Source organism: Azohydromonas caseinilytica (genome assembly GCF_012927045.1).
In the GTDB taxonomy this organism is placed as follows: domain Bacteria; phylum Pseudomonadota; class Gammaproteobacteria; order Burkholderiales; family Burkholderiaceae_C; genus Azohydromonas; species Azohydromonas caseinilytica.
The window spans coordinates 1-111,881 of the sequence record NZ_JABBFW010000013.1; the positions used below are offsets into that span (position 1 = coordinate 1).

Genomic DNA, 111,881 nt, shown 5'->3' on the forward strand with positions numbered 1-111,881 from the left:
CTGCCCAGCGGGCAGCTCCCCTTCACCGAACAGGCTGGGCTGGCCTTGTTCACTCCCTGCTGCGGACGGCGCTTGACTCATGCGCCCATTGTCCCGGCGGCCGGGAGATTCATTCACACCTTCTGAGACAGCCGGGCCCGTATCCGCCAGGCCGGCCCGCGCGTTGACGCCGCAACCGCCTCAGGCCAGCTCCACCGGCGTGATGAGGATGCGCTTGTAGCGCTCCATCATGGCCGGGTCGCTCAGGCCCAGCCAGCGCGCTATCTCGTGGGATGGCTTGCCCTTGCGCAGCTGGCGCAGCGCGAAGGTGTGGCGCAGCTTGTAGCTGCCGCCTTCCACGTCCTCGATGCCCGCAGCCAACAGCACCGTGCGCGCGGCCGTGTACTGCGCCACCTTGCCCCAGGGCTTGCCGCTGGACTTGGTGGAGGGAAAGCACATCGGCCCCGGGATGCCTTGCTGGCGGCGCACCTGCAGCCAGCTCGCCAGCAGCCGCGCGGCCCAGGGCGCCATGGGCGTCTCGCGCGCGGGCGAGTTGCCGTTGCCGGGCAGGCGCAGCTTCCAGGGCAGCTCGCGCACGCGCCCGCCGTCGAAGACCACGCCCTCCAGCGTCAGCGCGCGCACGTCGCCGGGCGTGAGGCCCGCGCCCAGCATCAGCGCCACCGAGGCGCGGTTGCGCAGGTCCTGCCAGTAGCCGGCGCCGCCCGGGCGCGGGCGGCTGTCGGCCAGGTAGCTCACCAGCCGCTTCGCCTCCGAGGCCGGCAGGACCTCGGGCAGCGGGTCGCGCGCATGCGAGTTGGCGAAGCGCACGTCGGCGCGGGCGGCGATCAGCTCCGTCGCCGCGCGGTTGGCGGGCAGGCCATGTGCCAGGCGGCGGTGCTCCATCACGCGCTCCACCAGGCGCAGCAGCCGCAGCGCGTAGCGCGAGGTGAGCTCGTCGAAGCCGCCGCGCGAGGCGATGTAGGCGTCGAGGTCGGCGGCCGTGATCTCGTCCAGTGCGATGCCGCGCGCCACGCACCACTGCGCCAGCGCCGACCACATGTGCTCGTACACCGCCGCGGAGGAGTCGCGCCGCACCTGGCCGGCCTGCTGGCTGGCGCGCAGCCAGTCGGTCAGCGCCCGCTGGAATTCCAGCGGACCGGCGCCATGCGGCTCCTCCTCGAACAGATCCAGGTTCATTGCGAACTAACAAATGGGGTTTGCGCCGATTCTAGGCAGTGGCCGATGACCCCCTGGCGCCAGCGGGACGGCCCGGCGCCGGTGGCAGACTGCGGGCCCGTCCCAACCACCGTGGCGCCATGGAACTGCAGTACCTGACCTTCGATTTCAGCGAGGCCGACGACGGCAGCGGCGGCTTCGACGCCATGGCCTCCGTGCCGCCGCGCGCGCTGCCGGCCCTGGAGGAGGAGATCGCGCAGGTGCTGGACTGGGCCTACGCCCACTTCCCGGAGGGCCCCGGCCCGCTCGACGAGAGCTTCACCTGGGACGTGGACCTGCAGGCCACCAGTGAGAGCAGCACCCAGCAGCGCGTGCGCTACGTCCCCGGAGCGCGCCGCTTCGAGCGTGAGAGCATGGGCAGCGAGACCCTGCGCCACACGCTCACGCTGACCCTGGCCGGCAACGCGGACTTCTGCGCGGCATTCCGGGACGCGTTCATCCGCGACGAGGACTGACGCCATTCCAGGTCGGCGGCGCCGGGCTCGGATGAGCGGCAGCGGTTCCAAGCGCGGCATGAACCCTGTTGCCGCTCCCGTTCAGATCGCCGGGCCGCTGGCGGCACTGGCCGTCTCGCGCCTGACCGGGGCGAGCGGCATGGCGCCCACGCTGGTGCTGGCGGCAGGGCTGCAGGTCGGCACCGCGCTGTGGCTGTACCGGCAGCCGCACGAGGCCAAGCCAGCGGCCGGGCCGCGCTAGCGCGCCGAGGCTGGAAGCGAAGTGATCAATCCGCCAGGCCGCCCGGCGACTGGAATTGCTGCAGCGCCTGCCGGATCGGCTCCACGCCCTGCGGGCGCACCAGGCGGGCGATCTCCTGCCCGTCTTGCAGCAGGACCAGCGTCGGCCACAGCTTCACCTTGAAGGAGCGCCCGAGCGGGCGGCCCTTGCCGTCCTCGACGCGCAGGTGCCGCACGTCGGGTGTGGCGTCCAGCGCCTGCGCGATGTCGGGCTGCGCCGCCATGCAGAAGCCGCACCAGGGCGCGCCGAATTCCAAGACCGTGGCGCCGCGCAGCGCATCGACCTCGGCGCGGGTGGGTTCGACGGCGGCGTAATGAGGATTGAAGGCCATGTCGTGAAGCGTGCAAGCGATGTTCCTGGGCCGTGGCGCCCGGCGTGGTCGCGTGGCTGCCAGGCCTTGAGCTCACTCGGGGCAGGCAAGCGCGAGCGCGACATGCCAAGCCGATCTGGATCAAGGAAGGTTCAGCGACCAGTGGTGACAATTTGCAACCAATTTCAACACAACGGAGAGGGTTCAATGAAAGCATCCTGGCTGGCCAGTGCGGTCCTGATGGCGGCGACGGCAACGGGCGCAACGGCGGCGACGACGTCCTTCGACTCGGTCGGCGAGTTCAGCGGTACTCAAGGCCAGGGCGGCTGGAGCTACGGTTACTACAGCAGAGCCGGCGACGCGTCCTCGTTCACGACGATGGCCGTGTTCGGGCCCGGCTTCGAGTACGGCTCGAACCAGAGTGGGCCCACGTGGTGGGAGGGCGCTCCCCAGAATCCCTGGACCGCCCTGTTCAGCGAGGGCGGACACCCGTCGCTGCAAAGTGGCGACCACTGGGCCGTGCGGCGCTGGGTCAGCGGCGCCCCGGGCACGCTGTCCATTTCCGGTGACTACCAGGGGATGCTTTTCGGCACGGCGGCCGTGCATGTCCTGATCGATGGCGTGGAGCGCTTCGCCGCCGTCGCCAATCCCAACCTGATGACGTTCGGGCTGGCCGATCTGGCCGTTTCGCAGGGCTCCACCATCGATTTCGCCATCAGCGCGTACGACGGCAGCCAGCACGGCGACGTGATCCGGTTCACCGCCACCGGAGAACTGTTGCCGACCGCCGTGCCCGAGCCCGCCAGCGCGGCGCTGCTGCTGGCCGGCGGCCTGGCTGGCGCTGCGGTGCGCCGGCGCCGCACCCGCTGAGCACGCGACGGCGCGCGTGGGCGTCGGGGCTGCGGCATGCCGCCTCGCCCGGCCTGGGCGTATGCCGGCTCACGGCTTGGGCCGCGCACAATGCCGGCCTGCATCCACTCAGCGGAGCGAGGCCATGCACATCACGCGGCGCGACTGGTTGACCCTGACGGGCGCGGCGCTCGCCGTCCCGGCCACCGCGGCGCCGGCAGCCCCGCTGCCCGCCCTGCGTTCCTGGCCCTTGCAGACGCCCCGGCGCACCGGTATCCACGACGTGGCGCCCGCGCCCGACGGCGGCGTGTGGTTCACCGCGCAACAAAGCGGCCACCTGGGCTGGTTCGATCCGCGCAGCGGCCGCTCGGAACTCCTGCCGCTGGGCGAACGCTCCTCGCCGCATGGCGTGATCCAGGGCCCGGACGGTGCGGCCTGGATCACCGACAGCGGGCTGGACGCTATCGTGCGCGTGCGCTGGCCGCAGCGCGAGGTGACGCGTTTCCCGCTGCCCGAAGGCCGCCGCGGCGCCAACCTCAACACCGCCGCCTTCGACGGCGAGGGCGTGCTCTGGTTCACCGGGCAGAACGGCATCGTCGGCCGGCTCGATCCGGCGCAGGGCCGCATGACGGTGCGCGAGGCCCCGCGCGGCGTCGGCCCCTATGGCATTTGCGCCACGCCCGCGGGCGAGGTCTGGTACTGCTCGCTGGCCGGCTCCTACATCGCGCACATCGACCGCCGCGGCGGCGAGCCGCGGGTGGTGGAGCCGCCCACGCCGCGCCAGGGTGCGCGCCGCATCTGGAGCGACAGCCGCGGCCGGCTGTGGGTGAGCGAGTGGAACAGCGGCCAGCTTTCGCAGCACGACCCGGCCAGCGGGCGCTGGCGCCAGTGGCGGCTGCCGGGCGAAGCGCCGCGGGCCTACGCGGTGTACGTGGACGAGCGCGACCAGGTCTGGGTCAGCGACTTCGGCGCCAACGCCGTGCTGCGCTTCGACCCGGAGCGCGAGCATTTCGACGCCTGGCGCTTCCCGCGCGAGGACGCCAACGTGCGCCAGATCCTGGGCCGGCGCGGCGAAGTGTGGCTGCCGGAAAGCGGCACCGAGCACCTGTCGATGCTGCCCACGGCGGCATGAGCGGCCCGGTGTCGAGCCCACCGGTGCTTCCGGAGCGCAAGTGAAAACGCTGCTCGTGGTCTACGTGTCCTTTACCGGCGGCACGCGCCAGCTGGCCGAGGCGGCTGCCGAGGGCGCACGCGATGAGGCAGGTGTGCGGGTGCGGCTGCTGCAAGCCCCGCAGGCCGGCCCTCGGGACCTGCTGGACGCCGACGGCTTCGTGTTCGCGGCGCCCGAGATGCTGGGCTCGATGGCCGGCCTGATGAAGGACCTGTTCGACCGCTGCTACTACCCGCTGCTGGAGCAGCTGCAGGCCCGGCCCTACGCGGCGCTGGTCTGCGCGGGCAGTGACGGACAGGGCGCGGCACGCCAGATCGAGCGCATCGCCACCGGCTGGCGCCTCAAGGCCGTGGCGCCGGCGCGGATCGTGTGCACCCACGCCCAGACGGCCGAGGCGATCCAGGCGCCCAAGCGCATCGCCGAGGCGGAGCTGGATGCGTGTCGTGAACTCGGCGCGGCGCTGGCAGCAGGCTTGGCGCTCGGCGTGTTCTAGACAAAAGACTGCCCGTCCGTGGCGCCTTCGCTCATGAATGGCTGCGAAGCCAAAAGTGTCTTGGACGAATTACCGTGCTGCTGGTAGTTCTTGCGCAAGCGGCAGCGCTTTTTACAGCCCATGGCCCCGGTGAGCCGACTCGGACTCCAGCTTTGAGTCTGTCCTTTGTTCGGAGGTGCCCGGCCGCGCGCGAGCGCCGGAACCGGTGGCTCAGGCTTGACGCATGGCGATGGGGCGTGCTTGGCGGCCCGGGCACATGGCCTGCAATGACCGGCTCACTGTCACTCTCTCGCAGGAGCTCTCAATGGCCATTACCCATGGTGATCTGCCTTCCGACGTTGCACACCGGGGCGGGCACACGCTGGACGTCATCGCAATGGTGCTGATGATCGTCGGCGGCCTGAACTGGGGCCTCGTCGGCCTGTTCAACTTCGACCTCGTCGCGGCGCTGTTCGGTGACGGCACGCTGCTGTCGCGCATCGTCTACACGCTGGTGGGCCTCGCGGCGCTGTACGGCATCGCCACCCTGACGCGCCTGACCCGGCGCCACGCGTAGCCCGGACCGGCATTTCCTGTTTCAGCCGGAAGAAAGGGGCCGCTTGCGGCCCCTCGTCACATCTCGCTGGCAGGTCGAGGCGAATGCGGTGCCGATCAGCCCGCCAGCGCCTGCAGCGCCGCCATCACCTGGGCGGTGTCGGCCTGCGGCGCGTTGGCCCTGAGCGCGTCCAGCGCCAGCAGCGTGACGTCGTAGAGGTCGCCGGCAGCCACGGGCACCGCGCAGCCGCGGCGGCCCTGGCCCACGCGCACCAGTACCGAGCCGGCCTGGCGCCGCACCTCGAACCACTTGTCGTTGGAGAAGCCGTGGCCCTGCGCCTGCAACTGCGGCAGCAGGTTCAGCAGCACCGCGGCGAAGCTCGGCAGCTCGCGCGCCGTGAGCTGCACGGCGATCTTGTGCTCCCAGTCGTAGCGGCGCTCGGCCAGCGCCGGCGCCACTTCCAGGCGCAGGGTGTGGCAGCGCACGGGATCGTCGGTGCGCCAGCGGTCCTCCTCGACCCGCAGCGCCGCCTTGGCGCCGTAGACATGGTGGCCGCGCGGCAGCACGCGTGCGGGCGGTGTGGCCGGGGCTGGCGCATAGGCAGGCGAGGCCGACGCGGGCGAGCTTGGAGGGGGCTCCATCACCTGCCAGGGCGGGCCGTCCGGTGCCTCATCGGCCAAGGGCTCCGCGTCCGGCCATTCCGCGTCCGGGCCCGGATCGTCGTCGAAGCCGCCGTCCTGACCGGCCAGGGCCGCAGCCGCGAGGGGCGCCAGGTACGGGCGCAACTGCTCCCGTGCAGCCGAATCGGGCAGGGCGCGCAGCGCACCGAACAGGGCCTGGCCGCCCAGCGCCTCCAGCGCCGCGAGCAGCGCGCCCACGTCGGGCGCCAGCCCGGCCGCCTGCAGCGCCTCGCCATGCTCGGGGCGACAGCAGCGCACGAAGTCGGCCACGCAGCTCATCTGCGCCACGCTGTCGGTGCCGGACTGCAGCGCCATGCAGGCGCGGCGCAGGGTTTCAACTTGCTCCGGGCGCAGCTGCGCCACGCCTTCGCGCAGCACTTCCACCGGCAGCAGCGGCAGCCCGCGCGCGCGCAGCACGCTGTGCAGCCAGCCCGGATTGAGCAGGGACGCATTCATGCCGGCACCCCGTCACTCACGAGGCCGAGCCGCGTCATGGTTCGCCCGCCGGTTCCAGCGGCCCGTGCGGCACGCCGGCGGCGTCCTGGACGCGGTGGGTCTGGTACAGCGCGTCGCGGGTACGGTCGTCCAGCATCGGCGCCAGGCGGTCCAGCGCGTCGAGCCGCTGCAGCCCGGCGCGGCGCAGCACCTCGGCATGCGGCACGCCCTCGCTGAGCCAGGCCACGATGGCGCTGTTGCGCAGCGCCGCGGGGCCGGTGTCGCCGGGCAGGCGGCGCAGCACGCCGTCCTGCAGCGCCTGGTTCAGAAAGGCCTGCACGGCGCGGAACGCGGGCTGACGGCTCAGCGGCCCGCGCATCCCGGGCAGTGCCGGGATCAGCGGCGTTTCCGGCTTGGGCAGCCGCGGCAGCCAGGCTTGCAGCGCATCGGCGGTGAGCTCGCTGAGCTGCAGCGTGCGCCACTGGCTGCGGCGCGGGCCGCCGATCTCCAGCGACCAGACGCCGTCTTCGCCGCGGCTCAGGTGCTCGACCTTGGCCGCCGCGGTTTCGGACAAGGTGAAACCTTCGGACAGCAGCAGCGAGATCAGCAGCCGGTCGCGCTGCGGCTGCACGTCCAGCGGATGCCAGCCTTCGAGCCGGCGCAGCAGCAGCGCGCGCTCCGGCGGCGTGAAGGCGACCGAGCGCGGCTGCTCGCGGCGCGGCACCTCGTTGCCCAGGTCCTCGAAGGGATTGCCCGGCGGCAGCGCCCCGCACAGCACGCCGCCGGCATGCACCTGGCCCAGCACGCGCCGGTAGCGCGCCTGCGTGGTGGGATTGAGGCGCTCGCCGGCCAGGAAGGCCACGGCCTCGATGGCCGAAGCCGCTTCCAGCGGCACCTCGCGCCCGGCCAGGAAGCGGCGCCAGGCCAGCCAGTAGGTGGTGTAGAGCTGGCGCGAGCGCGGCGACAGCTTGGGCAGGCTCATGCCGACAGGGTCGGCCTGCCAGCGCTCGGCATCGGTGGGAGGAGGAGTGTCTGCGTTCACCACTGCAACATACAACAGGCCCAGGCTGTTTGTACATCCAGTGCGCTGGTTTCGTGCGGCGGGTCAATCAAAAGGGACGTGAAGGCGCTTGCCGGCTTTCCAGCCCCTTGTACCCGCCCGTCCTCGGGCATGGCTGCGTGGGTGCGGCTGTCAGGGCATCAGCACGTCCCGCAGCGCATGCCCGGCGGCCATGCGGTCCAGGGCGACGTGGATGTCCTGCAGCGGCAGTTGCTCGCCCATGAGCCGGTTCACGGGCAGCTTGCCCTGCTGGTAGAGCGCGATGTAGCGCGGGATGTCGCGCACCGGCACGGCCGAGCCGATGTAGCTGCCGCGCAGCGTGCGCTCCTCGGCCACGAGCTGCACCGGCGGCAGCGCCAGGCGCCGGTCCGGGTGCGGCAGCCCGGCGCTGATGGTGCTGCCGCCGCGACGCGTGAGGGCCCAGGCCAGCTCCAGCGCCGGCACGGCCCCCGCCATCTCGAAAGCCACGTCCACGCCGCCGCACGTATGGGCACGCACCTGCTCGGCGGCGTCCGGGGCGGCGGCGTTGACGGTGAAGGTGGCGCCCAGTTCCCGTGCCAGGGCCAGCTTGTCCTCGTGCAGGTCCAGCGCCACCACCTCGCGCGCGCCGCTGGCCACCGCCGCCAGCAGCGCGCTGAAACCCACGCCGCCCAGGCCCAGCACCGCGGCGGTGCTGCCGGCCTGCAGCCGCGCGGTGTTGAACACGGCGCCCACGCCGGTGAGCACGGCACAACCGAACAGCGCCGCCTCAGGGAAGCTCAAGGCGGCGTCCACCTTGACGCAGGAGCGGCGCGACACCACGGCGTGGTCGGCGAAGCAGGACACGCCCAGGTGGTGGTGCACCGGCGCGCCGTCCAGATGCAGCCGCCGCGCGCCCGACAGCAGCGCACCCGCGCCGTTGGCCGCGGCGCCGGGCTCGCACAGGGCCGGCCGGCCTTCGGCGCACGGCAGGCAGCAACCGCAGCTGGGCATGAAGACCATCACCACGCGGTCGCCCGGGCGCAGATCCGTCACGCCCGGGCCGCACTCCACCACCTCGCCGGCGGATTCGTGGCCCAGCACCATCGGCACCGGGCGCGGCCGGTCGCCATTGACCACCGACAGGTCCGAGTGGCACAGCCCTGCCGCACGCACCCGCACCAGCAACTCGCCCGGCCCGGGCGGATCGAGCTCCACCTCGCGCAACTGCAGAGGCTGCGACTGCGCATAGGGCATGGCGGCGCCCAGGTGGGTCAACACGGCGGCACGGATTTTCATGAGCGACTCGCGGCAGTGAAGAGGCGTGCCAGTCTAGGCGGCGCTCCGGTGCGGCCGCATCGGTCGCGGTCCACCGCAGCGCCGGGGGAGGGCAAGAAACTGGACGCAAGTGCCGGCGGGCCGGTACGTTTACCATGGTGCCCGAGAAGCAGGAGCAAAATAAACCAGCCAAAAGCCGCACCCTGATTCATTTTCGGATTTTGATTATTAAAATATATTCCGACATGGCCAACAATGACGCCGTCGCCCTGTATTGGGATTTTGAAAACATTCATGCCAGCCTGCTGGACCAGCAGCAAGGTCATGGCACTTACCGGGCCACTTGTTTCCGGCCCCAGGATGAGCTGATCGATGTATCGGCCATCGTGGAATTCGCCTTGTCGCTGGGCCCGGTGGCCATCAACCGCGCTTTTGCCAATTGGGTGTCATTCACCCGCTACCGGTTTGCGCTGCTGCGCAACGCCGTGGAGCTGATCCAGGTTTTCTCTCCCGGCGCCAATGCCAAGAACGGCGCGGACATCAAGCTGTGCCTCGACGTGATGGACGACATGGCGCGCTTTCCGCACGTGCGCACCATCATCGTCGTGGGCGGCGACAGCGACTACATGCCGCTGTCCTACAAGGTGAAGGCGGCCGGGCGCACGCTGGTGGGCATCGGCAGCCGCGTCAGCACCAACCAGCACTGGGCGCGCAGCTGCCACGAGTTCAGGTATTACGAATCGCTGCTGTCGGTGAATGTGCCGAAATCCGAATTGCCGATGGCGCCGGGTTATGTCACCACCAGCGGGCATTATCCGGCTTCCGAAAATTCCAGCACTGAAAATGGCAGCGGTGAAACCAATCCAAACGAGGAGCTGCGCCTGCTGCTCGAGCGCGCGGCCGAAGCCGAAAAACGCCATCAGGCCATGACGGAACTGGTATGCCGGGCCATCACGCTGCTGTCGGAACGGCGCGGCGAGGTCTGGGTGCAAAAAGCCGGACTGCGCCCGTTTATCCAGCGCATGGACCCGACTTTCCAGGAATCGAATTTCGGTTTCGACACTTTCTCGGACTTGCTAATTTCGCTGGGCGACGTGATCGAAACCCGCCGCGGCGAGCACGACCAGGAGGTGCGCATCGCCCAGCGCCACACCTCCGCCAGCGAGGCCTGATGCGCACGCCGCGCCGCCTGGCTTGGGCCCTGCGCCGGTTGGCGGCCGCCGCGGCGGCCGGCACGGCGGCGCTGGCCGGGGCCGCGCCAGCGCAGGACTTCGTCAGGCTGCTCAACGAACAGCGCGCCCGCCCCCAACTGTGCGGCCCGCGGCAGCTGCCGGCCGCCGCACTGCTGGTGGAGCGCGCCGAGCTGGCGCTGGCCGAGGGCGACACGGCGGAGGCGCTGCGGCGTGCGCTGGGCCAGGCCGGCTTTCCGGCCGCGCGGGTGCAGTGGTTCACCGTTTCGGGTCCGCGCGACGCGCGGCAGGCGCTGGCGCTGCTGCGTGGCCAGGTGCGCGCCTGCGAGGCCCTGGCGGCGCCCGAGTTCAGCGCCATCGGCGTGCGCCAGGAGGGCTCGCGCTGGCGCATCGTGATGGCCCAGCCGCTGCTGGCGCCCGATCTGGGCGACTGGCGCGAGGCCGGCCGGCAGGTGCTGGCGCTGGCCAACGCCGCGCGCGCGCAGCCCAGGCGCTGCGGCGCGCAGCTCTTCGCCGCCGCACCGCCGCTGCGCTGGAACGACGCGCTGGGGACCGCGGCCCAGGCGCACAGCGCCGACATGGCGCGGCGCGACTATTTCGAGCACCGCAGCCCGGAGGGCAGCCTGGTGAACCAGCGCGCGCTACGCGCTGGCTACGCTTGGCGGCGCATCGGCGAGAACATCGCCTTCGGCATGGGCGCGGCGCCCCAGGCGGTGCAGGGCTGGCTGGACAGCCCAGGCCACTGCCGCAACCTGATGGACCCCGCCTTCACCGAGATGGGCGCCGCCTATGCGGTCAATCCGGCCAGCGGGGGCGCCATCTACTGGACCCAGGTGCTGGCGCATCCGCGATGAGGCGGGGGCCGGCGGCGGTTTCGGCTGCAATGGCCTGTGAGTAGGTCCCTGCCCGGTGCCGCCCTGCGCAAAACCCGACCGATGCGCGCCAGCCACACTCGCCCGGTGCACTGCCAAGCCGATCCGGCTCGCCCACAGCAAAAGCGGGCTGCGGTGTTACTGTTCGTGACATGCCTTCCAGGACCGCGGCGCCGCCGCCGGATGGCGACACAGGGCAGCTGCGATGGATTTCGACCCTCTTTTGCAGGAAGTCATGAGCGCTTGCGCGCGGCCGGCCGCGATCCTGATCGTGGAAGACGATGCCGTGACGGCGCTGGACCTGGAGCTGCATCTTCTGGACATGGGCTACCGGGTGCTGGGCCGCGCCGACAGCGGCGAGCGCGCCCTGGCGCTGGCCGCGCGCGAGCGGCCGGACCTGGTGCTGATGGACATCGGGCTGCGGGGCGAGCTCGACGGCGTGCGCACCGCCGAGCGGCTGCGGCGCCAGGGCGCGATGCCCGTGATCTTCCTCACGTCGCACACCGATGCCCGGACGGTGGCCCAGGCGGTCGAGGCCGCGCCCTACGGCTACCTGACCAAGCCGGTGCAGCCGGGCGACCTGCGCGCCAGCATCCAGATCGCCCTGGTGCGCGCGCAGCTGGAGGAGCAGCTGCTCGACAGCGAGCAGCGCTGGCGGCGGGTCTTCCACGACGCGCCGCTGGGCATGGCGCTGGTGTCGCTCAAGGGCGAGGTGCTGCAGGCCAACGCCACGCTGGGGCGGCTGCTGGGCGTGGATGCGGCCCAGTTGCGGGGACGCTCGCAGGCCGCGCTGGTGCACCCCGGGGACCAAGCGCTGCAGGCGCAGCGGCTGCAGGAGCTGCAGGACACCTGCGTCGGGGCGGTGCAGTTCGAGATGCGCTACCTGCGTGCCGACGGCGGCGTGCTGTGGACGCAGGTGAGCGTGTCCTTGCTGGAGCCGCACGCGCCGTCGCCACGCCTGCTCTACCAGGTGCAGGACCTCACGGCGCAGCGGCTGGCGCAGCAGCAGCGTGCCGAGCTGGAGCTGCGCCAGGCCCAGCAGCAGGCCCAGGCGCAGCTGCTGTCGCGCGTGAGCCACGAGATGCGCACGCCGCTCAACGCGGTGCTGGGCTTCACGCAACTGCTGCGCCTGCAGCTGCGCGACCCGGCCGGGGTGCGCGAAGACCAGTACCTGGAGCACATCGAAACCGCTGGCCGCCATCTGCTGGCCATGGTCGAGGACCTGCTGGTGCTGCAGCGCGCGCACGTGGGGGCGTTGAAGGTGGAGCTGCAGTCCGTGGCCGCGGCGCACAGCGTGCAGCACGCGCTGGCCCTGCTGGCGCCGCAGGCGGCGGCCGCGCAGGTGTGCCTGCTGCAGGACGTGCCGGCCGAGCTGCATGTGCGCGCCGACCCGGTACGGCTGCACCAGATCGTCTCCAACCTGGCTTCCAACGCCATCAAGTACAACCGCCCGGGCGGCGAGCTGCGCGTGACAGCCAGCCGCAGCAACGCCCGGGTGCGGCTGAGCTTTGCCGACAACGGCATCGGCATGACGCCGCAGCAGCTGCAGGAGGTGTTCCAGCCGTTCGCGCGCGCCGGACGCGAGCGTTCGGCCATCCCCGGCACCGGCCTGGGGCTGGTGATCTCGCGCCGCCTGGCCGAGGCGATGCACGGCACCCTCGACATGGCCGCCCGCGGCGGCGGCGGCACGGTGGCGACGCTGGAGCTGGCCGGAGCCTGAGGCGGCCGGCACGCCCGCAGGCCCGCCGGGCGGCTGCGGCCGCCGACAGGCGCGCCATGTGCTCCGGGCGGCGACGTTGCTCCATGGTTGGGGCAAGCAACGGAGTCGCGTACATGAACGTAGGAACGGCTTTCATGGCGGCCTGCGCCCTGGCGGGGGCAGGCTTGTTGGCTACCAGCGGCACAGTGCTGGCGCAGCCCGCGGAGCAGCGCACGGTCAGCAGCGACGGCAGCGCGCTGGCCGAGCCGGCCCCGCAGCGCGTGGTGTCCGGCGCTTCCTTCGAAGGTGCCTGGGGTGCCGGCACCGCGCCGGACGCCAAGGCGGAATTCCGCGCCATGACGCTCAGCCCGGCCGAGTACGCGGCCTTCAGCCAGCGCTTCCAGGCCAAGCGGCCGCCCTATGTCCGCGGCGGCACGGCGGTGCGGCCGGAGACGGTGATCGGGCGCGACCGGCGCTTTCGCGTCTACCCGCGGGAGTCGGGCTTCCCCTACCGCGCCATCGGGCTGATGACCTACTCGCAGGCCGGCAGCTCCTACTTCTGCACCGGCTTCCTCATCGGCAAGGACACCGTGGTGACGGCGGGCCACTGCGTGCATGAGGGCGGTGCGGGCGGCACCTGGAGCTACGACGTCAAGTTCTACCCGGCCTTCAATGCCGGCACGGCGCCTTTCGGCTCCTGCTCGGCGCGGCGCCTGTTCGCGGTGGCGCGCTGGACCGAAGCCGGCAGCGAGGAGTACGACTACGGCGCCTTCAAGCTCAACTGCGCCATCGGCGAGACCACGGGCTGGCTCGGCTATTACCCGACGCTGGCGTCGCAGGCGGGGTTGTCGGTGCTGCTGATGGGCTATCCCGGCGACAAGCCCTACGGCACGCTGTGGGGCGGTGCCGGCCACATCGTCGTCTCCGAGGCGCGCAAGACCCGCTACGGGATCGACACCGGCGGCGGCCAGAGCGGTGCGCCCGTCCTGGAAGCCGACCGCGGCGCCAGCCTGGCGGACTGCTTCGGTACCTGCGCCGTTGCCATCCACACCTATGGCGAGTTCGACGGCACCAACAGCGGCACGCGCATCACCTATTCGGTGGCGGACCACCTGACGGCGTGGAGGAACGCGCCTTGAAGCGAGGGGCTCGATGCCTGGCCGCGCTGGCGCCGGCAGCGCTGGTGGCGCTGGCGGGCTGCGCTGTGTCGAAGCAGCCGGTGTCGGTCGATGTGGGGTCCGAGGCGCAGGCCGGCAGCTTGGTGCCGTCGGCGTCCGGGGCGGTTGGCCGTGTGGTCGACGCGCATGGGCGGCCGGTGGCGCAGGCCGTCATCGAGGCGCGCTCGCTGGAGCGTCCGCCCCGGCCGCTGCCGCAGATCGGCGTGCTCAGCGGCGCCGACGGGCGCTTCCGCTGGCCGCTGCCGCCGGGCCGCCATGCCCTGCGCGCGCGGCTGGGCGAGATGGTGTCGTGCGAGGTGGCCGCGGCCGCAGACGACGGCGTGGCGACGCTCGTCCTGGAGGCGCCGCCGCCCGGGGGGTGTGCACCACTGCCCGGGCCGCGGTGAGGGCCGCCGCGCTCTCGGATGTCGAGCGGCACGCCCGGGCCGGCATCGGGCGCCGCATCGGGTGCACGCGCGCCGACGGCCTCGCAAGCTTCAGCGGGACTTGCAGCCCGCGGCGCAGACCAGCTGGTTCTTGCCCAGCAGCCGCTTGGTCTGGAGCTCGGCGCGCGGGCGGTGCGTGCCGCACTTGAAGCAGGACATGGTGGCCATGTGCATGCCGCTGCCGCCGGTGCTGAACGGCGAGCCGGCGGCCTTGCGCTTGTAGCGCAGTCCGTCGTCCTGGATGACGGTATTGGGGGCGTCTTGCTGCGGCTTCATCGGGGGGCTCCTCCGCGGTGCTCGGGGGGCGGCCCGCGGCGCTCCAGGTGACGGAACGTGATGCGAGCCTTGCTCAGATCGTAGGGCGAGAGTTCCAGCGACACGCTGTCGCCGGCCAGGATACGGATGTGGTGCTTGCGCATGCGCCCGGCCGTGTAGGCCACCAGCTCGTGGCCGTTGTCCAGCGCCACGCGGAAGCGCGAGTCGGGCAGCACTTCGCGTACCACGCCGTTCATCGAGATCAGTTCTTCCTTGGCCATGGGGTCATGCTCGCTGTAAGGGGTTGGAGGAATGGGCCGTGGACGCGCTGCGTGCCGGCCCGCTGGAGCCGGGCCAAGGGCACGCGGCGGTCAGGGTCGAAGTGCGCAAGGGTGTTGATGGAGCGCTTTCAAGAACCGGCCGGCAACGTGACGCTTTGAGGCGACGCCGGAAAGCCATCCGCCGCATGGACCGGTAAGAACAAGCAACCCACGCCGGACGGCGCGGTCGCGGGCCGGAGCGGAAGGCCCTCACGCGGGCTGCCGTCCGGGACGAAGACCGAGAAGTGGGAAATCGAGGAAGCCTGCGTCGGTCGGGTACAGGCTTTCAGGCGCGGGCCGCATCACGCGGGCCGTCGCGAAAATGTATCAGTTACATGGTCACGCCCAGCGCGCTCCGCGCGGCGACCTTGTCGGCGGCATGTGCTTGTCGCCGCTTGCGCCCGCCATCCGGGACGTCAACCCGAGCAGCAAGCCGCAGCGGCCGTCCTCGACTTTTCAAGGGTGATCGAAACGCGTAAAAACATGCCGCAAGCAATCCCGCATTCGTATGAAAAATGTTAGCTTTAGAAACAGGCGCACGGATTGCTGTGCGCGGAGCACGAGCCAGCCCGTTCGGCCCAGGCCGTTTGCCCCAATTTCGAGCGATGACAGACCTTGAAAACGCAAGCAAGGCGCGGCGCATTGCCATGCACCAGATTCGGCAGCTGATGGAGTTCTGGAACATCGAGCCCGAAGAACTGGGGCAGGCCATGGCCGTTCCGGTGATCCCGCGGAATATGCCGCCGCCGGGCTATGTCAAATATCGGCATCCCATCACCGGTGAAACCTGGAATGGCGACGGCGAGCATCCCGAGTGGTTGAGGCGGGCGCTGCTCAAGGAGGGATACCGCGTGGTGGAGCTCAAGCCCGAATATCAGCAGGAGCAGCAGGCGCTGCAGCAGCAGGCCGGGCCAGCTGCCTGAGCAGGTGCGTGCACCGGCGCGGGGGGGTCCAGGCGGCTGCGGGGCGTGAAGGCCACCGCCCGGCATAAGCCATTTCGGCGGGGCGCGACAGGTCGCCGACCCTGGCGCGCCGAATTTGATGTCCGGTTCCGGAGTGATCGTGCAGCGGCCGGCGCCTACAGTTCGGCCATCGAATTTGCCGGAATGTCGCGAAATGAATGGCCTTGAATTGCCGAACGCCCGCGTCGCTGCCGATCCGCGTTGGGCCGCCCTGTTGGCGCGTGATGCGCAGGCCCGCTTTTTCTATGCCGTGCACAGCACCGGCGTCTATTGCCGTCCCGCTTGCCCCTCGCGCCCGGCCAAGCCCGAAAACGTATCGTTTTTCGACAGCGCCGAGGCGGCGCGTGCCGCCGGTTTCCGCGCCTGCCGGCGTTGCGATCCGGACGGTCCGGGCCCGGCAGCACAGCGGGCGCAGCTGGTGGCGGCGCTGTGCCGCCACATCGAGGCCAGCGACAGCCCTCCGCCGCTGGATGCGCTGGCGCGGGAGGCGGGCCTGAGCGCAGCCCAGCTGCGGCGCGTGTTCAAGGCCGTCATCGGCGTGACGCCGCGTGCCTATGCGCAGGCGCTGCGCGCGCGCCGCGTGCAGGCCGGGCTGCGCAGCGGCGAGTCGGTGACGCAGGCGCTGTACGGTGCCGGTTTCGGCTCCAGCGGGCGTTTTTATGCCCAGGCCGACGGGCTGCTGGGCATGGCCCCCGGGCGCTACCGTGCCGGGGGGGCCGGGGCGGACGTCCGCTTCGCGGTGGCGCAGTGCGCACTGGGGGCGCTCCTGGTGGCGTGCAGCGAGCGTGGCGTGTGTGCCATCTCGCTGGGCGACGATCCGGATGCGCTGGTGCGCGAGCTGCAGGACCGCTTTCCCCAGGCCGGGCTGCAGGGCGACGACGCCGATTTCAGCGCGCTGGTGGCACGCGTGGTGGGCTTGGTGGAAGACCCGCGCCGGACGGTGACGCTGCCGCTCGACATCCGCGGCACGGCCTTCCAGCAGCGGGTCTGGCAGGCGCTGCAGCAGATCCCGCCCGGCCAGACGCTCAGCTACGCCGAGCTGGCGGCGCGGGTGGGAAGCCCCGCCGCGGTGCGGGCCGTGGCCGGCGCCTGCGCGGCCAACGTGCTGGCCGTGGCGATTCCCTGCCACCGCATCGTGCGGCGCGACGGCAGCCTGTCGGGCTACCGCTGGGGTGTGGAGCGCAAGCAGGCACTGCTGGCGCGTGAGGCCGCCGCGCCCGACGGCAACTGAGCACGGGGCCGCGGGTCAGGCCTCAGTGGGGCGGCTGCAGCAGCTTTTTCATGCGGGCCTGGGCGAAGTGGTCCACCACCTTGCGCTGCCAGCCCGGTGCCTGCTGCATCAAGGTGTCGGCCTGGGTGCTGCAGCGGGTGCGCAAGGCGCGGGCTTGCGGCGCATCCAGCTGTCGCACCTCGTCTTCCGCCGCCGCGAGGCGGTCCTTGGCGCTGTCCTCGTCGCCCAGGTCGTCATGCAGATAGGCGCTGCCGATGAAGGCCGCCCCTTGGCGCAGCGTCTGCAGCAATTCAGGGCGGCGCGCGGCGTTGCCGTCCTTCACCTGCTCGGCCAGGTCGTTCGAGTGCAGCTTGAGTACCGCCACGCAGCGGGCAGGCTCGATGTCGGCCGCCGACGCGCCCACGGCCCAGGCCAGCAGCAGCGCGGCCCCGAGATGGGAAAGCTTGAGAACCATGTCCCATTCTGCGCAGCGCGTCGGTGTCCGCGCCGACACGGGGCTTAGCCGCGGCGCTCGGGCCGTGTACGCAGCGGCTCCCTGCCGCCCCAGGCCGGGGCAGGCCTGCCGTCTGCTCCATCGGTAGAAACCCGGGTCTGTCGGGCCGGAGGGCCGGCGAAACGGGGCTGACGAAGGAGCGTGACCGGCGCCGCCGGAACGCGGTCCGCGTGTTTTCAATTCACAACCCGCAGGAGTTTCCATGCCTACCACCACCGATGTGATGCAGCCGTTCATGGCCCCGTTCACCAAGCTGGCGCAATCCAACCTCGAGCTCTTGACCAAGTTCTCGCTGTCACCCGAGGTGGTGTCGCAGGCCATGGCCCAGGCGCAGCGCATGTTCCTGCAGCCGTCGGCAACCGCGCCGATGCAGTTGCCCTCCAATGCCCTGGCCGACCTGATGATGGGTCTGATGAAGAACTACATGGAGTTCCTCATGGAGCTGGGGCAGGGCAGCGCGACGCTGATGCAGCAGGCTCCGACCACGCTGGCCAAGGCCGCGCAGCAGGCCGCCCGGCCCACCGCGGCGGCCTGAGCCGCCTTCCCGAGCCGGCATCCCTGGATGCCGCTCCTGTGCCGCCGGTCCTTGCACCTCGCATCGGGCCGGTGCGCCGCAGCCGACGCGGCACGAGTGCCGCGAGCCCTGAAACCCCCGCCCGCGGCCGGGAGGCGAGGCGCGACGGGCCTCAGCGGCCCGTCGCAGGGGGTCCGGGCACAGGCCCGGACCGATGTGACCTTCGGAAGTGCTTCATGCCTGGGGCGATGCCTACACTCGCCTTTTCCTCCAGGAACGGGGAGGCGTTGCATGAACCACGACAGTCCAGGCCCCGGCGGCTCAGCGGAAATCGTGTCCGGACGCTGCGCCGTGATTTCGGAACTGACCACCCTGGGGACCGCCGAAGCGCTGTGCGGCGAACTGGCCGGGCTCGGCATGGAGCCGACGCTGCTGGGCGCCGCCGCCCCGCCCCAGCCCGGGCTGCGGGCCGCGCTGTTCGTGACGGCCGGCGGCGGGCTGCAATGCCTGTACGGCGCCCTGCAGCACTGGCGCGCGGCGCAGCTGCCGCTGCTGCTGGCCGGCCTGGCACTGCGCGCCGAGGAGCTGCGCGCGGCCTTGGAGCATGGCGTGCACGACTTCATGTGCCTGCCCTGCAGCGCCGGCGAGCTCGGCGCGCGGCTGCAGCGCGTGCTCGTGCCGGCCGCGCCGGTGGCCGCGGCGTCGGCGCGGCCGGACCCGCGGCTGCGCGACATGGTCGGAACCCACCCCGCCTTCCTGCGCCAGGTGCACAAGCTGCCCGTGTTCGCCAGCTGTGACGCCGGCGTGCTCATCCTGGGCGAGACCGGCACCGGCAAGGAGGTGTGCGCGCAGGCCATCCACTACCTCTCCGCACGCCGCTCGGGGCCCTGGGTGGCGGTCAACTGCGGCGCCCTGCCGGAAGGGCTGGTCGAGAACGAGCTGTTCGGCCATGTCAAGGGCGCCTATACCACCGCGCACGCCAGCTGCGGCGGCCTGGTGCGGGAGGCCGAGGGCGGCAGCCTGTTCCTCGACGACGTGGACTGCCTGGCGCTGCCGGCCCAGGTCAAGCTGCTGCGCTTCCTGCAGGAGCACGAGTACCGCCCGGTGGGTGCCAGCGGCGTGCGGCATGCCGACGTGCGCGTGATCGCGGCCAGCAACCTGTGCTTGCCGCAGCTGGTGGCCCGTGGCGTGTTCCGGCAGGACCTCTATTTCCGGCTCAACGTGCTGGCGCTGGAGCTGCCGCCGCTGCGCGAGCGGCCCGGCGACATCGCCGCGCTGGCACGCCATTTCGTGCAGCGCTTCGCACGACAGTACGGGCGCGGCGTCACCGGGCTCACGCCGCAGGCGCTGGCGCGGCTGCAGGCCCATGCCTGGCCGGGCAACGTGCGCGAGCTGCAGCACACGCTGGAGCGCGCCGTGCTGCTGGCGCCGGGCCCCGAGCTGGGTGCGTGCGACATCGAGCTGCCCGGCATGGGCGAGGGCGGGGCGGGCCCGGGCGAAGAGCCCTTCAACCTGGCCAAGCGGCGCGTGGTGCGCGAGTTCGAGCGCAGCTACATCGAGCAGCTCCTGGCCCGTTGCGCGGGCAACGTCACCCGCGCCGCGCAACACGCGGGCAAGGACCGCCGCGCGTTCTTCGAGCTCATGCGCAAGCACGCCATCACGCCGGCGCGCTTTCGCGCCGAGGCCGACACCGGCGCCGGCTGACACCCCCGCCCGGCCGATCGCCGGGCCAGCCCTGATCCCTTGCCCCTGCGCCCGCCCCCGGCGGCGACGGGCCCGGCCTCGGCCCGACCGTGCCGTGCACCAGGACATTCGGCCGCGAGGGCAGGACTTTTTCGTCCTGCCGTGGTGGCCGGGGGACGCGGGCCGCGCCGCCCTGCCGAGGCAGGACAGCTCCGTCCTGGCCTGGGCGCGGTGCGATGCCGGCACCCCATATGAATCAGTCACTTGCGCGCGGCGGCAGGCTGGCACCGGGCTTGCGGAAGGGCGGTCGTCCTGCTTCGCCTGCAATGGCCGCCGATGACCGCCACCTTGCCCTCCGCCGTGCGCTGCTGCGCTACCTGCGCGCCAACCCACAGGCCTGCGACACCGCCGACGGCATCGCGCGCTGGTGGCTGCCGCCGGCGCTGCAGGCGAGTGCGCAGGAGTTGCAGCCGCTGCTGGAGCGGCTGTGCCGCAGCGGCCACCTGCAGTGGTTCGACACCGGCGACGGGCGGCGCTTCTACCGGCGCCCGCCCGCTGCCGCGGGCCGTCCGCCCCGTCCGCATCGAGATCCATGAAGGAGCCCGTCCATGGCGCAAGTGAGCTACCCCGGCGTCTACATCCAGGAGGTCTCCAGTGGCGTGCGCACCATCACCAGCGTGGCCACCTCCATCACCGCGTTCGTGGACTTCTTTCGCGAAGGGCCGATGAACCAGGCGGTGGAGATCTTCGGCATGTCGGACTTCACGCGCGTCTTCGGCGGCCTGGACGCGCGCAGCGAGGCCAGCCACGCCATCGCGCAGTTCTTCCTCAACGGCGGCGGCCACGCGCTGGTGGTGCGCTCCCATTCGGACGATGACGGCGGCGACGCGCCGGCGTCGGCGAGCGCGCAGGTGCGCGGCACCAGCCTGGCCGGCGATGCGCTGCTGACCCTGAGCGCCGCGAGCGAGGGCCGGTGGGGCAACACGCTGCGCGCCGAGATCGACCACCTCACCGACACCCCGGGCACGCACTTCAACCTCACCATCACGCGCCATGCCTCCAATGCCAGGAGCGCCCCGGTGCTCACGCAGGAGCGCTTCCTCAACGTCACCCGCGACGACGCGAACGACCCGCGCTACGTCGTCAAGGTGCTGGAGGCGGACTCCAAGCTGGTGCGCGCCACCGACGAGAAGCCGGGCACGGCCGGCGTGCCGGCCGCCAACGGCACCACCGGCGGCACGCTGGCGCTGACCCAGGCCCAGCTCGACGCGCTGAGCGAGAACAGCCTGGGCGTGAGGGTGGGCACGGGCGCCCAGTTCGTCGCCGAGCTCGCGCCGTGGGATGCCAATGCCGTGCGCACGCTGGGCCAGTTGGCCACGCGGCTGCAGCAGGCGCTGCGCACCGCCAAGCCGGCCGCCGGCAGCGCGCCGACGCCGCCGGCGCTCACCGGCGCGCGCGTGGACGTGACGGCCGACGCCCGCCTGGTGGTGCGGGCCGGCCGCGACCCCGACCGTGGCCTGCAGGAGACCGTGGTGTTCACCAACAACGGCGCCGACACCACGGCCACGGACCTGAAGCTCGTTGCCGCCGCAGCTGCCGTCAACGTGCAGCAGTACCCGCTGGGCGTGACCGATCCGGCCACCGCCGGCGCCGCGGGCTACGTGGTCGGCGACGAGGGCGCCGACGGCGGGCCGCCGACGGCCGACGCCCTGGTGGGCGCCGTGGCCGAGGCCAACGACCGCGGCATCTACGCGCTGCGCCGGGTGGACCTGTTCAACCTGCTGTGCATCCCGCGCGCGGCGGTGCTGGGAGCCGATGACGATGCGCAGATGCGCCAGGTGGTGGAGAAGGCCATCGCCTTCTGCCAGAGCCGGCGCGCCTTCATGCTGGTGGACATTCCCGAGGCCATCAACGAGGTCGCCGAGGTCAAGGACTGGCTTGATGCGCACGGCAACTTCCGCAGCCGCAACGCGGCGCTGTTCTTCCCGCGGCTGAGGATCGCCGACCCGCTGGCCGAGTACCGCCCGCGCAGCCGGGGCAACAGCGGCACCCTGGCCGGCGTGTTCGCGCGCACCGACGCCGAGCGCGGCGTGTGGAAGGCGCCCGCGGGCATCGAGGCCACGCTGCGCGGCATCGACGACGTGGACTACCGCCTCACCGACGCCGAGAACGGTGTGCTCAACCCGCTGGCCATCAACGCGCTGCGCGTGTTCCCGATCTACGGCCTGGTGAGCTGGGGCGCGCGCACCCTGGACGGCGCCGACCAGGCCGGCAGCGAGTGGAAGTACATCCCCGTGCGGCGCCTGGCGCTGATGCTGGAGGAGTCGCTGTTCCGCGGCACCAAGTGGGTCGTGTTCGAGCCCAACGACGAGCCGCTGTGGGCCCGTATCCGGCTCAACATCGGGGCCTACATGAACTCGCTGTTCCGCCAGGGCGCGTTCCAGGGCACGACGCCGAAGGAGGCCTTCTTCGTCAAGTGCGACGCCGAGACCACGACGCAGGACGACCGCAACCAGGGCATCGTGAACATCGAGGTGGGCTTCGCGCCGCTCAAGCCGGCGGAGTTCGTGGTCATCAAGATCCAGCAGATCGCGGGCGATCTGTGAGCGGCACGGAGGACGCGCCATGGCCAATACCGGTTTCGTGGTCAACACGCACCGCATCGATCCCTACAAGAACTTCAAGTTCAGGGTGCTGTGGGACGGCAAGCCCGTGCTGGGCGTGAGCAAGTGCGGCGCGCTCAAGCGCACCACCGAGGTCGTCAAGCACCGCAGCGGCGGCGACAACAGCCACGACCACAAGTCGCCCGGGCGCACCAGCTTCGAGGCGCTGAGCATGGAGCGCGGCGTCACGCACGACCTGGAGTTCGAGCGCTGGGCCAACCAGGTGCACAGCTACCAGGGCGACCCGGCCATGGACCTGGTGAACTACAAGAAGGACCTGACGCTGGAGGTGATGAACGAGCGCGGCCAGGTGGCGCTGCGCTACTTCCTGTTCCGCTGCTGGGTCAGCGAGTTCACGGCGCTGCCCGACCTCGACGCCAACGCCAACGCGGTGGCCATCGAGAGCCTGAAGATCGAGCTGGAGGGCTGGGCGCGCGACGCCGACACCGCCGAGCCCTCGGAGAGCGCCTGATGCGCTGCGTCGCCTTCGGCAGCGACCCCGCGCACCTGGCGGCGCGGCTGGACCCGCGGCAGCCCGCCCTGGCGGTGGACGCGCTGCTGCGCGCCTGCGTGCCGGAGCAGGGCGGCGAGGCGCCGCGCTGGAGCCTGGCGCGGCGGCTGGACGCGCTGTTGGCGGTGCGCCTGGCCGAGGCGCCGGCCACCGAGGCCGTGCCCTTGCGCTGCCCGCAGTGCGGTGCCGGCTTCGAGGCCGAGATCGACCTGGCGGCCTGCCGCCGCGCGCCGGGGGGCGATACGGCGGTGGAGTTCGAGGCGCGGGGACGGCGACTGCGTGCGCGGCTGCCCACCGGCGCCGACCATGCGCGCTGGCAGCGCGAGGGCACGCCGCTGCGGGCTGCGGCGGCCGAGCTGCTCGAAGACGGCGCGCCGGACGCGGTGGACGAGGCCAGCGTGCAGGCGCTCAACGAGGCGCTGGCAGCGCAGGACCCGCTGCGCGAGCTGGTGCTGTCGCTGGAGTGCCCCGACTGCGGCGCCACGGCGCAACACACGCTGGACCTGGAGGCGCACCTGATCGCCGCCTTCGCGCGCGCGCAGCGGCAGCTGCTGGCCGAGATCGCCACCCTGGCGCGCAGCTTCCACTGGAGCGAGCGCGACATCGCCGCGCTGCCGGCGTGGCGGCGCGCCTTCTACCTCGGCTGCATCGACGACGGGGCCTGAGATGGGCAGCCGCTACCTGCAGCGCCTGATCCGGCCGCCCGCGGCGGCCGCGGTGCCGCCGGTCCAGGCTCCGGCCGGGATCGAACAGCTCGCCGAGGTCGAAGCACCGGTCGCCGTCGGCACCCCGCCGGCGCTGGAGCGCGCGCTGCCGGCCGCGCTGCCAGTCCCCACGCTGGCCCAGGCGCTGGCGTGGGTGAGCGGGCCGGGGCTGGGAGCGGAAGCGCCGGGCGAGGCCACGGTCGCGCCGCCGGCAGGGCTGCTGCAACCGATGGGCTCGCCATCGCCGATGCCGTCGGCGGACTGGCCGGCGCCGCTGGCGCGGGCCGCCACAGCGGCCGGGCCCGGTACCGTGCCGGCTGATGTTCCCCGCCGTGCGCCGTCGGCAGGAGCCCGGGCCTCCAGCCCCGCACCACGCCGGCTCGCGCCCCGGCCTGAGGGCGCGGCACCGGACGCCGCCGAGGCGCCGCAGGCGCGGACGCTGGCGGACCTGGCCGCGCAGTTGCCACGGCTCCTGCCGGCCCGGTCCATGGCCGAGGGCACCGCCCCACCGGCGGCCGTTCCCCGCGACGCGGCGGCGGGGCCTGCCCCTGCCGCCCTGCCGCCGGCGCAGGTCGCCGTGCACATTGGCCGCGTCGCCCTCACCCTGCAGATGCCGCCCGCGCCGCCCCCGCCCGCCATGGCGCCCGCGCCAGCGGCGGCCGCAGTGGAGCCAGCGCCGGCACGCCGGCCGCTGGAAGGCTTGCGCTTCAGCGCGGCGCGCCACCACCTGCGCTGGAGCTGAGCCGTGGCCAGCCCGAGCAGCGAGGCGATCGGCGTGCTGGGCGAGCTGCTGGCCCGGCGGCTGTCCACGGCGCTCAACAGCCTGCCCGTCGTCATCGGCCGGCCCGAGGCCTCGGCCAGCGGGCAGGGGCGCCGGCTCAACCTGTTCCTGTACCGGGTGACGATCGATGCCCATCTGCGCAACGTTCCGCTGGATGCCGGGCAGGTGCCGCCGCTGTGGGTGGTGCTGCATTACCTGCTCACCGCCTTCGACGACGCGCGCGACAGCGACTCCACGCTCGCGCACCGGCTGCTCGGCCAGGGCATGGCGGTGCTGCACGAGCTGAATTTCGTGCGGCCCTCCGGCACCGACCTGGCGCTGCTGGACAACCCCGAGCCCCTGAAGCTCAGCTTCGACGACGCCGACGTGGACCTGCTGTCCAAGCTGATGCAGGGCAGCGAGGAGAGCTACCGCGTGTCGGCCGCGCTGCAGGTGCGGCCGCTGCTGCTGAAACTGGAGCAGCCGCCCGCCTGGGCGCCGCTGGTGCGCAGCATCGGCCCGGTCGTGCCCCAACCCGCGGGGCCGCCGGCGCCCGCGGGCATCAGCGTGCTGCCCAGCCTCGGCGCGGTGCTGGGCTCGCTGCAGCCGGCGCGTTTCGTGGCCGGGACCCGCGTCACGCTGCGCGGCACCGACCTGGCCGGCTACACCGAGGTGCAGCTGGGGACGACGGTGCTGCCGCTGGCGCCGGGCGCGCCGGGCACGGCCACCTTCACCGTGCCGGCGGCCTCGCCCATGGCGGCCGGGGCCTATCCCTTGTTCATCGCCCGGGTGCTGCCCAGCGGACGCCGCATCACCAGCAACGCGCTGTTGGTGGAGCTGCTGCCGGTGCTCGGCTCGGTGGCGCTGGACGGCGCGCTGTCCACGCCGGCGCCGCCCGCGCCGCCCGGGCGGCGCTTCGGCCGTTTCGTGGTCAACGGCAGCCAGCTCGGCGGCGACGACGCCTCGGTGTTTGCCAGCCTGTTCCGCAACGGCGAGGCGCACGGCCTGTTCGAGCCCGACGCCGGCGGCACCGGCACGCAGCGGCGCTTCAGCGTGCCCGCGGCGCAGGCGCTGCCCACGGGCCGCTACCGGGTGCTGCTGCGCGTCAACGGGCAGCAGGCCATCGAGGCGCCCGAACTGGACTGGAGCTGAGCATGAACGCGCCGCAGCCGCATGCGCTGTTCCACCCGGCCCTGGCGCCGGCCGACCCCGGCGTGCGCCACTGGCTGGCGCAGGTGACGCTGCGGCTGCGCCGCGAGACCGCCTGGTGCCGCCACCGGCGCGGCGGGGGCGCCGCGCTGCCGCCGTTCGGCGATGCCGCGCAGGACAGCCTGGACCTGCTGCGCCTGCGTGCCGAGCAGCAGCGCTTCTTCGCCGAGGACGTGACGGCGCGCTGGCTGAGCCAGCAGCTGCAGGCGCCACACGGCGATGCTGCCGCGGGCTGCTGGCACCGGGTGGCGCAGGCGCTGGCGCTGGACGATGCGGCGCAGTTCGTGCTGGCGTGCGCGCTGGCCGCGCGCGCCGACGCGGCGCTGGGCGCCGTGGCGGCGGCGGCGCTGGACGACGCGGCGCGTCCCTATCCCACGTTGGGCCTGGCGCAGCGGCTGTGGGACGACCCGCTGGCCGTGGTGGCCTGCGCCGACCCCACGCATGCGCTCTACCGCTTCGGGCTGCTGGAGCCGCCGGCCGACGCCGAGGCGCCGCTGTCGATGCCCGCGCCGGTGGCGCGGGTGCTGCTGGCCGACCCGGCGCGGCCGGCCTGGCCCGGCGCGCTGACGCCGCTGCAGGGCGACGGCGCCGCGCTGCCGCCCGCCGCGCGCGCGCTGGCGCGCTGGCTGCGGGCCACGCTGCCGACCGGGCTGCAGCTGGTGCCGCTGCGCCGGTGCGCGGGCGCCGACCTGGCGGCCTGGGCCGCGCGCCTGGCGGCGGCCGTGCCGGCGCCGCTGGCGCGCCTGGGCGAGGACATCACCGCCGCGCACCCGGCCCTGCCGGGGCTGGCCTGCGCGGCCTGGCTGCAGGGGGCCGACCTGCTGCTGCCCGGGCACTGGGACCATGGCGCCGGGCACGCGGAGGGCTGTGGCGCTGCACCTGCCTGGGCGGCGCGGCTGGCGGCGCTGCCGCTGCGCTGCTTCGTGCCCATGGAGGAGCCGGCCGCCGCACGCCGCTGGGGCGTGCCGGTGGCGCCGGCCTTCGACCCGCCCGCGCCGACGCTGGACGAGCGCTGGCGGCGCCTGCGGGCCGCGGCCGAGGCTGGCGGCGCGCCCGGCGCGGTGGCGCGCGCGGCCGAGGCGGCACGGCGCTTCAGGTTGCAGGAGCAACCGCTGGCGCGGTTGGAGGCGCTGCTGCGCGGGGGTGGGCCGGAGGCGGCGCAGGCGCTGTTCGAGGCCGCGCAGGCCGAATCGGCGCTGGACCTGGAGCAGCTGGCGCAGCCCGTGGTGCCGCGCTTCACGCTGGCGGAGCTGGTGCTGCCGCCGCGCCCGCGCCGGCTGCTCGATGCCATTGCCACCGGCATGCGCACGCTCGGCCGCGTGCATCACGACTGGGGCTGCGCGCGCGCCTGGAACGAGGCCGGGCTGGCGGTGATGTTCTGCGGCCCGCCGGGCACGGGCAAGACCATGGCGGCCGAGGCGCTGGCGGCGGCGCTGGCGCTGCCCATGTTCCGCATCGACCTGTCGCAGGTGGTCAGCAAGTACATCGGCGAGACGGAGAAGAACCTGCGCCGCGTCTTCGACGCCGCCGAGGCCGCGGACTGCCTGCTCTTCTTCGACGAGGCCGATGCGCTGTTCGGGCGGCGCACCGAGGTCAAGGACGCGCACGACCGCTTCGCCAACATCGAGATCAGCTACCTGCTCGAACGCATGGAGCGCTTCAAGGGCCTGGCGGTGCTGGCCACCAACCGTCGCCGCGACCTGGACGACGCCTTCGCGCGGCGGCTGCGCTACATCGTGGAATTCCCGGTGCCCGGCGCGGCCGAGCGCGCGCGGCTGTGGCGCCAGGTGTTCCCGGCGGCGGTGGACGTGGGCGGCATCGACTTCGGCTTCCTGGCCGAGCGCTTCGAGATCGCCGGCGGCACGATCCGCTCGGCCGCCTTCAATGCCTGCCTGCAGGCCGCCGCGCGCGAGGACGAGGCGCGCGTGGACATGGCCGACGTGCTGCGGGCCGTCAGGCACGAGCTGGAAAAGGGCGGGCGCGAGATCGGCCCGGAGCAGTTCGGCGCCTATGCGCGGCTGCTGGAGGAGGCGCCATGAGCCGCGCGCTGCACATCGATGCGCTGTCGGTGGTGCTGGACGGCTGGCCGCTGGACGAGTCGGTGCTGGCGGCGCGGCTGGAGGCGGCGCTGGCCGGGGCGCTGGGCGCACCGGAGCGCGCGCTGGAGGACGGGACGGCGCCGTCCGGCGCCATGCCTGCGGCCGACGCCGCGGCCCTGGCCGCACCGCTGGCGGCCGCGCTGGCCGCGGCCTTGCGCAGGGAGCTGCCATGGCCCTGATCCCGATGCGCGGCGCGCTGATCGAGTACGGCGGCCAGTTCCTGGGGCCGATCCCCAACATCGTGCTGTTCCAGTTCAACCCCGAGACCATCAGCCGCACCATCCGCATCCCGCAGCCGCCCGGCGCCGAGCAGAGCGTGGCGCTGCGGCCGCGGCGCGAGATCGCGGCCACCGAGGCGCCGCCGGTGGAGGAGTTCAGCCTCACGGCCCACTTCTCGGCCCATGACGACCTGGGCGCCGGCGGCGCGGTGGGCGCGGTGCCGCGGCTCTTCGGCGTGGGGCCGCAGCTCGCGGCGCTGGAGAAGATGGTCTATCCGCCGGCCACGCCGGGAGGCTTGCTGGGCGCGGCCATCGACGCCATCGGCGACGTCCTGGGGGGCGGCGGCAGCGCGGCCACGCAGCCGGTGCCGCGCGTGTCGCTGCCGCGGCTGCTGTTCATCTGGGGTCCCTCGCGCGTGCTGCCGGTGCGCATCCGCAGCCTGACCATCGCCGAGAAGCAGTACGACATGCTGCTCAATCCCATCGAGGCCGAGGTGCAGATCGGCCTGACGGTGGCGCCCGATCCGCCCGCCAAGACCGACCCCGTGGGCCACGGCGCCTTCACGTACTCGCAGATGGTCAAGGACACGCAGGCGACGCTGAACCTGGCCAAGGTCGTCGAGTTCGCCGTGGACCTGATCCCCTTCTAGCCCGGAGTCAGCACCATGTTCACCAGAAGCTCCCGCTACGCCGGCCTGCCCACCGCCGCCGTGCCCGACCCGCATGGCCCGGGCGAGGTGGCGGTGGTGCGCTTGCGCGCGCTGCCCGACACGGCGGGCGAGCCGCTGCAGGTGCAGGCCCACGACCGGCTCGATGCGCTGGCCGAGGCGCGGCTGGGCGAGGCCACGCGCTACTGGCGCATCGCCGACGCCAACACCGAGATCGAGGCCGCCGCGCTGACGCGCCGCGCCGGCCGGGTCATCCGCATGCCCGGGGACTGAGCGCCATGCCCACCGCCCGCTACCGCGTCTTCGTCGACGACGCCCCCCTGGGCCAGGCCCAGCTCGACCTGGTGCGCGCCGTCCGCGTGGAGCAGGCCATCGGGCTGGCCGCGGCGGCAGAGCTGGAGCTGGTGCTGGGCACCGATGACCAGGGGGCGTGGCAGGGCTTCGACGACGCGCCGGCGCAGCCCTTCGCGCGCGTGCGCGTGGAGCTCAGCCCGGCCGAGGAGGCGCCCTTCGTGCCGCTGATCGACGGCCCGGTGGTGGGCCAGCGCTTCGAGCTGGAGGCCGCGCCGGACGCCAGCCGCCTCATCGCCGTGGTGCACGACGACAGCGTGCTGCTGGACCGCGAGGAGAAGGTGGTGGTCTTCAAGGACGAGCCGCTGGCGCGGCTGGTGCGCGGCCTGATCGAGGAGGGCGGGCTCACGGCGCGGGTGTCGGCCTCGCTGCCCGATGCGGCCTCGGCGCTGGAGCGCTGGATCGTGCAGCGCGGCACCAACATGCAGCTGCTGCGCACGCTGGCGCGGCGCCTGGGCATGTTCGCCTGGGTCGAGCCGGGGGAGTCGCCCGGGCGCTCGGTGGGCGTGTTCGAAGCGCTGGCGGCACAAGACGAGGGGCTGCCCGACCTGGTGCTGCTGGGCCAGGCGCGCAACCTGGGGCGCTTCAGCGCCAGCTTCGACGCGCTGCGCCCGCAGGCGCCGCGCGCCGCGGCGGTGCAGCTCGTGGACAAGCGCCAGCTCTCGGCCCGGGCCGACCAGGCCGGGGACCCGGCGCTGGGCGAGGAGGCGGCGCACGGCCTGGTCGAGCCCGCCGCCACGCTGCTGGCCCACACCCGCGAGGAGCAGGGCGACGTGGACGCCGCCACCGCCGCCGGGGCCAACCTCTCGGCCTGGGCCTACCGCGCCGAGGGCGAGGTGGACAGCGACCTCTATCCCGCCGTGCTGCGGCCGCACCGGCGGCTGCGCGTGACGGGCGTCGGGCCGCAGCTCAGCGGCGACTACCTGGTGTCGCGCGTGCTGCACCACATCGATGACGCCGGCTACCGCCAGCGCTTCACGCTGGCGCGCAACGCGCGCTCGGCCGCGGGCGCGGGCGGCCTGGGCGGCCTGCTCTCGGGAGTGTTCTGAGATGAACGAGGACAGTCTGGAGCACCTGGTCGTGGAGTTGGCGGCGCAGGCGCGCAGCCGCTTCTGGGGCAAGTACCGCGGCATCGTGCAGGACGTGGACGACCCCGAGGGCCTGGCGCGGCTGCGCGCCTACGTGCCCGAGGTGCTGGACACCGAGGTCTCGCCCTGGGCGCTGCCGTGCGTGCCCTATGCCGGCCCGGACCAGGGGCTGCACGCGGTGCCGCCGGTGGGCGCGGGCGTGTGGATCGAGTTCGAGGCCGGTGACCCGGCGCGCCCGGTCTGGGTCGGCGCCTGGTGGAGCCGCGACGAGCCCCCGGCGAACGAGCAGGGCAGCGCGCCCAGGCCGCCGCACAAGACGCTCAAGAGCGCCAGCGGCCTGATGCTGGCGCTCGATGACGACGCCCACACCGCCACGCTGTCCGACGCCCGGGGCAACAACCTCGTGACGCTGCAGGTGGACCAGGGCCAGGTGAAGGTGGTGGCCGCCACCAAGGTGATCGTGGAGGCGCCGCAGATCGAGCTGGTGGAGAACGCCCAGCACCCGCTGGCCTTCGGCGACAACCTGCTGCAGTACCTCAACCAGCTGGTGCAGGTGTTCAGCACGCACACGCACGTGGGCGAGACGGTGCTGGGCATTCCCGTGACGCCCATGATTCCCTCGCAACCCTTCCCGCCGGCGACGCCCTCGCTGCTGTCGACGCGGGTCAAGACCGGCTGAAACCGTCGGGAGGACGCCATGGCCGACAAGCTCAGGACCGGCACCGTCAACGACCTGGAGGACAGCCTGGCCGGCGCCATCGAGGCCGCCATGCAGGCCGAGTGGCATGCGGCCAAGGGGCAGTTCCTGCCCGACGGGGCGGCCGGGCAGGATCGGCGCATCCTGTTCGTGGCCATCGCCAAGGGCGTGCTGGGCTACCTGGAGGCGCACCAGGCCGAGCTGCTGACCACGGTGGAGAAGGACACGCTGGAGGGGCACGCGCACCAGCTGAGCTTCGGCGTGGATCGGGGCGGCTCATGAGCGAGGGAGCACCCGTGGGCGGCCGCCACCTCGCGTTTCCGTTCCGCATCGGCGCCGACGGTCGCAGCGCGGCGCCGGCGGACCTGGCCGAGCACGTGCGCGGCGAGCTGGTGCAGCTGCTGCTGACCGCGCCGGGCGAGCGCCCGTTCCTGCCCGGCTTCGGGGCCGGCCTGAGGCGGCTGGTGTTCGAGCGCAACGACCCGGTGGCCGCGGGCCTGGCCAAGGCCACGCTCAGCCGCAACCTCTCGCGCTGGCTGGGGCACCGCGTCGTGGTCGAGGTGCTGGAGGTGGACGCCACCGAGGCCCTGCTCAGCGTGGACCTGCGCTACCGCATCGTCGCCACCGGCGAGGTGCGCGGCATGAGGCTGCAGGGTGGAGGGCGCTGAGATGGCGGCCGACGCGGTGCTGCATCCCGAGCGGCTGATCGCGCGGGCACGGGCCCTGGACGGGAAGCTGGCCAACGGGCTGCGCCTGGCCTACCTCACGCTCGACCCCGCCGACCCGCCGCGCTTCGCCTGGCTGGACGTGGAGTTCTTCACCGACCACCAGCTGTCGCCGCTGCCGCCCAGGGAGATCTTCGAGGTGCAGGGCGGGGTGCGCCGCGGCCGCGCCGCGGTGGCGGTGACGCAGGTGCTGCCCGATCCCGGCGGCAGCCTGACGGCGCTGCGGCTGAAGCTGGAGCCGGTGGGCGACTACTCGATCTACACCCTGTCCACGCGTCAGTGGCCGCCGGGCACGGCCGCCGACCCGCTGGCGGCGGTCATGGACCCGCTGTTCAACCGGCTGGCCTTCAAGTTCCGCCCGGGCTGCTTCAACGTCAATTGCGCGCCCGAGGCCTCACCGGCGCCGGCCGAGGACACGGCCCCGGCCATCGACTACCTGGCGCGCGACTACGACAGCTTCCGCCATGTGCTCATGGCCGCCATGGCGCAGCGCGTGCGCGGCTGGGCCCCCACCAGCGAGGCCGACCTGGACCAGGTGCTCATCGACCTCATCGCCGCGCGCGGCGACGAGCTGGCCGACGCGCACGACCGCGTGCTGGCCGAGCGCGCGCTGGGCACGGCGCGCAAGCGGGTGTCGCTGGCGCGGCATGCGCGGCTGGTGGACTACCACGTGCACCAGGGCAACCAGGCCACCACGCTGCTGGCGCTGGAGGTGGCGGCGCCGACGGAGTTGCCGCCCAACCCGGCCGACGACTGCTTCGCGGTGTGGAGCGGCAAGGACTGGAACGCGCCCGGGGCGGTGGTCTTCGCCACGCTGCGCGGCCCGGGGCGCTGGCGCCGCCTCGTCTTTCCCGGGCTCAACCGCCTCACGCTCTACACCTGGGACGACACGGTGAGCGCGCTGGAGCGCGGCGCCACCAGCGCCGACCTGTGCATCGACGGCGACACCTCCGAGGCCCAGGCCCGGCTGCTGCAGGACCTGCTGCGCAACGCCACCGCGGCCCAGACCGGCGCCCCCGAGGACGTGGACGCCGCCGTGGAGCGGCTGCTGATCGAGGAGCGGCTCAATCCCGAGACCGGCACGGCGAACGGCCGGCGCACGCAGCAGCGCCAGCCGCTCACGCTGCTGCCCGGCGAGGAGCGGGCCACGGCCATGGAGGACCCGGTGAGGGGACGCTGGTTCTGCCGCGTGCGCTGGCGTGCGGAGGACGCGCTGCGCGAGCGCTACTGCTTCGTGCTGGACTGCGACGACACGCTGGTGCGCGACGCCACGGTGTTCTGCGCCAACCTGATGGACGTGGCGCACGGGCGCCCGCGCGTCACGACCTTCGTGCCCGAAGGCCAGGCGCTCGAGGGCGACGGGGGCGACACCGGGCTGGTGGCACGCCATGGCGCGCACTGGAGCGCGCTGCGGCGCCCGCTCGGCGCGGGTTGGGTGGACGCCGGCGCCGAGGCCTGGTTGCCGCGCGACCCGAGCATCGAACCCCTGGCCTGGCATGACACGCCGCCCGGCGGCGAGGAGCCGCCGCGCTCGACGCTGGTGGTCGAGGTTTCGGGCTACGCGCAGCCCTGGAGCGAGCACATCGACCTCATCGAGAGCGACGGCAGCGGGGAGCATTTCGTCGTGGAGTGCGACGAGGCCCAGGACGCGCGCATCCGCTTCGGCGACGGCGTCAACGGCGCGCCGCTGCCGCCCGGGGCCAAGCTCGTGTGCCGCTACCAGAGCGGCCAGGGCGAGGCGGGCAACGTGGGTTGCGACACGCTGGTGTCGGCCAGCGTGCCGGTGCAGCGGGTGTGGAACCCCTTCGACGTGCGCAACGGGCGCGAGCCGGAGCCGCGCGAGTCCATCGTGCGCCGCGCCCCCGAGGCGTTCAGGCTGCGCCAGCGCCGCGCCGTGACCCTGGACGACTACGCCGCCGCGGCCCGGCGCATCGAGGGCGTGGCGCAGGCGCGGGCGCGCCATGCCTGGTGCGGCTCGTGGCGCGCGGTGCAGGTGGTGGTGGACCCGGTGGGCGGCGGCGAGCCCGGCGCGGACCTGGTGGCGCGGCTGGCGGCCGCGCTGGACGCGCTGCGGCTCATCGGCGACGACGTGGAGATCCGCGCCCCGGCCTACGTGCCGCTGGACATCCGGCTGGCGCTGTGCGCGCACCCGGGCTACTGGGTCGAGGACCTGCGCTTCGCGCTGGAGGCCGAGTTCAGCGACGGCCACACGCCCGACGGCCGCGCGGGCTTCTTCCATCCCGACGCCTGGAGCTTCGGCCAGCCGCTGCATGCCAGCCGGCTCATCGGCCGCGCGCTGGCGGTACCGGGCGTCGAGCGGGTGCTGCGCGTGTCGATGCGGCGCTTCAACCCCGGCGTGGGCGGCGGGCTGGTGACGGTGGAGCTGGCGCCGGACGAACTGCCCGAACAGCTCGACGAGGTGCTGCCCATCGGGCCGTTCGAAATCCTGGTGGTGGCCAACGACCCCGACCGGCTGGAGCGCGGGCGCATCGCGCTCGACATTCGCGGAGGACGGCGATGAGCTGCGAGCACGACTGCCCCGGCGCGCCGGAGTTTCCGCGCCGCATCCACAACCGGCCCGGGCTGGAGCGCATCGCCTACCGCATCGGCGATTACGACGCGATGTGCGCGCACATGCGGGCGCTCCTTGACGCCGCGCCCGAGCTGGCGGCCTGGACGCACCGCGGCGCCGACGACCCGGGCATCGCGCTGGTGGAGGCGGCGGCGGTGGTGGGCGACATCCTGGCGCTGTACCAGGAGGCCTATGCCAACGAGGCCTACCTGCGCACGGCGCGCTGGCGCGAGTCGGTGGCCGAGCTGGTGCGGGTGCTGGGCTACCGGCTGGCGCCGGGGCTGGGCGGGCGCGCGCGCTTCGCGCTGGCGGTGCGGGGCGAGCGGCCGGTGCGCATCCCGGCCGGCTTCGGCATCACGGCCAAGCTGCCCGGCGCCGACAAGCCGGCGGTGTTCGAGACCGGCGCGGATTTCGACGCGGTGCCGGCGCTGTCGAAGTTCCACCTCTACCGGCCGCGCCAGGTGCCGTCCATCGTCAACGGCATGGACACGTTCCAGGTCGAGGGCGCAATGGAGCTGGCCAAGGGCGACCGGCTGCTGGTGGGCACGGGCGAGGCGGGCGTGCTGCTGCACACGCAGGTCCTGGTGGTGGACGAGGTCTGGAGCGCCTTCGGCGTGCGGCATGTGAAGACGCGCGCGCCGCTGGCCTCGCTGCGGGGCGCGGGCCTGCGCGTGTCCGGCGGCGTTTTCAGCGAGGTGTCCCGCGCCGGCACCGCCGCGATCGGCCGTGCCGTCTCCAGCACCGCCGTCCATGCGTTTTCCGCGGCCGCCGCCGGTACCGGCTTCAGCGCCCTCTCCGGCACCCTGTCCGGTGCCGCTGCCGGCACCGTCCTGGGCAGCAGCGCGCTGCAGCCGGTCTTCGGCCTGGACGGCTTCGCGACGGGCTTCTTCGAGCGGGTGCTGGGCGCGGGGCTGGGCGTGGCGCTGATCGGCTCCTCGCCCTCGCTGCGGGCCTTCAAGCTGGCGGCCACGGCGCGGCACTTCGGCCACAACGCGCCCGCCCGGCAGGTGGTGGTGGATGCGCTGGGCCGCGTGTCCGAGGCGGAAGTGAGCTTCGCGCGCCGGCTCGACCGCACGCAGGGCGGGCCCGCCGTGCCGGCGCTGCGTCGCGAGCAGCTGCCCCTGGACGGCGAGGCGGCGGAGTTCATCGCCGGCGGCACGGTGCTGGTGGAGCTCAACCTGTCCACGGCGCAAGAGGGCGCGCCGGCACGCAAGCGGGTGCTGGAACGCGCCGTGGCGCAGGTGGATCGCCAGTCGCTGGCCTGGGGCGGCATGGCCGGCGCCAGCACCGTGCTGGAGTTCGACGACGATCTGGCGCTGGACGAGCCCGAGGGCCGGCTGTCCTGGGCCGACGTGCGCGGCATCACGGTGCACGCGGTGGCGGGCCAGGCGCTCACCCTGCGCGCGCCGGCACAGCCGGTGCCGACGCCGCGCGGGCGTGAGCTGGACTTTTTCGGCCGGCGCGAGGACGCGGCGGCGCTGGCGCGGCGCGCGCTGCTGCTGGCGCTGCCCGAGGGGCCGCTGGTGGCCGGCGTGCAGGCGGTCGATCTCTCGGGCGCCGCCGCGGGCGAGCGCTTCTTCCGCCTCGCGCTGGACCGCGAGGTGGCGCTGGCCCTGTTCGACCACGAGGCGCCGGGCGTGGACGTGTACGGCAACCTGGTGCCCGCCACCGAGGGCCGCACGGAGGCCGAGGCGGTGCTGGGCCACGGCGACGCGCGCGCGGCCTTCCAGACCTTCGCGCTGCCCAAGGCCCCGCTGACCTACCTGCTCGACACCGCGCTGGTGCCGCCGCAGCAGCCCGAGCTGCAGGTGTGGGTGGCGGGGGTGCGCTGGCAACGGGTGGACAGCTTCTTCGGGCGCGGCCCGCGCGAGGCCGTGTACGTCGTGCGCGAGGACGCCGAGGGCCGCTCCTTCGTGCAGTTCGGCGACGGCCGCACCGGTGCGCGGCTGCCCTCGGGGCTGGGCAACGTGGTGGCGCGCTGGCGCACCGGCCACGGCGCGCATGGCCTGGCCGTCGAGCCGCCCGGCGCCGCCCGGCGCGTGGCCGGCTTCGAGGCCGTGTGGATGCTGGAGCCCGCCACCGGCGGCGCCCCGCCCGAGAGCGCGGCGCGGGCGCGCGAGGCCGCGCCGGGGGCGATGCAGAGCCTGGGGCGCATCGTCAGCCTGGCCGATCTGGAGGCCGAGGCGTTGGCGCTGCCCGGCGTGCTCAAGGCCCGCGCGGCCTGGAGCCTGCCCGATGGCGCGCCGCGGGTGGCGCTGACGGTGCTGGTGGCCTCCCAGGACCCGGCCGAGGCCGCCGCCATCGACCTGGCGCTGCGCCGCGCCCTGGCCGCGCGCGGGCCCGCGCGCTGGCCGCTGCAGGTCCTCGTCGGCCAGCGCCGCGCGGTGCGGCTGTCGCTGGTGCTGGCCATCGATCCGGCGCGCCGTCCCGAGGACGTGAGCGAGGCCCTGCAGGCCGCGCTGGGCGTGGAAGACGACGAGCCCGCCGACGACGTGGATCTGGGCGAGCACGGCCTGCTGCACTGGCGCCGCCGCAACTTCGGCGACCCGCTGCACGGCTCGCAGGTGATCGCCGCCGCGCAGAACGTGCCGGGCGTGCGCTGGGTGCGGCTGGAGCGCATGGAGCTCGCGCCGGCCGGGGCCGGCGCCGGGCTGGCGCTGCGGCGGCCCCTGGGGGCGTCGCCGGCGGCCACGCCGCCGAGCCGCCGCACGCTGCAGGTGTCCGCGCAACAGATGCTCTCGCTGGCGCGGGCCGACCTGGCGCTGCGCTTCGAGGACGACGGGAGTGCGCCATGAGCCTCATCGCCACCCGGCCCACCCTCTACGAGCGGCTGCCCGAGCTCTACCGCGAGCGCGACCTCGCGCAGGTGCCGCCGAACCAGTTGCGCGCGCTGGTCGATGCCATCGATGCCGTGCTGCAGGCGCTGGCCGCGCGCGTGGGGGCGCAGTACGACGACCTCTTCATCGAGACCTGCGAGGACTGGGTCGTGCCGTACCTGGCGGACCTGGTGGGCAGCTCGCACCTGAGCGGCGATCCGCGGACGCTGCGTGCCGACGTGGCGCGCACGGTGCGCCACCGCCGCCGCAAGGGCACGCTGGGCGCGGTGGAGTCGCAGGTGTACGCGCTGTCGCAGTGGGCGGTGCACGCGGTGGAGCTGCGCGAGCGCCTGGCCTGGAACATGCCGCTGAACCACCTGCGGCCCGACGCTGGCGGCGCGCCGCCCTGGCGCACGCGGCCGCATGACGACCTGCGCACGCCGGTGCGCGGCGGCACGGCGGCGCTGCGCTCCCCGGCGTGGCTGTCCTTCCTCGGTGGGCCCTTCGACCGCTTCGCCCACACGGTGGACCTCAAGCCGCCCCTGCGGATGACGGAGCCGCCGGTGGGCCGCAACGCACCGAGCCTGCCGCACCTGGGCGTGTTCCTGTGGCGGCTGGCGGACTACCAGACGCCGGGGTCGCGGCCCGCGCCGCCGCGCGCGCCCTGGAACCAGATCGAGCCCGTGGCCGCCGCGCCGGGCAGTGCGGACATCGCCGACTTCGCCGTGCGCTTCGAGCTGCACCCGATGGCCGAGCCGATGCGGCTGTTCGACACCCATCGCTTCCACGCCGACGACGATCCGCCCGACCTGGCGCGTCCCGGCGCCGTGCCGGGGCCCATGCCCGCGGCGCGGCTCACCACCGGCGCGCCGGCGGCGCAGCCCGAGGCCCACGTGCGCGTCGAAACCTACGCCGGCACGCAGCCGCCCCAGCCGGCCGACGACGCCCCGGGTCTGGTGCTGCACCTGCCCGAAGTGCCCTTCGCCGGCGTGGAGTGGCCGCTTCGGCGCGGGGCCAACCTGTGCGCGTGGGAGCTGGGCCTGCGGCCGCCGCTGCGGCCCTTCGAGGTGGTGGTCGATCCGGTGCACGGGCGCGTGGTCTTCGGGGTCGGCGGCTCCACCCCGGCCGACTTCGCCGAGCCCCTGGCGCAGGGGCTGCGGGTCTCCGCGACCACCGGCTTCACGGGCACCAGGCAGCGCGGCGGTGGCGTGGGCGCACAGCCGCTGCCGCGTGCCTTCGAGCCCCTGCCCGCGGGCGCCACGCTGGTGCAGGTGGACGGCTCGACCGTGACGCTGGCCGATGCGCTGGCGAACCTGCCCGACCGCACGGGGCCGCTGGTGGTGGAGATCGTCAACAGCGACACCCACACGCTGGACCTCGCGGCCGTGGCCGGCGTGCTCGACCCCGCCGGTGCGCCGGCGCTGGGCCTGCCGCCACCGCCGGGGGACGGCGGCGGCCGGCCCTGGACGCTGACGCTGCGCGCCGCGGGCGGACAGCGTCCGGTGCTGCGCCTGGTGCAGCCGCTGCGCTGGCGCCCGACGGTGATCACGGGCGTGCCCCAGTCCGCCTTCAGCCAGTTCAACGTGCGGCTGCAGGGCTTGTACCTGACGCGAGCGCCGGGATTCGCGGCGGGTGCGGCGCTCATCGAGCAGGCCGTGCTCAACCGGCTGCAGATCGAGGAGTGCACGCTGGACCCCGGCGGCGCGCTGCTGCTGGACGGCAGCGCCGCGGGCGGGCGCGCCCCGCTGCACCCGGCGTTGCGGCTCACGGCCGACCGCGGACTGGAGGACACGGAGCAGGAGGCCTTCGGGCAGACGCCGGAGATCGTGCTGCGGCACTGCATCGCCGGGCGGCTGGCCATCGACCGCGCCTACCTGGTGGGGCTGGAGAACAGCATCGTGGACGGCGGCGCGGGCGTGCAGGAGACCGCGCCGGCGCTGGCCCTGGGCGCGGCCACGGGTGATGCCGAAACGCAGTGGGGCGCCCCGGTGGCCTTCGACGGGCTGACGGTCTTCGGGCGCGTGCGCACCGAGCGCGCGCGCGGCGAGGGCGCGGTGTTCGTGCACCGGCTGGAGGTGCACGACAACCAGGACAGCCACAGCGGCCCGCTGTTCGCGCAGCGCGGCCGGCGTGGGGAAGAGGACGTGCTGGCGCTGTTCGCCAGGCCGGGGAGCTGCATCAGGCACAGCTGGTTTCGCGGCGCGGGCGACCGGCTGCCGCAGCACTTCGCCTGCGTCTTCGGCAGCCAGGGCGCGCGGCTGCGCTTCAGCGACGAGCGCTTCGGCCAGCCCGGCTACGCCCAGCTCGCGCTGGACAGCGACAGGCGCATCCGCGAGGAAGGCCCGGACGCGGACGAGATGGGCGCCTTCGGCTTCCTGCGCAACACCCACCGCTGGAAGAACATCTCCATCCGGCTGCGCGAGTTCGCGCCGGTGGGGGTGCGGGTGCTGTTGATTCCGGTGACTTGAGCATGGGCGGCCGGCGCACCACGGGGAGGCGACGCGCGCACCCGGGCGCGGGTCGTCGAGGAGAGCGGCATGAAAGGTGATTTCTCCTTCCTGGGCTTCGATCCGGCGAGCAACTACACCGGCGTGCGCCACCAGCAGGGCCGGGTGCTGCTGGACCGGGACTGGAACGATGCGCAGGAGATCGAGGCGCACTGGCGCGAGCGCGTGGCGGGCGACGCCTTCGGGCGGGGCGCGCTGGCGGTGCCCACCGCCTCGGCCTCGGCCTTCCGCGTGATCGAGGCGCTGGCCGACGCCGCCGGCGTGCACCTGACGCTGCAGGCCGGCCGGGCCTGGGCGGCCGGCCTGGGCGTGAGCCTGGACGCCGCCGCCACCCTGGACGCCACCTACCTCGCCCCGCCGCTGGCGTCGGCGGTCGATCCCGGCAGCATCGCTCCGGGCGTGCGCGACGCCGTGCTGCTGGAGGTGTGGGAGGACGCCATCAGCGGCTTCCAGGACCCGGCGCACCTGATCGAGCCCGCCCTGGGCGGCGTGGACACCACCGCGCGGGTGAAGGCGTGCTTCACGCTGCGGCTGCTGCGCCTGGACCCCAACCAGGACTGCCCGGCCGTGGCGGCACTGGTCGATGACCCGGCCGCCAGGGGCCACCTGAGCGTGACGCCGTCGCCGGCGCTCGTCATCACCGGCGACTGCCCGCTCGAAGCCGGCGGCGGCTACACCGGGTTGGAGCACTACCTCTACCGCTTCGAGGTGGCCGAGCCCGCCAACGGCCAGGCACGCTTCAAGTGGTCGCAGTTCAACGGCGGGCTGGTGGGGCGCGGCCGCTTCACGCCCGACACGCTTGATCCGCAAAAGGGCACGCTGCTCGTCACCGACAACGACCAGCCCATCAACACCTGCGGCCTGGCGAGCTTCTACCTGGAGGCACTGCGCTTCGATGCCGGGCTCGGCCGCTGGGTGGTGGACTTCACCGCCGACGCCAGCCTGTCCATGCCCGGCGTGCTGGTCCTGGCCGACACGGACGGCGTGTGGCCGGCGCCGGCCGACGGCACCGCGTTCTTCAGGCTGTGGAACGGGGTGTCGTCCATCGCTCACTTCGCCACCGGCGCGCCGGTGGACTTCGTGGACGGGCTGCAGCTGCAGTTCGATGCGCCGCTGGCCGACAACCGCAACTACCGCCCCGGCGATTACTGGTGCGTGCCCGTGCGCGCCAGCGGCGCCGCGTTCGACCCGCCGCTGTGGCCGCTGGACGCGCCGCCCCAGGGCCCGGCCTACCGCCGCGTGGCGCTGGCCGAGATCACCTGGAAGGCCGCGGGCACCGGCCATGTGGCCAGCTGGAAGGAGGGCGACATCCACGACTGCCGCAGCCTCTTCCGCCCGCTGAGCCAGCAGAAGATCTGCTGCAGCTTCGTCGTGGGCGACGGCCGCAGCAGCTTCGGCGACTTCGACAGCATCGAGCTGGCGCTGGCGCACCTGCCCGCCGCCGGCGGCGAGATCTGCCTGCTGCCGGGGCTGCATGCCACCAACGCCGTGATCCGCAACCGCACCGGCGTCACGCTGCGCGGCTGCGGCGCGCGCACGCGCGTGCTGCCGCGCGAGCGCACGCCCGACCAGCCCATCGTCAGTGTCATCGATTCCAGCCGCATCGAGATCCTGCACATCGACTTCGTCACGCTGGGCGGCACGGCGCTGTGGATCGAGGGCAGCGAGCCCGGGCGCTGCAGCGACATCGTGGTGGCGCAGCACCGCATCCTGGCCTGCACCCACGCGGTGTTCGCGCGCAATGCGGCGGAGTTGCGCATCGCGCACAACCGCATCCGCATGTTCGACCGCGCCGAAGGGCGTGCGGCCATCGACGTGGCCGGCACCGACCTCCTGGTCGAGGCCAACAGCGTGGCCCTGGTGCCGGCCGAGCGCACGCCGCCGGTGGACCCGGACGATCCGCAGGACCCGATCGACCCGGTGGACCCCTGCGTGCGGCTGGGCCTGGTCTACAAGCGGCCGCTGATTTTCAGCGCCTACGTGGCGAAGGTCTGGACGCTGCAGTTCCCTCTCGCGCTGCTGCTGGCGCTGCTCAAGCCCTGGCTGGCGCAGGGCGGCATCCAGGTGCGCGGCGGCAGCGAGCGCGTGCGCGTACGGGACAACGAGATCACGGGCGGCGCCGGCCATGGCATCACGCTGGGGGCGGTGCCGCTGCCCGTGCAGCCCCCGGCACCGCCGCCGGTGCCGACCTTCGAGATCGAGCGCGGCGACGCGGTCATCGTCGGCCAGGTGCTGGACCTGGAGGGCCGGCCGCTGGTGGGCGCGCAAGTCACCTTCAGGCAACGCGACACCGGGGCCGCGCGTACCGAGGACGCCGAAGCGCCCGATGCCCGGTTCAGGTTCGGGCTGGGGCGGGGCGTGTACGAGGTGAGCGCCACCATGGCGGGCCACGAGCTGGCGCAGATGCGGGAGAAGCGGCCCCAGGAGGGCCTCATCGAGCTCACCCTCCTGATGCGCGCGCGCCAGGCCCGGCCCGCACCCGAAACGGGCTTCCTGTACGACATCGCCATCGAGCGCAACCGCGTCAGCGCCATGGGGCTGTGCGGCATCGGCGTGCCGCTGCTGCCCGCGGTCGATGCCGAGGAGCCGCTGCAGCGCGCCCGCCGCCTGCTGGGCACGCCGGTGGTCGGGCTGCGCATCCTGGACAACCGGCTGCTCAACAACCTGCGCAACCCCTTCGACGTGGCACTGCGCGCGGCGGCGCTCACGCGCGGACTGGGCGGCATCTCGCTGGGCCTGGTGGACGACGCGCAGATCTGCGGCAACCGCATCGAGGGCCATGGGCGCAGCGGCGCCGACCCGGTGTGCGGCGTCTTCGTGCAGTACGGCGAGGCGCTGGAGGTGGCCCGCAACATCGTGCTGGACAACGGCGCGGCGCCGCGCACGCCCAACGACCCGGTGCGCGAGGGCGAGCGCGGCGGCGTGGTGCTGGGCCTGGCGGCGGCCTTCGGCCTGTTCGCCCAGCTGCGCAAGGGCGAGGAGACCGGCGCCGCGGCCAGCGCGGCGCGGGTGCTGGACAACCACGTGGAGCAGCCGGTGGGCAACGCGCTGCGGGTGCGCGCCTTCGGCCCGGTGCTGGTGCACGGCAACGTGCTCGCCAGCGACATTGCCGCCGTGGGCGGCATCGAGGCCATGGCCGGCGTCGTCATGCTCGCCAACCTGGCCGGGGTGCAGAACGCCGGGCAGATCGGGGCGCTGGCCGCGCTGCAGCTGCCCCTGCCGGCGCCGCTGCTGTTCAACGACAACCAGGTGCGTGCCGGCCCCGCGCATGCGGCGCCGCTGGTGCAGCTGCTGTTCAGCCAGGACGACCTGGGCGTGGCGGGCAACCAGTGCCACGGCGCGCAGTCCGGCAACCTGCTGGCCAACACGCTGGCCCTGGCGCCCAGCGTGCGCGTGCTGGGCAACCGCTGGCGCGAGACCGCGGCCGAAACCAGCCTGTCGCTGCTGAGCGTGGGCACCAGCGCCAACAACACCAGCTTCAACCAGGGCGACCACTGCATCGTGGCCGTGGACGCCAGCGCCGCGGGCCCGGCGCTGGTGGACTTCGGCAACCAGGTGCTCATCCCCAACGACCGCTGCGCCGAGTTCGGCAAGCTGGCCCAGGCGATCTTCAACCCGAACCGGAGCTGAGCCGCCATGGCAACCTACACCATCGTCAAGCCGGGCCGGCTGGGCCTTTCCGCCGTGCGTGCCGAGCTGCTCAACCGCGGCCCGGACAGCTTCGGGCAGGACCTGCAGGAAATCAGCGCCGCACTGAAGGCCGATGGCGAGGAGGCGCTGGCGCAGGCGCGCGAGCTGCTGCAGGCGGCGCAACTGCTGCTGCGGGAAGAGCAGCAGCGCCTGGTGGCCCTGGCGCCCGGCGACCTGCGCGCGGCGGCGCTGGACCGGGCCGCGACGCTGACGCTGCGCCACGTGCAGGCCCTGAGGCAACTGAGCGCGCGCGCCGCCATCCGGCCTCCGCGCGTGCAGCGGGGCGAGGCGCTGCTGCATGGGCGCGTCACCGACGAGCTCGACCGTGCTGCGGGGCCGCTGACGGTGACGCTGGCCGACGCCCGGGGCCGCCCCGTGCCGGACATCGCTCCTGCCACGGTGGACGCTACCGGCTACTACGCGCTGGTGGTGCCGGCGGAGGTGGTGGCCCGGCTGGGGGCCGAGGCGCGGCTGAGCCTCGTGCTCAGCCACGGCGAGGACAAGGTCACGCCCAAGCTGGAACCGGTGGCGCTGGCCGGCGGCGTCAGGGTCGTGGACGTCAAGCTGGACCCGGCGGCGCTGGGCAAGCTGCGCTTGCGGCCGGCGGCGGACACCCCGGCACGGCCGCGGCCGCCGGCCCAGCCGCCCGCGACGCCACCCCGCAAGCCGCGTGGGCCGGCGAAGGAATGAGCCGGTGGACGGGGCCGAGCTCTTGGAACGCCTGCACGCCGCCGCCGTGGCGGGCGACACGCCGGCGCAGGCGCTGGCGCGCGTGGGCGAGGCGCCGTGGATCGACAGCGCGCACCCCGACCATGCCGGCGCCTTGCGCCTGGCCGACTTTGCGCCCGATCCGCGGGCTCCGCAGTCCTTCCTCGTGCTGCCGGGCGACGCGCGGCGGGTCCTGTACTGGGGCCTGGCCGACGACCCCGGCGCTCCCCGGGTGGCCATCGCCGGGCTGGCGTGGCATGCCGACGGCAGCGCGCCACGGATGTTCCGCGCGCAGGTGCTGAGCCCTTGAGCCCCGGAGGCGTCCATGAAGGCCATCGCTCCCCCGACCCCGGCCGCGGCGGCCCGGCGTGCCCGGGCCGCCGCGGCTGCGTGGCAACCGGAGCGGCGTGAGCCCCCGCGCGGGGCCCTGGCGCGGCCGGCGACGGCAGCATCCGGCGGCTGCCCGTGCGGCGGTGGCTGCCCGCGTTGCGCGGGGGTGGGGCCGTCCGGGCCCGAGGCCCTGGTCGCCGACGTGCTGAGCGGGCCGGGTGAGCCGCTGCCCGCACCGGCGCGGCAGGCCTTCGAGTCCCGCCTCGGCGCCGATCTCTCGGGCGTGCGCCTGCACCGCGGCGCCGCGGCGGCCGCGTCGGCGCAGGCCCTGGCAGCGCGGGCCTACACCGTGGGCCAGCACATCGTGCTCGGCGCGGGCGCCTGGGCGCCGCAGTCGTCGGCCGGGCGGCGGCTGCTGGCGCACGAGCTGGTGCACACCCTGCAGCAGCGCCACGCCCGGGCCGTGCAGCGGCTGGCCGTGGGCCGCGCGGACGACACGCACGAGGCGGAGGCGGCGCGGCTGGCGCAGCGCGCCCTGCAGGACGGCGCCGCAGTGGGCCTGCCCACGCCTTCACCCTTGGCGGTGCAATGCCTGCAAAGGATCACGGATGCCGAGTTCGAGCGCAGCTCCGGCGCGGGCACGGGCCTCGCCGACGGCACGCTGAGCGCCGTCAACGGCGTGCACGGCAGCAGCTTCGAGGCGCGCAACTGCTTTGGCGTGGAGGGCTGCAACATCCACTTCGACTTCGAGAAGGCGTACGTCGGCACCTATCCCTACGGGGCCGCGAGCGGCCGTACCGTGCGCGGCGCCTACGTGAAGATCGTCATGCATCCCGACGCAAGCTGTTGGTCCTGCAACCGGCTGGAGGTCGTGCAGGTGCTGCGCAACGTGACGCGCACCGCGGGCGGCGCCACGGTGACGGCCGATCCGGAGAACGCCACGCGGCGTGAACGCTCGGGCTGGGGCGACGCATCGGCCCCATCGCGCGGCTGGCGGGTGGACAGGTTGACCACGGCAACCGACCCCTTCTATTCGCACTCCTGGACGTCGCAGAGCGGTGACTTCCGCACCCCGGCCATCCTGCGCGACGCCCCTGGCGACTGGGACACCGACCGGAATGCCGGCAAGGACTTCCAGAGCTGCCTGCTGTGCGTCAACGGCGGCAGCCGCGTCGCGCTGGGCTGCGTCACCTGGGGCTACTACATCGACGGCGCGGGCGCCGTCAGCTTCCATCCCCAGCCCGTGGCGTCTTGCGGCGGCACCACGCAACTGCGCGACGCCACGCAGCGCTGGGACCGCATTCCCGGCAACCAGCCCGTCAACCTGGGCAGCGTCTCCCCGGCCCGCCCGGCCGGGGAGACGCCGCGGCCCATCCCGCCCGGCGGCACGGCCGTGGCCTGAGGCCGACCCATGGCCATGGCCGCGCCCGTCGCCGTCCGGAAGCCGAGGGCCCATGCCGCCCCGGTGGCCGGCCGGCCGCAACGGCGCAGCGCCGGCCCTGGGGGCGCGCTCGCGGTGGCCGTCGCGGCCCGCACGAACGCTTGCGCCTGTGGCGGCGGTTGCCCGCGCTGCGCCGGCGCCGGCACGCGGCTGCCGCTCACCCGCCCCGGCGATGCCGCCGAACGCGATGCCGAGGCGCGGGCCGGCGCCGCCCTGCGTTCCTTGCCGGCACTGCCGCCCGCGGTGGTTGCAGGCGACGGCCAGGGCCTGCCCGGGGCATGGCGTGCGCCGCTGGAACGCAGCTTCGGCGCCGGCCTGGGCCACGTGCGTCTGCATGCCGGAGCCGCAGCGGGGGCCGAGGCCGCACGGCTGGGCGCGGCGGCCTTCAGCGTCGGGCCGCACATGGCGTTTGCCTCCGGGCGGCTGGCGCCGCACACCGAGGCGGGACGCCGGCTGCTGGCCCATGAGGTCGCGCACACGCTGCAGCCCGGCGCGCGGGGACGGCTGGCGCGCCAGTGCGCCGAAGCGCTGGCGGCCGTTTCCGTGCCGGCCGGGGATTCGCGGCTGCGCGCCTCGGCGCGGGTGGACCTGGGGCAGGTGCCCATCGGCAGCCAGATCAGCGCCACGCTGGGCGCCGACCTGAGCCTGCTGGTGCACGTGCCCCGCGCGCTGCAGCAGGCGCTGGCCCGCGGCGCACCCGACTGGCTGGCCGGGCCGCTGGGCAATGCGTTGGTGGACATCGACATCTCCGGCCGTGTCGGCACGCCCGTGGCCCCGGGCAGCGCCACCGCCGGCAACCGGCTGTGCGTGGCGGTGGACTTCCACGAGGAAGCGCCGGGCCGGTGGACGGCCGACCTGCGGCTGCTGCGCGGCGGGCGCATGGAGGTGCCGCTGGTGCTGAACATGGGCAGCGCCGTGGCGGCGCCGTCCAGCGCCACCCTGTTTCAGGCCGGGCCGGTGGGGGTGGGCATGCCCAGCGGCGTGGCGCGCCTGTCCATGAACCTGGAGGAGGACCTCACGGCCAGCTTCGGCCCGGTGGCCGTGCCCGCCGCCAGCGATCCGGCCGTGCTGTGGGACAGCATCCGCGTCCAGCTGCGCGAGCTGGTGGCGCTGCGCGTGCAGCGCATCGGCCTGACCGAGCTGACGCGGCTGCGCGGTGCGCTGGAGCTGCCGCTGAGCCTGGGCGGCCCGGGCGCGCGGGAGGGCGAGGGCGAACCCGCGCGGCTGTCGCTGAGCGTGCTGGGCGACCTGCGCCTGCGCAGCGAGCTGGACCAGCAGGCCGGCCGCTTCACGCTGCGGCTGCTGCCCAGCAGCGTGAGCGCCACGGGCCTGGGCGGGATCCTGGGGCTGGAGCTGTCGGGCCACGGGCGGCTGAGCGCGCCGCTGCCCTCCAGCCTGCGTCTGGGCGAGCTCGACGGCCCCTTCCTGCGCAGCCTCGTGGCCCAGGGGGAAGGCGAGGGCGGGCTGCGCGGGCGGCTGTCGCTGGCGGGGCTGCGGGCCGGGCGGCTGGAGGCCAGTTTCCGCGTGCGCGAGGGGCTGCTCAGCGGCGAGGGCAGCCTCCTGAGCCCGGTTGGCGTGGGGGGTGGCCGCTTCCGCTACGGGCTGGACCAGGGTTTCAGCGCCGAGGCGGGCATGGTGGGCTTGACGCGCCTGGTTATTGCGCCTCCGGACGAGCGGCCCGAGGCGGCCCGCTGGCTGGGCCCATACCAGGAGCTGGACCTGGGCTCCTCGGTGTACGGGCTGGGCCTCACCGGCGTGGCGCTGCGCCCGGGCGCCACCCATATGCTGTCCGCGGGCGTGGGCCCGCAGTTCGTGGGCGAGCCCGAAGGCGCCACCGGCTCGCTGCCCGGCACCGTGCGCCTGCCCGTGATCGACAGCCCGGTGGGCCTTTACGGGGGCGTGAGCTACCAGGTGAGCTTCGACTGGGACCAGTGGCTGGCAGGCAGGCGCTGAGGCCGGTACCGACCCCCTACCTTGCAGGCGCTCAGGCCGGATGGCCGGTGGACGAGCCGACCACCTGCGTCCGCGCGGCCGGGAAATCGCCGGCCGGCCGCAGCAGGCCCGGCTCGCCCGCCCCCAGGCTGCCGGCCTGGATAGCCTGGACGGCCGCCTCGGCACTTTCGAAGGCCGGCTCCAGGGCGTCGAGCAGCAGGTGGACCTCGCCGGCATAGGCCGGGGCCATGGAGTCGAGCAGGTCGGCCTCGGCGGTGAGTGCCACGGGCCGTGTCAGGCTGGGCAGCAGCCGCTCCAGCGCCACGATGTCCCGCACCCGGTAGACGCGGCAGCGCGCGTCGGCCTCGCGGCGGACGAGATGGTCGCCGGGCCGGCATTCGACGGCGCCGGCGGGAAAGGTTCGGGGCAGGGCGGTCATCGCGGGGCCTCGATGCGCCTCAGCGGCAGTCTCCGCAGCTGATCACTTCGCGCATGTTGGTCCGCACCTTGTAGAGCGGGCGTCCATTGGGCGCGTCGCCGGGGTTGTCGTCCCGGTCGAGCGCCCGGTCGCGGCCGGCGGGCCGGAAGCTCGGCCCCGTGCCCGGGCCGTGGATGGGGCGAGGGCCGTTCTTGCCGTAGACGTTGGTGGGATCGTTGCCGGCGCCGTCCATGCGGCCGCCCACGATGTGGAAGTCCCGCCAGGTGGGGTCGACGACGTTGCCCAGGTCATCCTCCGTCCGGATGTCGTACGTCCACAGCCAGAACTTCACCTGCCCGGCGCCGCAGTTGCCCACCGGGCACACCAGCCGGTCGAATTCCTTGGCCATGTCGGCATAGACGGCCGACGGCGGCGACGTGAACCGGTAGGTGCGCAACGCCAGGCCGGCGCAGTTGTAGCTCAGACGGTTGACGGAGGCGTCGTAGCCGGGATAGCTGCTGCAGGGCGTGCGCCGCAGTTGCTGCCTCGACAGCCGGCCGTCGGATTGCTGGAGCACGTGCGTGAGCTCGTGCGCCAACAGCCGCTGCCCGGCGTATGACGTGGGCGCGTACTCGGCGGCGCCGAAAAAGATGTCGTGGCCGATGGTGAAGGCGCGCGCGTCGATCTGCCGTGCCAGGCTGGCGGCCCGGCCGTCGCTGTGGATGCGCACGGCGGAGAAGTCGTGGCCGAAATGGCCTTCCATGTAGGCGCGCGTGGCGGCCGGCAAGACATGGCCGCCGCCCGCGATGGCGTGCTGCAGCGCGTGTTCGTACTGCGGCGTCACGGTGGGGCCCGGTGCCGCGGTGGCGCTGGGGCTACGCTGCACGGTGTCCTCCTCGGGCGCCGTGCCGGCTTGCTCCATGGCGGGTTGCCTGCCCTCCGGCGCGGGCATGCTGTCCGGCACATCCTCCGGCTCCAGCGGCTTGCGCCGCAGCAGGGGCTGGAGTCCGGCTGCGGCGCCGGGCTCGACCACGGCGGGGCCGCCGTGCATGACGGCATCGGCCATGCGATCGGCCTCCCGTTCGAAGCGGTCGTCGGGGGCGCCGATCGAGAGCCTGGAGCTGGCCTGGCAGCGTGGGCAACCGCCTCCGCAGGCGCAGTCGGACGAGCGCTGCGGCAGCCTGCGCATCAGGGCCGGCAGCACGGAACGGACTTCCGGCGCCGAGCGGTGGGCGCCGCTACCGCGCCTGGTCAAGGCTTCTCGTTGCAGCAGACGGGACATGGAGGGCTCCTCCCTTGCGAACCGAGGCGCCGCGGCTGCCGCCGGCGCGGCCGTGAGCGCCGGGCGCTTGCGCCTGCAGACCGGGCCGTGCGGGATTGACGGATACCTGGGCCGGTTGTACCTGCGCGTGCCCACAAGGCAAGCTCTATCCGACACGGCGGAGGGGCCGGCTTGATGAGCGGAAAGCGCGAGCACATGGTGTCCGTGCCCTTGCTGCCGCGAGCCGCAGGCCGGCCCTGCCTGGTGTGCGGCTCACTCCTCGCCGGGGCGATTAATTACAACATACACGGTTGAATCTGAACCGCAACCATAGCTGCTACGAACAACCACATCTCCAAGCCCCCCTTTTTTGCTCGCCTGTATTTCTCTTGATTCACCTGATTCGAGCAGCCGCAGCTCGACACGCGCACGGTCATCCGTGTGCGTCTGCGCTACCGAACAGCGCGGCGCACGCCCCTAGAGAAAGGAAGGTGGGAAAGAGGGCTTGAATCGAAACGGGGCGCTTCCGTGGTCGGGAACCGGAAGATTTCCAGAGAACCTTGTATGTCGCTTGCGAGTCCAGGGCGGGCGCTTGGCCCTGCCCTGGCGCGTCAGTCGTCGATCAGCATGCGCACCAAGCGCTGGATCTCGCGCACCAGCGCCGGCTTGTCCATGGCCGGGTCGCGCACGCTGCGCACCATGAGCCCGTCAAAGATCGCCGCCAAGGCCACGCCGCGTGCGCGCAGCGTGGCCGGGTCGAGCTGCACCCCGCGCTGCGCCAGCGCCGACTGCAGCAGCATTTCGCAGCGCTCGCGGCTGGCCGCCTCGGCGGCCTGCACCACGGCGGCGAGTTTCGGATTGCGGCCGGCCTCGGCCGCGACCTCCAGGCGCAGCGCGGCCGCAGGCAGCGCGGTGGTTTCGTCCACGCCGGCAGCCACCCCGTCGATCATGGCCTGCGCCACGTCGGGCTCGCGCAGCATCGCCGTGGCCTTGTCCAGCCACAGCGCCTGGTCGCGCGCGACGATGGCGCCGATGAGCTCTTCCTTGTTCTCGAACAGGTTGTAGATGTGGCCCGGGCTCATGCCCGCGGTGCGCGCGATCTCGGCCATGCTCGCGCCATGGAAGCCGCTCGCGCGAAAGCACTGCGCCGCGGCGTCCAGCACCTGCTGGCGCCGCAGCTCGGCACGCTCGCTCTCGCTGACCGGCGCCATCATCGGGCGGCCGCCGGAGTCGCTACGGCGGCGGTGGTACCGGATGTGGCTTCCCAGCCGCCACCCAAGGAGCGGTACAGCGACACGGCATTGAGCTGCTGCGACAGCGCCGTGGCGATGCGACCCTGCTGCGCCGTGTACAGCGAGCGCTGCGCGTCGAGCACGCTCAGGAAGTCGTCCACGCCGCGCTCGAAGCGCGCCTGCGACAGGAACTGTGCCCGCGCCGCCGCCTTTTCCAGCTCGGTCTGCGCCGCCAGCTGCTCGACCAGGCTCTGCCGCTGCGCCAGCCCCTCGGCCACCTCGCGGAAGGCGGCCTGGATGCTGCGCTCGTAGCTGGCGACGGCGATGTCGCGCTCCGCCTGTGCGACCTGCAGATTGGCGCGATTGCGGCCCTGGTCGAAGATGGGCAGCGCCAGTTGCGGCGCGAAGCTCCAGATGCCCGAGCCGGCACCGAACAGGCCCGACAGCGCGTTGCTGGCCGTGCCGATCGAGGCCGTGAGCGAGATGCGCGGGAAGAAGGCCGCGCGCGCCGCGCCGATGGTGGCGTTGGCCGCCAGCAGGTCGCGCTCGGCCTGCGCCACGTCCGGGCGCTGCAGCAGCACCTCCGAGGACAGGCCCGCCGGCAGCGGCGCGAAGCTCAGGGCCGTCGCCTCCGAGCCCGGCAGCAGCTCCGGCGGCAGCGGCATGCCCGCCAGCAGCTGCAGCGCCTGCAGGTCCGCCTCGGCCTGGCCGGCGTAGCGCGCGACGTCGGCCCGGGCCGATTCCACCGTGGTGCGCGCGCGCTGCACGTCCAGGTCGGAGGACACGCCCAGCTCCAGCCGGCGCTCGGTCAGCCGCAGCGTGTCGGACTGGCTCTTGAGCGTGGCCTGCGCCAGCTCCAGGCGCTGGCGGTCCGCCGCCAACGTCAGCCAGCTGCCGGCCACCTGCGACACCAGGCTGATGTGCGCGGCGCGGCGCGCCTCCTCGCTGGAGAGGAACTGCTGCAGCGCCGACTCGCGCAGGCTGCGCACGCGGCCGAACAGGTCCAGCTCGAAGCTGCTGAAGCCCAGCGTCGCGCTGTACTGGCGCGACACCGTGGAGCGGCCGCTGAGGCTCAGGTCCGCGGGCGTGCGCTGCGCGCTGGAGCCGGCCGCCACGCCGATGGCCGGCAGCGTCTCGGCCGCCTGCACGCCGTAGAGGCCGCGGGCGCGCTCGATGTTGAGCGCGGCGATGCGCAGGTCGCGGTTGTGGTCCAGCGCCAGCGCGATCGTCTTCTGCAGCCGCTCGTCGCCGAAGAAGGACTGCCAGCCGATGTCGGCCACCGGCGTGGCGGCGGTTTCGCCGGGCGCGCCCAGCTGTGCGGGCACCGGCGCCGCGGGGCGCTGGTACTGGGGCGCCAGGCTGGCACAGCCACTGAGGAAGGCAAGGGCGGCCACCGCCACGGCGGCCAGGCGGGGAAGGGATCGGTTCATCGAACGATTCATCTCAAGCTCAGGCAGGGTCGCCCGCGACGGCGGTGGAGGCGGCACCGGCCGCGGAAGGCGCCGGCTTGCCCTTGAAGCGGCTGCGCACGACGACGAAGAACAGCGGCACGAAGAAGATGCCCAGCACCGTGGCGGCGACCATGCCGCCCAGCACGCCGGTGCCGATGGCGTTCTGCGAACCCGAGCCCGCGCCGGTGGCCAGCGCCAGCGGCATCACGCCCAGGCCAAAGGCCAGCGAGGTCATCAGGATCGGGCGCAGCCGCAGGCGCACCGCCTCCAGCGTGGCGTCCATCAGGCCGTGGCCCTGTTCAACCAGGTCCTTGGCGAATTCCACGATCAGGATCGCGTTCTTGGCCGACAGGCCCACGGTCACCAGCAGGCCGACCTGGAAGTACACGTCGTTGCTCAGCCCGCGGCCGAAGGCGGCCAGCACCGCGCCCAGCACGCCCAGCGGCACCACCAGCATCACCGCGAAGGGGATGGACCAGCTCTCGTACAGCGCCGCCAGGCACAGGAACACCACCAGGATCGAGATGGCGTAGAGCGCCGGCGCCTGCGAGCCGGAGATGCGCTCCTGGTAGGACAGGCCGCTGAAGGCGATGTTGAAGCCCGGCGGCAGCTGCGCCGCCAGCCGCTCCACGGTCTTGAGCGCATCGCCCGAGCTCGTGCCCGGCGCGGCCTGGCCCTGGATCTGCACCGCGCCCACGCCGTTGAAGCGCTCCAGGCGCGGCGAGCCCGTTTCCCAGTGCGCCGTGGCGAAGGCGTTGAACGGCACCATCTCGCCCTGCGCGTTGCGCACCCGCCAGTCGTTGAGGTCGTCAGGTTGCATGCGGAAGGGCGCGTCGGCCTGCATGTACACGCGCTTGACGCGGCCGCGGTCGATGAAGTCGTCCACGTAGGAGCCGCCCCAGGCCGAGGCCAGCATCTCGTTGATGGAGGCCACCGACACGCCCAAAGCGCCGGCCTTGGCCTGGTCCACGTCGATGCGCAGCTGCGGCGAGTCGTCCAGCCCGTTGGGCCGCACGCCGGCGAGCGTGGGCTCCTTGGCCGCCATGCCCAGGAACTGGTTGCGCGCCTGCATCAGCGCCTCGTGGCCCAGGCCCGCCTGGTCCTGCAGGTAGAACTCAAAGCCGGTGGCGTTGCCCAGCTCGATCACCGCCGGCGGCGCGAAGGCGAAGGCCATGGCGTCGCGCCACTGCATGAAAGTGCCCATGGCCCGGCCGGCAATGGCGCGCACGCCGTTCTCGGCGCCCTTGCGCTCGCTCCAGTCCTTCATGCGCACGAAGCCGATGCCCATGTTCTCGCCACGGCCGGCGAAGCTGAAGCCCGCCACCGTGAAGATCGACTGCACCCGCGAGGCCTCGCTCTCCAGGAAGTGCTTCTCCACGCGCTCGATAACCTGCAGCGTGCGCTGCTGCGTGGCGCCGGCGGGCAGCTGGATCTGCGTGAACAGGATGCCCTGGTCCTCATCGGGCAGGAAGGACTGCGGCAGCCGCGCGAACAGCGCCGCCAGGCCCAGCACGAGCAGCCCGTACACCATCAGCCAGCGCTTGCGCCGGCCCAGCATGCCGCGCACCGCGCCCTGCGTGCCCTGGGTGCCGCGGTCGAAGCTGCGGTTGAACCAGGTGAAGAAGCGGCCATGGGCGTGGTGCTCGCCACGGTGCAGCGGCTTGAGGATGGTGGCGCACAGCGCCGGCGTCAGGATCAGCGCCACCAGCACCGACAGCGCCATGGCCGAGACGATGGTGATGGAGAACTGGCGGTAGATCACGCCGGTGGAGCCGCCGAAGAAAGCCATGGGCACCAGCACCGCGCACAGCACCAGCGCGATGCCGATCAGCGCGCCCGTGATCTGGCCCATCGACTTGCGCGTGGCCTCGCGGGGCGAGAGCCCTTCCTCGGTCATCACGCGCTCGACGTTCTCCACCACCACGATGGCATCGTCCACCAGCAGGCCGATGGCCAGCACCAGGCCGAACATGGTCAGCGTGTTGATGGAGAAGCCCGCCACCGACATCACGCCGAAGGTGCCCAGCAGCACCACCGGCACGGCGATCGTCGGGATCAGCGTGGCGCGGAAGTTCTGCAGGAACAGGAACATCACCAGGAACACCAGCACCACGGCTTCCACCAGCGTCTTGACCACCTCCTCGATGGACAGGCGCACGAAGGGCGTGGTGTCGTAGGCGACCACGGCCGTCAGGCCGGCGGGGAAGTTCTTTTCCAGGCGCTTGAGCTCGGCCCGGGCGGCGTCGGCCGTGTCCAAGGCATTGGCGCCCGTGGCCAGTCGCAGGGCCACGCCGGCGGCGGGCTTGCCGTTGTAGCGGGACTCGATCGAGTAGTTCTCGGCACCGATCTCCACCCGCGCCACGTCGCGCAGGTGCACCTGCCCACCCTCGGTGCTGGTACGCAGCAGGATGGCCTCGAACTGCTGCGGCGTCTGCAGCCGGGTCTGCGCCGTGATGGTGGCATTGAGCTGCTGCCCGGCTTGCGCCGGCGCGGCGCCGATCTGGCCGGCCGAGACCTGCGCGTTCTGCGCGCGGATGGCGGCGGCGACGTCAGCCGGCGTGAGCTTGTACTGGTCGAGCTTGGTCGGGTCCAGCCAGATCCGCATCGCGTACTGCGCGCCGAACAGCGTCACTTCGCCCACGCCCGGCACGCGGCTGAGCGGGTCCACCAGCTGCGCGGACACGTAGTCCGAGATGTCGTTGCGGTCCATGGAGCCGTCTTCCGACACGAAGCCCAGCACCATCAGGAAGTTGATGCGGCTCTTGACCACCTGCACGCCCTGGCGCTGCACCTCCTGCGGCAGCAGCGAGGTGGCGGCGGCGAGCTTGTTCTGCACCTGCACCTGCGCGATGTCGGCGTTGGTGCCGGCGGTGAAGGTCAGCGTGATGGCGACGTTGCCCTGCGCGTCGCTGGTGGACGACATGTAGGTCAGGCCGTCCAGGCCCTTCATGCGCTGCTCGATGATCTGCGTGACCGTGTCCTCCAGCGTCTTGGCGGAGGCGCCGGGGTAGGTCGCGTTGATGGTGATCTGCGGCGGCGCGATCGGCGGGTACTGCTCGATGGCCAGCGTGCGGATGGCCAGCGCGCCGGCCAGCATGATGATGATCGCGATCACCCACGCGAAGATGGGGCGATCGATGAAGAAGCGTGACATGGATAGCGCCTCGGATGATCAGTTGGCGGTCGCGGCGGTGACGCCGGAGGCCGACGAGGCCGCCGGCGCCGCGGCGGCCGGGGCAGGGGGCGCGGAGGCCGCGGCGGACGGGCCGGCCGGCGCGCCGGGCACGCCGGCGGCAGGGGCGGAGGCCGACAGCGCCACCGGCGTCACCGGCGCGCCCGGGCGCACCTTCTGCAGCCCGTCGACGATGAGCTTGTCGCCCGGCTTCAAGCCCTCGGTGACCAGCCACTGGTCGCCCACGTTGCGGTCCACCTTGAGCGGGCGCGGCTGCACCTTGTTGTCGTCGCCCACCACCATGGCCAGCGCGTTGCCCTTGGGGTCGCGCGTGACGGCGCGCTGCGGCACCAGGATGGCCTGCGAGGTCGAGCCTTCCTCCAGCAGCGCGCGCACGTACATGCCCGGCAGCAGCGTGCCCTTGGGGTTGGGGAACACGGCGCGCAGCGTGACGTTGCCGGTGCTGGCATCCACCGTCGCCTCGGCGAACTTCAGCGTGCCTTCCACCGGGTAGTCGCTGCCGTCTTCGAGCTGCAGCTTGACGCGGGCGCGGCCGGCGTCCACGCGCTGCAGCCGGCCGGAGGCGAAGTCGCGCTGCAGCTGCAGCAGCTCGGCGCTGGCGCGCTGGATGTCCACGTAGATCGGGTCGAGCTGCTGCACCGTCACCAGCGGCGCGGCCTGGCTGGCGGTGACCAGCGCGCCGGGCGTGACGCTGGAGCGGCCGGCGATGCCGGCGATGGGCGCGCTGACGCGGGCGTAATCGACGCGGATCTGCGCCGTCTTCACCGCCGCGGCGGCGGTGGCCACGTCGGCACGGGCCTGCAGCAGCTGGGCCTGCGCATCGTCGCGGGCCTGCTTGCTGACGGCGTCGATGGTGACCAGCTCGTCATAGCGGCGCGCGCGCAGCTCGGCGGTGGCCACGTTCGCCTGCGCCTTGGCCAGCGAGGCGCGCGCGCTTTCCAGCTCGGCCTGCAGCGTGGAGGGGTCGATCTGGTAGAGCGTCTGCCCCGCCTTCACGAAGCTGCCTTCCTCGAACAGCCGCTTCTGGATCAGGCCGCCCACCTGCGGCCTCACCTCTGCCACCAGGTACGGTGAGGTGCGGCCGGCGAGCTCCGTGCGCAGCGTCAGCGGCTGCGCCTGCACCGTCAGCACGCCCACCTGCGCCGGCGGTGGCGCGGCCGGCGCCGCGGCGGGCTGCTCGCCCTTGGAACAACCCACGAGCATGACGGCCGAGCAGGCCAAGGCCAACAACGTGGTGGTGAGGGTCAGGCGGTGAGGCGGACGCAGCATGGGATAAGCAGGCGCACGCGGCGCCTGGAGTCAAGTTTCTGAATGAACGTTCATTCTACGGGTTTCACCGGAATGCTGCAGAGCAGCAAGCGGCACCCGCGCAACGTTCGCTGGGTGGAAACCCGGACTGTCCCGCCGGCTGGAAGACAACGTCGGCGGCGAGGAGGGCGGCGCAGCCGAAGGCAAGCCAAAGGCCCGGTCACGGGCGACCGCGGCGCTGCGCCGGCACGCTCAGGGTGGCGGCGCGTCGAAGACCTGGCGCAGGTACGCGAGGAAAGTGGTGTCGGTGGCCAGCGTCTTGCCGGGCGAGTCGGAGAGCTTGGCCACGGGCTGGCCGTTGCAGCGCACCAGCTTCATGACGATGTTGAGCGGCGTCAGGCCGAGGTCGTTGGTGAGGTTGGTGCCGATGCCGAAGCCGCACTGGGTGCGGTCGCCGAAATGCCGGTACAGCGCGATGGCCTTGTCCGAGTCCAGGCCGTCGGAGAACACCAGGCGCTTGGTGTGGGCGTCGATGCGCAGCTTCTGGTAGTGCGCCAGGGCCAGCTCGCCCCACCAGTACGGATCGCCCGAGTCGTGGCGCAGGCCGTCGAAGAGCTTGGCGAAGTAGAGGTCGAAGTCGGCGAGGAAGGCGCGCATGCCCACCACGTCGGTCAGCGCCGTGCCCAGGTCGCCACGGTATTCCTGCACCCAGTCTTCCAGGGCGGCCTTCTGGTGGTCGCGCAGCCGCACGCCCAGCGCCTGGTACATCTGCAGGTACTCGTGCGCCATGGTGCCCATGGGTACCAGCCCCAGCTCCCTGGCCAGGTAGACGTTGGACGTGCCCTTGAAGAACTGCGGCAGCGCCTGCTGGAAGGTCGCGACCACCTCGCGCTGCCACGCGGCGCTGAAGCGGCGGCGGATGCCGAAATCGAACAGCTCGAAGGGATGCTGCAACGGCGGCTCGGCCCCGAAGGCGCGCAGCCGCTCGATCTTGGCCTGCAGCCGGCGCCGGCCCTCGGCCAGCGCGGACGCGGCATCGAAGCGCCGGTAATGCAGCTCGCTGACGATGGCCAGCACGTAGATCTCGAAGCCCATCACGTGCACCTGCGGTCCGCGCGCCACGATGTGCAGCTCGTCGCCCTCGGCCCAGGCCTCGATGAAGTCGCGCTGGAACTTGAAGATGCGTAGGAAGTCCACGAAGTCGCTGCTGATGAAGCGCAGCGAGCGCAGGTAGTCCAGCTCCGGCCGGGTGAAGCACAGCTGGCACAGCGCATCGAGCTCCCGCTGCACCTGCGGCAGCAGCGCGCCCAGCTTCGGGCTCTCGCGGTTGCGGCACACGAAGCGGTACTCGGCCTGCGTCTGCGGATGCCGGTGCAGCATCGCCTGCCACATCGTGAACTTGTAGAGGTCGGTTTCCAGCAGGCTTTGGATGACAGGGGACATCGGCGGCTCCGGAGGCAGGTATCCGCCCGGGAACCCAGCAAGCGGCACGCCGCGCAGGCCGGTGCACAGCGCGTCCGCACACCGTACCAATTTACATAACCATCATTGACGCAGTGCTGACTGTGTAGGCGCCGAGTAGCAATGCCGCATTCCAGCCAGAGAGGGACGCCGCGCCGAGCGCGCCCCGGCCGCCGCTGCTCAAACCTCCGTCACCCACCATCCGCTCATCAGGTTCTCGGGTCGTGACCGTGCCCGCACTTGCGCGCTGGCCTCCCAGGCGTCGCGCCGCACGCCCAGGCCGGCGTACACGCCGTATCCGTCGCCAGCCCGGATCTGCGCGCCGGCCTGGAGGCTTTCACCGGCGGAAATCGCTCCTCCGGCCACGATGCAGCCACCGCTCCTGATCCCCCAATGGGCATGCAGATGCCGGTAGCAGCGCAGGTCCGCGCCGACCTCGATGCCGTTGCCGGCCCGGATGTCGCCCAGGCCCGTCAGGTGGCCTCCGGTCTTGAGACCCTGCTCGCCATGGATGGCGCCATTCGCCAGCATGTCTCCCTCGACATGGAGGTTGCCCCGGACCTGCAGGCTGCCGCCGCAGAACAGTTCCCAGCCGGCGCGCAGACGGCCCTCGCAGCGCAGGCTTTCTCGAACGTCGATGCCCCATCCCGCCTTGACGTCCTCGCCGGCCCGCAAATGCCCGCCGCACCAGATCTGCCCCGCCACCTGCACGTCCTCCCCGGCGTCGATCAGCGTGCCGGCGCGAATACCCCCGCCGGCTCGGATGGAGCGGCCGGCCCGCACGATCGAGCTCACCTCGATGCCCGCGCGCACTTCCAGCGTGCCGGCAAAGACGATCGCATCGGCCTCGATCGCGTCCACGCGCAGCACCGCGTCAGTGGGTCCGAACTGGTCGAGAAGCCAGAGCGCATCGTTGACCCGTCCCGCGGCCACCAGGGCGTCCAGCAAAGGCTGGTAATCGCTGCCCTCCTGGCGATGGCGCAGAAACCAGCGAAGTCCGTCGGCGCAGGGGCGCTTGCTCTTGATGAAGCTTTTGGTGAGTTGCATGGCAGTCGATCTCAAGATGGGGTTCATCAGCACGGGAGCACCGTCGCGCCCGACCCTTGGAAGGCCTTGCCGTCATGGCAAGCGGAGCTCATCGGCGCCGCCTCCCGACGCATCCACTCGCTTTCCCGGCGGCTGGCAAGCGCATCGAAACCCATCGCCGGGCGCTGCGGCCGGGCATCGGCTTCCAGGTACGGCAGCGCGGTGCGAGGAATGAACAGCACGTCACAGCCCGCCTTGGCCACCAGTTGCCGGGCCACGCTGCCCATGCGCATGCCGCCCGCCACGGACTGCCCTTGCCCCTCCCGGCCCATGACGATCAGGTCGGCAGCCATGGCTTTCTGCCGCTCCAGGCTCAGGCAAGCGGGGTCACCATGGCCGACCGAGCATCCGGCGGCATGGCCGTTCGCCAAGGCCGTTGCCGCCCTGAGCCGGCGCAGGCACTTTTCACGCGCGCTCCCGACGTAGTCGAGGATGGCCTGGGCCGGCACGTTGGCGGCCCGCATTCGTGTTTCCCGGTGCGTGCTCAACGCATGGAAAACCTCCACCGAGCGGTCGGACACCATCTTCAAGGCCAGGCGCAGGGCCGCTTCGCTGCAGTCGGCGAAGTCCGTCGGGACCAGCACCCGGGAATAGGCCGAGGCGGCGGGACTCTTGACCACGAGAACGGCATGCCGCGCAAGCTGCATCAGCCGCGCGGCCCGGGTGCCCAGCACCGAGTCATGGAGAGGATTGCGCGTCTTGGCGCCGACCACCAGCAGATCGGCCTCGTGCGCGAGCAGGCGGATGTGCTCGAGCGCATCACCGACCCGGACGACCACGCTCGCATGGATGTCGTGGTCTCGCGCCAGCCCAGCCGCTGCACGGCCCAATGCCAGCTGTGCCCGCGTGATGCGCGCGTCGGTCCCGAGGGCGGGGGCAAAAAGGCCGTACGGCAGCCTGAGCACCGACGGAGCCAGCACCTGCAGCAGCGTCAGCCGGGCCTCGAAGCGGGCAGCCAGCAGGCCTGCGCGGCGCACGGCATTGTGGGCGGCATGGGAAGCGTCAACGGCAACCAGGATCGAACGGAACATCGGGTCACTCCGTGCGTGACAGCCGGCAGCACAATGGTTGCGCCGGCATGCATGAGCCACCAGAGCGCGCAGGGCAGCGCCTGCCGCATGCCCGCTGCGCGGCTCTGGACCAGAGGGGTGAGGACATGGGCGGGTCGCGGCCCGCCGGGCACTACAGCGTGTAGTCGCCGCTGGCCTCGGGCTGGAAGTGGATCGCGATCACTTGCGCCGCATGCTCGCGGCCGTCGGGAGCCGTCCAGCGCGCCACCGATCCCACGCGCAGGCCGAGCAGGCTCGCGCCCGCCGGTGAAAGCACCGACACGATGCCTTCGCCGGCTCTGGCGTCGCCGGGATAGCCCAGGGTCAGGGCATGGGTATCGGAGGTGGCCAGGTCCTGCAGGACGACCTTTGAGCGCATCGTCACCACGTCGGGCGGGATGTCGCGCGAAGGCACCAGCGCGGCGTTGTCGAGGAGTTCCTCGACCGGGTCGGCCAGGCGCGGGTCCAGCCGCCGCCGGTCATCCGGCACCAGTTCCAGCAGCCGGGTGTGGTCCAGGACCGTGAGCGTGCGCTCCTCGTGGGCAAATACTTCCATGGGACTTCTCGTCGCAAGGCAAAGGCGGGCCGGCCCGCAGGCACAAGGGCACAGGCACGCCACAGCGCGGGTGGAAGGGCCCGGCGATCGAAGGTTTGCGCGAAGAAGCGGAGGAAGGGAGATCGCCGGGCCTAGAGATGTGCGGCCGGCTGTAGAAGCCGCGCCGCCGTCCAGGCGAAGCCCGCGGGCATGCCCCGTCGAGCAACCGTGAAGGTCGCTCGCGAAGCCATGGCCGGCTGCGGGCAAGGGGTGGCGCGGTAGATCATTGGGTCATCGTAATGCCGAAGCGTTTCTTGTCAAGCTCAGGGGCAACACACTGGATGCGCAGACAACCTTATGGAAGCATCGCCCGGGCCGCTGCCCTGCGCGGACCGCGCGCGAACGGCGCACATCCCGCCGTGATGTGCGAGTGCTCCCGGCGGGCTGCGGCACGGGGCGTCATGGCTTGGCGCCAATGTCGATGCGCCCTCACCCACCACGGCATTGGCCCGGGACCCGCACGCGGCAGCCGGCACCGGGCCGCCGCATGAGCGGGCTTCAGGCCCCGCGTCAGAGGCTGTAGTCGCCGCAGGCCTCGGGCTGGAACAGCAGCGCCAGCACCCGCGCCTGCACCGCCCGGCCCGTCGGCGGCCACCAGCGGACCAGGGCCCCCACGCGCTGGCCCAGCAGCGCGCTGCCCAGCGGCGTCAGCACGGACACGAAGCCCGGCCCGCAGTCCTCGGGGTAGCACAAGGTCAGGGTCATGCAACCGTGGTCGGACAACCGCTGCAGCAGCACCTGGGAATTCATCGTCACCACGTCGCACGGCACGCGGCGGCTCGGCACCAGCAGCGCCGTCTCCAGCACCTCGGACAGCGGTGCATACGGCGCGGAGTCGGGCTCGGTATGGCGTATCCAGCGCAGCACGCGGACATGATCGAGCTCATTCAGGACGCGCTCGTCCTCACGGACACCAGCAGGGCGGCTCATTGGGATTCCTTGATTCAACGGGCGCAATGAAGCGGGGCCCGGCGATCAAGAAATGCGCGAACAGGACGAAGGCCGATCGCCGGGCCTACCAATGCCGGGCCGTGCGGCCCGGCACGCACGCTCGTCGCGTGCGTACAGCGGTGGCAGGCAGGGTGGGCATGCGCCCGAGGATAGCCCCAACCGGCTTCACCGGGCTCGACGCGGGACTCAGGGACAACCATAGGCCGCGCCTCGCCGCCGTGTGTCACAGATGCGCCAGCGCCTCCACGATCGGCCGGCGCACTGTGCGCCGGCCCACCCAGGCCGAGGCCAGCAGGGCCAGCAGCGCCATCGCCAGCACCGTGACGACGACGGGCAGCGGGTCGAGGTCGATGCGCAGTGGATAGCCCACGCCGTAGCCCGGCGGCGGCGGCATCTGCACCGGGAAGGCCCGCAGCAGTCCGGCCACCGACACCGACACGCCCGCGCCCAGCAGCGCGCCACCGCCGCCGAGGATGAGACCTTCCAGCGCCAGCGCGCCCAGCAGCTGTCCGGGCAGCGTGCCCAGCGCGCGCAGGGTGCCGATCTCGCGTGTGCGCTCGACCACCGCCGCCGCCATGGCATTGGCGACCACCACGACCACGATCACGCCGATCACCAGCCCCATCACGCCGAAGATGCGGTGGTAGAGCGCGCGCACGCTGTCGTAGAAGCCGGCCTGCGCCTGCCAGTCGCGCACCGCCAGCCCCGGCAACAGCGCCGACAGGCGCTCCCGCGCCGGCGCCACGTCCTCCATGCCGCGCAGGAACACGCTCAGGCTGGAGACGCGCTGCGTGCCCAGCAGCCGCTGCGCCGTGCCGAGATCGGTGTAGAGCTGGCGCTTGTCCAGCTCGGGCACGCCGGTGGCGATCACGCCCCGCACCGTCACCGCCATCGTCGCCAGCGTGCCGCGCGTGCCGGTGGCCAGCAGCGTCAGCCGGCTGCCCGGATGCGCCCTGAGGCTGTGCGCCAGCTCCTTGCCCAGCAGCACCCAGCCGCCCGCGCCGTCCCGCGCACCTTCACCCGCGGTCGGCATCGCGCCCTCCACCACGTCGAGAAAGCGCCCCTTGGCCGCGACCTCGGCAGCGACGTCGATGCCCAGCGCCACCATGCCCACCGACTTCTCGCCGTTGCTCAGCAGCCCGCTGAACTCCACGCGCGGCAGCACGTGGCGCACGGCCGGGTCGCGGCCCAGCCGGGCGCCCAGGCCGGCCGCGTCGTCCAGGCCGTGCTGCAGCGGCATGCTTTCGTCGTCCTCGAACTGCTGCGGCGTGCCGATGGCGAGGTGGCCGCTGCCACGCACCGCCACCTGCTCCAGCGCGTCGAAGGTGTAGGCCGCGAAGCCGCCGGCCAGCAGCAGCGCGGCCGTGCCCAGCGCGGTGATGAACAGCGCCACCAGCGAGCGGCGCCGGTTGCGCTGCAGGTTGCGCGCGGCGAACTGCAGCCACCTCATGCCGCGCTCCAGACCGTCGCAGCAGCAGCGGCTGCGGCGGCCGGCGCGGTCTGCACGCGCCCGTCGAGCAGCGGCACGACCCGGTCGCAGCGGCTGCTCAGGCGCTCGTCGTGCGTGGCGAAGACGAAGGTGACGCCCTCGTCGCGGCAGCGCTCGCGCATCAGTTCCAACACCGCGTCGGCGGTGTGCGAATCGAGGCTGGCGGTGGGCTCGTCGGCGATGACCAGGGCCGGGCGCTTCACCAGCGCGCGGGCGATGGCCACGCGCTGGCGCTGGCCGCCCGAGAGCTCGTCCGGCCGGTGCCCGGCATGCGCGGCCAGCCCGACACGCTCCAGCGCCTGCGCCACGCGCCGCCGGCGCTCGCCCTCGGGCAGCCCGGCGATGAACAGCGGGTACTCCACGTTTTCCGCCGCCGTCATCACCGGCACGAGGTTGAAGTTCTGGAACACGAAGCCGATCACGTCGCGCCGCAGCAGCGTGCGCCGGCGCTCGCCCAGGCGCTGCACCGGCTCGCCGCGCAGCAGGATCGAGCCGGCATCGGGCAGGTCGATCAGCCCGCACAGGTTGAGCAGCGTGCTCTTGCCGCTGCCCGAAGGGCCGGCCAGCGCCAGCATCTCGCCGGCGCGCACGTCCAGGTCCACGCCCTGCAGCGCCGCCACCAGGTGCCGGCCCAGGCGGTAGGTCTTGCGCACACCGCGCAGCGTCATCACCAGCGTTGCCGTCACTCGCGGTGCCTCCCCGTCGCGTTACCCTGCCGCGGCCTGGGCAGGCGCCTTGCCCAGAGTCCGCCTCACCCCCGCACGCCGATGCTCCTCGACGCCGCCATCGTCCTGCTCACCGTCGCTGCCATGGAAGGCCTGGCCTGGCTCACGCACAAGCACGTGATGCACGGCATCGGCTGGGGTTGGCACGCCTCGCACCATGCGCCGCGCCGGGGCTGGTTCGAGAAAAACGATCTGTATGCCCTGCTGCCCACCGGCGTGGCCGTCGCGCTGATCTGGTTGGGCCTGAACGGGCATGCGCCGCTGCAGTGGGTGGGCGTGGGCATGACGGTGTACGGGCTGCTGTACTTCGTCGCCCATGACGGGCTGGTGCACCGGCGCTGGCCGCTGCGCCTCACGCCGCGGCGCGGCTACTTGAAGCGGCTGGTCCAGGCGCACCGGCTGCACCATGCGGTGCGCACGCGCGAGGGCGCGGTGTCTTTCGGCTTCCTGTGGGCACCCTCGCCACAGCGATTGCGGAAAGAGTTGCAGGCGCTGCGCGAGCGGCGTGGGCCAGCCACTGAGACCAACGATCTGCCCGCCTGAATCCTGGCGCGTTGCCACGGAAATAACCAGATCGTTCACCCCAGTTTCACAGTCAACCCACTCGGCGGCATATGAGCGGGAAAACCGTTGCTCTCTGGTTGACAATCCTGCCGTCTTTCGCGGGGTGACGGTGACTCGGCCTCACGCCCGCCACGGCCGCTGCCACAGCCCTTCGGCGCGCGGGCGCGCCGGCAGCGCGCGGGCGGCCAGCGCCACCGCCATGCCGCGCGCCACAAACCACGCCTTTTCCGCGCCCGAGGTGCGGGCCCGCGCGTCCCAGGCCTGGGCGCCGCGCTGGCGCACCTTGCGGCCGATCTCGCGGTACACGCCGCGGGCGGTGGCCACCGACCAGGCCGAGCGCACCGGCAGCGCGCCGAGGCCCAGCAGCGCCGAGGCGTAGTAAGGATCGGCCGCCGCCACCACGCGCGCGGCCACGCCGGCCAGCGCGGCGCGGTGCCGCGGCTCGCCGACCTCTTCCGGCGGGATGCCCGCGGTGTGCAGCCACTGCAGCGGCACGTAGATGCGGCCGATGGCGGCGTCCTCGACGATGTCGCGCGCGATGTTGGTGAGCTGGAAGGCCAGGCCCAGGTCGCAGGCGCGGTCCAGCGTGGCGGCGTCGCGCGTGCCCATCACGCGCGCCATCATCAATCCCACCACGCCGGCGACGCGGTAGCAGTAGAGCAGCGTGTCCGACAGCGTCTCGTAGTGCTCGCCTTGCACGTCCATGCGGAAGCCGCGCAGGTGCTCCAGCGGCAGCATCGGCGGGATGCCGTGGCGGCGCACCACCTCGGCCAGCCCGTCGAAAGCGACCTGGCCACAGCTCCGGCCGGCACAGGCGCGGTGTGTCAGCTCCTCCAGTTCGGCCAGGCGCTGCAGGCTGTGGCTGCGGTCGCCCTCGCGCTGGCCGTGACCCAGCTGCTGGCCGTCGATCACGTCGTCGCAATGCCGGCACCAGGCGTAGAGCATCACGGTGCTGCGCCGCGTGGCCGGGTCGAACAGCTTGGCGGCGGCGGCGAAGCTGCTGGAGCCGGCCTGGATCGCCTGCCGGCCATGGCGGGCCGCGTCGGCGTCGGCCGTGGCGCCGGACAGGGCCCGGCGCAGCCGCAAGGCGCGCAGCGAGGAAAGGGCTTCGTTGCGCAATGCGCTCATGTGAGGTCCTCCAGCATCAGCCGCGCCGTCGCCTTGGCCGAGCCCACCACGCCCGGCACTCCGGCGCCGGGGTGGGTGCCCGCGCCGGTGATGTAGAGGTTGGGGATCACGGCGTCGCGGTTGTGCGGCCTGAACCACGCGCTTTGCGTGAGCACCGGCTCCAGCGAGAAGGCCGAGCCCAGGTGGGCGCCGAGCTCGTCGCGGAAGTCGGCGGGGGTGAACAGGCGGCAGGTGACGAGGTCCGCGCGCAGGTTCGGGATGTAGCGCGCCTCCAGGTACTCCAGGATGCGGTCGCGCAGGCGCGGGCCCTCCTCGCTCCAGTCCACCGGCGCGTGGCCCAGGTGCGGCACCGGCGCCAGCACGTAATGGCTGCCGCAGTCCGGCGGCGCCAATGACGGGTCCGTGACGCAGGGCGAGTGCAGGTACAGCGAGAAATCCTGCGGCAGCGGCCCGGCGAAGATCTGGTCGATGAGCGCGCGGTAGCGCTGCCCGAAGCAGACCATGTGGTGGCGCAGCTGCGGGTGCCGGCGGCGCAGCCCGAAGTGCACCACCAGCAGCGACATGCTGAAGCGCTTGGCCTTGAGCGCGCGCGCCTGCGCCGCGCCGCGCGGCTCGTGGCCCAGCAGCCGCTCGTAGGTGTGGACCACGTCGGCGTTGGAGGCCACGCGGTCCGCCTCCAGCCGCTCGCCGCCGCGCAGCGTCACGCCGCAGACGCGGCCCTCGCGCAGCTCGATGCGCTCCACCGGCGCGTTCAGCCGCAGCGTGCCGCCCAGGTCCTGGAACAGCCGCACCAGCGCCCGCACCAGCGCGCCCGTGCCCCCACGCGGAAACCACACGCCCCACTCCCGCTCCAGGGCGTGGATCAGCGCGTAGATGGAAGACGTGGCGAAGGGATTGCCGCCCACCAGCAGCGAGTGGAAGGAAAAAACCTGGCGCAGCTGCTCGTGCCGGATGAAGCGCGAGACCATGGCGTAGACGCTGCGCCAGGCCTGCAGCCGCGCCAGCTGCGGCCCCGCCGCCGCCATGCTGCGGAAGGACAGGAAGGGCACCGTGCCCAGCTTCAGGTAGCCCTCCTCGAACACCGCGCGCGAGTAGCGCAGGAAGCGCTGGTAGCCCGCCACGTCCTCCGGGCAGCGCTCGCGGATCTGCCGGTCCAGCAGCGCCTGGTCGTTGTCGTAGTCGAAGGTGGAGCCGTCCTCCCAGCACAGCCGGTAGAACGGCGACACCGGCAGCAGCTCCACGTAGTCCCGAAGCCGGCGCCCGCTGAGTGCGAACAGCTCCTCCAGCGCGGAGGGGTCGGTGATGACGGTGGGCCCGGCGTCAAACGTGAAACCCTGGTCCTCGTAGACGTAGGCGCGTCCGCCGGGCTTGTCGCGCGCCTCCACCAGCGTGGTGGCGATGCCGGCGGACTGCAGCCGGACCGCCAGCGCGATGCCGCCGAAGCCCGCGCCGATGACGACGGCGCGCCGCTGGGCGCTCACTGCTGCACCTCCGCACGCGCGGACGGCCGGTCCAGCGCCGCGCGCAGCGCCGCCCCCAGCGGCACGGGCGGCTTGCCGGCGACGATGCGCAGCTTGTCCAGCGGCTGCAGCCGCGCGGCGTAGAAGCGGGCGATGAGCGGTTCGGGCAGTCCGTAGAAGCGTTGCATGACCTTCCAGCGCAAGGTGGGTGGAGCCGAGCGGAACAGCATCCGGTTGAGCAGCCGGAAGAAGCCCCGCGCCTGCCAGCAGCCCACAGCGTGCCGGCGGATGGCGTCGAACAATGCCGCTGCCGAGAGATCGGGTTGCGCCGCCACCAGTTCCGCCAGCGCCACCGCGTCCGGCAGCGAATACCCCGTGGTGGGGTGGAACAGCCCGGCCGAGAGGCCCGAGGACGGCACGCCGCCAGCCTCGCGCCAGAAGGCCTGCACGTCGCCGGAGAGCACGATGGGCAGCACGCCCTGTTCCTCGCGCAGCAGGTCGCGGACCTGCCAGCCGCGCTCCGCTGCGTAGCGGGCGATGCGCCCGCGCAGCGCCTGCACATCCAGCTCGCCGCCGTCGGCGTAGTAGGTGTCCTCCACCAGCAGGGTGTCGGCGCTGAAGGGCAGCAGGTAGACGAAGCGGTAGCCGTCGTGCTGGTCCACGCTGGCGTCCATCAGCACCGGCCGCTCCAGCCCATGCGGCGCGGCCAGCCGCAGCTCCTGTCCCAGGAACTTCTGATGGCCCAGCACCACGCTGGCGCTGGGGCGCGGGCCGCGGCCGTCGATCACGGCGCGGGCGCGCAGCACGCAGCCGTCGGCCAGCGTCACCTCGGTCGGCGTGAGCGCGGCCACCGGCACGCCGCAGCGCGCGCGCGGGCCCAGCGTGGCGCTGAGCTGCTCATGGAAGCGGCTGGTGCTGATGCTGGCGTAGCCGCCCTCCAGGCGCCGCCGCCGCTGCGGAAAGATCACTTCATGCCCGTTCCAGTGCCGCGCCACCAGCGGCGCCAGCCAGGCGCGCTGCGGCCCGGTGAGGTCGGTGGCATGGAAGGACCAGGTGTGGTTGCCGCCCAGCGTCGGCCCGGCCTCGAGCAGCAGCAGCCGCAGCTGCGGGCGCAGCGCGCGCAGCCGCCAGGCGATGAGCCCGTTGGCGAGGCCCCCGCCGACCAGGATCAGGTCGGCGTCCCGTGCGGCCTCGGGCGCGGCCCCGCAGGCCTCAGCCTGCAAGCGGCACCTCGCCCAGTCCACGGGGGCCGCGAGGCGGCTCACGGCGCGGGGTAGCTGGTGGGGGGTCGAGCCTCACATCTGGCATCGCGAGCCCTCGCGGTAGGGGGTGGGTGGGAGCGGCAGCCGGAGCCGGGGAACGGGCCGGCGCGCCGGCTGCTCCATAGCTTGCCGTCCCGGGCATTTCCCTGAAGGCAGCCCGGGTGCCTCCCTCAGCAAACCGCGCGCCTTCGCAAGGCGGGCGACCCGGCCACGCATGCCGGGGTCCCACAGCAGCAAGGCATCGCCCGGGACCACGATCAACCCTGCTCGGGCAGCGAGCAGTTCCCGAAGCAGTTGATCGCCCGGATCAGGCGCTGGCGGGGCCCTGCCGAGTGCCGGGTTACGCGCGATGGCGTGCAGGTCAGGCTTCGCCTTTCAAGCCATCCGGCAGCACCTTCGCCCCAATGGCCGCCACCGTGCGCGCCAGCGCCACGCCGGCGGCCTCGTCGGCCTGGGCGCGCTCGGCCAGGTGCGGCGGCAGCTGCTTGCCCGGCTTGATGCCCAGCTCCTTGAGCATTTCGGCCTGGCGGATGACGTTGCCGCGGCCGGTGCTGAGCTTCTTCTCGGCATCGTCAAAACACTTCTGCGCCGCGCGCAGCGCCTCGCCGGCGCGCTTGAGCTCGGTGGCGAAGCCGCACAGCCGGTCGTAGAGCTCGGCGCCGCGCCGGGCGATCTCCTGCGCGTTGCGGTTCTGCGCCTCCTGGCGCCACAGGTGCGACACCGTGCGCAGCACGAACAGCAGCGTGGACGGGCTCACCAGCAGCACGTTGCGCCGCCACGCGTCCATGAACAGCTCGCCGTCGTGCGTCACGGCCAGCATGAAGGCCGGCTCCACTGGCATGAACATCAGCACGAAGTCCAGCGAGTGCAGGCCGTACAGGTGCTGGTAGTGCTTGTCGGAGAGCCCGCGCAGGTGCGAGCGCACCGAGTCCAGATGCTGGCGCAATCCGGCCGCGCGCGCGGCCTCGTCCTCGGCATTGGCGTAGCGCTCATAGGCGATGAGCGACACCTTGGCGTCCACCACCAGGCGCCGCTCCTCGGGCAGGTGGATCACCACGTCGGGCTGCAGGCGCTGGCCGTCGGCGCCCTGGCGGCTGTCCTGCGTCACGTACTCCTGGCCCTTGCGCAGCCCGGCCGCCTCCAGCACGCGCTCCAGGATCAGCTCGCCCCAGTTGCCCTGCGCCTTGGTCGAGCCCTTGAGCGCGGACGTGAGGTTCCGGGCCTCGGCGCCCAGCATCTGGTTGAGCTCGGCGAGCTGGCGCACCTGCTGCGCCAGCGCCGAGCGCTCCTTGCCCTCGGTGACGTAAACCTCCTCCACCTTGCGCTGGAACTCGGTGATGCGCTCGCGCAGCGGGTCCAGCAGCTGGCCCAGGTTCACCTGGTTCTGCTCGGTGAAGCGCTTGGCCTTCTCTTCCAGGATGTCGGCCGCCAGCGCCTTGAACTGGTCGCTCAGCGCCTCGCGTGCCGAAGTGAGCAGCGCCAGCTTTTCAGCGGCGCCGCGGCGCTCGGCATCAAGCTGCTCGGCCAGGCCGCGCGCCTCCGCCGCGCTGTGGCGGGCCTCCACGTCGGCCCGGGCGTGCGCCGCCTTCAGCTCCTGGAGCTGGGCTTCCAGCTGCAGCGCGCGCTGCGCCTGCTCGGCCTCGGCGGCGGCCAGGCGCTGGCGCGTCTCCAGCTCGTCGGCGAGCTGGTGCCGCAGGTCCTGCAGCTCGTCCTCCAGCCGGACGACGCGCCCGGCACGTTCGCGCAGTTGCGCGGCCTCGTCGCGCAGCCGGTCCAGCGCGGCCTGCTGCGCCTCGGCACGGGCGCGCAGTCCGTGCAGCTCCTCGCCCTGCTGGCGCAGCGCGCCCTCGGCACGCTCGGCGCGGGCCGTGGCGGCGGTGATCTGGCCCTGCGCTTCGGTATGGGCCTGGGCCAGCGCCAGCGCCACCGCGCCCTGCTGGCGCGAGCGCAGCAGCAGCCACGCCACCAGGGCCCCCGCGAGCACGCCCGCCACGCCTACCGCCAGCTCCATCCCGTTCTCCCCAGTGCCTTGGCGGGCGGGATTATGGCGAGGGGGAGCAGGGGGGCCGCGCCGGCCAGGGAAGTGGCCCAGCGGGACATCCCCAGCGCCGTTCCCGGGCGCAACGCTTGCTCCACACCCGGCCCATCCCGGCCCGCAAAACCATCTTCACGATGAGCGCCCTGTTCCAACCCCTGTGCATCGGTGCGCTGCGCCTGTGCAACCGCATCGCCATCGCCCCGATGTGCCAGTACTCGGCCCAGGAGGGCACGCCCGGCGACTGGCACCTGATCCACCTCGGCCACCTCGCGCTCTCGGGCGCGGGGCTGCTGATCCTGGAGGCCACCGCCGTGTCGCCCGAGGGCCGCATCTCGCCCTTCGACCTCGGCCTCTACAACGACGCCAACGAGCAGGGCCTGGCGCGGGTGCTGCAGGCGGTGCGCGCGCACTCGCCCATCGCGCTCGCCATCCAGCTCGCGCACGCCGGGCGCAAGGGCTCCTCGCGCCCGCCCTGGGACGGCGGCACGCAGATTCGGCCCGACGAGCCGCTGGGCTGGAAGACGCTGGCCCCGTCGGCGGTGCCGCACAGCGATGGCGAGGACCCGCCCGAGGCGCTGGACCTGGCCGGCATCCGCAAGGTGCGCGACGACTTCGCCGCGGCCGCGCGGCGCGCCGCCCGGCTGGGGCTGGACGGCATCGAGCTGCACTTCGCGCACGGCTACCTGCTGCACCAGTTCCTGTCGCCGCTGGCCAACCAGCGCGGCGACGCCTACGGCGGCAGCCTGGAAAACCGCATGCGGCTGCCGCTGGAGGTGTTCGACGCGGTGCGCGAGGCCTTCACGCCGGACCGGCCGGTGTGGGCGCGCATCTCCGCCACCGACTGGGTGCCCGGCGGCTGGGACATCGAGGGCACGGTGGCGCTGTCGCAGGCGCTCAAGGCGCGCGGCTGCTCGGCCATCCACGTCACCACCGGCGGGCTGTCGCCGGCGCAGGCCATCAAGCTGGGCCCGGGCTACCAGGTGCCCTACGCCCAGCGCGTCAAGGCCGAGGTGGGGCTGCCCACCATCGCCGTGGGCCTGATCACGGAGCCGCGCCAGGCCGAGGCCATCGTCGCCAACGGCGAGGCCGACGCCGTCTCGCTCGCGCGCGCCATGCTCTACAACCCGCGCTGGCCCTGGCACGCCGCGGCGGAGCTGGGCGCGCAGGTGTCCGGCCCGCGCCAGTACTGGCGCTGCCAGCCGCGCGAGTTCAAGGACCTGTTCAAGCAAAGCCGCTTCGGACAGCGCTGAGCTGCCGCAACCGTCCCCAGAGACGGTTGCACGCGCACCATGCCGGTGCGCCACTGCGGTTGCATTCGGGGGACATGTCCCGCGATGGTGCGCACCGTCAAAGAGCGTGATCTGGCGGCCCATAAAATGCCCCAGCCAGGTGCTTGACCGCACCTGCGAAGTGCATTGCTGCCGTTCATCACGTCTCGGAGACTTTTTTGAAATTTCTGACTCTTTCCGACTTCCTGGGTGCCGTGAAGGCACGTGACCCGCACCAGCCCGAGTTCCTGCAAGCGGTCAAGGAAGTCCTGACGAGCCTGTGGCCGTTCATCGAAAAGAACCCGCAGTACGCCAGCCAGGCCCTGCTGGAGCGGCTGGTGGAACCCGACCGGGTCATCCAGTTCCGGGTGTCGTGGGTCGATGACCGGGGCGAGGTGCAGGTCAATCGCGCCTGGCGCGTGCAGCACAGCAACGCCATCGGCCCGTACAAGGGCGGCATGCGCTTCCACCCGTCGGTGAACCTGTCGATCCTGAAGTTCCTGGGCTTCGAGCAGACCTTCAAGAACGCGCTGACCACGCTGCCCATGGGCGGCGGCAAGGGCGGCTCCGACTTCGATCCCAAGGGCAAGAGCGACGGCGAGGTGATGCGCTTCTGCCAGGCGCTGATGCTGGAGCTGTTCCGCCACGTCGGCCCCGACACCGACGTGCCCGCGGGCGACATCGGCGTGGGCGCGCGCGAGGTCGGCTTCATGGCCGGCATGAAGAAGCGCCTGAGCAACGACGCCTCGTGCGTGTTCACCGGCAAGGGCCTGTCCTTCGGCGGCAGCGCCATGCGGCCGGAAGCCACCGGCTACGGCACGGTCTACTTCGCGCAGGAGATGCTGCGCCGCCAGCACCGCGACTTCGACGGCCTGCGCGTGTCCATCTCGGGCTCGGGCAACGTGGCGCAGTACGCGGCGGAGAAGGCGCTGGAGCTGGGCGCGCGCGTGATCACGCTGTCGGACTCCGAGGGCACGCTGGTGGTGCAGGAAGGCCTGCGCGCCGAGCAGCTCACCGAGGTGATGGAGTGGAAGAACGTGCAGCGCGGCCGGCTCTCCGCTTTCGCCGCCAAGCACGGCCTGCACTTCGAGGCGGGCCGCCGCCCCTGGCATGTGCCGGTGGACGTGGCGCTGCCCTGCGCCACGCAGAACGAGCTCGACGGCGCCGATGCGCAGCAGCTGGTGAAGAACGGCGTGGTGTGCGTGGCCGAGGGCGCCAACATGCCCTCCACGCTGGAGGCGGTGGACGTGTTCCTGGCCGCGGGCACGCTGTACGCACCGGGCAAGGCCAGCAATGCCGGCGGCGTGGCGACCTCGGGCCTGGAGATGACGCAGAACTCGCAGCGCCTGTCGTGGCTGCCGGCCGAGGTGGACGAGCGGCTGCACGCGATCATGAAGGACATCCACGCCAACTGCGTGCGCCACGGCACCCGCGCCGACGGCTCGGTGAACTACGTGGACGGCGCCAACATCGCCGGCTTCGTCAAGGTCGCCGACGCCATGCTGGCGCAGGGCGTGGTCTGAGGCACGGCGCCGGCGACGCCGGCCCGGGCGCCCGATGAGCGCTCAGGAGCGTGCCGGGCCGGCGCGCCGGGCCTTCCAGCCCAGCACGCCCAGCCCGGCCAGCAGCAGCGCCCAGCCGCCGGGCTCCGGCACGGGCGTGGCAATGAAGCCCCGCGCGTTGGTGACGTCGCCCAGCCGGCCGATGCCCACGATCTGCCCGCGCTCGTTGATGTCCCAGGCGTCGATCAGCTCCCAGGTGGCGCCGGACGGGTCCGGCGCCATGAAGTCGTTGAGGTCCCGCGTGGTGCCGTCACGCCACACGATGGCATGGGCGCGGTCGCGGTTCGGACCGACGAACTTGAGGCCCACCACCGCCCCCTGGTCGTTGAAGGCGCGCGCGGTCAGTGCTCCCCGGATCGACCCCGACGGATTCAGCGGCCGGTAACGGCCGTCGTCGTAGATCACATACCCAGAGCGGATCTGCCCGTCGCTGCCCTGGATCGTGGCACTGGCCAGCAACTGGTTTTCATTGTTCAGGTCCACCACGGTAAAGGTGGTGGGCCGTTCCGAAACCCGGGGCAGGGGCGAAACCGTCATGCCGTCGTAAAGGAAATAGCCGGCGCGCCGGCTCCAGCCCGCCATCACGCCGCGGTCATTGAGCGCCAGCACGGAAAAAGGCTCGTCCAGCGCATCGATTTTCAGCTCCCGGGACACCGTGCCGTCGTAGATGAAACTGCCGGCATCGTCGCGGCCGACCACGGTGCCGGCATTGTTGATATGCACGAAGGGCGGATTGCGGCTCCCGCCCGCGGCCCGGCCCACGTCGATGACGGCGCCGTCGCGGTACATCACCGTGCGGTAGAGCTTGGTGCGCCGGTCGTAGTACGTGCCGACGGCAACGCCCTGGTCGTTGACGTCTGTGGCGCTGTAGGCGTCGTACCAGTGGCCAGTCGCCCGCAGCGGGCGGATGCTGCCGTTCTCGTAGATGAAACTGCCCTGCCGGGTCGCGCCCGGGTCGTAGATCGAATTGCCGACCACGGTGCCGAGGTTGTTGACCGCCAGGGGCAGGATGCTCTCATTGACGCCGCCCTGGATCGTGCCCAGATCCTGGATGCGGTATTTGAGGGCCTGGGCCGGAAATACCCACAGGCTGGCGGCCAGCGCCAGGCAGAGAATCGGCCAACGGAACCGCATGGGCGTCTCCTCGCGAAGGACGCCAGTTTGCATTTCGAATATCAGATTTTCCAGCCCCCGATCGGGCTGGCATCGAAGCAAAATCTCAATACCTTTGTTTCAGCGGTGGGAAGGCATATTCAAGAAATGGAAAAAGAAAATATCCGCAAGTATCCCCGTTCCAGGCACTGCTATTCCACGATCAATGCCGGCTGCAGGGAGCGGATGCGCCGATCCTCGTAGTAGCCGCCGTACTCGGTGTAGCGCAGGAAGCCATGGCCGCAATGCCGGCAGCGCCAGACCTGGCTGCGGTTGGCCGGGAAGTAGGCCAGCGCGATGGGCGCATCGCCCGACCAGTAGTTCGTGCCCTGCGGGTGGTGCTCGGCCAGCGTGGGCTCCTCCTCCTCGCCGGCGCGCCACAGCGTGCCCACCGGCTCCAGCCCCGCGTCGCTCTCCGAGCCCGGGAAGGATTCCCAGCCCTTGAAGGCCAGCGGCGCGCAGCGCGCGCAGGCTTCGGGTTGCTCGCCGGCGATGCGCGCCACGTCGGCGGGGCTGAGCTTGGGCAGGTCGGTCATGGGCGGAATCCGGTGTCATGCGGGGGCGCGAGTATCGCCGCGGCAAGCGGCCTTCCCGCGCCGGCCGGGCGGCCGTTGCCGGGCCCGGCGGCTTGCGCCTTGTCAGGTGGATGCACACCTTCGCGGCGCAGACTGTGTGCGGTGCCAACAAATCACGGCCCCCAGAGGCTGTCATCCAGGAGACTTCGTTGCTCGCCGCCTACATCACCCACCCCGACTGCACACGCCACGAAATGGGACCCGGCCACCCCGAATGCCCGGAGCGCCTGGGAGCGATCCAGGACCAGCTGCTGATCAAGGGCCTGCTGGACTACATGCTGCCCTACGACGCGCCGCTGGCCACCGACGAGCAGCTGTGCCGCGCGCACTCGGCGCTGCACGTGCGCGGGATCGTGGACAACGCACCCAGCGAGGGCTACCACCCCGTGGACCCCGACACCAGCATGAACCCGCACACGCTGCAGGCCGCGCGCCGCGCCGCGGGCGCGGCGGTGCAGGCCACGGACCTGGTGCTGGGCGGCAAGGTGTCGTCGGCGTTCTGCGCGGTGCGCCCGCCCGGCCACCATGCCGAGCACGACGCGGCGATGGGCTTCTGCTTCTTCAACAACGTGGCCGTGGGCATCCGCCATGCGCTGGACGTGCACGGCCTCCAGCGCGTGGCGCTCATCGACTTCGACGTGCACCACGGCAACGGCAGCGAAAACATCTTCAAGGACGACGACCGCGTGCTGATGTGCTCGATCTACGAGCGCGGCCTCTACCCCTTTCCCGAGGAGACGGGCCACACCACCACGATGGTCAACGTCGGGCTGCCCACGCGCTCGGGCGGCAAGGAATTCCGCGAGGCCGTGACGCGGCACTGGATTCCCGCGCTCGACGAGTTCAAGCCCGAGCTCATCTACATCTCCGCCGGCTTCGACGCGCACCGCGAGGACGACATGGGCAACCTGGCCCTGGTCGAAGCCGACTACGAATGGGTGACGCAGCAACTCGTGGCCGTGGCCCAGCGCCACTGCCAGGGCCGCGTCATCTCATGCCTGGAGGGCGGCTACGTGCTCAGCCCCCTGGCGCGCAGCGCTACCGCGCACGTGAAGGTGCTCATCGGCGCCGACTGACCCGACCCGCGCCGGGCTTCGCCGTACCCCCGCCCGGCCCCACAGCCTCATGGACAAGCACTATCTCACCCCGCTCTTCGCCCCGCGCTCGATCATCGCCTTCGTCGGCGACCCCGAGGCCCCCGACACTTGGACCGAGCATGGCCGCGCGCTGCACGCGGCCCTGAGCGCGCAGCCCTTCAAGGGCGAGCTGAAGTACCTGGACATCCACGGCAGCGCCACGCTGTCGGACCTGGCACAGGTGCGCGCCGACCTGGCCGTCATCGCCCTGCCCGCGGCCGACGCCGCCGCGGCGCTGGAGGTGGCCGGGCGCATGCGCTGCCGCGCGGCGCTGGTGCTGTCCAACGGCATCGACGCCGCCACGGCCTCGGAGCTGCGCCGCATCGCGCGGCGCGACGGCGTGCGGCTGATGGGCCCGAACGCGCTGGGCTTCCAGCGCCCGCTGCAGCAGCTCAACGCCAGCGCCATCGGCGCGCTGGCGCGCCCGGGCTCGCTGGCGCTGGTGTCGCAGTCGGGCTCGCTGACCACCTCGATGCTGGACTGGGCCGACCGCAACGGCGTGGGCTTCTCCACCGTGGTGTCGCTGGGCCCGCACACCGCGCTGGGCATCGCCGAGGTGCTGGACTTCCTGGCCAACGACGCGCAGACGCACAGCATCGTGGTGTACCTGGAAGGCGTCACCGACGCGCGCCGCTTCATGAGCGCGCTGCGCACCGCGGCCAACGCCAAGCCGGTGGTGGTGCTCAAGTCTGGGCGCAAGCCCGCGGGCAGCGAGGCGGCGCAGACGCACAGCAGCACCATCGTGGGCAGCGACGCCGTGTTCGACGCCGCGCTGCGCCGCGCCGGTGCGGTGCGCGTGCGCTCCTTCGTAGAGCTGTTCTCCGCGGCCAAGTGCCTGGCCTCGCGCTACCGCCCGGTGGGCAAGCGGCTGGCCATCGTCACCAACGGCGGCGGGCCCGGCGTGCTGGCGGCGGACTGGATCAGCGAGATCGGGCTGGAGCTGGGGCGGCTGTCCACGGCCGCGCGCGCGGCGCTGGCGCCGCAGCTGCAGCCGCAGGCCTCGCTGAGCGACCTCATCGACCTGGGCGAGACGGCGGGCCCGGCGCACTTCCAGGCCGCGCTGCAGGCCGCGGACAAGGAGCGCGAGATCGACGGCGTGCTGGTCATCTTCTCGCCCAAGGCCGGTACCAGTCCCGAGGAGGTGGCCAAGGTGCTGGTGGAGCACAAGCGCCACATGGCCAAGCCGCTGCTGGCGTGCTGGATGGGCGAGGCCTCGGTGATCGGCGCGCGCGCGCTGCTGGGCGAGGCCTCGATCCCGAGCTTCCGCACGCCCGAGGCGGCGGTGGGCGCCTTCGGCAACATCGCCAGCTTCTACCAGAACCAGATGCTGCTGCAGCAGACGCCGGCGCCGCTGTCGTCCCTCGCCAAGCCCGACATCGAAGGGGCGCGGCTGGTGATCGAGAGCGTGCTGGCCGAGCGGCGCAAGGTGCTCACGGAGATGGAAAGCAAGACGCTGCTGTCGGCCTTCCACATTGGCGTGACCGAGACGGTGCTGGCCCGCAGCGCGCACGAGGCCATGATGATCGCCACGCAGATGGGCTTCCCGGTGGCGCTCAAGATCGACTCGCCCGACATCACGCACAAGTCGGACGTGCACGGCGTGGCGCTGAACATCATGACCGCCACCGCCGCGCGCGACACCTACAACGACATGGTTGAGCGCGTGAAGCGGCTGCAGCCCGATGCGCGCATCAACGGCGTGACGGTGCAGAAGATGGCGCGCGCGCGGCGCGGGCGCGAGATCCACGTGGGCCTGCTCACCGAGGAGCCCTTCGGCCGCGTCGTCGTCTTCGGCGGCGGCGGCACGATGATCGAGCTGATCAACGACCGCGCCATGGAGCTGCCCCCGCTCAACCGCTTCCTGGCGCGCCGGCTCATCGAGCGCTCGCGCGTGGCCGAAACGCTGGGCGAGTGGCATGGCGCCGAGGCCGTGGACTTTGACGCGCTGGAGCAGGTGCTGCTGCGCGTGTCGGAGATGGTGTGCGCGCTGCCGCAGCTGCGCGAGATGGACATCAACCCGATCATCGTGGACGCCAGCGGCGCGGTGGCGGTGGATGCGCGCATCGTCATCGACAACGCGCCCGCGCCGGCCAGCGGCGGGCGCGGCAACTCCTACCCGCACCTGTGCATCTCGCCCTACCCGGCGCGCTACGAGCAGGTCTGGCCGCTGCGCGGCGGCGGCGAGTACCTGGTGCGCCCGATCCGCCCGGACGACGCCCAGAAGCTGCAGGACCTGATGCACAGCCTTTCGGCCGAGAGCCGGTATTTCCGCTTCGTGTCGTCGATCACGGAGTTGCCGCCCTCGATGCTGGCGCGGCTGACCATGATCGACTACGACCGCGAAATGGCGCTGGTGGCGGTGGTCAAACAGCGCAGCGCCAATACCGACGGCGATCTGGTGGAAACCGAGCGCGTGATCGGCGTGTCGCGCTACATCACGAATCCGGACCAGTCGAGCTGCGAGTTCTCGCTGCTGGTGGCCGACGATTTCGCCGGCAAGGGCATCGGCTCGCGGCTGATGGAAAGCATCATGGAAGTCGCGCGCGACAAGGGCCTGGCCGAAATCGACGGCCTGGTGCTGGCCAACAATCCCAACATGCTGAAACTCATGCGCAGCCTGGGATTCACCGTGAAATCCTTCGAGGAAGATCCCGATTTCAAGCTGGTGACGCACGTGTTGTGACGCCGACCGGGGCCGGTTTCACAGCCGGCCACCGCCGCGGCAATATCCCCACGCCAACCCGGTCTCATTGCCGAGCCCGGGTTTTTTCATGGCGATGCCGTGCCGCACCGAGCCATACCAACCCCAAAATCCCCGTCCACACCGCACCCGGCTCCGGAACCTGGGCCACGGTGCCGTGAATACGGTAAGCGAAGGAATAGACCTCCGGCACCAGTTGGATGGCGTTGCCCTGCAACTGCAATTGGCCTGCGGGCGATTGCACGCCCTGGTCGAAGGTGGACCAACCAATATCCTCGTCCCGGCCGGACACCCCGAACCAGTAAACGCCCGCATTCAGCAAAATGCCCTGGAACGACACGTGGGACATTCGCTGGGGTTCCGGCCCCTGCAGTGGAGTGGCCCGGTCGATGGCGTCGTCGAATTCATAAATATTGTTCTGCGCCGCGCTGTTGCCGGCGTTCTCACGGATTTTCACCACCACCGGGGTGCCCACTTCTCCACCGGGCGGTAGCAGGAAAATATCGAAGCCCGTGATCCGGGTATCTCGCGACAGCTCGAACCGGAGCAGGAAATTCTGGGCATCGGCCATGTTCTGCCAGGCACCGTAATAAGGCCCGGCCGGTGAGCGATCCACGACGACCGCCGCGCCGCTGGGCATCGTCATCGAAGCCGTGGCAACCAGGGTCAGGGCGAAGAGAGCGCGTCGCATGGCAAGGCTCCTGCGTGCAGGCAAGGGTGTCCAATCTCGCACCGGGCACCCGGGTCGCCTGTGTGGAGGCTGCTACTTCTGCGACAGAGTGCCGCGCCAGCCCCGGCGGATGCCTCTTTTCCGGCCAAATCCTCCTCCCGACCAAGGTCCATTGCCCGATCCCGCGGCCTGCGCCACGCTGCGCTTCTCGTCGCCGCATCACCGGCCGTCCCGGCCCCACCGCCATGGCTCACCCTGTGCTGACCCGCCTTGCCCTCACCATCGCCTTCCCCGCCCTGCTCGCCGCCTGCGCCACCAGCACCGCCCCCGGCGCCGTGGGCATCCAGCGCCAGCAGCTGCTGGTGGTCCCGGCCGAAACCGTCAATGCCGAAGCGGCGCAGGGCTTCAGGCAGCTCTCCTCCGCCGCGAGCGGCAAGGGCAAGCTCAACAACGACCCGGTGCTGACCCGCCGCGTGCGCGACATCGGCTTCCGGCTTATCAAGGAAGCGCCCGTGTTCCGGCCCGACGCCGCGCAGTGGGCCTGGGAGATCAACGTCTTCGACTCGGACGAGGTCAATGCCTTCTGCGCCCCGGGCGGCAAGATCGGCGTCTTCACCGGGCTGGTGCGCAAGCTGCAGCTCACGGATGACGAGCTGGCCGCGGTGATGGGCCACGAGATCGCCCATGCGCTGCGCGAGCACTCGCGCGAGCAGCTGTCGCAGCAGACGCTCTCCGGCGCCGTGGTCCAGGGCATCGCCGCCACGGCCGGCGAGAACGCCGGCGTCGCCGGGGCGCTGGCCGGGGCCGGGGCCCAGCTGTTCCTGCACCTGCCCTTCTCGCGCGACATGGAGCTCGAAGCCGACGTGATGGGCCTGGAGCTGATGGCCCGCGCCGGCTACGACCCGCGCCAGGCGCCGCAGGTCTGGCGCAAGATGCAGCGCCTCTCCGGCGGGCAGGAGCCGGTGCAGTTCTTCAGCACCCACCCCAATTCGGCCAACCGAATCCGGCAGCTCGAAGCCAACGTGCCCAAGGTGCTGCCGCTGTACGAGGCGCGCGCGGCCGGGACGAGGCGGCGCTGACGGCCTGGCACGCCAGCGTCGTGCTCCCCGGAGGGCTTCCCTTCGTTGCCGGCGCATCGGGCCCGCGCGGCAGGCCGGTGCGGCGATGCCACACTGGCCGCCCCGTCATCACAACGCAAGGAGGCCCCATGTTGAAACTCGTGGGCATGCTGGATTCGCCCTATGTCCGCCGCGTGGCGGTATCGCTGCAGCTGCTGGGGCTGCGCTTCGAGCACCGGCCGCTGTCGGTGCTGCGCCAGTTCGACGAGTTCTCGCGCCTGAACCCGGTGGTGCGCGTGCCCACGCTGGTGAGCGAGGACGGCATCGTGCTCATGGACTCGACGCTGATCCTGGACTATGCCGAGCGCCTGGCCCGCCCGCGCAGCCTCATGCCGCCGGAGCCGATGGCCTACCAGCAGGCGCTGCGCTGCCTGGGCCTGGCGCTGGCCGCGGCCGACAAGACCGTGGCCCTGTTCTACGAGCGCAACCTGCGCCCGCCCGAGAAGCAGTACGCCCCCTGGATCGAGCGCATCGAGGGCCAAGTGCGCGCCGCCTATGCCGAGCTGGAGGCCGAGCTCGCGCGCCAGCCGCTGGACGTGGACGCCGCCACGCTGACGCAGCCGCTGCTCAGCGCCGCCGTGTTCTGGCACTTCACGCAGCGCGCGCTGCCGGGGCTGGTGCCGGTGGAGGCGCATCCGGCCCTGGCGGCGCTGTCGGCGCGGTGCGAAGCGCTGCCGGCGTTCCGGGCCGCGCCGCATGGCGAGGCCGCGGTGCAGTTGCCCGGCTGAAGGAAAGCGCATGGGTCACAACCTGGAAGCCCTGAAGGCGGAGCTGGAGCGCTTCGGCGCGGACAACGACCGCGCGGTCGCCGAGCGCCCGCGGCGCATGCTCAACATCACGCGCGACACGGGCGAGCTGCTGTCGGTGCTGGTGCGCGCCATGGCGGCGCGCCGGGTGCTGGAGATCGGCACCTCCAACGGCTACTCCACGCTGTGGCTGGCCGAGGCGGCGCGGGCCACGGGCGGCCGGGTCACCACCGTGGAGTACGCGCCCTACAAGGCCGAGCTGGCCGCGCGCAACTTCGAGCGCGCCGGGCTCAGCGATGTCATCACGCTGGTGCGGGACGACGCCGGCGCGCTGCTGCGGCGCACGGCCGACGCGGCCTTCGACCTGGTGTTCCTGGACTCCGAGCGCGGCGAGTACGTGGGCTGGTGGGCCGAGCTGCGCCGCGTGCTGCGCCCGGGCGGGCTGCTGGTGGTGGACAACGCCGTCTCGCACGCCCAGGAGATGGCGCCGTTTGCCGCGCTGCTGCGCGAGGACACGCTGTTCACCACCAGCCTGGTGCCGGTGGGCAACGGCGAGTTGCTGGCGGTGAAGGGCACGGCGGCCTGAGGCGCCGCGGGCCGGGATTCAGGTCCCGGCCTCCGCTGGCGCGGCGTCCTGCGGCTCGGCCGCCGCCGCGTCCAGTCCCCACTCGGCCCAGTCCTCGCCGAACAGCTCCGCCGGGTGCGGCGTGCGCACGGAGCCGTTACCGCAGGCCATGGCCTCGGCCGGGCAGTAACGGTCGCAGCCCCAGCACAGGCGCTGCGGCTGGGCGGGATGGATCGGGAATTTCTTGCTCATCGCGAAACCTCCGGAGCTCGCCGGCCATTGGACGCCGCACCCCGCACCGGCGCCTTGAACTGGTTCAAGCCGCAATGCGGCCAAGGCACCGGTGTTGCTGGAGAAGGCTCAGTCCAGCCCGCACGCCCTGCCCATGAACGTCCCGCTCTCCACCCTGCTCGAAGCCGCCGCCTGGGTCAACGCCGCCGGTCCGGGCGAGCACGGCGCCTGGATCGCGCGCGGCGACGGCCGGGTGCTCCTCACCGCGGAGCCTGGTGAAACCAGCCAGGAGCTGCCGCCGGACCTGCTCGACGAAGCCAGGTACCTGCCCGTGCCCGACCGCGACGCGCTGGCCCCGGCGCGAGAGCTGGCCCTGCGCTACGTCCGCAAGTACCTGCCCGAGGAGACCGCAGCGGTGGGCGGGCTGCTGGAGCAGCCCGACGGCCATGCCCGCTTCAAGGAGCTGCTGCGCCGGCACAACCACCTCGACGCCTGGCACGCATACGAGGCACGGGAGTTCGAGCTGGCGCTGCTGGAGTGGGCGCAGGACCAGGGCTTGAAGCTGGAAAGTTAGGCCCGTGCGCCGGCCTCAGTCCGTTTGCGCGCCGGGCGCCTCGCCGTCCTTCTCGTCCAGCCCGCGCCGCACCTCCGCATACAGCTCCTCGCTCTGGAAGGGCTTGCGCAGCAGCCGCGCGCCGGGCACGGCGGTCCACAACAGCTCGCGGTCGGCGTGGCCGCTGACGAAGACGATGGGCAGCTTCGGGTCGATCTGGCGCAGCCGGCGCGCCACCTCGATGCCGCTCAAGCCCGGCAGCCCCAGGTCCAGCAGCACCATCTGCGGCAGGAAGTCGGCGTAGGCCGACAGCGCCGCGCCGCCGTCGGCCGCGCTCAGCACCTCGTAGCCGTTGCCGCGCAGCAGCTCGCCCATGGTGCGGCGGATGTCGGCCTCGTCGTCGATCACCAGCACGCGCTCGCCGCGCCCGGCCAGGTCTTCGGGCAGCGCGCGCGCGGGCGCCGGCGCCGTGGCCGCGCCGCTGCCCGCGGCCAGCCACAGCGCCACCCGCGTGCCCCGCCCCGGCTCGCTGTCGATGCGCGCGCCGCCGCGCGACAGCCGCGCCACGTTGGCCACCTGCGCCAGCCCCAAACCCGTGCCGCGGCCCACGGGCTTGGTGGTGAAGAAGGGGTCGAAGGCCTTGGCCGCCACCTCCGGCGCCATGCCGGTACCGGTGTCGGCCACGGTGATGACGACGTAGGCGCCGGCACCCAGTTCGCCCTCGACCTGCGCCAGCTCCTGCGCCGCGGCCTCGATGCGGATGCGCCCGCCCTGCGGCATGGCGTCGCGGGCATTGAGCACCAGGTTGAGCATGGCCAGCTCCAGCTGGTTGGCGTCGGTGAGCGCCACCAGCTCGCCCTCGGCCGGCACGTCCAGCTCCAGCGTGATGGCGCTCTCCACCGCCTGCTGCAGCCAGTCGCGCATGCCCTGCAGCAGCGCGCGCACGTCGGTGGGGCCAGTGACGAGGTCGTTGCTGCGCGAGAAGGCCAGCAGCCGCAGCGTGAGCTGCTTGCCGCGCTCGGCCGCGGCCAGCGCCTTGTCCAGCAGCGCGCTGAGCTTGGCGTCGCCGGCCATGCGCTGCACCAGGTGGATGTAGCCCACCATCGAGGCCAGGATGTTGTTGAAGTCGTGCGCCATCGAGCCGGTGAGCTGGCCGATGGCCTCCATCTTCTGCGACTGCACCAGCACCGCCTCGGCACGCTCGCGCTGCGCGATCTGCTCGATGAGCCGGATGTTGGACTGGTGCAGCGCGCGGGTGCGTTCCTCGATGCGCCGCTCCAGGCTCTCGTTGAGCGCGCGCGTGCTGCTCTCGGCGGCATGCAGCCGCAGCAGCGCCCGCACCGCGGCCACCAGCTCGTCGGGGTCGATGGGCTGGATCAGGTAGGCGTCGGCGCCGCCTTCGAGCCCGCGCGTGCGGTCGGCGGCGCTGGTGAAGGTGGCCGAGGTCTGCAGCACCATGGTCGTGGGCCAGCGCCGCTTGATCTCCTTGCACACCTCGATGCCGCTGATATCGGGCAGCCGCACGTCCAGCAGCACCAGCGCCGGGCGCAGCGCCTCCATCTGCGCCAGCGCGTCGCGGCCCGAAACCGCGTCCACCACTTCGAAGCCGGCATGGCGCAGCGTGCGGCTCTTGGCGTAGCGCGCCGCCTCGGTGTCGTCGACGTTGAGGATGGTTGTTGTCGCGGTGCCGTTCATGCGAACCCTCGGCGTTCGTTGACCACGTTGTTGATGAGCGCGGTGAGCCCGTCGCGCGACACGTCGTGCTTGGGCACGATGGCGTAGGCCGCGGCCAGCGCGCGCTTGTGCTCCAGCGTCAGCGCCTGCGAGGTGCACACCACCACGGGCGTGGCGCGCAGCGCCGCGTCGGCCGCCAGCGCGCGCAGCACCGCGAAGCCGTCCAGGCGCGGCATGTGCAGGTCCAGGATCACCAGGTCGGGGCGGCTGTCGCGCACCAGCGCCAGCCCGGCCTCGCCGTCGGCGGCCTCCAGCACGCGCAAGCCCGCGTCCTGCGCGATGTGGCGGATGACGTAGCGAAAGGCCTCCTCGTCGTCGATCACCACCAGCTGCGGCGCATCCTCCATCGCGCCCTCCGCCTGCGCCGGCGGCGCCGCGAAGCTCCCGTAGCGCACGGGCAGGAACAGCTCGAAGGTCGAGCCCGCGCCCGGCGTGCTGCGCACCGTCACGTCGCCGCCCATGAGCTGTGCCAGCCGCCGCGACAGCGGCAGCCCCAGCCCCGTGCCGCCGCGCTGCAGCGCGCCCTGCACCTGCTCGAACTCCTCGAAGATGGTGTCCAGGTGCTCGGGGGCAATGCCGATGCCCGTGTCCTCCACGGTGAAAACGATGCGCCCGGCCGCCGTGTCGTGGCGCGCGCCCACGCGCACATGGCCCTGCTGCGTGAATTTCAGTGCGTTGGAGATGAGGTTGCGCAGCACCTGCGCCAGCTTCTGCTCGTCGGCGCGCACTTCGGGCAGCCCGGCGGGGTCGTCGAAGAGCAGGTCCACCGCCGGGTTGACCAGCAGCGGCTTGAGCGAGCCGCGCAGCCCGGCGAACAGCTCCTGCACCGTGAAGGTGGTGGGCCGGATGTCGAGCTTGCCGGCCTCGACCTTGGCCAGGTCCAGCAGGTCGTTGACCATGTCCAGCAGCCCCTGCGCCGAGCGGCGGATGTACTCCACCTGGCGCTGCTGCTCGCGGTTGAGCTCGCCGTCCACGCCGTCGGCCAGCAGCCGCGACAGCGCCAGGATCGAGTTCAGCGGCGTGCGGAACTCGTGGCTCATGTGCGAGAGGAAGCGCGACTTCATGTCGCTGGCGCTGCGCAGCTGCTCGGCCTTCTGGTCCAGCTCGGAATAGAGCGCGACCACGCCGCGGTTGGTTTCCTCCAGCTCGCGGTTCAGGCGCGCGGCCTCGGCCTGGCGCTCCTGCAGGTCGGTCAGGCTCTGGATCAGCTCGCGGTCCTGCTCGTGCAGCACCGCCAGCGGGTCGGCCTGCGTGCCGCCGAGCCCGGCGCCCACGGCCTGCAGCGCCGGCGCCGTCAGCCGCGCCGTGGCCGCGCGCGGGATGCGCTGCGCCAGCCGCACGGTGGTGCCGGCCGGCGTGGAGTCGATCTCGAAGCGGTCCACCAGGCGCCGCGCGCTGAGCAGCCCGGTGCCGCGCCCGGGCGGGAAGCTCTTCTGGCCGGACAGCATGGCGTCGAGCTCGGCAATGCCGCCGCCGCGGTCGCTGACGCTGACGCACAGGTGCTGCGGCTGCGCCGGGGCATCGGCCGCGAATTCCACCTCGCCGCCGCCGGCATGCGCGACGGCGTTGCGCGCGATCTCCGACACCGCCGTGGCGATGCGCGTCTGCGCCTGGCGGTCCAGCCCCAGGCGCTCGGCCACGCGGTGCGCGGCCTGGCGTGCCGCCACCACGTCGGCCGCGCCGGCCAGCGGCATGCGCACCAGCACGCGGTTCATGGCCGCCCCGTGCGCGCCACCACCACGGTGGCGTCGTCGCGCCCGCGCACGAAGTCGCGGTACAGCACGCCCGCCACCAGCATCGGGTGCATGCGCGGCAGCCCCGGGTAGGCGTCCAGCGCCCAGCCCGTGCCGATGCCGTCGGAGTGCATCACCAGCAGCCCGTCGTGGCCGCAGGGGTAGTCGAAGGCCTGGATCTTGCGCGCGTTGTGCCCGGCCGTGCCGTTGTGCGAGACCATGCGCCGCGCCTGCGCGCCGTGCACCAGCACCGTGGCGGCGATGTTGCCCAGCCCGGCGAAGGCCACCGTGGCGCTGGCCGGGTCGATGCGCGCCACCGCCACCGCGCCGCCGCGCGTGTGGCGCAGCGCCTGGTGCACCGCGTGCAGGATCTGCGTCGGCGGCTCATGGCGGCTGCGCTGGAACTGCGCCAGCGCCTCGTTGGCCGCCACCGCCGCCTCGGTGCCATGGCCCAGGCCGTCCACCATGAAGACGGTGCGGCGGCCGTCGGCGTCGTCATGCGCGGCCCAGCCGTCGCCGCAGGCCTGCTCGCCGGGCTTGGGGACGCTGAGCCCGGCCAGCGTGTCGTCATGGGTGCCTCTGCCGACCTCCTCCGGCGACCCCGAGCGCACGAAGCAGGCGAACACCGCCGTGCCGCGCCCGGGCCAGGAGGCGACGTGAAAGCGCTGCGCCAGCCGGCGCACGGCTCCCAACCCGTTGCCCGCGGTGCCGGCCGACGAGAAACCGTCGGCCAGGCAGGCGCCGACGTCGGCCATGCCCGGGCCGCGGTCCAGCGCCAGCAGCGCCAGGCAGCCCGGGCCATGGCCCACCAGCAGCCGGCCGCCGCCGCCGTGCTTGAGGAGATTGGTACCCAGCTCCGTGGCGGCGATGGCCAGCTGCCCGGCCCGCACCTCGTCGAAGCCCTGCGCCACGGCCAGCGCCACGGCGCGGCGCCGGGCCTCGGCCACGGCGCTCGAATCGTTGATGAGCACCTCGAACATGCGCGCCCCGATGGTTACTGCTTACTTGAAGCGCGCGATGGTCACGCGCGTGCCCTGGCCGGGCGTGGAGTCGATGCTGAACTCGCTGGACAGCCGCTTGGCGCCGCCCAGGCCCAGGCCCAGGCCGTTGCCGCTGGTGAAGCCGTCGCGCAGCGCCGCGGCGATGTCGGGGATGCCCGGGCCCTGGTCGCTGAAGGTCATGCGCACGCCGCGGCGCGGGAAGGTGACCAGCTCGATGTCCACCTCGCCGCCGCCGCCGTAGTCCAGCGTGTTGCGCGCGAGCTCGCTGGCGGCGGTGACGATCTTGGTCTGGTCCACCAGGCTCAGCCCGGCCTCCACGGCCAGCGCCCGGACCTTCTGGCGGACCCGCACCACGTCTTCGGAGCTCCGGATGTCGAGGCGCTCACTCACCGTAGGCGCCGTCCTCGTCGTCCGCGGCGGCCAGGCGCCAGGCGTGGCGCGCGGAGTTCGCGATCAGCGCCAGGCCCTTGTCCACGTCCAGCGCGGTCTTGACGCCGTGCAGCGACAGGCCCAGCTCCACCAGCGTGATGGCCACCGCCGGGCGCATGCCCACCACCACCGTGTCCGCGTCGAGGATGCGCGACACCGCGGCGATGTTGTCGAGCATGCGGCCCATGAAGCTGTCCACGATCTCCAGCGCCGAGATGTCGATGAGCACGCCGCGCGCGCCCACGGCCACGATGCGCTGGGTCAGGTCCTCCTCCAGCGCGGAGGCCAGCTCGTCGTGCATGTCCACCTGGATGGTGACCAGCAGCACGTCACCGAGCTTCAAGATGGGAATGCGGTCCATGCGCTCAGCCCTGCTGCCCGTGGGACGCCCCCGCGTCGGTACGGCGTTTGGTGACGGCGCGCCCGTTGCGCGCCAACGCCAGCGCGAAGGCGTCGGCCAGCGTGGCCTTGGAGATGACGTCCAGCTCCACGCCCAGGTGCACCATGGTCTGGGCGATCTGCGGGCGGATGCCGCTGATGATGCAGTCCGCGCCCATGAGCCGCGCCGCGGCCACGGTCTTGAGCAGGTGCTGCGCGGTGAGCGTGTCCACGGTGGGCACGCCGGTGATGTCGATGATGGCGATGCCCGCGCTCTGCTGGACGATGGACTCCAGCAGGTTCTCCATCACCACCTGCGTGCGCTGGCTGTCGAGCGTGCCGATGAGCGGCAGCGCCAGGATGCCGTCCCAGAGCTTGATCACGGGCGTGGACAGCTCGGCGATCTCCTGTTGCTGGCGCACGATCAGCTCCTCGCGCGTGCGCTGGTAGGCCTCCATGGCGTAGAGGCCCAGCCGGTCCAGCAGCAGCCCGATGCTCCAGTTGGCCTGCAGCGTGGTGGTCTGGTCGGTGCCGGCGTGGCGCGAGAACACGTCGAACAGCGGCTGCTTGAGCGAGAAGATGAAGAGCGTCGTCTCGCGCGGGCTGAAGCCCTGCGTGGCGCGCGAGGCCGAGATGTCGGCCAGCAGGTCGCGCACGGGAGCGAAGCCAGGCGCCTCGATGTCCGTGGTGCCGCCGTTGAGCGCGTCGCGCAGCAGGCGCAGGAACTGGCTGCACTGGGTCTGGAGCTCGCCTTCGCGGATGCGGCCACTGTGCAGCGCGCCGTCCTCCTTGAGCCGCTGCATCCACTGCTGCAGCACCTCGGCCTCGTGGGCGTTGAGCAGCGTGGAAGTGACCTGCGTTCCGGTCTGTGTCATCTGTAAATCGCTCCCTCGGGGGTTGAGGGGTCATCATAGGCGATGCCCCGGCTCCCCCGCCGGGGGGGAGCGCGCGGTGCCGGGGCGCGGCGCCCGGGTGCGGATTCAGGCCGGCCTAAGGGTTGCTCTCCAGACTCGATCGCGTCGGATTTGCATCGCTTGCCGCTCTCCGGCGGCGCCGGCTGCGACAGCCACAGGAGACCGCTTCATGAACGCAGAGGAAAAGCTTCGGGTCGCACGCCTGGTCACGCGCCTGGCCCGCGCCCCCGAGATGCCGCAGGACGAGGACGCCGCACTGGAACTGGCCGCCCTGATGAAGGTACGGCCCGACGCGCCCTACCTGCTGATGCAGCGCGCGCTGGGCCTGGAGCTGGCCCTGGAGCAGGCGCAGGCCGAGCTGGAGCAGCTGCGCCGCGGCCAGGGCCAGCCTGCCGCGCAGCAGGGTTACGCGCCGGCGCCCTCCGGGCCCGTGGGACGGGTCCTGTCGCGCCTGAGCGGCGGCATGCAGCGCGGCGTGCCCGCCGCCGCCAACCCCGGCTATCCCCCGGGCTACGGACCGGCTCCCGGCTACGGCCCGGGTGCGATGGCGGGCCAGGCGCCGGCGGCCGGCGGCGGTTTCCTGCGCAACGCCGCGGCGGTGGGCGCGGGCGTGCTGGGCGGCAGCCTGCTGTTCCACGGCCTGGACGCGCTGTTCCATGACCACGACCACCCCAACGCCGGTGGCCAGGGGCTGCTGTCGGGCGACATGCAGGCGCCGCTGGACGCGCTCAGCGGCAACGAGTTCGTAGACCCGGCCAACGACCCACTCGCCGGCGGTGGCGACCCGTTCAGCGGCGACATGCTGGGCGACGGTGGGGAGTTCGACGACAACGGGGATGACTGGGCGTGATGCCGCCGCCCGCTCGCGCCGGGTTCCCGAGGGCCCGGCGCGAGCCGGTTGTCCCGTGCCCTTGCAGGATGAGAAGAAGAGGACGTTGAAGGCATGCGCCTGCTGCTGGTGGAAGACGACACGATGATCGGCGAGGCCGTGCTGGACCTGCTGCGCGCCGAGCACTACGCGGTGGACTGGGTCAAGGACGGCGAGATGGCCGAGACGGCGCTGCGCACCCAGGCCTACGACCTGCTGCTGCTGGACCTGGGCCTGCCGCGGCGTGACGGGCTGGAGGTGCTGCGCGCCATGCGCGCGCGCAAGGACCGCACGCCCGTGCTCATCACCACCGCGCGCGACGCCGTGGCGCAGCGCATCGAGGGGCTGGATGCCGGCGCCGACGACTACGTGTTGAAACCCTACGACCTCGACGAGCTGCTGGCGCGCATCCGCGCCCTGCTGCGCCGCGCCGCCGGCCGCGCCGAGCCGGTGTACGAGCACAAGGGCGTGTCGCTGAACCCGGCCACGCGCGAGGCCAGCGTCAACGGCCAGCCGGTGGTGCTGTCGGCGCGCGAGTGGGCGGTGCTGGAGCCGCTGCTGGCGCGCCCGGGCCTGGTGCTGTCGCGCACGCAACTGGAAGAGAAGCTCTACGGCTGGAAGGACGGCATCAGCTCCAACGCCGTGGAGGTCTACGTGCACGGCCTGCGCAAGAAGCTGGGCGCGGAGCTGATCCTCAACGTGCGCGGCCTGGGCTACATGGTTCCCAAGGCATGAGCCCGATGCGGGCACAACTGCCGCGCTCGCTGCGGGCGCGGCTGCTGTGGATGCTGCTGGCGGCCATCCTGCTGACGGCGCTGGCGCAGGGCGTCGTCGCCTACGGCACCGCGCGCGACGAGGCCGACCAGATCTTCGACTACCACATGCAGCAGATGGCGCTGGCGCTGCGCCCGGGCCTGACCGCGCGCGGGCTGCCCGAGGCGGCGGAGGCCGAGAACTTCGACTTCGTGGTGCAGGTGTGGACGGCCGACGGCTTGCGCGTGTTCCAGTCCGCCCGGCGCGCGCAGCTGCCGCAGCGCGCGGTGCTGGGCTTCTCCGACGTGGAAGCGCATGGCAGCACCTACCGCGTGTTCTCGCTGCAGACGCGCACGCAGGTGATCCAGGTGGCGCAGGACATGGCGGCGCGGCGCGCGATGGCGCGCGCCCTGGCGCTGCGCACGGTGGCGCCCATCGGCGTGCTCGCGCCGCTGCTGATGCTGGTGGCCTGGGCCGTGGTCAGCAGCTCGCTGGCGCCGGTGCAGCGGCTGCAGCGCCAGGTGGCCTCGCGCCAGGCCGACGACCTGGGCGAGGTGCGCGAGCAGGCGCTGCCCGAGGAGATCCAGCCGCTGGTGGACGAGCTCAACCTGCTGTTCGCGCGCGTGCGCCAGGCCTTCGAGGCGCAGAAGAGCTTCGTGGCCGATGCCGCGCACGAGCTGCGCTCCCCGCTGGCGGCGCTGAAGCTGCAGGTGCAGGGCCTGCAGCGCGCCAGCGACGCGCCCACGCGCGAGCGCGCCATCCAGCGCCTGGCCGCGGGCATCGACCGCGCCACGCGGCTGGTGGAGCAGTTGCTGGTGCTGGCGCGCCACCAGTCGGGCGCCGCCGCGGCGGCGCCGGCGCAGCCGGTGGCGCTGGCCGAGGTGGCGCGGCTGGCCGTGGCCGACGCCATGCCGCAGGCGCAGGCGCGCGGCATCGACCTGGGCGTGCCGCAGGCCGACGCGGGCGAGACCGAGGGCCATCCCGAGGCGCTGCGCATCCTCATGCGCAACCTGCTGGACAACGCGCTGAAGTACACGCCCGCGGGCGGCACGGTGGACTTGAGCGTGAAGCGCGACGGCGTGGCGCTGGTGCTGGCGGTGGAGGACAGCGGTCCCGGCATTCCCGAGGCCGAGCGCGCCCGGGTGTTCGACCGCTTCCACCGCGTGCCCGGCAGCGAGGGCCCGGGCAGCGGCCTGGGGCTGGCCATCGTCAAGGCCATTGCCGAGATGCACGGCGCGGCGCTGCGGCTGGAGCAGTCGCCGCGGCTTGGGGGCTTGAGAGTGGAGGTGGTGTTCCAGGCCGGGGGCTGATTCCAGTTTTCGCTTGCCAGTGAAGTGTTCCGCTCGTCCTGAGGTATCGAAGGACGAACGGGTCCTTTCACAACCAGAGTGAAATTCAAATGAACGCGCGCCGGGGCAGTGGCCACTTAAGTGCCTTCTAAGTGACCGGCCCCACATTGGTTGCCTGTCCAACGATGTATCCGTTCAAGGAGCGCAACCCATGAGCACCTCGATGTCCCCCGCCCGCCTGACCCTGGCGCTGCTGGCGGCCGGCGCGATCGGTGGCGCAGGCGCCACCTTCGTCACCCTGCACCACGCCGGCGCCACCGCCCCGGCCACGGGCACCACCACGGCGGCCGGCGCGGCACCCACGGCCGCCGCCGCCGTTAGCGGCGCGCCGGACTTCTCGCAGATCACCGAGCGCCACGGCCCGGCCGTGGTCAACATCACCGTCAGCGGCCTGCGCGACGTGGCCAACGACGAGGAGGACGAGGACGCCTCGCCGCGGCGCGCGCCGCCGGGCACGAACCCGGGGGACCCGTTCTCCGACTTCTTCCGCCGCTTCGGCCCACCGGGCTACGCCGTGCCGGGGCCGCAGGCGCAGCAGCCCGTGCGCGGACAGGGCTCGGGCTTCATCGTCAGCGCCGACGGCGTGATCCTGACCAACGCCCACGTGGTGCAGGGCGCCAAGGAAGTGACCGTCAAGCTCACCGACCGGCGCGAGTTCCCGGCCAAGGTGCTGGGCACCGACCCGAAGACCGACGTGGCGGTGCTCAAGATCGAGGCCAAGGACCTGCCCGTCGCCCCGCTGGGCAGTGCGCGCGAGCTGCGCGCGGGCGAGTGGGTGGCGGCCATCGGCTCGCCCTTCGGCTTCGAGAACAGCGTCACCGTGGGCGTGGTCAGCGCCAAGGGCCGCTCCCTGCCCGACGACGGCTACGTGCCCTTCATCCAGACCGACGTGGCGGTGAACCCGGGCAACTCCGGCGGCCCGCTGTTCAACGCGCGCGGCGAGGTGGTGGGCATCAACTCGCAGATCTACAGCCGCACCGGCGGCTACCAGGGCCTCTCGTTCGCCATCCCCATCGAGCTGGCGACCAAGGTCAAGGACCAGATCGTGGCCACCGGCAAGGCGCGCCATGCGCGGCTGGGCGTGGCGATCCAGGAGGTGAACCAGACGCTGGCCGACTCCTTCAAGCTGGACCGGCCCGAGGGCGCGCTGGTGGCCTCGGTGGACCCGGGCGGGCCGGCCGCCAAGGCCGGGCTGCAGGTGGGCGACGTGATCCGCAAGCTCAACGGCCAGCCCATCGTGGCCTCGGGCGACCTGCCCGCGCTGGTCGGCCAGTCCAACCCCGGCGAGAAGGTCACGCTGGAGGTGTGGCGCCACGGCAAGCGCGAGGAGATCACGGCCCAGCTGGGCGACGCCGCCGCCCGGCCGCCGCAGGTGGCGCAGGCCGACGATCAGGCCGCCGGCCGGCAGGCCAAGCTGGGCCTGGCGCTGCGCCCGCTGCAGCCGCAGGAGCGCCGCGGCGCCGGCGTGGACGGCGGCCTGGTGGTTGAGGACGCCAGCGGCCCGGCCGCGCGTGCCGGCGTGCAACCGGGCGACGTGCTCATGGCCGTCAACGGCACGCCGGTGCAGAACATCGAGCAGGTGCGCGAGGTGGTGGCCAAGTCCGACAAGTCGGTGGCGCTGCTGATCCAGCGCGGCGACAGCCGCATCTTCGTGCCGGTGAGGATCGGCTGAGGCCGCGCGGCGGCGGAGGGCATGCAGCGGCGCCCGGACAATCGCGCCATGAAACCGCGAGCCCTTCGCCTCTACGCCGGCCCCGCGGCCCGCGAGCACCTGCGCCGGCGCGGCCTGTCGGCCGATGACGTGCGCATCGTTCCCGCCGCGGCCGGCGGCCCCAAGGGGCTGGTGCTGCTGCCGCTGGACCGCTTCCTCTTCGGGCACTGGCTCGCGCAAGGCACGCAGCCCGTGCACCTGCTGGGCGCCTCCATCGGCGCGTGGCGCATGGCCTGCGCCTGCCTGCCCGATGCCGACGCCACCTTCGAGCAGCTGGCGCAGGACTACATCCACCAGCGCTACGAGCACGCGCCGGGCAAGGCGCCGGCAACGAGCCATGTCAGCGCGGTGTTCGGCGCGAAATTGATCGAGCGCTTCGGGCAGCGCGGCGCGGAAGTGCTGGGCCATCCGCGCTACCGGCTGCACCTGTTCACCTCGCGCGGCCGGCATCCGCTGCTGCGCCGACAGTGCCGCTGGCGCACGCCGCTGGGCTACGCGGGCGCCTTCGCGGCCAACGCGCTGAGCCGCCGGGCGCTGGGCTCGTGGCTGGAGCGCGTGGTGTTCCACGATGCCCGCGCGCCGGCCCTGCCGCTGCACCTGCACGACCTGAGCACGCGGCAGGTGGCGCTGTCCGCGCACAACCTCTGCCCCGCGCTGCTGGCGAGTTGTTCCATCCCCTTCTGGCTCGATGCCGTGCACGACATCCCCGGCGCGCCGGAGGGCGCCTACTGGGACGGCGGCATCACCGACTACCACCTGCACCTGGACTACGCTTCCATGGGCGAAGGGCTGGTGCTGTATCCGCATTTCCAGAAGTCCATCATTCCCGGCTGGCTGGACAAGTCGCTGCGCCACCGCCACCGCGCCAGCGAGCAGTTGTCCAACGTGGTGGTGCTGGCGCCGGACCCGGACTGGGTGCGCCAGACGCTGCCGGGCGGCAAGCTGCCCGACCGCGACGACTTCAAGGCCTACGCGGAAGACGTGGAGAGGCGCATCGGCATCTGGACCCGCGCCGTGGCCGAGAGCCGGCGCCTGGCCGACGAGCTCGCGGCGCTGCTGGAGCGCGACACCATCGAGGCGCTGCCGCTGGAGTGAGCCGCGGCCTCGCGCCGGCATGGGACGGCGGGCGAGAATCGACGCTTTTTTGCCTTCCGCGATGAGTTCCCTGACCGCTTGCGCCGCCCTGGTCTGGCGCGCGATGACCCCGGCCGACCTGCCTGCCGTCCTGCGCATCGCCGCCCTCGTCCACCCCGGCTATCCGGAGCGCGCCGAGGTGTTCGCCGAGAGGTTGCGCCTGCATCCGGCGGGCTGCCTGGTGCTCGACGGCGCGGACGGGCCCGCCGGCTACTGCATCAGCCATCCCTGGCGCGGCGAGCCCCCGGCGCTGGACACCCTGCTGGGCGCGCTGCCGGCGCGGCCCGAGGCCTGGTATGTGCATGACGTGGCGCTGCTGCCCGCGGCGCGCGGCCAGGGCGCCCCGGCGGCGTTGCTGGCACGGTTGAGGGCGCGGGCAGCGCAGGCGGGGTTGAACACCCTGTCGCTGACGGCCGTCAACGGCTCGGCGGCCTACTGGCAGCGCCAGGGTTTCGACGTGCTGCCGGCCAGCGGCGCGCGGCTGGAGAAGCTGGGCAGCTACGGCGCCGATGCGCGGCTGATGGCCTGCGCGCTGTAGCCGGTTCCGGCGCGCTCCGATCGGCGGCATGCTGCGGTATCGCCCCGCCCTGGAGCCGCGATGAACCGCCTGTCCGCGTTCCCGCGCTGGCGCGCCGCCCTGCTGCTGCTGGTCTGCGCCGCCGCCGTCCTGGCCGCCGCGCTGCTCGGCCCCATCCCGCAGCCCGCCAGCTATCACGCCTTTGCCGACCAGCGCACGCTGCTCGGCATCCCGCACTTCTGGAACGTCGTTTCCAGCCTGCCCTTTACCCTGCTCGGCCTGGCCGGGCTGTGGCGGCTGCGCGGTCGTCCTCCAGGGCTCCTGCCCGAGTTGCGGTCGTGCTACGCCGCCTGCTTCGCCGGTGCCGTCCTGATCGGGCTGGGCTCGGGGCTGTATCACCTGCGCCCGGACAACGCCACGCTGGTGTGGGACCGGCTGCCCATGGCGGTCACCTTCATGGGCTTCTTCGCCGTCGTCATCGGCGAGCACATCGATACGCGGCTGGCGCGGCGCGCGCTGCCTGGGCTGCTGCTGGCGGGCATGGATTCAGTGGCGTACTGGGCGCTGTCCGGGCGCCTGGGCGCTTCGAACCTGCGCCAGCCGTTGACCCGCGCCCGCCCGCCCTGTTGCGCCGACCCGCGCCCATGAGCGACTTCGCCACCTTTCCTTGGCCTGTGAGCCCCACCGTCACCGCCCCGGACGGCTCCGACGTGCGCGTGCTGCCGGGCCTTTCCGGCGGCGGCATGGCGCATTTCCACCTGGCCGCCGGACGGGTGTCGAAGGCGGCGCATTAGTTCTTTCATGTATTCGGCAGGACGTCGATATACACACTTGAACACAGCCGAAGATTTCCGGCCGCTGCCGCAGTGAGGCCGGGTATTTTTCAGCTTCCGGATGAGGCATCAGCATTGTCGGCATGGAAACCTGCTCGGCAGCCTCTCTTGCAGCGAGCAAGCCGTTGAATGTCTGCCTCGGCGAAATCGGCCGCGGTTTTGCATTGGCCCGCTGCTGCAGCAGCGGGCAATTCCGCTGCCGGCCTTGCCAATCATTTGCGGGGACGGTGCTTGTTTGTTGGTGAGGCTTTGCAAACTTACTTGATCAAACAATTCACAAACAAGCAGGGGCTGCAACACATCATTACAGCGCCTGGAGAAAGCCATGCCTATATTCAAAACACCATCCCAGTGTGCTTGAGGCTGGATTGTCGTGCTGGCATTCCTTGAGGGCACGAAGCGCGAGGTTTGGCCCCAGCCCGGTATGGTCGAAACCTTGGCAGCTTGCATTGGGGATGGCCATGATTTTCAAGAGCACCTTTTTCTCGGCGGCCGTTGCATTTGGCGCGCTGCTCGGCTTTCCCGCGACGACCGGGGCAAAGGCTGCGACTCTGGCTGAGAGTCCTGCCTTGGACGTCAAAGTGCTGGCCAACGTGTTTTTCAACCCAACGGGCCTCTGGGCGCGCGCCGGCCAGACGTTCCGCATCGAGGCCAGCGGGGTGGCCGACATTTCGGATCAGAACGGCGGCTACAAAATTGACCCTAACGGCACCATCCTGGAGACACCTCCGGTGAATTCTGGTGCCTTCGACTTCTTCAAGAGAAATGCTCGCCCGTTCGGTGCCGATCCGGTGGCCGGAACGGAAAAGCTTTTCTCGCCGTTCGGTGTCCCGGGGCATCTGGATGGCGCACCTTATGGCGCACTCGTGGCCGGGTTTTCAAGAAACCCCGATCCTTCCTATTTTGACGATTTTCCCAATGGTCTCGACTCTCGCGGCTTCAGTTTCGTCGGCAGGACCGGAACGGTACGAGCGCCACAGGGCGGCGGTTATCTATTCCTGGCCGTGAACGATGTGAACAATCCGGACGACAACAGCGGAAGCTTCAGTGCCCATGTTTCTCCCGTCCCCGAGCCCGCCTCTCTCACCTTGCTGGTCATTGGCTTGTTCACCCTGGTACAGCTCAAACGTCGTGGCGTTGTTTGAATGGCCATGTTTCCTGGCGGTACTCGCGGGGAGTCCGTTTTCTTGCAAGTCAGCTGCATGAGGTTCCTGCCCTACGGGCCCTTAATTCCATCTCATCACCCATATCTCTACATGAGCTTCGGGGCCGCGGGAGCCCTCACCTGAAATCCCGGCTCCCCGCCACGAACCGCCCCAGCAGCGGCGTGAGGTCCTGCAGCCAGCCCGCCACCAGGGCGCAGACCTCGCCCTCGCGCTGCCAGCGCCCGTGCACCGCCAGCAGCCGCGCGCGCAGCAGCACCTCGCGCTGGCGCTCGCGGATGCGCTTCCAGCAGATCACCTGCACCACGCCGGTCTCGTCCTCCAGCGTCACGAAGACCGTGCCCTGGGCGGTGGAAGGCTGCTGGCGCAGCGTCACCAGGCCGCAGGCGCGCACCAGGCGCCCATGCGGTTGCGCGCCCAACTGCGCCGCCGACAGCAGCCGCCGCTGCTCCAGCACCGGCCGCAGCAGCGCCAGCGGATGCCGGCGCAACGTCAGCCCCGTGGCGGCATGGTCGAACACGATCTCCTCGCCCTCCGGCGCCGGCGGCAGCTCGATGAAGTCCTCATGCACCGGCGCCTCCTCCAGCAGCGCCGGCGGCGCGGACCACGCCGCGGCTTCCCATACCTGCTGGCGCCGATGGCCGGCCAGGCTCAGCAGCGCATCGGCCCCGGCCAGCAGCCGCATCTCGCGCGCGTCCAGGCGGGCGCGGCGCGCCAGGTCTTCCACGTCGTCGAAGGGCGCTTCGCGGCGCGCCGCGACGATGCGCCCGGCGGCGGCTTGGTTGAAGCCGGCCACCAGGCGCAGGCCCAGGCGCACGGCCTGCCCCTCCTCCAGCGTGCAATCCCAATTGCTCCAGAGCACATCCACCGGCCGCACCTCCACGCCATGGCGCCTTGCGTCCTGCACCAGCTGCCAGGGCGAATAAAAACCCAGCGGCTGCGAATTCAGCATCGCCGCCAGGAAAGCCGCCGGGTGGTGGCACTTGATCCAGCAGCTGGCGTAGACCAGCAGCGCGAAGGACGCGGCATGGCTCTCCGGGAAGCCGTACTCCGAGAAGCCTTTTATTTGCTCGAAGATCGCCTTGGCGAACCCGGCGTCGTAGCCGCGCGCGCTCATGCCGTGCACGATCTTGTCGTGGTACTGCTGCAGCCCGCCCTTGCGCCGCCACGCCGCCATGCTGCGACGCAGCGCGTCGGCCTCGCCGGCTGAAAAGCCGGCCGCCAGGATCGCCACCTGCATCACCTGCTCCTGGAACACCGGCACGCCCAGCGTGCGCCCCAGCGCCTGCTCCAGCGCCGGGCCCGGGTAGGTCACCGCCTCCTTGCCCTCGCGCCGGTTCAGGTAGGGATGGACCATGCCGCCCTGGATCGGCCCCGGGCGCACGATGGCAACCTCGATCACCAGGTCGTAGAAGCAGCGCGGCTTCAGCCGCGGCAGCATCGCCTGCTGCGCCCGGCTCTCGATCTGGAACACGCCCACCGTGTCGGCGCGGCACACCATGTCGTAGGTGGCCTCGTCCTCGGCCGGGATGTCCTGCATGCCGAAGGCATGGCCCTTGAGCTCGCCGATCAGGTCCAGCGCCTTGCGCAGCGCGGTGAGCATGCCCAGCGCCAGCACGTCCACCTTGAGCAGGCCCACGGCGTCGAGGTCGTCCTTGTCCCACTCGATGACGGTGCGCTCCGGCATGGCGGCGTTCTCGATGGGCACCAGCCGCGACAGCGGCCCCTGCGTCAGCACGAAGCCGCCCGTGTGCTGCGACAGGTGCCGCGGAAAGCCGATGAGCTGCCCCACCAGGATCGCGAACTGGCGCATCAGCAGCGACTCCGGGTCCAACCCCAGCGGGCCGAAACGCTGCGCGCGCAACTGCGGCCCGTCCCACCACTGGTGGTCGCGCGCCAGCGCCTCCACCGTGGCGTCGGGCAGGCCCAGCGCCTTGCCCACGTCGCGCACGGCGCTGCGCACGCGGTAGGTGATGACGGTGGCGGCCAGCGCCGCGCGCTCGCGCCCGTACTTGCGATAGAGGTACTGGATCACCTCCTCGCGCCGCTCGTGCTCGAAGTCGATGTCGATGTCCGGCGGCTCGTTGCGCTCGCGGCTGATGAAGCGCTCGAACAGCAGGCTCATGCGCGCCGGGTCCACCTCCGTCACGCCCAGGCAATAGCACACCACCGAGTTGGCGGCGCTGCCGCGGCCCTGGCACAGGATGCCGCGCGAGCGCGCGAACTCGACGATGTCGGCCACGGTCAGGAAGTAATGCTCGTAGCCCAGCTCCGCGATCAGCGCCAGCTCGTGCTCCACCTGCGCCTGCACCGCCGCCGGGATGCCGCCGGGCCAGCGCCGCCCCGCGCCTTCCCAGGCAAGCTGCCGCAGCCAGCTCGCCGGCGTGTGCCCGTCGGGGATCAATTCACCGGGATAGTGATGGCGCACCTCGTCGAGTGAGAAGTCGCAGCGCGCCGCCACCTCCAGCGTCTGCGCCAGCAGCTCCGGCGCGTAGGTCTGCGCCAGCCGCAGCCGCGTGCGCAGGTGCCGCTCGGCGCTGGGCTGCAGGCTGAAACCGCACAAGGCCAGCGGGCGCTTCAGCCGCGTGGCGGTGAGCACGTCCTGCAGCGGCTTGCGCGAGCGCCGGTGCATGTGCACGTCGCCCCCGGCCACCAGTGGCACGCCGCTGCGCGCGGCCGCCTCGCGCAGCCGCTCCAGGTGCACGGCGTCGTCGAGCTGGCGCAGCAGGTTCGCGATCAACCAGCAGCGCCCGCCGAAGTGTTCAGATTGCCAGCGCGCCAGGGTTTCGATCTGTGCCGCGCTGGCGTCGCGGTCCGGCGCGGCCAGCAGCAGGCAGTCGGCCAGGGCTTCGGGCTCGATGTCGGCCAGCCGCAACGGCAGGTACGAGCCTTTGGCCCCGGCGCGGCGCAGCCGGGTGATGAGCTGGCACAGGTTGCCGTAGCCATTGAGGTTGCAAGCCAGCACGACCAGCGTGCAGCCGGCCGCCGCGCCCTCGGGCTCGACGCGGAATTGCGCGCCCACCAGCAGCTTGAGCCCATGCTCCTTGGCCGCGACATGCGCGCGCACGATGCCGGCCAGTGAACACTCGTCGGTGAGCGCCAGCGCGCCGTAGCCCAGCTGCGCGGCGCGCTCAATCAACTCCTGCGGATGGCTGGCGCCGCGCAGGAAGCTGAAGTTGGACAGGCACCAGATTTCGGCGTAGTCGGGCAGGCCCTTCCCACTCCCCTCAAGCAAAGCAGCCATGCAGATACCAGGCCGTCTCCTCATCGGCCAGCCGTGTCTGGAAGATCCACAGCAGCCCGGCGTGCGCGCTCCAGGCCAGCCAGTAGTCGCGCTGCACATGGCCGCTCGATTCCTGCGCCCCCTCCTCGCCGCCCAGGCGCTGCCACCAGCCGCCCTCGATGCGGTGTGGCCCGGCCAGCAGCTGCAGCGGGCCCTGGTACAGCGGGCGATCCGCCTTCGTCGCCAGGCGCAACGGTTGCGCCAGCACGAAGCCGGGCTGTGGCAGTGAGGCCACCGGCGCCGGCGGCAAGGCGCCCCGCGGCGGCGGCTCCTGCACGCCCAGCCAGCGCTGCATCCATTCCGGCCGGTGGTCCGCCAGCAGCAGCGGGCGCCGCACGCGCTCCGGCCCCAGCCGCGCCGACAAGCGCTCCAGCACCCGCCCCAGCGGCTCGCCCGGTGCTTGCGTCTCGGGCAGCAGGCCCCCGCTGCAGGCCGCCAACGGCTGCCACGCCAGCAGCTCCAGGCTCAGCGCGCCCACAGGCGCCGCCAGCACCACGCGGTGCAGGTGCTCGCTCAACAGGCGGTGCAGGACGTCGAGATCGCGCGTGGGCTCGGCCGTGCGCACGGGCAGCTCGCCACCCGGACCAGCGGCGCGGCTGCGCATCGCGTCATGGGCCCAGCGCAGCGCGAGCGCCGTCGCCCCGCCCTGGCGCGCCGCCAGCCAGCCGCACAAGGCCAGCAGCAGCCGGCGCGCGGCCTGCGCCAGCGCGGGCGCCTGCTCGACGCGCCAGGGCAGCTCCACGCCGACATGGAACACCTCCGGCAGCGTCTCCCAGCACCAGGCCTCCGGGCGCAGCCCATAGGCCTGGTCCAGCGCCTGCAGCACCTCGGCGCCGAAGCGGCGGGAGATGCCGCCGCGCGGCAGCTGCCGCAGCGCGCCCAGCGTGCGGCAACCAGTGCGCAGCAGCACCTCCCCATGCGGGCGCACGGCGCTCAGGGTGTGCAGCGGCAAGCCATCGAGCAGCGCGCACAGCAGCGCCGGGCCGCCCTCGGGCTCATCCTCACCGCCCGGATGACCGGCGCGCGCCAGCGCCAGCGCGGCCAGCCCGGTGGGCGCGCCCCAGCTCAGCGCGTGGGCGCCCAGCTCCAGCGCCTCGGCCGCGATGCGCGCGCGCAACGCCGCGCCGCCGCCGAACAGCCGCAGGCTGGCACGCAGCTCCAGCAGCACCGCCTCCTCCACCCGCGCCACGCGCGGCGTGAACTGCAAGGCCCAGTGCGACAAGGCCACCAGCGCCGGCGCCGTCCCCTCAGTGGGCGGCGCGGGCGTGCAGGCGGCGGCCCAGAGCATCGCTGCGCTCCGAAGTTGCAAGCTCATCGGCCGCCGCGGGACGGGCCGCGGCCACCCGCGGCAGCGGCAGGCGGGAGGCGCCGGGCACCGCGGGCTGCAGCCGGTACGCGCGCGCCGGCAGCACCGCTTCCAGCCGGCCGGGCAGGCTGTGCAGCTCGATGTCGCCCTCATGCGCCGGGCCGCGCCGCTTGAGAATGTTCACTCTCAGCGTCCAGGGCGTGGCCGGGGCGACCAGCAGCCGCAGCGGCGCCGCCGAGGGCTCATGCCGGGCCGTGGCCGGCCTGCAGATGAAGGAGGGCACATCGCCCCCACCCTGGGCGCACAGCTGCAGCCGCCGCAGTTGCTCCGGGCGCGCCTGCGGCAGCCAGGCCAGCACCACGGCCTCGGTGGAGCGCAGCAGCTGCTCGGTGCACCACAGCTGCTGCGCCGGCGCCTCGGCCTGCACCCAGACCAGCTGCCGCGCATCCAGCCCGGCCTGCAGCAGGCCCGGCGCATGCGGCGGACGCGGCGGATTGACCAGCACCAGGCGCCGCCCCCGGCCCAGCAGCGCCGCCAGCGCCGGCCCCAGCAGCCGCCACTCCAGCACGGCCGGTTGCGGCTGCAGCAATTCGGTCAGCGCCCCGCCCGGCCAGCCGCCGCCCGGCAGCTCGCGGTCCAGCGCCTCGAAACCCGTGGCCCAGGCCGTGCCGGTCTGCCCCATTTCGCTGCCCCGCCACAATCCCGCCGCCACGGCCGGCGGCAAGGAAGCCAGGGAATCGCAAACTCGGGACGGTGGCGCGGTGGGCATATGCGGCTGTTGTTCTGGACTACTGTATTTTCATACAGTATCCAACAGCGGAGGCCCTGTTGCGAAGCGGGTGGTGCGTGCGCAACAGATTTTTTCCGTTCCCTTCCCCTGACCCTGGTGAAGCGCCAGGAGCCCGCCACGCCGAACCTTACGCGCCGGCCGCATCCACATCGCGCGCGGTTATGAACTCGGCAAGGCAGCGATATTTAAAAAATATCGCTCCAAATTCGTAAAAAGGAGGGATAAAAAACTTCACGGCGCCAGATAATCTTCAGCCGGCAGACGGGGATCTGCGAGGAGAACCTCATGAACCGAAGGTATTTTGCGGTCATACTGGCCGCCGCCGCACTGTTGCCCGCTTCATGGGCTTCCGCCCAGCAAAATATCACCACGGCCGAATCGGCCCAAACCCAGGCGACCACTTATGCGGTTTACAACCTGGGCGCGGTGGAAAACGGTGAAAGTTATGCCCGCGCCGTCAGCAGCAATGGCCTTGCGGCGGGTTATGTCACTTTCAACATCCTGGGTGGAAAACGCCCCGCCATTTTCGAGCGCAACAAGCTGCCGGTGCCCATCTACACCGATGGCCGGGGCGAGGCCACCGGCATCAACAGCCTGCGCGAGGTGGTGGGCTGGTTCGTTCAGGGCACGACGCGGCGCGGATTCGTCTGGAAAAACAACCAGATACGGCAGCTGCTCTCGCCGGTCGGCGGCCACAGCCACGCTGCCGCGATCAACAACAACTCCGAGGTGGTGGGCTGGTACGAGGTTTCACCGGGCGTGACCAATGCCTTCCATTTCAATTACCGCACCGGCGTGACCACGAATCTGGGCAAATGGGGCGGCCGCTCCGCCCAGGCCACGGCCATCAATGCCTACGGTGATATTGCGGGTTTCAGGGAAGTGTGGGTCAACGGCGCCTGGGTCAAGCAGGGCGTGCGCCTGAAAAGGGACGGCACCCTGCAAATCATCCGGCCGCTGGCGGGCTTGGACAATCTCGTCCCCACGAAAATCAACGACAACGGCGACTTGGCCGGCTCCATGTCGCTCAATGCCAGCAATTTTCCTTTTGACGCCGTGTCCTTCATCGCCAAAGGCACGACGGTGACGCGCCTGACCCAGCCCGGCTGCTGTTTCGGCAGCGTCGGCCTGTCGCTCAACAACAGCGGCAAGCTCGTGGGTTATGTGTTCGACAAGCTGGCCGATCCCTCGGACTTGGCGCGCGTGTGGGACACCGCAACGGGCACCAGCGTTTCGCTGTCCGCGCTGCCGCAGGCGCTGGCCGCCGGGTGGTACCGGCTGTCCGATGCCAGCGACATCAACCACAACGGCGTGATCGTCGGCCAGGGCCAGATCCGTCCGGCCAGCGGCGGGGCCTTCAATCGCGCCTTCATGCTGGTGCCGGTGCCGCAATTGGCAACTTCGGCCCCGCAGTGAGGCCACGGCGCGCGGCCGTTCAGCTCGCGGTTGCGCGCCCCGCCCGCCGGGGCTTGCTGCTTGCCGAGAGGCCGGCCGCTCAGGCGCCGGGCTTCCTGGCGCGCAGCATCAGGGCCACGCCCAGCAGCACGAAAGGCAGGCTCAGATACTGGCCCACGCTGAAAACCTGGCCCGCCTCATAGGCCGCCTGCGGCGCCTTGAAAAACTCCGTGGCGATGCGCAGCGAAAACACCAGCACCATGAACCAGCCCAGCAGCCGGCCCGGCGGCGGATGGCGGCCCTCGCGCCGGTAAAGGCTCCACAACACGGCGGCGACGGCCAGGTAACCCAGGGCCTCGTACAGCTGCACCGGGTGGCGCGGCAGCGCATCGACGCTGTCGAACACCACGCCCCAGTCGCCCGCGGTCGGCTTGCCCAGGATTTCGGAATTCAGGAAGTTGGCCACGCGCACGAACACCGCGCCCAGCGCGGCCGGGATGGCGACGCGGTCCACCAGCCACAGGAAAGGCAGGCGCGGCGCGCTGCGGGCATTGCCCAGCCACAGCCCCAGCAGCATGCCCAGCGCGCCGCCATGGCTGGCCAGGCCGCCTTCCCAGATGCGCAGGATCGCCAGCGGATTCGAGAGGTAATAGGCCGGGTCGTAGAAGAAGCAATGCACCAGGCGCGCGCCGACGATGGTGCCCAGCAGCGCATACAGCAGCAGCTGCTCCGCCTTCTGCGGCGGCACGTTCTCGGCCTTGAACATGCGCACCAGCAGCGCCTGCCCGGTGAAGAAGGCGCCCACGAACAGCAGGCCGTACCAGTGGATCGCGATGGGTCCCAGGCTCAGCAGGACGGGATCGAATTTCCAGTGAAGCAGCATGTGTTCCTTTTCGCAAAACGGTTCGGCGCCGGCTCATGTGTCTCCGGCGGCAGGCGGCGCATTGTCCCTGCACAGGCGATCGACCTGTTTGAGCAGCTCCGGCAGGCGATGGCGGCCGTGCATGGCCCGCACGCCGGCCCGGGCGCTTTCCAGCCCTTCCCCCACGCAGGTCACGAACAGCGGCTTCGTGCTGCCGCCGCGCAGCACCTGGAATTCCGCGCCGATGCCGCGAAACGCCGTCTTGGCGACGCCCACCACCGGGACGCAGCCGCCCAGCGCATCGAACAGGTGCTTTCCCAGGCCCGGCCGTGAAATGCCGTCCAGGAACACATACCCGTCCACCACGATGATGTCCGGGTGCAGGCGATGCTCGCGCAGCAATTCCAGCAGGCAGGGCAACTCGCGCTCGTAGAAATGGCCGGGCCGGTAGGGCTTGATTTCGTGAATTTGCGAGATGCAGCAGTGGAGCGCCTGCGGCGCGGCCCAGCTCTCGAACAGCAGGCCGGCGGCCGTGGCATGGCCGGCCGAATAGTGGACGTCGGTGGCGAGGATCACGGCAACTCACTCGGTGAGAAAGGCGAATTGGAACGGGGTGTCGAAGCACGAATCCGCCATGCCGGCTCGCCTTGGACAGTGAAACAAATCCGTTCGCCCCGATTTCAGTTCTTCGGCGCCACTGAAAGAAATCCCGTTCGGGCCGAGCCTGTCGAAGCCCCCGGCACAGCCGGCCCGCAGGCCCGGGCCGCTGCGGCTCAGGCCGCGCCGCTGTGCCCGAGCAGCTTCAGCCGCGGCGCGCTCTTGCCCGCGGGTGCGGCCGGCGGCGGGGCCATCCAGGCCGCCACCTCGGCGGCCGGCAGCGGCCGTGCGTAGTGGTAGCCCTGGAAGCCGTCGCACAGGGCGCCGCGCAGCGCCAAGGCGGTGGGCTCGTCCTCCACGCCCTCGGCCACCACGTCCAGGCCCAGCGTGTGGCCCAGGCTCACGATGGCGCGCGTCACCGCCAGGTGCGTCGGGTCCTGCGCCAGCGCCGCCACCAGCGAGCCGTCGATCTTGAGCCGGTCGATGGGCAGGCGGTGCAGCTGGTTCACGCTGGAGTAGCCGGTGCCGAAATCGTCCACCACCAGCCCCACGCCCAGCGCCTTGAGCGCCGCCAGCCGCGGCAGCGTGGCGTCCACGTCGTCCATCACCGCGCCTTCCGCCAGCTCCAGCTCCAGCAGCCCGGGCGCCACGCCATGGCGCTGCAGCGCCTCGCGCAGCGTCTGCGGCAGCCCGGGGTCGCGCAGCTGCAGCGGCGAGAGGTTGATCGACACCGGCACCGCTTCCAGCCCCTGCGCGCGCCACAGCGCCTGCTGCCGGCACACCTGGTCGATGACCCAGGCGCCGATGGGCCCGATCAGCCCCGACTCCTCGGCCACCGGCACGAACTCCGCCGGCGCCACCGCGCCCAGCCGCGCGCTGTGCCAGCGCAGCAGCGCCTCCACGCCCACCAGCGTGCCGCCCTGCGCCGCCACGCGCGGCTGGTAGTGCAGCGTGAGCTCATCGTGCTCCAGCGCCGGCCGCAGCTGTGACGCCACCAGGGCGCGCCGGTGCGCGCGCTCCTCGATCTCGGCCGTGAACAGGCACACGCCGTCGCCGCCACCGGCCCGGGCCTGCAGCATGGCGGCATCGGCGCGGCGCATCACCTTTTCCAGATCCTCGTCCGGCGGGCACGGCGCCACGCCCAGGCTGCAGGGCACGGCCAGCATCGCTTCGCCCACCGCATGCGGACGGCGCAGCAGCGGCAGGAAGCGCTGCTGTGCCAGGCGCAGCGCCTCCTCGCCGTCACGCAGGCCCCCCAGCGCCACCGCGAACTCCACGCCGCCCAGGCGGCACACCAGGTCGCCGCCGTGCGCCGCCTCGTGCAGCCGCTGCGCCACCAGGCGCAGCAGCGCGTCGCCCGCGGCGCGGCCCTGCGTGTCGTTGACCTGCTTGAAGCCGTCCAGCCCGATGCACAGCACCGCCACCTGGAGCCCGCCCTGGCGCGCGCGCTGCACCGCCGCGCGCAAGCGCTCCAGGAACAGCACGCGGTTGGGCAGCCCGGTGAGGCTGTCGTGGTGCGCGAGGTGGCGGATGCGCTCCTCCTGCGCCTTGCGCTCGCTGATGTCCACGGCGCTGGCGATGTAGTAGCGCCGCGGCGCCGCCTGCGCGTCGGCGTCGTTGACGGTGCTCACCACCAGCCACGCCGGCTGCGGCCGGCCCTCGCGCCGGCGCCGCAGCCGCACCTCGCCCTGCCAGTGGCCCTGGGTTTCGACCATGCGCCAGAGCCGCTCGATGAACTCCACGCCCATGTCCTCGGCCAGCAGCTGCTCCAGCCCGCGGCCCACCACGGCGTCGGTGGTGCACGCGCTCAGCCGGCACAGCGCCGGGTTGAGCGACACCACCTGGCGCGCCTGGTCCAAGACGGCGATGCCCTCGGTGGCGGCCTCGAACACCTGCGCCCACAGCGACAGGCCCCGCTCCGCCTGCTTGAGCCGGTCCACGGGCGTGAACACGGTGAGCAGCGCGTCGCGCCCCTCGTACACCAGGCGGCGCACCGACACCACGCACCAGCCCGGCCGCGCCCCGCCGAGCCAGCGCACCTCGAACTCGTCCACCTGGCCCCGGGCGGCGAGCAGGCGCTGCAGCTGCGTGCGCAGCGCCGGCTCCAGGCCGGCGCTCCAGGGGTCTTGGCGCGGGCCGCCGATCCATTCCAGCCCCGGCCCGTTGGCATGCAGCAGCTCGTGCGCGGGCAGCGCCGTCACGACGATGGGCAGCGGCGTGGCGTCCACCAGCCGCTGCTGCGCCTGCAGCTCGCCCAGGCGCTGGCCGAGCTGCTGCTGCTCCGCGCGGTGGCGGCCCAGCTTGCCCAGCAGCAGGTTGAACGCCTGCGCCACGCTGCCGAACTCGTCGCGCGTGTCCCACTCCATGCGCTGCCCGAAGTCGCCGTTGCGGCGCACCGCGCGCGCCACCTCGGCCATGTGCCGCAGCGGCAGCGTGACGCGCCGCGCCACGGCCCAGGCGTAGCCCAGCACGGCCAGCAGCAGCAGCACGGCCACGCCCAGCTCCGTCGCCAGCTTGGTGCGCCGCGCCTGGATGCGCTGCTGCAGCAGCTCGCCCAGCGGCGCCGACAGCTGCGCACTGTGCTGGCCGATCTGCACCACCAGCGTCCGGTGCGCTTCCAGCAGCGGCTGCAGCGCTTCGGGCGTCGGCGTGCCGCCGGCCTGGGCCAGCGCGCGGCCCGCGTGGCCGAGCGCCTGCACGCCCGCCAGCGTCTGCGTCTGCGTGGCCAGCGCCGCGCCGAGCACCTTGTCGCCGGCGCTGGCCCGGGCCTGCTGGCCGTCGATCTCCAGCAGCCGCGCCTGCTCGGCGAGCTGGCCTTCGAGCATGAAGTAGCGGTGGCGCCAGTCGCCGTCCGGCTCCATGTCCGCGGCCACGGCCTGCAGCAGCGCATCCATGCGCTGCGCCAGCAGCAGCAGCTCGGGCAGCCGCGCCACCAGGATCGGCAACACATGGCGGCCCTCGTCCAGCGCCGGGCTGGCGCCCAGCCGGGATTGCCAGGCCAGGCCCGTCACCAGCGTCTGCCCCTGCGCCAGCACCTCCACGCGCAGCGCCGCCTGCTCGGCCTGGCCGCGGGCGCCGAGCTGCGCCTGCGACGGCGCGGGCTCCCGCGCCAGCTCTTCCAGCGCCTGCGCGAAGGCGGCGCCTTCGCGGCGCGCGCAGGACGGCAGCTGCAGCGCCACCACCAGGGCCTGCCGTGACAGCGTCTCGGTATCCGGCGCCGCCGCCGCCAGCAGCGTGCGGTTGACCTCGCCGATGCACGCCAGCCCGGCCAGCTCCTGCTGGGCGCCGTCGATGGTGCGCAGCCGGTCGCGCACCAGCACGCCGCCGGCGAGCACGGCCACCGCCAGGGGCAGCAGCGCCATCAGCAGCAGCTTGTGGCCCACGCTCAGGCGGCCCAGGAGAGAGGAGATCACGCGCAACATGGCCAATCGGGTTCGGCTCCAGCGGGCTTGTGGTCCGGCCGGCATCGCCTTTCAACAGCAGGGGGTTGACCACGGCCGTTGTCCCGGGGCTTGCCGCACTGCAGTACGCCCGGGTCGGTCTTCGATTGTCACCCGGCTCCAGGGGCCTGCCGTCCACGGCCGCGGCGCAGCCGCCGGCCCCTCACGTGCACTCGTTCACGCCGGCAGCGGCTCCACGCGGGCCGGCGTGGCCTGCGCCTGCTCCGGCCCGGGGGCGGGCGGCGGCTCCTGCGGCAGGTCCTGCAGCGCCACCACGCGGTTGCGCCCGTTGTGCTTGGCGGCGTAGAGCGCGCGGTCGGCGCCCTCCACCAGCGCCGCGGCCGGGGCGTCGCTGCCGGCGGGCAGCGTGTGCAGCCCCACGCTCACCGTCACGCGGCCCATGGGCGCCTGGCGGTGCTCGATGGCCAGCGCCTGCACCGCGCGGCGCACCTGCTCGGCCACCACGCGCGCGCCGGCCGCGTCGGTGTGGGGCAGCAGCACCGCGAACTCCTCGCCGCCCCAGCGCGCGGCCAGGTCGCCCGGGCGCCGCACCGCCCCGCGCAGCGCCATGGCCACGCGGCGCAGGCAGGCGTCGCCCGCGGGGTGGCCGTAGCCGTCGTTGAACTGCTTGAAGCGGTCCACATCCAGCATCAGCAGGCTCAGCGGCTGCTGCTGCTCGCGCCGCATGCCGCGCCAGGCCTCGTCCAGCGCCTCGTCGAAGCGGCGCCGGTTGGCCAGCCCGGTGAGCGGGTCGAAGGCCGCCAGCCGCGCCAGCTCCTCGTTGCTGTGCGCCAAGTGCTCGTGCGCGGCCTCCAGCTCCTGCTGGATGCGGCGCAGCTCGGTGATGTCGGTGCGCACGGCGATGTACTGGTACGGCTTGCCGCGCTCGTCGAGGAAGGGAACGATGGTGGTGTCCACCCAGTAGGTGCTGCCGTCCTTGGCGCGGTTCTCGATCTGGCCCTGCCAGATGCCGCCGCGCGCGATGGTGCGCCACATCTCCTTGAAGAACTCCGGCGGGTGGCGGTCCGAGCGCACGATGCTGTGCGGGCTGCCGATGAGCTCCTCGGGGCTGAACTTGGACAGCGCGCAAAAGCGCTCGTTGACGGCCACGATGCGCCCGCGCACGTCCGTGACGGCCACCACCGCGTGCTCGTTGATGGCCAGCTTGAGCTCCGCCAGGCGCCGGTGCGAGCCCTGCAGCTCGCGCGTGAGGTGGCGCTGGGCGCGCAGCATGCGGTGGTTGTAGAGCCCGGCCAGCACCAGCCCGGCCACCACCACGGCCACGGCCACGGCGTTGAGCAGCGCCGAGCGCTGCCACGACGCCAGCAGGTGCTCGCGCGACAGCCCCACCACCACCAGCACCGGATAGGCCGTCGAGTGCGTGAAGCTGTATTGGCGCCGCACGCCGTCCAGCGGCGAGGTGGAGGTGAAGGTGCCCGCGGCCGCGTGCCCGTAGTGCTCGCGGTACGCGGCCGAGTCCTTCAGGCTCGCCCCCATGGCGGCCTCGCTGAAGGGCCGGCGCACCAGCACCGTGGCGTCGCGGCTCATCAGGCCCAGCACCGCGTCGGGGCCGAGCTCGAAGCGCGCCAGGTACTGCTGCAGGTGCTCCACCGACAGTGCGCCCACCACCACGCCGGCGAAGCTGCCGTCCGGGCGCGAGAGCCGGCGCGACAGCGGCACCACCCACTCGCCATGCGGCTCGGTGCGGTAGGGCGTGCCCAGCTGCAGGTCGTCGCGCGCGCTGTGGCGGTGCCGCTCGAAGAACGGGCGCCCCCGCGCCGAGGTCTCGTAGCGCGCCACGGCGTAGGAGCTCACCAGCAGCGCGCCGCGCGCGTCGTAGACGTACACATCGTGCAGCGCCGGCCGCTCCGTGACGTGGCGCAGGATCTCGTCGCGCAGCGCCTGCGTGGCCCCGCCGCCGTCTTCGTAGGGCGCCTGCACGGTGCGCGCCACCAGCGCCATGAAGGCGTCGGACTCGCGCAGCGTGGCCTCCACATGGTCGAGCACCGACTCCGCCAGGTTGGCGCTGGTCTGCCGCGCCTGCCGCAGCGTGGCCTCGCGCGCCTGCCACAGGAACACGCTGGCCGCGGCCACCAGCGCCACGCAGGCCAGCAGCAGCACCAGGCCGACGCGCCGCTCGGCCGCCGCGCCCGGCGTGGCCGCGGCTTGAACAGGACTTGAATCGGAAAGAGCGGAATGCATGACTGGAAATACGTGCCGTCGCCGCGAACAGCGCAGCAAGAACGGCACGCCGGCAGCCAGGGGCTGCTCCCGGCCCATCGGCATCCCGGGGCCGCACTTGAGCCTGCGCCCAGGCGCAAAACGTGCGATTTCGCACTCGGCGCGGCCCCAAACGGCCTCGGGAACCGGCTTGGCCCCGCTTCGCATCCCCCCGGATCGCGCCCGGGGCCCTCCCCGGGGGCCGGGCAACCCGCTTGCTGTGGCGCGGGCGAGAGCCGCCGCGCCGCCCCACCCTCCCGCCGCCCCAGCACCCTCGAAAACCGCCGCCCTCCATCCGCCGCAACCCCGCGGCGCCGGGCGCGGTCCCCGGGGTGGCAGGACACCGGACGGCACGGCGACGCACCGAACGCTTTTTCAGGATGCCGCCATGTCCCACATTCATCCCCGCGCCCGCTACCGGCCACCCAGCACCTCGTTCTTCGCCGGCTTCGGCCCCGCCGCCCCGGCGCGGCTGCGCCAGGACGAGGCCAGCGAGCTGGAATCACTGGCCGACCTGCTGCAGCACTTCTGGACCCAGCTCAACCGCGCCCGCATCCAGCACCTGTGCCAGGCGCTGAGCGAGGGCTCGCTGCAGGCGCTGTGGCGCGACCGCATCCGCGAGATCCAGGCCCTGATCGAGCGCGTGGGCGTGCTCACGCAGGACCGCGCCGTCGAAGGCCTGGAGCGCGTGCGCGGCGCCGTGGAGGACTGGGAGCAGCAGGTGCGGCGCTTCGTCGCCGGCCCGGTGAAGATGGCCGACTACTGCATCCTGCAGAACCGCCTGGAGACCATGGCGCGGGCCATCGACCTGTGCGTGCGCATGTGGCAGCTGCAGCAGGGGCGGGGCTGAGGCCGCTGCCGGCGCCAAGGCTTCAGGTTGCGGGCGCACCGCAGCGGGCGCCTATGATCGCCGCCCACCCCGTCGCGGAGACCCGCCATGACGCTGCTGCTGCTCGGCCTGATCCTGTTCCTGGGAACGCATTCGGTGTCCATCCTCGCGCCGGCGTGGCGCCGGGGCTGGATCGAGCGGCACGGCGAGAAGCCCTGGAAGGGGCTCTATTCAGTCCTGTCGCTGGCGGGCTTCGCGCTGCTGATCGTGGGCTACGGCTGGGCCCGGCAGTCGCCCGTGGTGCTGTGGAGCCCACCGCTGTGGAGCCGCCACCTGGCGCTGCTGCTGATGCTGCCGGTGTTCCCGCTGCTGCTGGCGGCCTACCTGCCCGGGCGCATCAGGGCCGCCGCCAAGCACCCGATGCTCGTGGCCGTCAAGCTCTGGGCGCTGGCGCACCTGCTGGCCAACGGCACGCTGGCCGACCTGCTGCTCTTCGGCGGCTTCCTGGCCTGGGCCGTGGCCGA

At 72.5% G+C, this 111,881-nt stretch carries 100 protein-coding genes (1 of these 100 running past the window's edge); 58 read left to right on the plus strand and 42 right to left on the minus strand.

Features of this window, described 5'->3' with window-relative positions:
- Nucleotides 1–180: 180 nt before the first annotated feature.
- Nucleotides 181–1,176, minus strand: coding sequence for a tyrosine-type recombinase/integrase (locus tag HHL10_RS17590; RefSeq protein WP_169161704.1), 996 nt, complete (start codon nt 1,174–1,176; stop codon nt 181–183).
- A gap of 119 nt (nt 1,177–1,295) precedes the next feature.
- On the opposite strand from HHL10_RS17590, the gene HHL10_RS17595 reads away from it, so the two are divergent.
- Nucleotides 1,296–1,670 (plus strand): hypothetical protein, encoded by a 375-nt coding sequence (locus HHL10_RS17595; RefSeq protein ID WP_169161705.1) that lies wholly within the window; start codon nt 1,296–1,298, stop codon nt 1,668–1,670.
- Nucleotides 1,671–1,728: 58 nt separating this feature from the next.
- A complete protein-coding gene (locus HHL10_RS17600; RefSeq protein ID WP_169161706.1) occupies nt 1,729–1,911 on the plus strand; it encodes a hypothetical protein in 183 nt (60 codons plus the stop codon).
- Nucleotides 1,912–1,936: 25 nt separating this feature from the next.
- Here HHL10_RS17600 and HHL10_RS17605 read toward each other — a convergent pair whose 3' ends face one another.
- Entirely contained in the window at nt 1,937–2,281 is a 345-nt protein-coding gene (locus HHL10_RS17605) for a thioredoxin family protein (RefSeq protein ID WP_169161707.1), read from the minus strand.
- Between the two features lie 186 nt (nt 2,282–2,467).
- Between HHL10_RS17605 and HHL10_RS17610 the strand changes: the two genes are divergently transcribed.
- The 4 genes from HHL10_RS17610 to HHL10_RS17625 all read left to right on the plus strand — a co-directional run bounded on the left by HHL10_RS17610 (nt 2,468) and on the right by HHL10_RS17625 (nt 5,329).
- Nucleotides 2,468–3,130 carry a PEP-CTERM sorting domain-containing protein gene (locus tag HHL10_RS17610; RefSeq protein WP_169161708.1) on the plus strand — a complete coding sequence of 221 codons (663 nt, stop codon included), beginning with the start codon at nt 2,468–2,470 and terminating at the stop codon, nt 3,128–3,130.
- 124 nt (nt 3,131–3,254) lie between these two features.
- Nucleotides 3,255–4,241 (plus strand): Vgb family protein, encoded by a 987-nt coding sequence (locus HHL10_RS17615; RefSeq protein ID WP_205833094.1) that lies wholly within the window; start codon nt 3,255–3,257, stop codon nt 4,239–4,241.
- Nucleotides 4,242–4,281: 40 nt separating this feature from the next.
- Complete coding sequence (locus tag HHL10_RS17620) at nt 4,282–4,773, plus strand: flavodoxin family protein (protein ID WP_169161709.1); 492 nt, start codon at nt 4,282–4,284, stop codon at nt 4,771–4,773.
- Nucleotides 4,774–5,077: 304 nt separating this feature from the next.
- A complete protein-coding gene (locus HHL10_RS17625) occupies nt 5,078–5,329 on the plus strand; it encodes a DUF378 domain-containing protein (RefSeq protein WP_169161710.1) in 252 nt (83 codons plus the stop codon).
- Between the two features lie 95 nt (nt 5,330–5,424).
- On the opposite strand, the gene HHL10_RS17630 is transcribed toward HHL10_RS17625, so the two are convergent.
- The 3 genes from HHL10_RS17630 to HHL10_RS17640 all read right to left on the minus strand — a co-directional run bounded on the left by HHL10_RS17630 (nt 5,425) and on the right by HHL10_RS17640 (nt 8,740).
- Nucleotides 5,425–6,444, minus strand: coding sequence for a hypothetical protein (locus tag HHL10_RS17630; protein ID WP_169161711.1), 1,020 nt, complete (start codon nt 6,442–6,444; stop codon nt 5,425–5,427).
- A gap of 34 nt (nt 6,445–6,478) precedes the next feature.
- A complete protein-coding gene (locus HHL10_RS17635) occupies nt 6,479–7,465 on the minus strand; it encodes a tyrosine-type recombinase/integrase (RefSeq protein ID WP_169161712.1) in 987 nt (328 codons plus the stop codon).
- 150 nt (nt 7,466–7,615) lie between these two features.
- Nucleotides 7,616–8,740: a zinc-dependent alcohol dehydrogenase family protein gene (locus HHL10_RS17640; protein WP_169161713.1), complete on the minus strand. Its 1,125-nt coding sequence runs from the start codon at nt 8,738–8,740 to the stop codon at nt 7,616–7,618.
- Between the two features lie 134 nt (nt 8,741–8,874).
- Between HHL10_RS17640 and HHL10_RS17645 the strand changes: the two genes are divergently transcribed.
- The 5 genes from HHL10_RS17645 (at nt 8,875) to HHL10_RS17665 (ending at nt 14,044) form a co-directional block, all read left to right on the plus strand.
- The gene (locus HHL10_RS17645; protein ID WP_235971600.1) at nt 8,875–9,891 is read left to right on the plus strand and encodes an NYN domain-containing protein; all 1,017 of its coding nucleotides are present in this window, start codon (nt 8,875–8,877) and stop codon (nt 9,889–9,891) included.
- Nucleotides 9,891–10,763: a CAP domain-containing protein gene (locus HHL10_RS17650; protein WP_169161714.1), complete on the plus strand. Its 873-nt coding sequence runs from the start codon at nt 9,891–9,893 to the stop codon at nt 10,761–10,763. Before HHL10_RS17645 ends, HHL10_RS17650 begins: the two co-directional genes overlap by 1 nt.
- Before the next feature lie 253 nt (nt 10,764–11,016).
- On the plus strand, nt 11,017–12,501 hold the full coding sequence (locus tag HHL10_RS17655) for a hybrid sensor histidine kinase/response regulator (RefSeq protein WP_169161715.1): 1,485 nt from the start codon (nt 11,017–11,019) through the stop codon (nt 12,499–12,501).
- Between the two features lie 113 nt (nt 12,502–12,614).
- The gene (locus tag HHL10_RS17660; RefSeq protein ID WP_169161716.1) at nt 12,615–13,619 is read left to right on the plus strand and encodes a trypsin-like serine peptidase; all 1,005 of its coding nucleotides are present in this window, start codon (nt 12,615–12,617) and stop codon (nt 13,617–13,619) included.
- Complete coding sequence (locus HHL10_RS17665) at nt 13,616–14,044, plus strand: carboxypeptidase-like regulatory domain-containing protein (protein WP_169161717.1); 429 nt, start codon at nt 13,616–13,618, stop codon at nt 14,042–14,044. The genes HHL10_RS17660 and HHL10_RS17665 overlap by 4 nt, the downstream gene beginning before the upstream one ends.
- Before the next feature lie 90 nt (nt 14,045–14,134).
- Here the strand turns inward: HHL10_RS17665 and HHL10_RS17670 are convergent, their stop codons facing one another.
- A complete protein-coding gene (locus HHL10_RS17670; protein WP_169161718.1) occupies nt 14,135–14,359 on the minus strand; it encodes a hypothetical protein in 225 nt (74 codons plus the stop codon).
- Nucleotides 14,356–14,619: a translation initiation factor IF-1 gene (gene infA / locus HHL10_RS17675; RefSeq protein WP_169161719.1), complete on the minus strand. Its 264-nt coding sequence runs from the start codon at nt 14,617–14,619 to the stop codon at nt 14,356–14,358. The genes HHL10_RS17670 and infA overlap by 4 nt, the downstream gene beginning before the upstream one ends.
- 707 nt (nt 14,620–15,326) lie before the next feature.
- Here infA and HHL10_RS17680 point away from each other — a divergent pair.
- Both HHL10_RS17680 and ada read left to right on the plus strand, forming a co-directional pair.
- Nucleotides 15,327–15,581 carry an H-NS family nucleoid-associated regulatory protein gene (locus HHL10_RS17680; protein ID WP_235971601.1) on the plus strand — a complete coding sequence of 85 codons (255 nt, stop codon included), beginning with the start codon at nt 15,327–15,329 and terminating at the stop codon, nt 15,579–15,581.
- A 193-nt stretch (nt 15,582–15,774) separates the two neighbouring features.
- Nucleotides 15,775–16,851 (plus strand): bifunctional DNA-binding transcriptional regulator/O6-methylguanine-DNA methyltransferase Ada, encoded by a 1,077-nt coding sequence (gene ada / locus HHL10_RS17685; protein ID WP_235971603.1) that lies wholly within the window; start codon nt 15,775–15,777, stop codon nt 16,849–16,851.
- Between the two features lie 22 nt (nt 16,852–16,873).
- Here the strand turns inward: ada and HHL10_RS17690 are convergent, their stop codons facing one another.
- Complete coding sequence (locus HHL10_RS17690; RefSeq protein WP_169161721.1) at nt 16,874–17,305, minus strand: hypothetical protein; 432 nt, start codon at nt 17,303–17,305, stop codon at nt 16,874–16,876.
- A 241-nt stretch (nt 17,306–17,546) separates the two neighbouring features.
- On the opposite strand from HHL10_RS17690, the gene HHL10_RS17695 reads away from it, so the two are divergent.
- From HHL10_RS17695 to HHL10_RS17810, 24 genes are all read left to right on the plus strand, one after another.
- Nucleotides 17,547–17,879 (plus strand): hypothetical protein, encoded by a 333-nt coding sequence (locus HHL10_RS17695; protein ID WP_169161722.1) that lies wholly within the window; start codon nt 17,547–17,549, stop codon nt 17,877–17,879.
- Nucleotides 17,880–18,209: 330 nt separating this feature from the next.
- Complete coding sequence (locus HHL10_RS17700) at nt 18,210–19,562, plus strand: sigma-54 interaction domain-containing protein (protein WP_169161723.1); 1,353 nt, start codon at nt 18,210–18,212, stop codon at nt 19,560–19,562.
- A 305-nt stretch (nt 19,563–19,867) separates the two neighbouring features.
- On the plus strand, nt 19,868–20,137 hold the full coding sequence (locus tag HHL10_RS17705; RefSeq protein WP_169161724.1) for a hypothetical protein: 270 nt from the start codon (nt 19,868–19,870) through the stop codon (nt 20,135–20,137).
- A 12-nt stretch (nt 20,138–20,149) separates the two neighbouring features.
- Entirely contained in the window at nt 20,150–22,147 is a 1,998-nt protein-coding gene (locus HHL10_RS17710; RefSeq protein ID WP_169161725.1) for a phage tail sheath C-terminal domain-containing protein, read from the plus strand.
- Nucleotides 22,148–22,166: 19 nt separating this feature from the next.
- On the plus strand, nt 22,167–22,676 hold the full coding sequence (locus HHL10_RS17715; protein WP_169161726.1) for a phage tail protein: 510 nt from the start codon (nt 22,167–22,169) through the stop codon (nt 22,674–22,676).
- On the plus strand, nt 22,676–23,380 hold the full coding sequence (locus HHL10_RS17720; RefSeq protein ID WP_169161727.1) for a hypothetical protein: 705 nt from the start codon (nt 22,676–22,678) through the stop codon (nt 23,378–23,380). The genes HHL10_RS17715 and HHL10_RS17720 overlap by 1 nt, the downstream gene beginning before the upstream one ends.
- A 1-nt stretch (nt 23,381) precedes the next feature.
- Nucleotides 23,382–24,161: a hypothetical protein gene (locus tag HHL10_RS17725; RefSeq protein WP_169161728.1), complete on the plus strand. Its 780-nt coding sequence runs from the start codon at nt 23,382–23,384 to the stop codon at nt 24,159–24,161.
- 3 nt (nt 24,162–24,164) lie between these two features.
- Nucleotides 24,165–25,331, plus strand: coding sequence for a Pvc16 family protein (locus tag HHL10_RS17730; protein WP_169161729.1), 1,167 nt, complete (start codon nt 24,165–24,167; stop codon nt 25,329–25,331).
- Nucleotides 25,332–25,333: 2 nt separating this feature from the next.
- Nucleotides 25,334–27,427: an ATP-binding protein gene (locus HHL10_RS30610; RefSeq protein ID WP_235971604.1), complete on the plus strand. Its 2,094-nt coding sequence runs from the start codon at nt 25,334–25,336 to the stop codon at nt 27,425–27,427.
- Nucleotides 27,424–27,666 (plus strand): hypothetical protein, encoded by a 243-nt coding sequence (locus HHL10_RS17740; protein ID WP_169161730.1) that lies wholly within the window; start codon nt 27,424–27,426, stop codon nt 27,664–27,666. Before HHL10_RS30610 ends, HHL10_RS17740 begins: the two co-directional genes overlap by 4 nt.
- Nucleotides 27,657–28,355, plus strand: coding sequence for a hypothetical protein (locus tag HHL10_RS17745; RefSeq protein WP_169161731.1), 699 nt, complete (start codon nt 27,657–27,659; stop codon nt 28,353–28,355). The genes HHL10_RS17740 and HHL10_RS17745 overlap by 10 nt, the downstream gene beginning before the upstream one ends.
- A gap of 15 nt (nt 28,356–28,370) precedes the next feature.
- The gene (locus HHL10_RS17750; protein WP_169161732.1) at nt 28,371–28,646 is read left to right on the plus strand and encodes a LysM domain-containing protein; all 276 of its coding nucleotides are present in this window, start codon (nt 28,371–28,373) and stop codon (nt 28,644–28,646) included.
- A 5-nt stretch (nt 28,647–28,651) separates the two neighbouring features.
- On the plus strand, nt 28,652–29,773 hold the full coding sequence (locus tag HHL10_RS17755) for a phage late control D family protein (protein ID WP_169161733.1): 1,122 nt from the start codon (nt 28,652–28,654) through the stop codon (nt 29,771–29,773).
- Between the two features lies 1 nt (nt 29,774).
- A complete protein-coding gene (locus HHL10_RS17760; RefSeq protein WP_205833095.1) occupies nt 29,775–30,491 on the plus strand; it encodes a phage baseplate assembly protein V in 717 nt (238 codons plus the stop codon).
- A gap of 18 nt (nt 30,492–30,509) precedes the next feature.
- The gene (locus tag HHL10_RS17765; protein WP_169161734.1) at nt 30,510–30,791 is read left to right on the plus strand and encodes a hypothetical protein; all 282 of its coding nucleotides are present in this window, start codon (nt 30,510–30,512) and stop codon (nt 30,789–30,791) included.
- Complete coding sequence (locus HHL10_RS17770) at nt 30,788–31,177, plus strand: GPW/gp25 family protein (protein ID WP_169161735.1); 390 nt, start codon at nt 30,788–30,790, stop codon at nt 31,175–31,177. The genes HHL10_RS17765 and HHL10_RS17770 overlap by 4 nt, the downstream gene beginning before the upstream one ends.
- Nucleotide 31,178: 1 nt before the next feature.
- Complete coding sequence (locus tag HHL10_RS17775) at nt 31,179–33,755, plus strand: putative baseplate assembly protein (protein ID WP_169161736.1); 2,577 nt, start codon at nt 31,179–31,181, stop codon at nt 33,753–33,755.
- Nucleotides 33,752–36,601, plus strand: a complete 2,850-nt coding sequence (locus HHL10_RS17780) for a baseplate J/gp47 family protein (protein WP_169161737.1) — start codon at nt 33,752–33,754, stop codon at nt 36,599–36,601. Before HHL10_RS17775 ends, HHL10_RS17780 begins: the two co-directional genes overlap by 4 nt.
- Nucleotides 36,598–39,090 carry a phage tail protein gene (locus HHL10_RS17785; protein WP_169161738.1) on the plus strand — a complete coding sequence of 831 codons (2,493 nt, stop codon included), beginning with the start codon at nt 36,598–36,600 and terminating at the stop codon, nt 39,088–39,090. The genes HHL10_RS17780 and HHL10_RS17785 overlap by 4 nt, the downstream gene beginning before the upstream one ends.
- Nucleotides 39,091–39,159: 69 nt before the next feature.
- Complete coding sequence (locus HHL10_RS17790; protein WP_169161739.1) at nt 39,160–42,759, plus strand: DUF6519 domain-containing protein; 3,600 nt, start codon at nt 39,160–39,162, stop codon at nt 42,757–42,759.
- 6 nt (nt 42,760–42,765) lie between these two features.
- On the plus strand, nt 42,766–43,509 hold the full coding sequence (locus tag HHL10_RS17795) for a hypothetical protein (RefSeq protein WP_169161740.1): 744 nt from the start codon (nt 42,766–42,768) through the stop codon (nt 43,507–43,509).
- A gap of 22 nt (nt 43,510–43,531) precedes the next feature.
- Entirely contained in the window at nt 43,532–43,837 is a 306-nt protein-coding gene (locus tag HHL10_RS17800) for a hypothetical protein (protein WP_169161741.1), read from the plus strand.
- A gap of 186 nt (nt 43,838–44,023) precedes the next feature.
- Nucleotides 44,024–45,259: an eCIS core domain-containing protein gene (locus HHL10_RS17805; protein WP_205833096.1), complete on the plus strand. Its 1,236-nt coding sequence runs from the start codon at nt 44,024–44,026 to the stop codon at nt 45,257–45,259.
- A gap of 114 nt (nt 45,260–45,373) precedes the next feature.
- Nucleotides 45,374–47,251, plus strand: coding sequence for an eCIS core domain-containing protein (locus tag HHL10_RS17810; RefSeq protein ID WP_169161743.1), 1,878 nt, complete (start codon nt 45,374–45,376; stop codon nt 47,249–47,251).
- Nucleotides 47,252–47,282: 31 nt separating this feature from the next.
- On the opposite strand, the gene HHL10_RS17815 is transcribed toward HHL10_RS17810, so the two are convergent.
- From HHL10_RS17815 to HHL10_RS17875, 13 genes are all read right to left on the minus strand, one after another.
- Complete coding sequence (locus HHL10_RS17815) at nt 47,283–47,669, minus strand: hypothetical protein (RefSeq protein ID WP_169161744.1); 387 nt, start codon at nt 47,667–47,669, stop codon at nt 47,283–47,285.
- A gap of 19 nt (nt 47,670–47,688) precedes the next feature.
- Nucleotides 47,689–48,930 carry an eCIS core domain-containing protein gene (locus tag HHL10_RS17820; protein ID WP_205833097.1) on the minus strand — a complete coding sequence of 414 codons (1,242 nt, stop codon included), beginning with the start codon at nt 48,928–48,930 and terminating at the stop codon, nt 47,689–47,691.
- Nucleotides 48,931–49,520: 590 nt separating this feature from the next.
- On the minus strand, nt 49,521–50,123 hold the full coding sequence (locus HHL10_RS17825; RefSeq protein WP_169161745.1) for a TetR/AcrR family transcriptional regulator: 603 nt from the start codon (nt 50,121–50,123) through the stop codon (nt 49,521–49,523).
- Nucleotides 50,120–51,571, minus strand: a complete 1,452-nt coding sequence (locus HHL10_RS17830) for an efflux transporter outer membrane subunit (protein ID WP_169161746.1) — start codon at nt 51,569–51,571, stop codon at nt 50,120–50,122. The genes HHL10_RS17825 and HHL10_RS17830 overlap by 4 nt, the downstream gene beginning before the upstream one ends.
- A gap of 19 nt (nt 51,572–51,590) precedes the next feature.
- Nucleotides 51,591–54,746 (minus strand): efflux RND transporter permease subunit, encoded by a 3,156-nt coding sequence (locus HHL10_RS17835; protein WP_169161747.1) that lies wholly within the window; start codon nt 54,744–54,746, stop codon nt 51,591–51,593.
- Nucleotides 54,747–54,764: 18 nt separating this feature from the next.
- A complete protein-coding gene (locus tag HHL10_RS17840; protein ID WP_169161748.1) occupies nt 54,765–56,054 on the minus strand; it encodes an efflux RND transporter periplasmic adaptor subunit in 1,290 nt (429 codons plus the stop codon).
- A 231-nt stretch (nt 56,055–56,285) separates the two neighbouring features.
- The gene (pncB, locus tag HHL10_RS17845; RefSeq protein WP_169161749.1) at nt 56,286–57,476 is read right to left on the minus strand and encodes a nicotinate phosphoribosyltransferase; all 1,191 of its coding nucleotides are present in this window, start codon (nt 57,474–57,476) and stop codon (nt 56,286–56,288) included.
- Between the two features lie 198 nt (nt 57,477–57,674).
- Complete coding sequence (locus tag HHL10_RS17850) at nt 57,675–58,541, minus strand: hypothetical protein (protein ID WP_169161750.1); 867 nt, start codon at nt 58,539–58,541, stop codon at nt 57,675–57,677.
- Between the two features lie 26 nt (nt 58,542–58,567).
- On the minus strand, nt 58,568–59,611 hold the full coding sequence (locus tag HHL10_RS17855) for a universal stress protein (protein ID WP_169161751.1): 1,044 nt from the start codon (nt 59,609–59,611) through the stop codon (nt 58,568–58,570).
- Nucleotides 59,612–59,762: 151 nt separating this feature from the next.
- On the minus strand, nt 59,763–60,185 hold the full coding sequence (locus HHL10_RS17860) for a GreA/GreB family elongation factor (protein ID WP_169161752.1): 423 nt from the start codon (nt 60,183–60,185) through the stop codon (nt 59,763–59,765).
- 549 nt (nt 60,186–60,734) lie between these two features.
- Nucleotides 60,735–61,154 carry a GreA/GreB family elongation factor gene (locus HHL10_RS17865; protein WP_169161753.1) on the minus strand — a complete coding sequence of 140 codons (420 nt, stop codon included), beginning with the start codon at nt 61,152–61,154 and terminating at the stop codon, nt 60,735–60,737.
- A 244-nt stretch (nt 61,155–61,398) separates the two neighbouring features.
- Nucleotides 61,399–62,625: an ABC transporter permease gene (locus tag HHL10_RS17870; protein ID WP_169161754.1), complete on the minus strand. Its 1,227-nt coding sequence runs from the start codon at nt 62,623–62,625 to the stop codon at nt 61,399–61,401.
- On the minus strand, nt 62,622–63,332 hold the full coding sequence (locus HHL10_RS17875; RefSeq protein ID WP_169161829.1) for an ABC transporter ATP-binding protein: 711 nt from the start codon (nt 63,330–63,332) through the stop codon (nt 62,622–62,624). Before HHL10_RS17875 ends, HHL10_RS17870 begins: the two co-directional genes overlap by 4 nt.
- A 99-nt stretch (nt 63,333–63,431) precedes the next feature.
- Between HHL10_RS17875 and HHL10_RS17880 the strand changes: the two genes are divergently transcribed.
- Complete coding sequence (locus tag HHL10_RS17880) at nt 63,432–63,932, plus strand: sterol desaturase family protein (protein WP_169161755.1); 501 nt, start codon at nt 63,432–63,434, stop codon at nt 63,930–63,932.
- A gap of 141 nt (nt 63,933–64,073) precedes the next feature.
- Here HHL10_RS17880 and HHL10_RS17885 read toward each other — a convergent pair whose 3' ends face one another.
- The 4 genes from HHL10_RS17885 to HHL10_RS17900 form a co-directional block, all read right to left on the minus strand.
- Entirely contained in the window at nt 64,074–65,081 is a 1,008-nt protein-coding gene (locus HHL10_RS17885; RefSeq protein WP_169161756.1) for a phytoene/squalene synthase family protein, read from the minus strand.
- Nucleotides 65,078–66,562 (minus strand): phytoene desaturase, encoded by a 1,485-nt coding sequence (locus tag HHL10_RS17890; protein ID WP_169161757.1) that lies wholly within the window; start codon nt 66,560–66,562, stop codon nt 65,078–65,080. The genes HHL10_RS17885 and HHL10_RS17890 overlap by 4 nt, the downstream gene beginning before the upstream one ends.
- The gene (crtY, locus tag HHL10_RS17895) at nt 66,559–67,764 is read right to left on the minus strand and encodes a lycopene beta-cyclase CrtY (protein ID WP_169161758.1); all 1,206 of its coding nucleotides are present in this window, start codon (nt 67,762–67,764) and stop codon (nt 66,559–66,561) included. Before crtY ends, HHL10_RS17890 begins: the two co-directional genes overlap by 4 nt.
- A gap of 400 nt (nt 67,765–68,164) precedes the next feature.
- Nucleotides 68,165–69,814, minus strand: coding sequence for a DNA recombination protein RmuC (locus tag HHL10_RS17900; protein WP_169161759.1), 1,650 nt, complete (start codon nt 69,812–69,814; stop codon nt 68,165–68,167).
- A 161-nt stretch (nt 69,815–69,975) separates the two neighbouring features.
- On the opposite strand from HHL10_RS17900, the gene HHL10_RS17905 reads away from it, so the two are divergent.
- Nucleotides 69,976–71,091, plus strand: coding sequence for an NADH:flavin oxidoreductase/NADH oxidase (locus tag HHL10_RS17905; RefSeq protein ID WP_169161760.1), 1,116 nt, complete (start codon nt 69,976–69,978; stop codon nt 71,089–71,091).
- Between the two features lie 197 nt (nt 71,092–71,288).
- Nucleotides 71,289–72,632, plus strand: a complete 1,344-nt coding sequence (gene gdhA, locus HHL10_RS17910) for an NADP-specific glutamate dehydrogenase (RefSeq protein WP_169161761.1) — start codon at nt 71,289–71,291, stop codon at nt 72,630–72,632.
- Nucleotides 72,633–72,674: 42 nt separating this feature from the next.
- Here gdhA and HHL10_RS30240 read toward each other — a convergent pair whose 3' ends face one another.
- Nucleotides 72,675–73,805, minus strand: coding sequence for a PEP-CTERM sorting domain-containing protein (locus HHL10_RS30240; RefSeq protein ID WP_205833098.1), 1,131 nt, complete (start codon nt 73,803–73,805; stop codon nt 72,675–72,677).
- Between the two features lie 170 nt (nt 73,806–73,975).
- A complete protein-coding gene (locus HHL10_RS17920) occupies nt 73,976–74,359 on the minus strand; it encodes a hypothetical protein (protein ID WP_169161762.1) in 384 nt (127 codons plus the stop codon).
- Between the two features lie 188 nt (nt 74,360–74,547).
- Here HHL10_RS17920 and HHL10_RS17925 point away from each other — a divergent pair, with 188 nt between their 5' ends.
- Both HHL10_RS17925 and HHL10_RS17930 read left to right on the plus strand, forming a co-directional pair.
- Nucleotides 74,548–75,474, plus strand: coding sequence for a histone deacetylase family protein (locus HHL10_RS17925; RefSeq protein WP_169161763.1), 927 nt, complete (start codon nt 74,548–74,550; stop codon nt 75,472–75,474).
- A gap of 49 nt (nt 75,475–75,523) precedes the next feature.
- Nucleotides 75,524–78,217 carry a bifunctional acetate--CoA ligase family protein/GNAT family N-acetyltransferase gene (locus HHL10_RS17930; RefSeq protein ID WP_169161764.1) on the plus strand — a complete coding sequence of 898 codons (2,694 nt, stop codon included), beginning with the start codon at nt 75,524–75,526 and terminating at the stop codon, nt 78,215–78,217.
- Between the two features lie 64 nt (nt 78,218–78,281).
- Here the strand turns inward: HHL10_RS17930 and HHL10_RS17935 are convergent, their stop codons facing one another.
- The gene (locus HHL10_RS17935) at nt 78,282–78,926 is read right to left on the minus strand and encodes a hypothetical protein (protein WP_169161765.1); all 645 of its coding nucleotides are present in this window, start codon (nt 78,924–78,926) and stop codon (nt 78,282–78,284) included.
- Nucleotides 78,927–79,162: 236 nt separating this feature from the next.
- Here HHL10_RS17935 and HHL10_RS17940 point away from each other — a divergent pair, with 236 nt between their 5' ends.
- The 3 genes from HHL10_RS17940 to HHL10_RS17950 all read left to right on the plus strand — a co-directional run bounded on the left by HHL10_RS17940 (nt 79,163) and on the right by HHL10_RS17950 (nt 81,355).
- A complete protein-coding gene (locus HHL10_RS17940; RefSeq protein ID WP_310734624.1) occupies nt 79,163–79,984 on the plus strand; it encodes a M48 family metallopeptidase in 822 nt (273 codons plus the stop codon).
- A 128-nt stretch (nt 79,985–80,112) separates the two neighbouring features.
- Nucleotides 80,113–80,751, plus strand: a complete 639-nt coding sequence (locus HHL10_RS17945) for a glutathione S-transferase family protein (protein WP_375138962.1) — start codon at nt 80,113–80,115, stop codon at nt 80,749–80,751.
- A 10-nt stretch (nt 80,752–80,761) separates the two neighbouring features.
- A complete protein-coding gene (locus HHL10_RS17950) occupies nt 80,762–81,355 on the plus strand; it encodes an O-methyltransferase (protein ID WP_169161767.1) in 594 nt (197 codons plus the stop codon).
- Nucleotides 81,356–81,373: 18 nt separating this feature from the next.
- Here HHL10_RS17950 and HHL10_RS17955 read toward each other — a convergent pair whose 3' ends face one another.
- A complete protein-coding gene (locus HHL10_RS17955) occupies nt 81,374–81,586 on the minus strand; it encodes a DUF3079 domain-containing protein (RefSeq protein WP_169161768.1) in 213 nt (70 codons plus the stop codon).
- Between the two features lie 133 nt (nt 81,587–81,719).
- Between HHL10_RS17955 and HHL10_RS17960 the strand changes: the two genes are divergently transcribed.
- Complete coding sequence (locus HHL10_RS17960; RefSeq protein WP_169161769.1) at nt 81,720–82,139, plus strand: hypothetical protein; 420 nt, start codon at nt 81,720–81,722, stop codon at nt 82,137–82,139.
- 15 nt (nt 82,140–82,154) lie between these two features.
- Here the strand turns inward: HHL10_RS17960 and HHL10_RS17965 are convergent, their stop codons facing one another.
- Genes HHL10_RS17965 through HHL10_RS17990 form a run of 6 tightly spaced genes read right to left on the minus strand, consistent with a single transcriptional unit; the run spans nt 82,155 to nt 88,268 of the window.
- Nucleotides 82,155–83,813: a response regulator gene (locus HHL10_RS17965; RefSeq protein ID WP_169161770.1), complete on the minus strand. Its 1,659-nt coding sequence runs from the start codon at nt 83,811–83,813 to the stop codon at nt 82,155–82,157.
- Nucleotides 83,810–85,567 (minus strand): ATP-binding protein, encoded by a 1,758-nt coding sequence (locus HHL10_RS17970; protein ID WP_169161771.1) that lies wholly within the window; start codon nt 85,565–85,567, stop codon nt 83,810–83,812. Before HHL10_RS17970 ends, HHL10_RS17965 begins: the two co-directional genes overlap by 4 nt.
- A complete protein-coding gene (locus HHL10_RS17975; protein ID WP_169161772.1) occupies nt 85,564–86,565 on the minus strand; it encodes a SpoIIE family protein phosphatase in 1,002 nt (333 codons plus the stop codon). The genes HHL10_RS17970 and HHL10_RS17975 overlap by 4 nt, the downstream gene beginning before the upstream one ends.
- A 21-nt stretch (nt 86,566–86,586) precedes the next feature.
- Nucleotides 86,587–86,976: an anti-sigma regulatory factor gene (locus HHL10_RS17980; RefSeq protein ID WP_169161773.1), complete on the minus strand. Its 390-nt coding sequence runs from the start codon at nt 86,974–86,976 to the stop codon at nt 86,587–86,589.
- Nucleotides 86,969–87,376: an STAS domain-containing protein gene (locus tag HHL10_RS17985; RefSeq protein WP_169161774.1), complete on the minus strand. Its 408-nt coding sequence runs from the start codon at nt 87,374–87,376 to the stop codon at nt 86,969–86,971. Before HHL10_RS17985 ends, HHL10_RS17980 begins: the two co-directional genes overlap by 8 nt.
- A 4-nt stretch (nt 87,377–87,380) precedes the next feature.
- Complete coding sequence (locus tag HHL10_RS17990; protein WP_169161775.1) at nt 87,381–88,268, minus strand: STAS domain-containing protein; 888 nt, start codon at nt 88,266–88,268, stop codon at nt 87,381–87,383.
- A 208-nt stretch (nt 88,269–88,476) separates the two neighbouring features.
- Here HHL10_RS17990 and HHL10_RS17995 point away from each other — a divergent pair, with 208 nt between their 5' ends.
- The 9 genes from HHL10_RS17995 to HHL10_RS18035 all read left to right on the plus strand — a co-directional run bounded on the left by HHL10_RS17995 (nt 88,477) and on the right by HHL10_RS18035 (nt 96,617).
- Entirely contained in the window at nt 88,477–89,157 is a 681-nt protein-coding gene (locus HHL10_RS17995; protein ID WP_169161776.1) for a DUF2076 domain-containing protein, read from the plus strand.
- Between the two features lie 93 nt (nt 89,158–89,250).
- Nucleotides 89,251–89,910 (plus strand): response regulator transcription factor, encoded by a 660-nt coding sequence (locus HHL10_RS18000; RefSeq protein WP_169161777.1) that lies wholly within the window; start codon nt 89,251–89,253, stop codon nt 89,908–89,910.
- Nucleotides 89,907–91,238 (plus strand): ATP-binding protein, encoded by a 1,332-nt coding sequence (locus HHL10_RS18005; protein ID WP_169161778.1) that lies wholly within the window; start codon nt 89,907–89,909, stop codon nt 91,236–91,238. The genes HHL10_RS18000 and HHL10_RS18005 overlap by 4 nt, the downstream gene beginning before the upstream one ends.
- A gap of 190 nt (nt 91,239–91,428) precedes the next feature.
- Nucleotides 91,429–92,949: a DegQ family serine endoprotease gene (locus tag HHL10_RS18010; RefSeq protein ID WP_169161779.1), complete on the plus strand. Its 1,521-nt coding sequence runs from the start codon at nt 91,429–91,431 to the stop codon at nt 92,947–92,949.
- Between the two features lie 48 nt (nt 92,950–92,997).
- Complete coding sequence (locus HHL10_RS18015) at nt 92,998–94,083, plus strand: patatin-like phospholipase family protein (protein ID WP_205833099.1); 1,086 nt, start codon at nt 92,998–93,000, stop codon at nt 94,081–94,083.
- Nucleotides 94,084–94,144: 61 nt separating this feature from the next.
- Nucleotides 94,145–94,660 carry a GNAT family N-acetyltransferase gene (locus HHL10_RS18020; protein WP_169161781.1) on the plus strand — a complete coding sequence of 172 codons (516 nt, stop codon included), beginning with the start codon at nt 94,145–94,147 and terminating at the stop codon, nt 94,658–94,660.
- A gap of 60 nt (nt 94,661–94,720) precedes the next feature.
- Nucleotides 94,721–95,287 (plus strand): ceramidase domain-containing protein, encoded by a 567-nt coding sequence (locus tag HHL10_RS18025; RefSeq protein WP_169161782.1) that lies wholly within the window; start codon nt 94,721–94,723, stop codon nt 95,285–95,287.
- Complete coding sequence (locus HHL10_RS18030; RefSeq protein WP_169161703.1) at nt 95,284–95,433, plus strand: hypothetical protein; 150 nt, start codon at nt 95,284–95,286, stop codon at nt 95,431–95,433. Before HHL10_RS18025 ends, HHL10_RS18030 begins: the two co-directional genes overlap by 4 nt.
- A gap of 500 nt (nt 95,434–95,933) precedes the next feature.
- Nucleotides 95,934–96,617, plus strand: a complete 684-nt coding sequence (locus HHL10_RS18035; protein WP_169161783.1) for a hypothetical protein — start codon at nt 95,934–95,936, stop codon at nt 96,615–96,617.
- 136 nt (nt 96,618–96,753) lie between these two features.
- On the opposite strand, the gene HHL10_RS18040 is transcribed toward HHL10_RS18035, so the two are convergent.
- Genes HHL10_RS18040 through imuA form a run of 3 tightly spaced genes read right to left on the minus strand, consistent with a single transcriptional unit; the run spans nt 96,754 to nt 101,993 of the window.
- Complete coding sequence (locus HHL10_RS18040; protein ID WP_169161784.1) at nt 96,754–99,879, minus strand: error-prone DNA polymerase; 3,126 nt, start codon at nt 99,877–99,879, stop codon at nt 96,754–96,756.
- The gene (locus tag HHL10_RS18045) at nt 99,863–101,206 is read right to left on the minus strand and encodes a Y-family DNA polymerase (protein ID WP_235971606.1); all 1,344 of its coding nucleotides are present in this window, start codon (nt 101,204–101,206) and stop codon (nt 99,863–99,865) included. Before HHL10_RS18045 ends, HHL10_RS18040 begins: the two co-directional genes overlap by 17 nt.
- Complete coding sequence (gene imuA / locus HHL10_RS18050) at nt 101,166–101,993, minus strand: translesion DNA synthesis-associated protein ImuA (RefSeq protein ID WP_169161785.1); 828 nt, start codon at nt 101,991–101,993, stop codon at nt 101,166–101,168. Before imuA ends, HHL10_RS18045 begins: the two co-directional genes overlap by 41 nt.
- Before the next feature lie 306 nt (nt 101,994–102,299).
- Here imuA and HHL10_RS18055 point away from each other — a divergent pair, with 306 nt between their 5' ends.
- Nucleotides 102,300–103,430, plus strand: coding sequence for a DUF3466 family protein (locus HHL10_RS18055; RefSeq protein WP_169161786.1), 1,131 nt, complete (start codon nt 102,300–102,302; stop codon nt 103,428–103,430).
- Nucleotides 103,431–103,509: 79 nt separating this feature from the next.
- On the opposite strand, the gene lgt is transcribed toward HHL10_RS18055, so the two are convergent.
- The 4 genes from lgt to HHL10_RS18075 form a co-directional block, all read right to left on the minus strand.
- Complete coding sequence (gene lgt, locus HHL10_RS18060; RefSeq protein ID WP_169161787.1) at nt 103,510–104,292, minus strand: prolipoprotein diacylglyceryl transferase; 783 nt, start codon at nt 104,290–104,292, stop codon at nt 103,510–103,512.
- A 33-nt stretch (nt 104,293–104,325) separates the two neighbouring features.
- Nucleotides 104,326–104,847 (minus strand): endonuclease V, encoded by a 522-nt coding sequence (locus HHL10_RS18065; RefSeq protein ID WP_169161788.1) that lies wholly within the window; start codon nt 104,845–104,847, stop codon nt 104,326–104,328.
- A gap of 197 nt (nt 104,848–105,044) precedes the next feature.
- Nucleotides 105,045–108,290 carry an EAL domain-containing protein gene (locus tag HHL10_RS18070; RefSeq protein ID WP_205833100.1) on the minus strand — a complete coding sequence of 1,082 codons (3,246 nt, stop codon included), beginning with the start codon at nt 108,288–108,290 and terminating at the stop codon, nt 105,045–105,047.
- A gap of 195 nt (nt 108,291–108,485) precedes the next feature.
- Nucleotides 108,486–110,510: a diguanylate cyclase domain-containing protein gene (locus tag HHL10_RS18075; protein WP_169161790.1), complete on the minus strand. Its 2,025-nt coding sequence runs from the start codon at nt 110,508–110,510 to the stop codon at nt 108,486–108,488.
- A 406-nt stretch (nt 110,511–110,916) separates the two neighbouring features.
- On the opposite strand from HHL10_RS18075, the gene HHL10_RS18080 reads away from it, so the two are divergent.
- Nucleotides 110,917–111,378, plus strand: coding sequence for a hypothetical protein (locus HHL10_RS18080; protein ID WP_169161791.1), 462 nt, complete (start codon nt 110,917–110,919; stop codon nt 111,376–111,378).
- A gap of 87 nt (nt 111,379–111,465) precedes the next feature.
- A protein-coding gene (locus tag HHL10_RS18085) for an NnrU family protein (RefSeq protein WP_169161792.1) crosses the window boundary here: on the plus strand, nt 111,466–111,881 show its 5' portion. Its footprint extends 157 nt past the window's final position; the window shows 416 of its 573 coding nt (coding positions 1–416); the start codon lies at nt 111,466–111,468; its stop codon lies off the right edge, out of view.

Bases quoted from the DNA above. Each gene is read 5' to 3' on its own strand.
- HHL10_RS17590 (WP_169161704.1), bottom strand. From the start codon at position 1,176: ATGAACCTGGATCTGTTCGAGGAGGAGCCGCATGGCGCCGGTCCGCTG.
- HHL10_RS17595 (WP_169161705.1), top strand. From the start codon at position 1,296: ATGGAACTGCAGTACCTGACCTTCGATTTCAGCGAGGCCGACGACGGC.
- HHL10_RS17600 (WP_169161706.1), top strand. From the start codon at position 1,729: ATGAACCCTGTTGCCGCTCCCGTTCAGATCGCCGGGCCGCTGGCGGCA.
- HHL10_RS17605 (WP_169161707.1), bottom strand. From the start codon at position 2,281: ATGGCCTTCAATCCTCATTACGCCGCCGTCGAACCCACCCGCGCCGAG.
- HHL10_RS17610 (WP_169161708.1), top strand. From the start codon at position 2,468: ATGAAAGCATCCTGGCTGGCCAGTGCGGTCCTGATGGCGGCGACGGCA.
- HHL10_RS17615 (WP_205833094.1), top strand. From the start codon at position 3,255: ATGCACATCACGCGGCGCGACTGGTTGACCCTGACGGGCGCGGCGCTC.
- HHL10_RS17625 (WP_169161710.1), top strand. From the start codon at position 5,078: ATGGCCATTACCCATGGTGATCTGCCTTCCGACGTTGCACACCGGGGC.
- HHL10_RS17630 (WP_169161711.1), bottom strand. From the start codon at position 6,444: ATGAATGCGTCCCTGCTCAATCCGGGCTGGCTGCACAGCGTGCTGCGC.
- HHL10_RS17640 (WP_169161713.1), bottom strand. From the start codon at position 8,740: ATGAAAATCCGTGCCGCCGTGTTGACCCACCTGGGCGCCGCCATGCCC.
- HHL10_RS17645 (WP_235971600.1), top strand. From the start codon at position 8,875: ATGGTGCCCGAGAAGCAGGAGCAAAATAAACCAGCCAAAAGCCGCACC.
- HHL10_RS17650 (WP_169161714.1), top strand. From the start codon at position 9,891: ATGCGCACGCCGCGCCGCCTGGCTTGGGCCCTGCGCCGGTTGGCGGCC.
- HHL10_RS17655 (WP_169161715.1), top strand. From the start codon at position 11,017: ATGAGCGCTTGCGCGCGGCCGGCCGCGATCCTGATCGTGGAAGACGAT.
- HHL10_RS17660 (WP_169161716.1), top strand. From the start codon at position 12,615: ATGAACGTAGGAACGGCTTTCATGGCGGCCTGCGCCCTGGCGGGGGCA.
- HHL10_RS17670 (WP_169161718.1), bottom strand. From the start codon at position 14,359: ATGAAGCCGCAGCAAGACGCCCCCAATACCGTCATCCAGGACGACGGA.
- infA (WP_169161719.1), bottom strand. From the start codon at position 14,619: ATGGCCAAGGAAGAACTGATCTCGATGAACGGCGTGGTACGCGAAGTG.
- HHL10_RS17680 (WP_235971601.1), top strand. From the start codon at position 15,327: ATGGAGTTCTGGAACATCGAGCCCGAAGAACTGGGGCAGGCCATGGCC.
- ada (WP_235971603.1), top strand. From the start codon at position 15,775: ATGAATGGCCTTGAATTGCCGAACGCCCGCGTCGCTGCCGATCCGCGT.
- HHL10_RS17690 (WP_169161721.1), bottom strand. From the start codon at position 17,305: ATGGTTCTCAAGCTTTCCCATCTCGGGGCCGCGCTGCTGCTGGCCTGG.
- HHL10_RS17695 (WP_169161722.1), top strand. From the start codon at position 17,547: ATGCCTACCACCACCGATGTGATGCAGCCGTTCATGGCCCCGTTCACC.
- HHL10_RS17705 (WP_169161724.1), top strand. From the start codon at position 19,868: ATGGCCGCCGATGACCGCCACCTTGCCCTCCGCCGTGCGCTGCTGCGC.
- HHL10_RS17710 (WP_169161725.1), top strand. From the start codon at position 20,150: ATGGCGCAAGTGAGCTACCCCGGCGTCTACATCCAGGAGGTCTCCAGT.
- HHL10_RS17715 (WP_169161726.1), top strand. From the start codon at position 22,167: ATGGCCAATACCGGTTTCGTGGTCAACACGCACCGCATCGATCCCTAC.
- HHL10_RS17720 (WP_169161727.1), top strand. From the start codon at position 22,676: ATGCGCTGCGTCGCCTTCGGCAGCGACCCCGCGCACCTGGCGGCGCGG.
- HHL10_RS17725 (WP_169161728.1), top strand. From the start codon at position 23,382: ATGGGCAGCCGCTACCTGCAGCGCCTGATCCGGCCGCCCGCGGCGGCC.
- HHL10_RS30610 (WP_235971604.1), top strand. From the start codon at position 25,334: ATGAACGCGCCGCAGCCGCATGCGCTGTTCCACCCGGCCCTGGCGCCG.
- HHL10_RS17740 (WP_169161730.1), top strand. From the start codon at position 27,424: ATGAGCCGCGCGCTGCACATCGATGCGCTGTCGGTGGTGCTGGACGGC.
- HHL10_RS17745 (WP_169161731.1), top strand. From the start codon at position 27,657: ATGGCCCTGATCCCGATGCGCGGCGCGCTGATCGAGTACGGCGGCCAG.
- HHL10_RS17750 (WP_169161732.1), top strand. From the start codon at position 28,371: ATGTTCACCAGAAGCTCCCGCTACGCCGGCCTGCCCACCGCCGCCGTG.
- HHL10_RS17755 (WP_169161733.1), top strand. From the start codon at position 28,652: ATGCCCACCGCCCGCTACCGCGTCTTCGTCGACGACGCCCCCCTGGGC.
- HHL10_RS17760 (WP_205833095.1), top strand. From the start codon at position 29,775: ATGAACGAGGACAGTCTGGAGCACCTGGTCGTGGAGTTGGCGGCGCAG.
- HHL10_RS17765 (WP_169161734.1), top strand. From the start codon at position 30,510: ATGGCCGACAAGCTCAGGACCGGCACCGTCAACGACCTGGAGGACAGC.
- HHL10_RS17770 (WP_169161735.1), top strand. From the start codon at position 30,788: ATGAGCGAGGGAGCACCCGTGGGCGGCCGCCACCTCGCGTTTCCGTTC.
- HHL10_RS17775 (WP_169161736.1), top strand. From the start codon at position 31,179: ATGGCGGCCGACGCGGTGCTGCATCCCGAGCGGCTGATCGCGCGGGCA.
- HHL10_RS17780 (WP_169161737.1), top strand. From the start codon at position 33,752: ATGAGCTGCGAGCACGACTGCCCCGGCGCGCCGGAGTTTCCGCGCCGC.
- HHL10_RS17785 (WP_169161738.1), top strand. From the start codon at position 36,598: ATGAGCCTCATCGCCACCCGGCCCACCCTCTACGAGCGGCTGCCCGAG.
- HHL10_RS17790 (WP_169161739.1), top strand. From the start codon at position 39,160: ATGAAAGGTGATTTCTCCTTCCTGGGCTTCGATCCGGCGAGCAACTAC.
- HHL10_RS17795 (WP_169161740.1), top strand. From the start codon at position 42,766: ATGGCAACCTACACCATCGTCAAGCCGGGCCGGCTGGGCCTTTCCGCC.
- HHL10_RS17815 (WP_169161744.1), bottom strand. From the start codon at position 47,669: ATGACCGCCCTGCCCCGAACCTTTCCCGCCGGCGCCGTCGAATGCCGG.
- HHL10_RS17820 (WP_205833097.1), bottom strand. From the start codon at position 48,930: ATGTCCCGTCTGCTGCAACGAGAAGCCTTGACCAGGCGCGGTAGCGGC.
- HHL10_RS17825 (WP_169161745.1), bottom strand. From the start codon at position 50,123: ATGATGGCGCCGGTCAGCGAGAGCGAGCGTGCCGAGCTGCGGCGCCAG.
- HHL10_RS17830 (WP_169161746.1), bottom strand. From the start codon at position 51,571: ATGAACCGATCCCTTCCCCGCCTGGCCGCCGTGGCGGTGGCCGCCCTT.
- HHL10_RS17835 (WP_169161747.1), bottom strand. From the start codon at position 54,746: ATGTCACGCTTCTTCATCGATCGCCCCATCTTCGCGTGGGTGATCGCG.
- HHL10_RS17840 (WP_169161748.1), bottom strand. From the start codon at position 56,054: ATGCTGCGTCCGCCTCACCGCCTGACCCTCACCACCACGTTGTTGGCC.
- pncB (WP_169161749.1), bottom strand. From the start codon at position 57,476: ATGTCCCCTGTCATCCAAAGCCTGCTGGAAACCGACCTCTACAAGTTC.
- HHL10_RS17850 (WP_169161750.1), bottom strand. From the start codon at position 58,541: ATGCAACTCACCAAAAGCTTCATCAAGAGCAAGCGCCCCTGCGCCGAC.
- HHL10_RS17855 (WP_169161751.1), bottom strand. From the start codon at position 59,611: ATGTTCCGTTCGATCCTGGTTGCCGTTGACGCTTCCCATGCCGCCCAC.
- HHL10_RS17860 (WP_169161752.1), bottom strand. From the start codon at position 60,185: ATGGAAGTATTTGCCCACGAGGAGCGCACGCTCACGGTCCTGGACCAC.
- HHL10_RS17865 (WP_169161753.1), bottom strand. From the start codon at position 61,154: ATGAGCCGCCCTGCTGGTGTCCGTGAGGACGAGCGCGTCCTGAATGAG.
- HHL10_RS17870 (WP_169161754.1), bottom strand. From the start codon at position 62,625: ATGAGGTGGCTGCAGTTCGCCGCGCGCAACCTGCAGCGCAACCGGCGC.
- HHL10_RS17875 (WP_169161829.1), bottom strand. From the start codon at position 63,332: ATGACGCTGCGCGGTGTGCGCAAGACCTACCGCCTGGGCCGGCACCTG.
- HHL10_RS17880 (WP_169161755.1), top strand. From the start codon at position 63,432: ATGCTCCTCGACGCCGCCATCGTCCTGCTCACCGTCGCTGCCATGGAA.
- HHL10_RS17885 (WP_169161756.1), bottom strand. From the start codon at position 65,081: ATGAGCGCATTGCGCAACGAAGCCCTTTCCTCGCTGCGCGCCTTGCGG.
- HHL10_RS17900 (WP_169161759.1), bottom strand. From the start codon at position 69,814: ATGGAGCTGGCGGTAGGCGTGGCGGGCGTGCTCGCGGGGGCCCTGGTG.
- HHL10_RS17905 (WP_169161760.1), top strand. From the start codon at position 69,976: ATGAGCGCCCTGTTCCAACCCCTGTGCATCGGTGCGCTGCGCCTGTGC.
- HHL10_RS30240 (WP_205833098.1), bottom strand. From the start codon at position 73,805: ATGCGGTTCCGTTGGCCGATTCTCTGCCTGGCGCTGGCCGCCAGCCTG.
- HHL10_RS17920 (WP_169161762.1), bottom strand. From the start codon at position 74,359: ATGACCGACCTGCCCAAGCTCAGCCCCGCCGACGTGGCGCGCATCGCC.
- HHL10_RS17930 (WP_169161764.1), top strand. From the start codon at position 75,524: ATGGACAAGCACTATCTCACCCCGCTCTTCGCCCCGCGCTCGATCATC.
- HHL10_RS17935 (WP_169161765.1), bottom strand. From the start codon at position 78,926: ATGCGACGCGCTCTCTTCGCCCTGACCCTGGTTGCCACGGCTTCGATG.
- HHL10_RS17945 (WP_375138962.1), top strand. From the start codon at position 80,113: ATGTTGAAACTCGTGGGCATGCTGGATTCGCCCTATGTCCGCCGCGTG.
- HHL10_RS17950 (WP_169161767.1), top strand. From the start codon at position 80,762: ATGGGTCACAACCTGGAAGCCCTGAAGGCGGAGCTGGAGCGCTTCGGC.
- HHL10_RS17955 (WP_169161768.1), bottom strand. From the start codon at position 81,586: ATGAGCAAGAAATTCCCGATCCATCCCGCCCAGCCGCAGCGCCTGTGC.
- HHL10_RS17960 (WP_169161769.1), top strand. From the start codon at position 81,720: ATGAACGTCCCGCTCTCCACCCTGCTCGAAGCCGCCGCCTGGGTCAAC.
- HHL10_RS17965 (WP_169161770.1), bottom strand. From the start codon at position 83,813: ATGAACGGCACCGCGACAACAACCATCCTCAACGTCGACGACACCGAG.
- HHL10_RS17970 (WP_169161771.1), bottom strand. From the start codon at position 85,567: ATGAACCGCGTGCTGGTGCGCATGCCGCTGGCCGGCGCGGCCGACGTG.
- HHL10_RS17975 (WP_169161772.1), bottom strand. From the start codon at position 86,565: ATGTTCGAGGTGCTCATCAACGATTCGAGCGCCGTGGCCGAGGCCCGG.
- HHL10_RS17985 (WP_169161774.1), bottom strand. From the start codon at position 87,376: ATGGACCGCATTCCCATCTTGAAGCTCGGTGACGTGCTGCTGGTCACC.
- HHL10_RS17990 (WP_169161775.1), bottom strand. From the start codon at position 88,268: ATGACACAGACCGGAACGCAGGTCACTTCCACGCTGCTCAACGCCCAC.
- HHL10_RS17995 (WP_169161776.1), top strand. From the start codon at position 88,477: ATGAACGCAGAGGAAAAGCTTCGGGTCGCACGCCTGGTCACGCGCCTG.
- HHL10_RS18000 (WP_169161777.1), top strand. From the start codon at position 89,251: ATGCGCCTGCTGCTGGTGGAAGACGACACGATGATCGGCGAGGCCGTG.
- HHL10_RS18005 (WP_169161778.1), top strand. From the start codon at position 89,907: ATGAGCCCGATGCGGGCACAACTGCCGCGCTCGCTGCGGGCGCGGCTG.
- HHL10_RS18010 (WP_169161779.1), top strand. From the start codon at position 91,429: ATGAGCACCTCGATGTCCCCCGCCCGCCTGACCCTGGCGCTGCTGGCG.
- HHL10_RS18015 (WP_205833099.1), top strand. From the start codon at position 92,998: ATGAAACCGCGAGCCCTTCGCCTCTACGCCGGCCCCGCGGCCCGCGAG.
- HHL10_RS18020 (WP_169161781.1), top strand. From the start codon at position 94,145: ATGAGTTCCCTGACCGCTTGCGCCGCCCTGGTCTGGCGCGCGATGACC.
- HHL10_RS18025 (WP_169161782.1), top strand. From the start codon at position 94,721: ATGAACCGCCTGTCCGCGTTCCCGCGCTGGCGCGCCGCCCTGCTGCTG.
- HHL10_RS18030 (WP_169161703.1), top strand. From the start codon at position 95,284: ATGAGCGACTTCGCCACCTTTCCTTGGCCTGTGAGCCCCACCGTCACC.
- HHL10_RS18035 (WP_169161783.1), top strand. From the start codon at position 95,934: ATGATTTTCAAGAGCACCTTTTTCTCGGCGGCCGTTGCATTTGGCGCG.
- HHL10_RS18040 (WP_169161784.1), bottom strand. From the start codon at position 99,879: ATGGCTGCTTTGCTTGAGGGGAGTGGGAAGGGCCTGCCCGACTACGCC.
- HHL10_RS18045 (WP_235971606.1), bottom strand. From the start codon at position 101,206: ATGCTCTGGGCCGCCGCCTGCACGCCCGCGCCGCCCACTGAGGGGACG.
- imuA (WP_169161785.1), bottom strand. From the start codon at position 101,993: ATGCCCACCGCGCCACCGTCCCGAGTTTGCGATTCCCTGGCTTCCTTG.
- HHL10_RS18055 (WP_169161786.1), top strand. From the start codon at position 102,300: ATGAACCGAAGGTATTTTGCGGTCATACTGGCCGCCGCCGCACTGTTG.
- lgt (WP_169161787.1), bottom strand. From the start codon at position 104,292: ATGCTGCTTCACTGGAAATTCGATCCCGTCCTGCTGAGCCTGGGACCC.
- HHL10_RS18070 (WP_205833100.1), bottom strand. From the start codon at position 108,290: ATGTTGCGCGTGATCTCCTCTCTCCTGGGCCGCCTGAGCGTGGGCCAC.
- HHL10_RS18075 (WP_169161790.1), bottom strand. From the start codon at position 110,510: ATGCATTCCGCTCTTTCCGATTCAAGTCCTGTTCAAGCCGCGGCCACG.
- HHL10_RS18080 (WP_169161791.1), top strand. From the start codon at position 110,917: ATGTCCCACATTCATCCCCGCGCCCGCTACCGGCCACCCAGCACCTCG.